The following is a 111,590-nucleotide window of genomic DNA, read 5'->3' on the forward strand; positions in this document are numbered from 1 at the left end:
GGTGATCGCCCGGTTGGACCGGGGCCGCAGGGGCTTCTCCTCGATGGACACCAGCCGTCCCGCGCCGTCGGTCTCACCGACGCCGTACCGCTCGGGGTCGGTGACCGGATAGCCGAACAGCGTGCAGCCGCTCAGGTTCGCGCTCTCCCGCGCCAGCAGGTCGGAGAAGGCGTTGCCGTGGAAGATGTTGTCGCCGAGCACGAGCGCCACGTCGTCGTCGCCGACGTGCTCGGCCCCGATGAGGAAGGCCTCGGCGATCCCGCGGGGCTCGTCCTGCCACGCGTAGGTGATGTTCAGCCCGAGGTGCGCGCCGTCGCCGAGCAGCCTGCGGAACTGCGGGGTGTCGCTCGGCATCGTGATGACCAGGATGTCCCGGATGCCCGCGAGCATCAGCACCGACAGCGGATAGTAGATCATCGGCTTGTCGCCCACCGGCAACAGTTGTTTGGAGACCGCGAGCGTCGCCGGATGCAGTCGGGTGCCGTTGCCGCCGGCCAGGATTATTCCCCGCATGCGTTGTTCACCTCGTCAGTTCGGGAAACACGGCCATGCTATCGGCGGCGCAATTTCGGTCACAAGGCGTCGCCTTCCGGATTGAGGTGGGTTCGAGCTGTGTGCGAGCGGTGTGCCGTGTGCTGAATAGCGAATACCAAAGGAGGTCGAAAGCGACATGACCACTCGTGTGTGGGACTATTTGCCGGAGTACGAGAAAGAGCGCGAGGACATTCTCGACGCGGTCGAGACCGTTTTCTCCTCCGGACGGCTCGTCCTCGGCGCGAGCGTGCGGGGGTTCGAGGAGGAGTTCGCCGCCTACCACGGCGTGCGGCACTGCGTGGGCGTCGACAACGGGACCAACGCCATCAAGCTGGGCCTCCAGGCGCTGGGCGTCGGCCCGGGGGACGAGGTCATCACGGTCTCCAACACCGCGGCGCCGACCGTGGTGGCGATCGACGCCGTGGGCGCCACGCCCGTCTTCGTGGACGTGGACCCCCGGACCTATCTCATGGACACCGACCAGGTGGCCGCGGCCATCACTCCGCGCACCCGCTGCCTGCTCCCCGTGCACCTCTACGGTCAGTGCGTCGACATGGAGCCGCTGCGGTCGCTGGCCGCCGGGCACGGCCTGGTCATCCTGGAGGACTGCGCCCAGGCCCATGGCGCCCGGCACCACGGCCGCCTGGCCGGGACGATGGGCCAGGCGGCCGCCTTCTCCTTCTACCCGACCAAGGTGCTCGGCGCGTACGGGGACGGCGGCGCGACCATCACCTCCGACGACGAGGTCGACCGCAATCTGCGGCGGCTGCGCTACTACGGCATGGAGGACCGCTACTACGTCGTCCGGACCCCGGGCCACAACAGCAGGCTCGACGAGCTGCACGCGGAGATCCTGCGGCGCAAGCTGCGCCGCCTGGACGACTACATCGCGGCCCGCCGCGAGGTGGCCCGGCGGTACGCCGAGGGCCTGGCGGATGTGGGGCTCGTCCTTCCCGAACCGGCTCCCGGCAACGACCACGTCTACTACGTCTACGTCGTGCGCCACCCCCGCCGTGACGACATCATCGCCGCCCTCAAGGGCTACGACATCGAGCTGAACATCAGCTACCCGTGGCCGGTGCACACGATGACCGGCTTCGCGCACCTCGGCTACGGGCCGGGCTCCCTCCCGGTCACCGAGCGGTTGGCCACCGAGATCTTCTCGCTGCCGATGTACGCGTCGCTGAGCCCCGATCTCCAGGACAAGGTCATCAGCGCGGTCCGCGAGGTCGTCTCGACCCTCGGGTGAGGACTCCCGGACGGCACCAGGGCGGGCCCGGCCTCCACGGCCGGGCCCGCCCTGGTCGCTCAGGCGTCTCTCCCGGGAGTCGCTCAGGACGACTCGGCCGCGGCGTCGTGGACGAGGGTGAGGAAGGCGCGCGGCGTCGTCGCCTCCGTTACCTGCTCGTCGGGCAGCCGGATGCCGTAGTCGCGCTCGATCCGGCTCGCGGTTTCCAGCATCGCGAGCGAGTCGTAGCCGAGATCGCTGAACTCCACGTTGAGGACGTCGTCGGCCGCGGCCAGCCCCTCGCCCTCACCGGCGCACTCGCGAATGATCTCCATGAGCCTGGTCACGGTCAGCTCCTGCATGTCTCGCTCCTTCGCGCGTTGTCGGGAAGCCTGGTGCCCCGCCCGCCGCGGACGACCATCGCGGCGTTGAACCCGCCGTGCCCGCGGGCCAGCACCAGGGCGGCTGTCAGCGGGACCCGCCGGGGACGCGGCACCAGGTCGATCTCGTAGGCGGGGACGGGCCGGGTCACGTTCACCGTCGGCGGGATCACCCCGCGCTCCAGCGCCAGCAGGGCCGTGGCGAGATCGAGCGCCGCGCCGCCGGCGCCGAGCCGGCCGGTCATCGTCTTCGGCGCGGTCACCGGCACGCCGTACGGACCGAACACCGCGCGCAGGGCCTCGGCCTCGGCCCGGTCGAGGTCGGGCACGCCCGCGGCGTCGGCGAAGACCACCCCGATGTCGGCGGGCGCCGCTCCGGCGTCGTCCAGCGCCCGTTCGATCGCCCGGCGCAGCGTCGGCGGACGGCCCGACCCCGGAGGCGGGTCGAAGGTCGCCGCGTATCCGGCGATCTCGCCGTACCACCGCACGCCGCGCTCGGCGGCGGTGTCCGCGCGCTCCAGGACGAACAGGGCACCGCCGTCACCTGGGACGTGGCCTGCCGCGCCCTCGCCGAAGGGCAGGTAGGCCCGCGCCGGGTCGCGGGCGACGCTGAGCCGCCCGCTGGTCTGCTGGGCGACCCACCCCCACGGGCACGGGGAGCCGTCCACCCCGCCGCCGATCATCGCCGGAATGCCGGCGCGCAGGTGCCGCCGCGCCTGGGCGATCGCGTCGAGCCCGCCGGCCTGCTCGGTCACCAGCACGCCGCTGGGGCCGCGCAGGCCGTGCCGGATGGAGATCTGACCCGTGTTCACCGCGTAGAACCAGGCGAAGGACTGGTAGGCGCTGACGTGCTCGGGTCCCTTGCTCCACAGCTTCTCCAGCTCGCGGTGGCCGAACTCGAAGCCGCCGGCGGAACTGGCCGTCACCACGCCGGCGCCGTACTCGGGCAGCTCCGCGGGGACGAGCGCGGCGTCCTGGAGCGCCCAGTCCGCCGCCACGAGCGCCAGGCGGGTCATGTGGTCGGTCTGCGGAAGCAGGCGGCTCGGCAGGTGGTCGGCCGCGACGAAGCCGTTGATCTCGGCGGCCAGGCGGCTGCTGTACGGCGTGCCGTCGAACCGGGTGATCGGCCCGATCGCGCTGCGGCCGCGCAGCGTGGCCGACCAGTGCGCGGTCGTGCCGAGCCCGGTCGGGGCGAGCACCCCCATGCCGGTCACCACCGTGGCGGCCGTCACCGGTCGTCCCTGTCGACGGCCGACAGCACCATCGCGCTCTGGAAGCCGCCGAACCCGCTGCCGACGGTCAGCGCGGTGTCGACCCGGCTCTCGCGGGCCCGCAGCGGCACGTAGTCCAGGTCGCACTCGGGGTCGGGCTCGTGCAGGTTCGCGGTGGGCGGGATGACGCCGTCCTCGATGGCCAGCGCGCACGCCGCGATCTCCAGGGAGCCGATGGCGCCGAGGGAGTGGCCGATCATCGACTTGATCCCGCTGACCGGGACCCGGTAGGCGTGCTCGCCCAGGGCCCGCTTGAAGGCCGCCGTCTCGTGCCGGTCGTTCTGCTTGGTTCCCGAGCCGTGCGCGTTCACGTACGCCACGTCCTGCGGGGACGTTCGGGCCTGGGCCAGCGCGGCGCGGATGGCCTCGGCCATCTCGCGTCCATCGGCGCGCAACCCGGTCATGTGGTAGGCGTTGGACCGGGTGGCGAACCCGCTGATCTCCGCGCGGAGGCGGGCCCCGCGGCGGCGTGCGTGCTCCAGTTCCTCCAGCACGAACACCGCGGCCCCCTCGCCGAGCACGAACCCGTTCCTGGTCCGGTCGAACGGCCGGGAGGCGGTGGCGGGGTCGTCCTTGCGCGGCGTGGTCGCCTTGATCGCGTCGAAGCAGGCCATGGTGATCGGGGAGATGGGCGCGTCGGTCGCCCCGGCCACCATGACGTCGGCCGTCCCCTCCCGGATCAGCTCGACGGCGTGCCCGACCGAGTCCAGGCCCGACGTGCAGCCGGTGGACACCGTGGCGACCGGCCCCTCGGCGCCGACGTCCCATGCCACCTCGGCGGCGATGGAACTGGGCACGAAGTGGCCGAACAGGTGCCGGACGGCGTACTCCTCGTCGACGAGGTGCCGCCGTCCGCCGTCGCTGACGACCACGTACTCGCGCTCCAGGCTCATCGTGGCGCCCACGGCGCTGCCGATGACCACCCCGGTGCGGGACGGGTCGAGGTCCGGTGCGCCGAGCCCGCTGTCGGCCAGGCTCTCCCGCGCGGACACGACGGCGAACTGGGTGGTGCGGTCCATCCGGCGGACCTGTTGCGGGGACAGCCCCTCGCGCAGCGGGTCGAAGTCGACCTCGGCGGCGACCTGCGAGCGGAAGGGCGAGGGGTCGAAGAAGGTGATGCGCCTGGTGGCCGTCCGCCCGGCGGTCAGCAGGTCCCAGAAGCGTTTGGTGCCGACGGCCTCGGGTGCGACGACTCCGATGCCGGTGATCGCGACGCGGCGGTTCATCAATGCTCTCGCCGGTCAGGAGCGGGCGGCGGGGCCGTCGCCGGCCTCGGCCAGGGGGCTTCGCCGGGTCGGTGCGGCCGGTGTGTAGAGGCTGGGCTCGCTGGCGCTGAGCGCCCGGAGGGAGGCCGCGTGCGGCCCGAAACCCGGGGCCGCCACCGCCGCCCGGAAGGCGGCCTCGTCACGCCACTGCGCGATATTGACGTAACTGCGTTCGTCGTCCACATGGCGCAGCAGCGTGTGCTGGAGGAAGCCGTCCTGCCGCGCCATGAATTCGGCGGTCTCCGCGAAGACGCGTTCGAACTCGTCGGGCGACGCGTGCACGGTGAATCTGTTCACGAAAGTGACGGTGTCGTCTCTGGCGTCTTCGTGCATCGTGCCTCACTCGCATCGACGGAAGGCCGCCCGAACCGATTCGGAGGGCGGCCGGGATCTCGCTGCCGTCAACGATGTGCGGTCTGTCTCGCAGGCCGCTCAACGCGTGCTGGTCCCGGCCTGTTCCGCGAAGGCCACGGGATCGAATTCGGTCGGCTGGGCCAGCGGAATGACCTCGAACTCCAGATGAGGGCTGACGGGATTGGCGTACAACAGCGACAGCAGTTCCTCGTGCGAGCCGACGTCGTAGACGAGCAGCCCGCCGGAGGCGCCCACCCGGACCCAGCTGTGCTTGATGACGCCCTTGTCGACCAGCGACCTGGTGTAGGCGAAACCCTCGGGCAGCCGGCGGCGGAACTCGTCGGCGCTTATGCCCACCGGGTGCTGGGTCGCGAGAACGGCGAACAGTGCCATCATGCTCCTTCGTGCTCTGCGGGTGTGCCCCGGAGTCTGGCGGTCGCCGGTCAGGCGCCCGTCGAGCCGCGTTGGAGCACATGGCCGGGCGGGAAGGCGAGCCGCGCTCGAAGGATCTGCTAACCGGCCGGGTCACTCTCCTGGCACCGCGGGTTCGCGAGGTGAGGCTCCATGGAGGCATCCGTTGAACACACTCGACACCGGCCGGGTGCGCGCATGAGATGGCTGGTCACGGGAGCGGGCGGGCTGCTCGGGCACCACCTGCTGGAGTGCCTGGCGGCCGGCCGGCCGGACGACGCCGTCATCGGTCTGGACCGCACGCGGCTCGACGTCACCTCGCCGCGGTCGGTGCGCCGTGCGTTCGCCGACCACCGGCCGGACGTGGTGGTCAACTGCGCCGGTTACACGGCGGTCGACGCCGCCGAGGCGCACGAGCGGGAGGCGCTGCGCGTCAACGGCGCCGCACCGCGCCGTCTGGCGCTCGCCTGTGCCGAGACGGGGGCCAGGCTCGTCCACGTCTCGACCGACCACGTGTTCTCCGGCGAGGCGCGCACCCCGTACGCCGAAGACCATCCGCCCGCCCCCCGGACCGCGTACGGCCGGACGAAACTGGCTGGGGAGCAGGCCGTGCTGGGTGTCCTGCCAAGGGCGGGCGTCGTGGTGCGGACCGCGTGGCTGCACGGCGACCGGGGGCGCAGCTTCGTCCGGACCATGATGGGGTTCGCCGCCCGGCATGAGCCGGTCGCCGTCGTGACCGACCAGGTCGGCCAGCCCACCTGGGCGGCCGACGTGGCCGAACGGATCGTCCTGCTGGGCGGGCGGCCCGAGGCGACCGGCGTCTTCCACGCCACCAACGCCGGCGCGGCCAGCCGCTACGAGCTGGCCGTCGAGGTGTTCCGGCTGGTCGGGGCGGACCCCGGCCGGGTCCGCCCGACGACCAGCGATGCCTTCCCCACGCCGACCCGCAGACCGCCCTACGCCGTGCTCGGGCACGCGCGCTGGCGCGAACTCGGCGTCGCGCCACCGCGTGACTGGCGCGCGGCGCTCCGGACGGCGCTGGCCCGCGAGGCGGCGCCGGTCACGCGCTGGTCTCCTTGAAGAACCGCAGCGTGGCCGGGCCGCCCGACAGAACGCTCAGCCCTCCGTCGAGGGTGAGGCAGGAGCCCGTGGCCAGTCCGGAGGCGTCGCCGGCCAGGTAGACGACCGCGCCCGCCACGTCCTCCGGCCGGCCCCATCGCCCGGCCGGGACGGCCTCCAGCAGGCTCGCGCTCGTCGCCGGGTCGGCCGACAGCGGCGCGGTCAGGTCGGTGGCGACCCAGCCGGGCACGACCGCGTTGACACGGACGTCGCTGACCGCCCATTCCGCCGCCAGCGAGCGGGTGAGGGAGATCAGCGCGGCCTTCGCCGCCGCATATGGCGCGAGCAGGGGCAGCCCGCCCTGTCCGGCGAAGGAGGCGACGTTGACGACCGAGCCGCCGCGCTGCCCGGTCAGATGGGGCCCGACCGCCCGGCAGACGTGCACGGCGGAGTCGAAGTTCAGCCGCATGGCCTGCTCCCAGGCGCTGTGCGGCAGGGAGAGGAACGGCCCGAACCGGCCGGTTCCCCCGGCGTTGTTGACGACCACGTCCAACTGGCCGAACTCGGCGAGAGCGGTGTCCACCGCACGTTCCACCTGCGCCGGGACGGTGACGTCGGTCGGGATCGGGACGGCACGGACGCCGAGGTCATCGATCTCTCGGGCGAGCTTGTCCAGCTCGTCGGCGCCGCGCGCGAGCAGCGCCACCTCCGCGCCGGCCCGCGCGAGCGCGAGCGAGATCGCCCGGCCGATTCCCCGGGACGCTCCGGTGACGAGGGCCTTCCTACCCTGGAGGTCGAACGGAAACGGCATGGGCGCTCCTCTCGGTGGTCCGACGCGTCGGTCGCCTACATGGCGTGCGCCGACTCTCCGCCACCGCGGTCGAGCCCCGGTCGATCCGGCGTCCAGGACGGCCGGATCAGCCGAAGTCCGCCCGGTGGTCGGCGACCCACTGGGCGAAGGTACGGGCCGGGCGGCCGGTGACCTGTTCGGCGGTCGGGCCCACGACGGCCTTCGGCGGCGGCGTCAGCAGCCAGTCGACCGCCTCGGGCGGCATGCCCTGGCCGATCCACAGCTCCCGGGTCTGCTCCCTGGTCAGCTCCTCGAAGCGGACCTCCCGCCCGAGCACCTCGCCGAGGATGCGCACCTGCTCGACCTTCGTGAGCGCCTCGGGACCCGTCAGGGAGTACTTCGCCCCCGCATGGCCGTCCTCGAGCAACGCCCGTACCGCGACGTCGGCGATGTCGGCCTCATGGACCATCGCGCTCTCGGCGTCCCCGTAGGGAGCCCGGACCACGCCTTCGGCCTTGACGAACGGCGCCCACAGGAACAGCAGGTTGGCCATGAACTCGCCCGGGCGCACGTGCGTCCACTCGATCCCGGACGCCTCCACCGCCGCCTCCACAGCGCGGTGCTGGTCGCCGCTCAGGTCGCCCTCGGCGTACTCGGCGGACACCGACGACAGCACCACCACCCGCCGTACGCCCGCCTTGGCGGCGAGCCCCATGACCGCCTCGGCCGTCTCGGGCACGGGGAAGAGGTACAGCCGGTCGACGTCCGCCAGCGCGGGCTGCACCGACTCCGGCAAGGTGAGGTCGCCCCGTACCACGTCGACCTCGCCGGGCAGCCCCGCCGTCTCAGGCGAGCGGGTCAGCGCCCGTACGGAGGCCCCCGAGCGCAGGAGGCCGTCCACCACGTGTCGTCCGACGGTGCCCGTGGCGCCCGTCACCAGAACCCTCATGTCCGCCTTCCCTCCCGTCGCGCGCGTACTCGCCGGAACCTACCCTTCCGCCGCCTCCGGCCCCTCGCAAGCGGGTCGAGGCGCGACGGCCACCGGGCGTCGAGCGGGCCGCGAGCGCCGCCTGCCAGCCTGCGGCCAGGCCCGACGTGGTCGGCCGCGACCGCGCCGGGGCTCCGACGGCGAAAGGGGATGCGGTGCGCATCCTGATCACAACGCTTCCGTTCAAGGCCCACGCGTATCCGCGGGTGCCGCTGGCGTGGGCGCTGCGGGCCGCGGGCCACGAGGTCCGCGTGGCCGCCAGCCCGGATGTGGTGGACGACATCGCCGACGCGGGCCTGACCGCCGTGCCCATCGGCGAGGCCTTCGACGCGGAGGCGCTGATGGCCGAGATCCGGGAGCGGGAGGCGACCGGCGACGTGCCCGACCCCGAGCCGCTGATGAAGATCGACGAACGGCGTCCGGAGCGGCTGACCTACGACTTCATGCACGGGCTCTTCACCGTGCTGACCACGGTCGTGTTCAAGAACCACGCGCCGGTCCCGGCGACCGACGACCTGGTCGCCTTCGCCCGCGAGTGGCGACCCGACCTGGTGATCTGGGACCCGCTGGGCTTCGGCGGCGCGATCGCCGCCCGTGCCTGCGGGGCGGCCCACGCGCGGCTGATGTACGGCCTGGACGTGATCGGGTGGATGCGTGAACGCTATCTGGACGCCGTGCGGGAACGTCCGGCCCCGCTCCGCGAGGACCCGATGGAGGAGTGGCTGACCCCCTGGCTGGAGCGGTACGGCTGCGCGTTCGGCGAGGACGTCGTCATGGGGCAGTGGACCATCGACCCCGGCCCGTCCTGGATGCGTCTCCCGGTCGACCACCTTTGCGTGCCGATGCGTCACGTGTCGTACAACGGCCGGGCGACGGTCCCAGGGTGGCTGCGCGCGCCGCCCGCGCGCCGCCGCGTCTGCCTGACGCTGGGGCTCTCGCACCGCGAGGTTCTCGGCGGCAACCGGGTGTCGATGAGCGACCTGCTGGAGGCGATGGCCGACCTGGACGCCGAGGTCGTGGCGACCCTCACCGCCGACCAGCTCTCGGGCGTCCGGCGCGTCCCGGACAACGTGCGCGTGGTGGACTTCGTCCCGCTGAACGAGCTGCTGCCGAGCTGCTCGGCCATCGTCCACCAGGGCGGCACCGGAACGATGCAGACCGCGCTCGCGCACGGGATCCCCCAGGTGCTCCTTCCGGGCGACCTCTGGGACACGATGCTCAAGGCCGAGCGGCTGGAGGAGTCGGGCGCGGGGTTGTGCGTCTGGGACATCGAGCGGTTCGAGGCCCGCGAGCTGCGCGACATGGTCGGCCGCATCCTCGACGACCCCTTCTTCACGCGGGCCGCGGCCGGGTTGCGCACGCGGATGGCCGGAACCCCCGCGCCCGCGGACGTCGTGCCGTCGCTGGAACGACTGACCGCCGAGCATCGCGCCCGGCGGGGGTGAGCCGTTGAGGAGGGCACTGTGCGTGTCATGTTCGTGACGACCCCGACCAAGGCTCCGGGGCACCACCGCGTCCCGCTGGCCTGGGCGCTGCGGGCCGCCGGACACGAGGTCCGCCTCGTCGACCGGCCCAACCTCGTGGCCGACATCACGCGGACCGGCCTCACCGCCGTCCCCATCGGGGAGGCTCTGGAGGCCGACGAGAACATCGCGGCCAGCGACCGGCTCCGCGAGGGCGGGGGGATCGCGGCCGACGTGCCTGGCCCCGAGGACCTGATGCGGATCGAGGAGACCCGCCCGGAGAAGCTCACCTACGACTTCATGCACGGCGTCCTCACGGTGATGACCACGACCGTCTTCCGGACGTTCAGCCCGCCGCGCACCATTGAGGAGCTGGTCGCCTTCGCCCGCGAATGGCGGCCGGACCTGGTGCTGTGGGACCCCCTCGTCTTCGCCGGGCCGGTCGCCGCCAAGGCGTGCGGCGCCGCCCACGCCCGCCTCCTCTACGGGCTGGACATGGTCGCTCTCATGCGCGGGCGGTACCTGGCGGCCATGGCCGAACGCCCGCCGGAGTGGCGCGAGGACCCCCTGGAGGAGTGGCTCGGCCCGGTGCTGGAACGGTACGGCTGCTCGTTCGGCGAGGACGTCGTCACGGGGCAGTGGACGATCGACCCGGTTCCGCCGTCCCAGCAGCTTCCGACCGGCATCCGCTACGTCCCGATGCGGCACGTCCCGTACAACGGCCCGTCGGTCGTGCCGAAGTGGTTGCGCGAGACGCCGAAGCGACCGCGCGTATGCCTCAGCCTGACCCTTCCGCACCCGGAGGTGACGGGCGGCGACCGGGTGCCCGTCGCCGCGCTCCTGGAGGCTCTCGGCGGCCTCGACGTCGAGGTGGTCGCGCCGTCGAGCCCGCTGCTGCGGGACGCGGAGCGTGACCTTCCGGGTAACGTGCGGGTGGTCGACTCGGCACCGCTGAACGAGCTGCTGCCGAGCTGCTCGGTCATCATCCATCAGTCGGACGTGTGGACGCTGCACACGGCGTTCGCGCACGGCGTCCCGCAGCTCGTCCTCCCGGGAGAGCTCTGGGACATCCCGATGAGGGCCGTGCAGGTGCGCGAGGCGGGCGCCGGCCTGACCGTGCCCGACGTCGAGCACGCGACCGCCGGTGAGCTTCGCGCCCTGCTGCTGCGCCTGCTGAACGAACCGTCGTTCGCGCGGAACGCGGCCCGGCTCCAGAGGGAGCTGATGAGCACGCCTGCTCCCAGCGACACCGTGGCGAGGCTGGAGCGGCTGACCGATCGGCACCGCCGCCGTACCGCCTGACCGCCGCCTGACCTCCTGGCCGTTCGACCGTCGCCCGTGGCGCCGGCGCGCAGGCGCGCCGGCGCCGGTGGTCAGGAGGCGTGGCGGCGGATGCCGTTCTCGAAGGTGCGGACCACCGTGGCATGGACGCCGTGCCGGGGCATCAGGCCCTTCTCTACCTGCTCGACGCCCGTGTAGACGACGGCCCACAGCACGTTCTGGATCCAGTCGACGCTGACCTCCGGGTCGAACACGCCCTCGGCCTGGCCGCGTTCGATGAGGTCGGCGACGGACTGGGGGGCCGCCTCAGAGCCGTCCTCGGCGGGGGAGGACTTGTCGAAGGCATCCAGGACGCGCGGGTCGCCCCACAGGAACATCAGCCGGTCGGCGACGTCCAGCATCGCCGCGACCAGGCGGCGCATCGCCTCCAGCGGCGGGCCCTGTCCGAGGGCGGCCTCGTCGATCGACTGGCTGATCACCGTCAGCGAGTCCTCCACCACCGCGTTGATCAGCTCTTCCCGGTCGGCGAAGTAGCGGTGCAGCGTGCTGCGTCCGACCCCGGCCGCCTCGGCGATGTCGGCCAAGGTCGCGGCGCGGTCGCGGGCGAGCACGGATGCGGCGGCCGCCAGGATCGCGCGGCGGGTGCGCCCTCGCACGCCAGACTCGTTTTCCATGCCAGAAGTGTACATAGAAGCCTCAAACTGGAACTACGAGCCTCGTATTGACACACTGATGTCTTAAATTGATAATTCAAAGTCCTGGGACGATGGGAGGGAGCGTCGTGACGAGGTTCGCGATCGAGGCCGAAGGGCTGCGCAAGCGCTACGGCGACACGCACGCGCTCGCCGGGTTCGACCTGGCCGTGGCCGAGGGCACGGTATGCGGGCTGCTCGGCCCCAACGGGGCGGGCAAGACCACGGCCGTGCGCATCCTCAGCACCCTGCTGCTGCCGGACGGGGGGACCGCCCGGGTCGCGGGGTTCGACGTGGTCGGCGATCCGGCGCAGGTCCGTTACCGGATCGGCCTCGCCGGACAGCAGACCTCGGTCGACGAGATCCTCACCGGCCGGGAGAACCTGCGCATGTGGGCGCGGCTGTTCCGGCTCGGCCCGCGCGAGGCGAAACGGCGCACCGACGAGCTGCTGGAGTGGTTCGGTCTGGCGGGCGCGGCCGACAAGCGGGTCAAGCACTACTCCGGAGGGATGCGCCGCCGGCTGGACCTGGCGGCGAGCTTCATCCTGGCGCCGCGGGTGCTGTTCCTCGACGAGCCCACGACCGGGCTCGACCCGCGCAGCCGCACCGAGGTCTGGCGGGCGGTGCGCGACCTGGTCGCGCAGGGCACCACCGTGCTGCTGACCACGCAGTACCTCGACGAGGCCGACCGGCTCGCGCACCAGATCGCGGTGCTGGACGCGGGCATGGTGATCGCCGACGGGTCGCCGAGCCGGCTGAAGTCCATGATCGGTGGTGATCAGATCGACGTGGTGGTGCGGGACGCCGCCGACCTGCCCTCGGCCGCGCGGATCATCGCCCGGGTCGCCGACGCCAGTCCCGAGATCGACCCCGACGCCGCCCGCGTCACGGCGCCCGTCAAGGACCCGCTGGAGGCCATCACCGTGACGGCGCGCGAGCTGCGCGACGCGGGCCTGCAGGTGGAGGACCTCACGCTGCGCCGGCCGACGCTCGACGAGGTGTTCCTCAGCCTCACTGGCCGCGGCGCCGGTGCCGACGGCGACCGGCCGGCCGCCGAGAAGGGGATGGTGCGACCATGAGCATGCCGATCGCTCCCGCGATCCCGACCACTCCCGCCGAGCGGTTGCGCTGGGCGCTCTCCGACGCCTGGGTGGTGTCCGGGCGCGAGCTGATCCACTGGGTGCGCAACCCCGTGGTCATCCTGAACACGCTGCTGTTCCCCCTCATCATGGTGCTGCTGTTCGGCTACGTCTTCGGCAGCGCCATGCGGGTGGCCGGGGGCGGAGACTACCGCGAGTTCCTCATGCCCGGCATGTTCGGGCAGACGATGGTCTTCGGCGTGATCTCGACCGTGTACGTCGTCGCGGCCAACGCCGCCCGCGGGGTCACCGACCGCTTCAGGTCGATGCCGGTGTCGTCGTTCGGCGTCCTGATGGGCCGGGTCATCGCCGACATGCTCACCTCGACGCTCGACCTGGTGATCCTGATGCTGTGCGGCCTGCTGGTCGGCTGGCGCGCGCACCACGGCCTCGGCTCGGCGCTGGCGGCGGCCGGACTGCTGTTGCTGCTGCGGTTCGCGCTGGTGTGGGTGGGGATCTGCATGGGGCTCCGGCTGACCCCGGAGGGGGCCGGGGCGGCCTGGATGCCGTTGTTCCCGCTGACGCTGCTGGCCAACACCTTCGTCTCGCCCGAGCTGATGCCCGCATGGTTGCGGATCATCGCCGAGTGGAACCCGCTGTCGGCCACCGTGCAGGCCTGCCGGGAGCTGTTCGGCAGCCCCGGACTGAGCGGCGGGTCGTGGGCGGCCGAGCACGCGATCGAGCTGGCGATCGGCTGGCCGTTGCTGATCACCGTGATCTTCCTTCCGCTGTCGATCCGGCGCTACCGCCGCCTCAACCGCTGAGCCGAGACGGCCTGGCAGGGCCCGTCCCTACCGGCTGACCGAGCCCGGGCTCCAGCGAGCGTCCAGGGCGGCTCAAGAGCGGGCACCGACGATCGGAGCAGTCAAGCCCCGCATCACAGTCCGCGGAGCCGCCCGGACTACCGGCGCGGCGTCCCACGAGTCCGAGGAAGATCTCATGTGCCGTGTCTGCGGTGGTGCCGTCCACGAGTTCTTCGACTTCGGGCGTCAGCCCCTCTCCGACGCCTTCCTCGACCCCGCGGGGGTCGGGCACGAGTACTTCTTCCGGCTCGCCGTGGGCATCTGCGAGTCCTGCACGATGACGCAGCTCATCGACGAGGTGGCGCGTGACCGCATGTTCCACGAGGCCTACCCGTACCATTCGTCCGGCTCGGTCCGGATGCGCCGGCACTTCGAGGAGACCGCCCAGCTGCTGCTGGACTCCCACCTGACCGGGCCCGACCCGTTCATCGTCGAGGTCGGCTGCAACGACGGCGTCATGCTCAAGACGATCGACAAGGCGGGCGTCCGCCATCTGGGCGTGGAGCCCTCCGGCGGGGTCGCCCAGCTGGCCTGCGAGCAGGGCGTCCGGGTGCGCGTCGACTTCTTCGAGGAGTCCGTGGCCTCCGCCATCGTCGCCGAGGACGGACCCGCCGACGTGATCTACGCCGCCAACACGATGTGCCATATCCCCTACATCGGCTCCGTCTTCCGCGGGGTCGACGCGCTGCTGGCGCCCGACGGGGTGCTGGTGTTCGAGGACCCTTACCTGGGCGACATCCTGCGGCGCAACACCTTCGACCAGATCTACGACGAGCACTTCTTCTTCTTCACCGTCCGCTCCGTGCGCAACGCCGCGTCCCGGTTCGGGTTCGAGCTGGTCGACGTCGAACGGCTGCCGGTGCACGGGGGAGAGCTGCGCTACACGATCGCGCGGGCGGGACGGCGCGAACCGTCCCCGGCGGTGGAGGAGGTGGCCGCCGAGGAGCTGGAGCTCGGCCTGGCCGCCCCTGCGGACTTCGACGGCTTCGCCGCGAGCGTGAACCGCATCCGCGACGACCTCATGGGTCTGCTGCGCGGCCTGCGCGCCGAGGGGAAGAGGGTCGTGGGCTACGGCGCGACGGCCAAGAGCGCGACCGTGACGAACTTCTGCGGGATCGGCCCCGAGCTGGTCTCGTTCGTGTGCGACGCCACCCCGGCCAAGAACGGCAGGCTGATGCCCGGCTCGCACATCCCGGTGCGGCCGCCCGAGGCGCTGGCCGACCCCTATCCCGACTACGCCGTACTGTTCGCCTGGAACCACGCCGAAGAGATCATGGCGAAGGAGCGCGCCTTCCACGAGGCGGGTGGTCGATGGATCCTCTACGTGCCCGAGGTCCATGTCGTCTGAGCCGGCACCGATCCCGGACGGGCGGTCCCACGATCCGAAGGACAACCTCATGCAGTTTCGGAAGCTCGCCGTCGACGGCGCATTCGAGTTCCGGCCCCCGGTCTTCACCGATGAGCGGGGGCTGTTCGTCTCGCCGTTCCAGGAGGCGGCGCTCCGCGAGGCGATGGGCCACGGCCTGTTCCCGGTGGCCCAGACCAACCACAGCAGGTCCCGCGGCGGCGTGGTGCGCGGCGCCCACTTCACCCGCACCCCGCCGGGCATCGCCAAGTACGTCTACTGCGCCCGCGGCAGAGCGCTCGACCTGGTCATCGACATCCGGGTGGGGTCGCCGACCTTCGGACTCTCCGACTTCTCCGTGCTCGACCCGGAGGAGTTCCGCGCGATGTACTTCCCGGTCGGCGTGGCGCACGCCTTCGTCGCCCTGGAGGACGACACGGTCATGGCCTACATGCTGTCCGGCGAGTACGTGAAGGAGAACGAGCTCGCCCTCTCGGTGTTCGACCCGGCTCTCGAACTGCCCATCCCCGCGGACATCGATCCGATCCTGTCGGAACGGGACCGCGCCGCGCCCACCCTGGCCAAGCTGGAGGCGGACGGTGTCCTTCCCGGCTACGCCGAATGCCTCCAGATCGAGCGCGCCCTCTACGCGTAGGTGATGCCGGTGCGAGTCCTGATCATGGCCCTGCCCGTCAAGGCCCACGTCTATCCGCACGTCCCGCTGGCCTGGGCGCTGCGGGCGGCGGGTCATGAGGTGTGCGTCGCGAGCCAGCCCGACCTGGTCGACGAGATCGCCGAGACCGGGCTCACCGTCGTGCCCGTGGGCGAGGCGCTCAACCTGGAGGACGCCATCACCGCCATGCCCATGGAGTCGGACCGGACGCTGAACCCGTGGGACCTGATGCGGATGGACGAGTTCGCCGGAGATGACCTCGACGACGACTTTGTGCACGGCGTCTCGCTCGTCATGACCACCTTGGGCTTCCCTCCCGTCTCCTATGGCGGGCTGGTGGACGACCTCGTCGGCTTCGCCCGCGCGTGGAAGCCCGACCTGGTGATCTGGGACATGTTCGCGTTCGCCGGTCCGGTGGCGGCCAGGGCCTGCGGCGCGGCGCACGCGCGGATGGTGTTCGGCGTCGACCTGCTCGGCAGGATGCGGGAGGGGTTCCGCGCCGTCCAGGCCCGCAGGCCGCCGGAGCTGCGCGAGGACCCCATGCGGGAGTGGCTGGAACCGGAGCTGGCGCGGTTCGGCTGCCCGTTCGGCGAGGACGTGATCGTCGGCCAGTGGACGATCGACCCCGTCCCGCCGTCGATGCGGCTGCCGACCGGCGTGCACCGGGTGCCGCTGCGCCATGTGCCCTACAGCGGGGGGACGACGGTTCCGGCCTGGCTCAGGGAACCGCCGCGCCGGCGCCGCGTCTGCCTCACCCTTGGGCTGTCCCGCCGTGAGCTGGCCGGACGCGAGCGCGCCGTCGTCTCCGAGCTGCTGGAGGGCGTGGCCGACCTCGACGTCGAGGTGGTGGCCACCCTGAACGCCGACCAGCTCGCCACCGTGGCGCAGGTGCCGGACAACGTCCGGACCGTGGACTTCGCGCCCCTGCACGAGCTGCTCCCCACCTGCGCGGCGAGCATCCACCAGGGCGGCTTCGGCACGATGCAGACCGTCCTGGCGCACGGCGTGCCGCAGATCGTCCTGCCGAGCGGCCTGTGGGACACCACGCTCAAGGCGCGCCTGGCGCGGGACGCGGGGGCGGGCCTGTACGTGGAGCCCGACCGGCTCACGGCGGCCGGGCTGCGGGACATGCTGGTGAGGGTCCTCGACGAGCCCTCGTTCGCGGCGGGCGCGGACCGCCTCGCCGCCGAGATCCGGGACATGCCGTCCCCCGGCGAGGTCGTCCCGGTGCTGGAGAAGCTGACCGCCGGACACCGCGCGGGCGCGGGGCGTCCCGCGGCGCCGGCGGCCTCGCTTCAGCCCTGATCGAGGAAGGCTAGAGCGGCCGTCCGTAGCGTCCGCCCCATGGCGGACGGCTCGATGGACAAGGACCTGGCGACCGGGATGGCGGATCATGAGCTGAGCTATCTCCTGCTGCTCATGCACGGCGCCCAGTGGATCATGGGGGTGAAGGACGACCCCTACGCGCTCCTGCTCCGCGCGGCGAGCGACGACCCGCACGACCTTGGACGGCGGATGCGGTCGCGAGGCCCCCTCTACCGCAGTCACGCCGCCGTCTGGGTGACGGCCCACCATGATCTGGCGGCCGCCGCGCTGTCGGACGCGCGCCTCGGCCCTGAGTACGCGGCACCGCAGGAGCCGGACGAGGCGCGCGCCGAGCGGGAGCGCGTCCTCCCGTTCGACCTGCCCCGGATGGAGCAGCTCCTGCCCTTGGGCCAGGCGTCCCTCACTCTCGGCCGTCCGGCGTGCGAACGTCTGCGGGCGCTGACGCGGGCCGTCCTCGACGGCGTGGAGGACCTGGCCGCGGATCTGTGCGCGCGGCGGGTCCGGACGCTCGACGGCGACTTCGACCTGCGCGACGACCTCGCGCGTCCGGTCGCCGTGGCCGCGGTCGCCGAGGTGCTCGGCCTGCGCGCGTCCGATGGCGAGCGCTTCGCCGAGCTGTGCGCCGGGACGGACGGCGCCCTGGACGCCACCCTGTGCCCGCCCCTGCTCGCGCCGGCCCGCAGACTGACCGCGGCGATCACCGGCATGCGTGAGCTGCTCGACGGCTCCCTTCGCCGGAACGGCGGCTCGACCGGGCGTCTGGTGGACGCGGCCGTGGGCGAAGGGCGTTCCCTGGACGACGCACTTGCCGCCTGCGTCTCCCTCGCGGTCGTCGGTGTCGACATGGCGATCAACCTGGTCTGCGACGCGGTGCAGGCCCTGCTCGACCACCCTGAGGCATGGGAGCGGGTGCGGGACGAACCGGCGTGCGCCGCCCTCGCGATCGAGGAGACGATGCGGTACGCGCCTCCGGTGCGGCTGCACCGGCTCTTCTCTCACGAAGACGTCGAGCTGGGCGGGCACAAGGTGCGGGTCGGCGACGAGGTGGTCGTGGTGGTCGAGGCGGCCGAGCGCGATCCGGCCGTGTACGACGACCCCGACCGCTTCAGCCTGGAGCGAGGCGGCCGTGCCGCCCTGCCCGACGGTCCGCTGACCGAGCCCGCCGGTCCGCCGGCCCGCCGTATGGCGGCCGCGACGCTGCGGACGATCGCGGACGAGCTGCCGCGGGTCCGCCGGACCGGCCCGGTGCTCCGTCGGCCCCGGTCCCCGATCACCCGCGGGGTGCTGCGGTTCCCGGCAGCCGTTCGCTGAGGCTCGCGGTCCGCTCAACGATCGCTGGACGATCCGTCCGGCCGCGCCGCCGGGACGGTCCGCGGCCACCATCGGTTCTCTGCCACCCGCCGGTACGGTCCCCGAAACGATCCGGCGCCGTTCCCGGAGGCGAGATGATCAACGTTTTCCAGCCGAGTCTCGGCGAAGAGGAGCTCGAAGCGATCCGCGAGGTGTTCGCCCGCAACTGGTTGGGATACGGCCCGCGCACCCAGGCGTTCGAGACGGAGTTCGCCGCGCACCTCCAGGTGGAGCGCGATGGAGTGCTCTTCGTCAACTCCTGCACCTCGGGCCTGTTCATGGCGATGGAACTGCTGGAGCTCGGCCCCGGCGACGACGTGGTGCTCCCGTCGGTGAACTTCATCGCCAACGCCAACGCGGTCGCCGTCACCGGCGCCTGGCCGGTCTTCTGCGACGTCGACTCCCGCACGCTCAACCCGACGGTCACCGACGTCGAGCGGGCGCTGACGCCGCGGACGAAGGCCGTGGTGGTGCTGCACTACGGCGGTCATCCCGGTGAGATCGAGGGCATCGCGGCGCTGTGCCGCGAGCGCGGTGTGGCGCTCGTCGAGGATGCCGCGTGCTCCATCGCCTCCAGCGTGAACGGCACGATGTGCGGGACGTTCGGCGACATCGGCGTGTGGAGCCTGGACGCCCGGAAGATCATCACCACCGGCGACGGCGGCGTGCTGCGGGTCCGCGACCCCGAGCTGGCCCGCCGCGCCCACCGGCTGGCCTACCACGGCATGGTGGACCGCAGCTCGTTCACCGCGATGGCCGACCTGCGGCGGCGCTGGTGGGAGCTGGCCGTCCAGGAGATCGGCCGCCGCAGCATCGGCAATGACGTCACCGCCGCGATCGGCAGCGTCCAGCTGCGGCGCCTGGCCGGTTTCGTGGCGCGGCGGCGCGCGATCGCCGAGACCTACGACCGCCTGCTGGCCGAGGTCGAGGGCGTGCGCACACCGCCTCCGCTGCCGGACGGGCACGTGGGCTCGTACTACTTCTACTGGGTCCAGCTCGACGCGGCGATCCGCGACCAGGTGGCCGAAGACCTGCTCGACTGCGGCATCTACACCACCTTCCGCTACCCGCCGTTGCACCGGACGTCGCTCTACCGGTCCGAGGCGCGGCTGCCGCGCACCGACGAGGCGGCCGAGACGACCCTGCTGCTGCCCATCCACCAGGGCCTCACCGACGAGGACGTCGAGACCGTGGTCGGCCAGCTCGCCAAGGTGGTCGGCAACCGCGGCGGGGGCCGTGTTCGACGCTGACCTCGCCGAGGTGTACGACCTGGTCTACCGGGGACGCGGCCAGGACTTCCGCGCCGAGGCGGAGCTGGTGACGCGGGTCGTCCGGACCCGGCGTCCCGGCGCGGTCTCCCTGCTTGACGTCGGCTGCGGCACGGGGGAGCACCTGAGCGCGCTGCGCGCGTGCTTCGACCACGTCGAAGGACTCGACCGGTCCGAGTCGATGATCGCGGTCGCCCGGGCCAAGCTTCCCGGTGTGCGCGTGCACGCCGGGGACATGTGCGACTTCGACCTCGGGCGGAGGTACGACGCCGTGATCTCCCTGTCGTCCGCCGTCGCCTACCTGCCCTCCGCCCAGGCCATGCGGACCGCCGTCGCGCGCATGGCCGCCCACCTCGTGCCCGGCGGCGTCCTGGTCGTCGAACCCTGGTACTTTCCCGAGGCTTACGTGGAGGGGCATATCGCCGGTGACGTCCTGCGGGAGAACGGACGCACCGTCTCACGGGTGTCCCGGGCCGAGCGCGACGGCGAGTTCGTCCGGGTCGACAGTCACTACCTTGTCGCGGACCGCCAGAGCATCAGGCACTTCACCGAACGGCAGACCTTCGGCCTGTGGCGGCGCGAGCTGTACGAGCGAGCCCTTCGCGACGCGGGCTGCTCCACCGAGTACATCGAAGGCGTTCAGTCGCGACGCGGCCTGTTCATCGGGCGGCTCACCCGTCGAGCCGTTGCTCCTCATGCGGGTGCCCCTTGAGCTCGTGAAAGGCCGAGGTCCTCGCCGCCGTCAGCGCGCCGTCCCGCAACCGCCCGGCCTGCTCCCCGCGAGGCAGGCGGGAGATGACCGGCCAGGTGTTGTCCGGCGACGGCCAAGACGGCCACGAACGCGGCCCAGGCTTGGGCCACGGCCCGTCCTGTCAGGGCTTCGTGCCCGCGGAGGCGGCGGCCGTGACGTCGTTGGGAGGGGTGAAGGTGCAGGGCAGGCGCTTGTAGCCGTTGATGAAGCCCGACAGCAGCCGGTCGGGTTCGCCCGCGGTGATGTCGGGCAGTCGGGTCAGCAGCTCGCGGAGCATCACCGTGATCTCTCTGCGGGCGAGGTTGGCGCCCAGGCAGAAGTGCGGTCCCGGGCCGCCGAACCCGACGTGCGGGTTGGGGGACCGGGTGATGTCGAAGACGTCGGGATCGGGGAAGACAGCCTCGTCCCGGTTCGCCGACCCGTAGAACAGGTTGACTTTGTCGCCCTTGCGGAAGACGTGCCCGCCCAGCTCGTAGTCGCGGGTGACGTTGCGGCGCATGAAGATCACCGGAGTGCAGTAGCGGACGATCTCCTCCACCGCACCGCCGATCCGCGCGTCGAAGTCGGCCAGGAGGAGCTCGCGCTGGTCGGGGTGATCGGTGAGCAGTTTGAGGCCATGGGCGATCGCGTTCCGGGTCGTCTCGTTGCCGGCGACCACCAGCAGGAGGAAGAACGCCCCGAACTCGCGCGGGCTCAGCCGTTCACCGTCGAGGTTGGCGTTGACCAGTAGCGAGGTCAGATCGCCGGTGGGCCGGACGCGCCGTTCGCGGCCGATCCGGGCCGCGAGCCGGTGCAGCTCCCACCCCGCCCGCGCCACCCTGCCGAGCAGCCGGACGGTGGCCAGGCGGCCGATGCGCGCCTGGCCGTCGACGTAGCGCAGGCCGTCGCCGACGTATTCCGGATCGCTGTAGCCCACGATGACGTTGGTCAGTTCGATGACCCGCCGGTGGTGCCCGGCGGGGATGCCGAGCATGTCGCAGATGACCTCGGTCGGCAGCCGTGCCGCCACCTGGGACACGAAGTCACACGGCCCGGTCCGGATCAGTTCGTCCACGATCCGCGTGGCGCGTGCGGCGATGTCGTCCTCGGTCTTGGCCAGCACTTTGGGGGTGAACGCCCGGGAGACGATCCGCCGGATCTTGGCGTGCCGTGGATCGTCCATGTCGATCATCGAGTTGAAGTACTTGTTCATCCAGCCCGGCATGTCGGACGGGGCGGTGGCGCTCGGCTCGCTGGAGAACACCTCGGGAAGCCGGCTGATCTGCGTGATGTCGGAGTGCCGGACGATCGCCCAGTAGCCCGTGCTCTGCGGCATGAACGGCAGTTGGGGCAGCTCGAAGAACTGCGGTTCGCGTGACCGCAGGTCCGCGAAGGCCGCCGCCCGCTCCTGCGGCGGCCTCGCCCAGAACCGCAGGTCGCTCAGGTCGATGGGGGCCGCATCGGCTGGTGGTCTCCGCATGGTCAGCACCGCCTCCTCTTTCTGGTGACGAATAACACCAGAAAATGTGGTGTCCACCATCACCAACTTTGGTCCGGAATGTCAAGAGGGTGGGGCACAATCAGGACCGTGAGCCAGCAGAGACCGACCGTGCGGCCCTACAAGGGAGTGTCCGCCGCCGAACGCATGGCTCAGCGACGCGCCGCGATCATGGAGGCGGCCTGGGACCTGCTGGGCACCGAGGGCTGGCAGGCCGCGACCGTCCGGGGGATCTCCAGCCGCGCCGGTCTTAACGACCGGTACTTCTACGAGAGCTTCACCGACCTGGGCGCCCTACTCCTGGCGGTGGTCGACGACCAGGCCGCCCGCGGCATCACGGCGATCTTGGAGGTGGCCCGCAGCGCTCCTCGCCACCTGCGCACCCGCACCCAGGTGGTGGTCACGGCCATCTTCGACTTCCTCGCCGAAGACCCGCGCCGCGCACAGGTCATGGCCCGCGAGTTCCCGGCGTCTCCGCTGCTCCAAAGCCGCAAGCACGAGATCGTCCAGGCGGTCATGGAGATTTTCATCGCCCAGGTTCACGAACTGCTGGACGAGGTCCCCCTGTCTCCCGAGGATCTCCGGCTCACCGCCCTGACCATCACCGCCGGAATCTGGGAGACCATCACGCTGTGGCTGCGCGGCGACCTTGACACGAGCCGCGACCACCTCATCGACTACATCGTCGCCCTGCTCATGGCCACCACGGCCCTCCCACCCGCGCTCAACGCCCAGCTTCCCTGACCGCCCCGGTGCCGGCGGCGCACCACACCCCGGCTACCGCGGCCGATGGCGTCGGCGCCATTGACGCTTTGGGGTCCGGTACGACCGTCGGCGGACCGGTGTGCCGCCGACCGCACGGCGTACCCGCCTGGCCGTTATCGGCTGTTCTCGATCACCGTGCGGACCGCGGCGAAGGCTTCGGCGTACTTCTCCGCCGGTGATCGGGCAGCGCCCTCCTCCAGCCATCGTTCGGTGGCCAGCCGTACCGCGCACAGGACGACTCCCGCAACGAGCCGCGGAGCGAGGGGACGGGCATCGGGGGCGATGCCGGCGCAACGCGCTTCCAGGGCGGTGGCCAGAGCGTTCTCCCAGGAGACCAGTTCGGCATCGGCGTGTGCCCGTGCGGTGCGGGTCTCGGCGCGGATGCGGGCTTCGAGCCGGGTCACCTCCCGGTAGCGGCGCCAGTTCGCGGTGATGTCGAAGAAGGCGTTGCACAGCGCGGTGAAGGCGTCCTCCTGCGCCGGGCGGGCGTCCAGGGCGGCCAGCACCGCATCGAGGCGGCCGTAGTGCAGACCGGTGATGAAGCAGCTCTCCTTGGAGTCGAAGTAGCGGAAGAAGGTGGAGCGGCTGATTTCGGCGCGCTCGCAGATGTCCTCCACGCGGACCGCCTGCATGCCGCGCTCGGCGACGAGCTTCACGGCGGCCTGCGCGGTCGCGGTGTACACGCGTTGCTTCTTCCGCTCCCGTAGGGAACCTCCCGCCTCACTCACAGGGTGAATATTGACACTCTGTCGCAATTGATGCAAAGTCTCCGAAGATGCCGGGAGCCCGGTCGCCTGGCGCCGGAGCCCAGGAGAGAGGACGTCCGCGTTGCGCGATCAACGATGTTCCAGGTCAGGGCGCGGAGCCCGGAGCGGCCAGGCGCCCTCACCGGGAGGCCGGCATGGACGCTGAACGCCTGCGGTCGCTCTTCGATCTGTCCGGCCGGGTGGCGGTCGTCACCGGGGGCACACGGGGTATCGGACGCGCGATCGCCGAGGGGTTCGTCGCCGCCGGAGCAAGCGTCGTGGTGGCCAGCCGTAAGCCCGAGGCCTGCGCCGAGACCGAGACGCACCTGAAGGCGATGGGCGGATCGGCGCTCGGCGTCCCTACCCATCTGGGTGACCTGGACGCGCTGGACACCCTGGTGACGCGTACCGTCGACACTTTCGGAAGACTCGACATCCTGATCAACAACGCGGCCAACCCCTTGGCGTTGCCGCTGGGATCCTTCACCCCGGAGGCATTCGCCAAGTCCCAGGACGTCAACGTCCGCGGGCCGGTCTTCCTGGTACAACGGGCACTCGACCAGCTCACCGAGAGCCCGTGCGCCTCGGTCGTCAACGTCGTGTCCGCGGGAGCGTTCCTGTTCTCCCCGTACGTGTCGATGTACGCCGCGGCCAAGGCGGCCATGGTGGCCTACACCCGTTCCATGGCGGCCGAGTTCGCCTCTCGCGGCATCCGGGTCAACGCCCTGGCGCCGGGCACGGTGGACACCGACATGGTCCGCAACAACCCGCCCGAGTTCCAGACGGCCATGGAACAGGCCTCCCTGCAAAGGCGCATGGCCGACCCGGACGAGATGGTCGGCCCCGCGCTGTTCCTCGCCTCAGATGCGTCGAGCTTCGTCACCGGCCAGGTCCTCATCGCCGACGGCGGCCTCGTGCCGCGCTGACCACCGGCCGTCCACGAGTTAAGGAATTCCATGCTGATCGACAGCGACGCCTACCTGCGCGACACTCCCGCCTCGGGCCGGACGGTGCGCGTGGAGGAGCCCGCGCCGGGCGTTCGCCTCCTCACTTTGGACCGGGAGCACCGGCTCAACGCCATGTCCGGCGAGCTGATCAAGGATCTGCACACCGCGCTCGACGGCATCGCCGTGGACGAGGACTGCCGCGTTGTCGTCGTCACCGGTGCGGGACGGGCGTTCTGCGCAGGGCTCGACCTGCACGAACCCCCGGCCCGCGAGGCCGCTCCAGCGGCGACGGAGGAGGCGGCCGCACGGCGCCGGAGCCCTCAGGCGGGCATGCACGTCCAGCAGGCCATCGCCTCGCTCGTCCCGAAGCTGCGCAACCTGCGGCAGCCGGTCATCGCCGCCGTCAACGGCCCGGCCTCCGGCGGTGGCTTCGCATTGGCCCTGGCCAGCGACGTCCGGATCGCCGCCGCGTCCGCCAGGTTCAACGCGGCGTTCGTGAAGATCGGCCTGTCCGGCTGTGACATCGGCGTCAGCTGGCTGTTGCCCCGCCTGATCGGCGCGGGCCTCTCCCATGAACTGCTGCTCACCGGCCGCTTCGTGGACGCCACGGAGGCACTGCGCATCGGCCTGGTCAGCCGGGTCGTCGAGGACGGCTCGGTGGTCCAAGCGGCCTTGGAGACCGCCGCTCTCATCTGCGCCAACAGCCCTATGGGCGTATGGATGACCAAGGAGGTCGCCTGGAGCCAGCTGGAGGTCGGCAGCCTCCAGGCCGGCATCGACTTGGAGAACCGGACCCAGATCCTCACCTCCTACACCCGCGACCAGACCGAACAGATCACCTCCTTCCTGCAGCGTCGCCCCCCGGAGTACACCGACTCCTGACCGCGCACCTCACCCTCAGCGCCGACGTGACCTGTGGAAGATCCCTGAAACAGCGCTGACCAGGCCCGGCCGGAGCCGCTGACCCGGTCAGCCCGCCGAAGTTGGATTCACGGCCATTGGCGCCTTTCGCCCTCGGGTGAGCCCCGCCAGGCGTGGTGGAGCGTGGCGGGGCTCTTTTGAGCGGGGGCCGGCGTCAGGGCTGGGATTCGGGTTCGGGGTCGGTGTCGGCGGGTGGGGCGGGTCGGGTTGTGGCGCGGGTCAGGTAGACGATCTTTCCGGTGGTGTCGCTGAGCCAGAGCCGGTGGCCGGGTCGCGGACCGGGGAGGGCGGGCTGTTCGTAGGCGATGGCCTGGTCGGTGTCGGGATTGATGTCGATCCGGGCCCACTCCAGCAGCCAGGCCGGCTCGTCACCGTCGGTTTCCAGCCGCAGGTAGACCGGATGCTCTCCGTCCCGCCACGGGAAGGGCGGGGTGCGCGGGTCGTTGCCGGCGGCGTTGTCGATGTTGGCCTCCTCGCCGAGGACGAAGGTGGTCCGGGCCGCCCGGGCCAGGTCGTTCTCGTCGATGGACAGGGCGAACTCACGGCCGGCCAGTCCCAGGTACAGGCGGCTGCGGGTGTCGGCGTAGTCGGCGTCGGCGGTCCAGATCGTCGCCCGGACCTGCTGGATCGCCACCGCGACGGGGTCGGGCCGCGGCACGGGTGGCAGCGGCCGGTCCGGCTGGTCCTGGCCGGGCAGCCGGAAGCGGGGTTTGACGTAGGCGGTCACGATGCTCCTTCCCGGAGGTGCGAGCGGCAGAGGGCGGTGCCGGTCACAGCGCGGGGGCGTCGCCGATCTGCCAGATGTGGCCGATGGCCGGCTCGCCCAGCCACATCCGGGTGGGCTTGATGTAGACGTCGCCGGTCTGGATGCCGAAGTGGGGGCCCAGGGCGTAGTCGGGGAACATCGCAGGCACGATCAGGTAGCTGCTGCCGATCCCCTGGGAGGGGATGATGTGCCAGCGCTGCAGCACCTGCAGGCTGGTGCTGCGCTCCCGCAGACGCGGATGGTCGTTGGGGGTGGTGGAGGCGGTCAGCGCCCGGCGGCGGTGACCGCTCTCGATCCGGTAGGTGCCTCCCTCGTCGGCCACGATGTACCAGCGGTGCCCGGCCACGCTCGGGTCGGTCCGCAGGGCGTCCTCGTTCCAGATCTGGATGGCCTCGCCGACGTTGTCGTTGTAGTTGTCGGTGAACATGTAGCCGCCGGTGACGTCATGGACGATCATCTTGACGCCCTCGGTCAGTGAGACCTGGGAGGCGGCCGTCGAGGTCTGCGGGCTGATGTTGGCGGTGGGCATGAGAGCCCTCCCTTCCAGAACATGAATCCCTCCAGCAACGCTGATTACCTTCCATGTCCGCCGCCGGCGAGAACCTGGAAGGACGGGACGGCATACTCCCCCCGATACAAGCTTTGAGTATCCGACTGGTGACTATTAGTTACGAAAGTCATCCTCGTCCTGGCAGGAAGTAACACAAGTCCACGGAGCCCGGCGAAGACCCAAGGGGTCGGTGGTGGTGCTGGCCGTCGGCATCGCCTGCGGTGTCGTCCTGGTGTTCGCCCGCTGATCCCGCGGCGTCCCGGGAGCGGGTCTTTCGCAGCCGACCATGGGCCGTTGGTCCCTGGCGGGCCGATCGGGGAGGCCGCAGGATGCCAGGAGATCATCAGCCTCCGTCCGGAAAGACGCCTCATGCCCGCTCATGTGCCCGATCTCGTCCACCCGACCGCCCCCAGCTGGCCGCGCCGGCGGATGCGGCGGTTGCGCGCCGCCGAGTCGCTGGAACTGCTGGGCGGCACGCCGCTGGGGCGGCTGTGCCTGGTCCTGTACGGGACTCCGACGATCCGTCCGGTCAACCATGTCGTCGAGCAGGGTGACGTGCTGTTCCGCACCCATGCGGGCTCGGCGGTGGCCGAGGCGGTGCGCGCCGGGGACCTGCTGGTCGCCTACGCGGCCGACGACATCGACCCGGCGACTCGGCTGGGCTGGAGCGTGGTGGTGAACGGCTGGGCCACGCCGGTCGAGGACCCCGCGGAGGCCGCCCGGCACCTGGCCCGGATCGACTCCTGGATCGGCGACGAGGACGGCGTCAAGGACCAGGTGATCCGGATCCGCCCCGAGGTGGTCTTCGGTCACCGGGTGGTGGTCGAAGAGGAGGACGACGGCTGACGCGTTGCACACGTACGCCGAGGGCCGGATCCCGGTGCGGGATCCGGCCCTCGGCGTACGTTCCCGGGCCACGTGTTGAAGGGTTCAGTCCTTCAGCGCCAGGTGCGGATGGTGCAGGTCGAAGGCAGGCCGTTCGGAGCGGATCCGCGGGATGGCGGTGAAGTTATGCCGGGGCGGCGGGCAACTCGTCGCCCATTCCAGGGATCCGCAGTGACCCCACGGGTCGTCGGTCTCGACCCTGGCGCCGGTCCGCCAGGTGCGCCACACGTTCCACACGAACGGCAGGGTGGAGACGCTGAGCAGGAACGCGCCCACCGTGGACACCACGTTCAAGGTGGTGAACTCGGCCGCGTAGTCGGCGTAGCGGCGCGGGAAGCCCGCCACGCCCAGCCAGTGCTGCACCAGGAACGTGGCGTGGAAGCCGACGAACAGCGGGGTGGCGAACAGTAGCAGCATGATCAGGCCGTGCATGGTGAACGCCTGGTTGTACTGCTCGCCGGACACCAGCTGCAGGCCGGGCTGCGCCAGCTCGGCCCGCACCACCAGGGCCAGCACCCCGCCGATCAGGAAGAACGCGTACGAGGTGATCAGGTACAAATAACCGATCACCTTGTGGTCGGTGGAGGTCAGCCAGCCGACGAGGATCGAGCCCTTGCTCGGGGACCGTCGCAGCGCCGCAGGGGCGGAATCCGCCGCCGGTCTGGTCAGGGTCATTGCTCACTCCAGGGGGTCGCGCGCCCCGGCCGCGCCCCGGGCGCGGCCGGTGCGCGGGCGGGATTCAGGGCAGGCGCTTGGCGGCGACCCGCGCGGGGTCGGGCCAGCGCACGTCATAGGCCAGCCGCAGCCGTTCCAGCAGCCGGATCAGTGCGGCGCTGGGGTCGAGCTGGCCGCGCAGCACGCCGTGCCGGGCGCTGGTGGCCAGCGCGTGGTGGAGGTTGTGCCACGACTCGCCGAGAGACGGCAGCGCGAGCCACCACACGTTGGTGGAACGGTCCCGGGTGGCGAACTGCCGTTTGCCGAACACGTGGCACAGCGAGTTCACCGACCAGGTGACCTGGTGGATCAGCCCGATGCGCACCAGCCCGCCCCAGAAGAACCCGCTGAGGGCGCCCTGCCAGGACCACGACCACAGCCCGCCGACCACGGCGGGCAGCAGCAGCGAGATCGCCACCCACAGCGGGAACAGCCGCGTCATCAGCGCCACGTCACGGTCGGCCAGCAGGTCGGGCGCATACCGGCGCTTGGGGGTCTGCTCCTTGTCGAACATCCAGCCCATGTGGGCGTGCAGCAGGCCGCGCACGAGCCCGCCCGGGGACCGGCCGTACTTCCACGGTGAGTGCGGGTCACCGTCCCGGTCGGAGTACCGATGGTGTTTGCGGTGGTCGGCGACCCACCGGGTGATCGGCCCCTCCAGGGCCATGCTCCCGGCGATGCCGAGGGCGTACCGCACCGGCCGGGGCGCCTTGAACGACCCGTGCGTGAAGTGCCGGTGGTAGCCGGCGGTGATGCCGAACCCGGTGACCAGGTACAGCACCGCCGTGATCACCACGTCCCGCCAGCCGAGCCCCCAGCCCCAGGCGACCGGCACGGCGGCGGCGACGGCCAGCAGCGGCACCGTGATGAACACCCCGATGAGGATCCGTTCCCAGGGTCTGGACTCCTCGTCCTCCATCGGGCCGACCGGCTCGGGGGCGTGCAGGCTGCCCACGCTGGTGCTGGGGGTCACGGCTGGTCCTTCCGCGTGCGTGCGACGACGACGCGTCATAGACCACCGCCACGGGCCTGCCCGGCGGCAGGGACGGACGGCCCGCCCGCCGAGGGACTTTGGTCCCTTCGTGCCGGAGCCCGGCCGGGGCCGCCCGCTCGTCGGCCGAAAACCCTTTGACAATGATGATCAGGGTGTCGAGGGTTGCTGCCGTGGACACCGAACCCAGCGGACTCGTTGCGGTCTGCGCCGCCTCCGGCGCTCTTGGCCGGCTGGTGGTCGATCGGCTGCTTGATCGCCTGCCCGCCGAGCAGATCGCGGTCGTGGTGCGCCGCCCGGCGGCCGTGGCCGATCTGGCGGCCCGGGGCGTGCAGGTACGCCATGGCGACTACGACCGGCCGGAGAGCCTGGTCAAGGCGTTCGACGCGGCGGCCCGGCTGCTGCTGATCTCCTCGCCCGAACTGGATCCCGGCCGGCGCGTGTCCCAGCACTTGGGCGCCGTCGAGGCCGCCAGGAGCGCCGGTGTCGGAGCCCTGGCCTATACCAGCGTGCTGGGCGCGGACGTCAGCGATGCCGGTGTGGCCGCCGCGCACCACGCCACGGAAAAGGCGATCTTGGCCAGTGGCCTGCCGTACACGATGCTCCGCCATCCCTTCTACAGCGAGGCGTTCTTGGCCCCGCAGGCACTGCGCGCCGCCGTCACCGCCGGTGAATTGGCCGACCCGACCGCAGGCCGGGGGATCAACACCGCGTTCCGCGCCGATTTGGCCGGGGCGGCCGTGCAGGTGCTGACCGGCTCCGGTCACGCAGGCCGCGGCTATGACCTCACCGGCCCGCCGTGGACCTATCCCGAACTCGCCGCGACCCTCACCCGAGTCTCTGGTGTGCCAGTGGCCTGCCGCCCGCAGCCGCAGGAGATTCCCGGTCCGATGGGCTGGCTGTACGCCCAGGCCCGCGCAGGGACGTTGGAACGCCAGACCGACGATCTCGCCCACCTGCTCGGCCATCCGGCCACCACTGTGGAGCAAGCCGTCACGGCCGCCCTCACCGCCACGGCCTGACTACGCCCACACGCTTGATAGCCGCGGGCGAGTACTGCGGCCTGCATCGGCAACTCGCCCGCAGCTACGCGATCACCTACTGGAACGCCCGCATCGGTCGCGCCGGCATCCCCGGTGGATCCTGGTGTCACTTTCGCCAGAACAGGTGGTGCGTCACGCCGCTCGGGCTGGGCACGACCTCATGGTGGAACCGGTCGAGGAGCTCATCGGGGGACTCCCAGAGCCGTAGCCCGGACCCGAGCTTCATCGGCGAGACCACCACGTGCATGGTGTCGACGAGGTCGGCGTCGAGGAACTGCCGGATGGTGGTGACCCCGCCGCCGAGCCGGACGTCCTTACCCTGCGCCGCCTCCCGCGCCTGTTCGAGGACCGTGGCCGGGTCGCCGCCGACGAAGTGGAACGTGGTGTCGGAGAGCGTGAACGAAGGACGTTCGTGGTGGGTCATGACGAACACCGGGGTGTGGAACGGGGGCTCGTCACCCCACCAGCCGCGCCACTCGTGGTCCTTCCAGGGCCCACGCTGGGGCCCGAACTTGTTGCGGCCCATGATCTCGGCACCGATGTTGTGTGCGTAGTCCCGGATGAAGTAGTCGTCGAGGCCCCGGCTCCCTCCGGGGTCGGTGCGCATGGACCAACTCGCCGTGGCGCCGGCCCAGGCGAACAGCTTCTCGGGCTCGACGTGGCCGAACGGGCGCTCCAGGCTCTGGTCCTCGCCGGCACCGATTCCGTCACTGGAGACGTTGAAGTTCTGGACCCTCAGCAGCTGAGCCATGTGTTCCTCCTGTGTGGTCGATGACGATGTGGAGACCCGCCGAGCCGGAAAAACTCATCGCTGTGTCCGGGACCGGACGGAACCGGACCTCCTGGCGTTCTGACCTGCGAGAACTACCGAAGGCCGCACGCGTCATAGCCGGAACGAGCGTCATTTCCCATCCGGCTCGGTAGGGTTGTGGGGCACTCGAACGGTCGGCGAGGTTGGCTATGGCGCAGAGGCTGCCCCAGACCCGAGACCCCATGGCACTGGTCTCGCCTGGATTCCGCTACCTGCACGAGCCCATGCGCGCGCAGGACGCGGTCCCGTTCCTCGGTGATCCGGGGCTTGTCGAGCACCTGAAAGAACGGATCAGGTACTCGGCCGGGGGCACGTTCCTGATCTCGGGCTTCCGAGGCGTCGGCAAGACCACGCTCGTGCTGCGCGCACTGGACGAACTGGCCGGCGAGCGAGGTGGTCCCATCCTGCTGCCGGTGGTCCTCAGCGTGGCCCGCTCGACCTCGACCGACCGGCTGCTGGTGGCCATCATCAGGAGGATCTTCGAGACCCTCAACGACCAGGGCTACCTGGCCCGGCTGCCGTCGCGTACCCAGCAGGCCCTCCTGCTGTCCTACGCCCGGACCTCGCTGCAGCTCAAACAGACGACCACCGAGGCGTCCGAACGTGCCGCCAATCTGGACCTCGGGCTCGCGGACAAGGCCGTCAAGACCGTGACGGCCGGGTTGTTCACCTCGAAGGCCGGGATGTCGGCCAAGCGCAGCCGTGCCCTCGCCTCCGAGGCCGCTTACCTCAACTATTCGGAGACCGACGCCGAGTACGACCTGATCCGCATCATCCACCTGCTGACCAACGCACCCGATACCGCGCCGGCCGGACGCCGCAGGCGGTGGCGCAGGCGGCGGCCCGGCGCGCCCCGCATCCACATCGTGGTGGTCATCGACGAGGTCGACAAGCTCACGGCCGAGGACGCCGGGCTGGAAGGCGTCCGCAGGACGCTGTCGGAGATGAAGAACGTGCTCACCATGCCGGGGGCGCACTTCCTGGTGGTCGCCGGGCCCGACCTGCACGACAGGGTCGTCATGGACGTCGGCCGGGGCAACAGCGTCTACGAGAGCGTGTTCGCATGGCGCCTGTACGTTCCCTGCAGCTGGTCGGCCGCCGACGACCTGACCGGGGCACTCCTGCGGTGGCGCAACGACCTGCCCGCATCGGTCACCGAGGGACTCGTCGACTATCTGGAGTTCAAGGGCCGGGGGATACCGCGCCGCCTGCTCCAGGAGTTCAACGGGTTCGTTCGCTGGGAGGGCGGCCGGCCCGGCCTGTTCCTCACCGAGGAGGACCAGCAGCGGATCCGCTTCTATGCCGAGCTGGAGGGCACGCTCCAGGCCTTCTTCGAGCAGCGGGACGCGGCCTCGTTCTCCCTTGCGCTGGACGAGGACAGGTGGCGGCTCGGCTGCTACTACATCGTGGACTGGATCCTGCGCAGCAACGGCCGGCCCTTCACGGTCGCCGATCTGGAGAACGCCGTGCAGAACCTCGAACTCGACCCGTCCCTGCACATCTCCCAGAACCTCGCGGACCCGCTGCTGGGTCATCTCGCCGCCCGGGACGTGATCGAGGTGATCCGCGACCCGGGGGCCGACTCCACCATGATCGGCGACGTGGCCGAGGCCCAGCAGAAGTCCTACCGGCTCGCCACCCGCATCAGGGAGCGGCTGATCGGGTTCGCCCGCGGGAACGAGGCCGAACGCGCCGATCTGAACGTCTCCGGCGCGCTCGAACCCCAAGCCCGTGACGACGGCCCGCCCATCATGACGCTGGGCGCCGGCCGGTACTCACTGACGTCGGTCATCGGCCAGGGCGGGACCAGCACCGTCTACCGGGGCCGCGACTCCCGGCTGAACATCGACGTCGCCGTCAAAGTCCTGCACCCGACACTGGCGAACGATCCACGGACCAGGGCCCGCTTCCGGCGCGAGATGGCGATCGCCAAGGAGGTCGTGCACCGGCACATCGTGCGGACGCTCGACATCATGGACGACGAGCTCGCACTGATCATGGAGCTGGTCCAGGGCCGCAGCCTCAGCGAGATCCTCGACACCGACGGCCCGTGCCCGCCCGGCCAGGCGGCACGGATCGGGCTGGCCCTGTCCGACGCGCTCGCCCACCTCTCCGCCCGGGGACTGGCCCGTGTCGACATCAAACCCGCCAACATCCTGATGGCCGCCGACCGCGGTCCGGTGATCATCGACCTCGGCATCATCAAGCGCTGGACCGGCAACACGATGGACATCACCGCTCCCCAAGTGGTCGTCGGCACCCCGCTCTACCTCGCCCCGGAACAGCTCTCCGGGGAACCGGCCGACATCCGGAGCGACATCTACGCGCTCGGCCTGCTGATGCTCGTCCTCATCCTGGGCCGGCACCCCCACGCCGACCTGCCGATGGAGGCGATCTTCTACCGGGTGGTCCAGCAGGGGATCGACACCTCCGAGCTGGAGATCACTCCGCCCTTCCGCAGGGTCCTGGACACCGCGCTCATGCCAGATCGCGAGGCCCGCTACCAGACTCCTCAGCAGCTGCACGAAGCCCTCCTCGACACCCCGGAGGGGCTCGCCGCCTCAGGCATGCCCTGATCGGCCTCTTGACCGTAGGCGAGGGAGCGTCCGCAAAACGGAGCCGTCTCACATCACGACGCCACGCCCGCTGACCGGCGGCAACCCGTACACCACCACCGTGGACGCAACCCGTCACGACCGCACGGACTCGTTCAGAATGATGATCAATCGCACGATCCGGCCGTCGCGGACGGTGAAGTAGTGCGTGAGGACCACCGGGTCAGGCAGCCCGGTTCTGTCGAACTCACCGTCGATGATCACATCGGCGACGACCTCGCCATAGTGCTCCCGCACGTCGCCGATCTTTTTGGTCACCTTTGCGGCGATCAGCTCCTCGGCGAGCCATCGCCTGATGGCCCTCATGCCGCGGAACTCCCGGCGCGCGTCATTGACCAGCGCGTCGGGCGCGAACGTCGCGATCAGGGCGTCGAGGTCGTGCGCGTTGGCGGCGGCAAGGTAGTCCTCGACCGGCTTGGGCAGAGCCAGGGTGGCCATTCGCTGCTCCTTTCGTTCGAGCGGTCTCCACCGTCAGGGCTCCCCCAGGGGGAGGGTCAAAGTGCGGCCGGGCCGGCTTGACCTGCGCGGTCGGCCAGAGCCAGAGTGCGAGCATGCACAGGGGTCTCACGATCGGTGACTTCTCGCGGATCACGCACCTCAGCGTGCGGACGCTGCGCCGGTACCACGAGGCGGGCCTGCTGGAGCCCGAGGAGGTCGACCCGTACACCGGATACCGCTACTACTCCACCGCGCAGGTGCCGACGGCCCAGGTGATCCGCCGCTTCCGTGAGCTGGGGATGCCGCTTCGCGAGATCCGCGAGGTGCTCGCGACCGCCGACCCGGACGCCCGCGCCGCGCTGATCGGCCGCCATCTGGCCCGGCTGGAGGACGAACTCGACCGCACGCGGGCCGCGGTGACGTCGCTGCGCCGGCTGCTGGAGCCCGCGGTCCCGCCGATCGAGGTGGAGCTGCGCGTGGAACCGACGACGACGGTCGCCGCCGTTCGGGCGACCATCGACCTCAAGGAGGCGAACGCCTGGTACGGCGGCGCGATGGAGGAGATCGACCGTGCTCTGCACACCGCGGGCCTGACCCCGTCCGGACCCCCGGGAGGGCTGTACGGCAACGAGCTGTTCACCGAGGAGCGCGGCGATGCGGTCGTGTTCGTGCCCGTCGCCGACCCGCCGGCCGCCGGCCGCGTTCACCCGTTCGTCATTCCGGCGGCGGAGTTGGCGGTAACCGTGCACCGCGGGCCGCACGACGACATCGACGTTTCCTATGGGGCCCTGGGCACGTACGTCACCGAGCACACCCTTGCCGTCGCTGGGCCGGTACGGGAGAACTACCTGGTCGGCCCCAGAGACACCGATAATCCCGACGCCTGGCGGACCGAGATCGGCTGGCCCGTCTTCCGCACCACCGGCTGAAAGGCGTCTTCCTGCCGCACCGGAAGTCCGGTCGGCCGGGACACCCGGCTCGCGGAGCCCGCCGTCGGCTACGGTTCCGGGACTGCGCCGACGAGGCGGAGGGCGAAGTCGCTGTACTGCCAGACGACGGTGTCCTCGGAGAGTTCGCCGTCCTCGCGGTACCAGGCCGAGACGCCCATGCCGAGGTCGAGCACGGCATAGGAGGCCAGGCGGGCCGAGGCCACGCGGAAGCGCCCCGCGGCGACGCCCGCGTTGACGAGTTCGCGGAAGCAGGCCTCGTACTCGGCGCGCAGGGCCAGCACCCGGCCGCGGTGGGGTTCGACGAGGCTGCGGATCTCGCGGTTGCCGACGAAGGCCTCGAGCCGGTGCCGCGCGTGGTAGCGGACGTGCGCCTCGGTGGCCCGGCGCAGGCGCTCGGTCAGATCGTCGCTGCTGGCCACGGCGGCCCGGTGGACGGCGAGCAGTTCCTGCATCGTGGCGGTCATGATCTGGGCCAGCAGGTCCTGTTTGGACGCCACGTGCTTGTACAGGCTCGGGCCGCGGATCCCGACCGCCGCACCGATGTCGGCCATCGTGGTGGCCTCGTATCCCCGGTGCGTGAACAGTTCCAGCGCCGCGGCGCGGATGTCGTCGGACCGGCTCACGTTCCCTCCACAGTTGGCTAACACAGGATAGCCGACCGAGCTGGGGATTCCCGAGTGCGCCACCCGAGGCTTTAGGTGAGATAGGTGCATCGCTAAGATGGAGGCTAATAGTCGTTAGCCTTTGCGAGGTGGTCATGGCAGTCGACCTCACCCCGGACCCGTCCGTCGCGCAGCTCGCGCAGCGCACCGCGCAGTTCGTCCGCCAGGTGGTGGTGCCCGTGGAGGAGAGGGAGCGCGGGGTCGCGCGCTCGGAGGAAGTGCGGGTGGAGTTGCAGCGGGCCGCCCGGGAGGCCGGGGTGTTCGCCCCGCACGTGAGCGCCGAGTTCGGCGGGCACGGGCTCGACATGCGGGGCCGGGCCGCCGTGTTCGAGGAGGCGGGCTACTCGCTGCTGGGTCCGCTGGCATTGAACATCGCCGCGCCCGACGAGGGCAACATGCACATGCTGGAGGCCATCGCCACCGAGGAGCAGAAGGAGCGCTACCTGCGGCCGCTCGCCGCGGGCGAGGTCCGGTCCTGTTTCGCGATGACCGAGCCGGCCCCGGGCGCGGGCTCGGACCCCGCTGCGCTGACCACGCGCGCGGAGCGGGTCCCCGGTGGCTGGCGCATCGACGGCCGCAAGTGGTTCATCACCGGCGCCGAGGGCGCGGGTTTTGCGATCTGCATGGCCCGTACCGCGGGCGAGCCCGGTGATGCGGGCGGCGCGACCATGTTCCTGGTCGATGCCGACAACCCGGGGATGAAGACGGTCCGCCACATCGAGACCCTGGACGAGAGCCTGTACGGCGGCCACATCGAGCTGCTGTTCGACGGCTGTGTGGTGCCGGACGAGGCCGTGCTCGGGGAGGTCGACCAGGGGTTCCGCTACGCGCAGGTCAGGCTGGGGCCGGCCCGGATGACGCACTGCATGCGCTGGCTGGGCATCGCCCGCCGCGCCCAGGACATCGCCGTCGCCCGCGCCGCCGAGCGTCGCCTCTTCGGCTCCCGGCTGGGCGATCTGGGGATGGTCCAGCAGATGATCGCTGACAACGAGATCGATATCGCCGCGGCCCGCGGCCTCATCACCCAGGCCTGCTGGGAGCTGGACCAGGGCGGCCACGCCTCCCAGTCCGTCTCGATCGCCAAGACCTTCTGCGCCGAGGCCGTCTGGCGGGTCGTCGACCGCGCGCTGCAGATCTGCGGCTCCCTCGGCGTCTCCGGGGACATCCTGCTCAGCCGCTTCCTGCGTGAGGTGCGGCCGTTCCGCATCTACGACGGCCCGTCCGAGACGCACCGCTGGTCCATCGCCCGCCGGGTCCTGCGCGAGCACGACAAGACGGCCGGACGATGAGCACCGAGACGGCGCCCCTGGACGGCCTCGACCTGCCCGCGCTCGAACGGTTCTTCGCCGAACGGGTCCCCGGATTCGGCGGCCGGCTCACCGCCGAACTCATGCAGGGCGGCCGGTCCAACCTGACCTACCGGCTCTCCGACGGGTGTACGACCTGGGTGCTGCGCCGCCCACCGCTGGGCGGACTCACCCCCTCGGCCCACGACATGCAACGCGAATACCGGGTCGTCGCCGCCCTGTCCGACACCGACGTCCCCGTGGCCCGAGCGGTGGCCTTCGCCGAGGCGGACGTGCTCGGCGTGCCGTTCGCGGTGGTCGAGTACGTCGACGGCACGGTGATCCGCACGATCGAGGAACTGCACGCCCTGCCGCAGGAGGAGATCACCGGCTGCGGCCACGGCCTGATCGACGTGCTGGCCCGGTTGCACGCCGTCGATCCCGCCGAGGTCGGTCTGGCCGGGTTCGGGCGGCCGGACGGTTATCTGGCCCGTCAGGTGAGGCGCTGGTACGACCAGTGGCAGCGGGTTCGTACCCGCGAACTCGGCGACATCGACCGGCTGCACGAGCGGCTCGCCGCCACCTGCCCGGCCGAGAGCGGCGCCTGCATCGTGCACGGCGACTACCGCATCGACAACGCCATCCTCGACCCCGCCGACCCGGGCACGGTGCGGGCGGTCGTGGACTGGGAGATGGCCACCCTGGGCGACCCGCTCGCCGACCTCGGGCTGCATCTGGTCTACGCCGATCCGGCCTTCGCCCCGGTGCTGGCAGGTACGGCCGCCTCGACCAGCCCGCGGCTGCCGGGCATCGCCGATCTCGCCCAGCGTTACGCTCGCTCCAGCGGACGTGACCTTGGTGACCTGCAGTTCTATCTCGCTCTCGGCTACTTCAAGATCGCCATCATCGCCGAAGGCATCCATGCCCGCTTCCGCCAGGGCATGACCCGCGGCACCGGCTTCGACACCGTCGGACAGGCCGTCGCACCACTGGCCGCCGCCGGCCTGCGGACCCTGGCGCAGACCACGTGACGAAAGAGCGGCGAGCATCCCGACCCACCGAACGTGAACGGCCCGAGCACTGTCAGGAGGGGAGGCCCACCTGCCCCGGTGACCTCGAACCGCACTGAACACGGCACTGACCGGCAGGGCAGGGGAGCGGCGGGCTGCCTGCTGCCTCAGCCGGCCGCGGCCAGGGCCATGACCTCGGTGCGGGTGGCCTGGGGGCCGACGAGCCTGCGGTAGCGGGCAACGAGCCTGGGTGCGCCGAAGCCGACGACGGCGACCAGGTGCTCGCCGGCGAAGTAGGCCGCGACCGTGCCCTTGACGGGACCGCCGTCGAGGGCGGTGCCGTGGAGGGGGAGCACGGTGTCGGCGAGGTCGGGACGGCCGACCAGCTGGATCTTCAGGCCGAACTGGTCGGACCAGAAGTACGGGGTGGGGAGGGGCGCCGTGTCGGCGCCGACGATGTCGCGGGCCACGACGGCGGCCTGGTCGGTGGCGCTGGTCCAGTGTTCGGCGCGGTGCCGGTGGCCCCGGACGGGATCCGCCCAGGCGGCGACGTCACCGACCGCCCAGGTCCCGGGACGGCCTTCGACGCGGCCGCGGGCGTCGCAGGGCACTCCGTCGGAGGTGTCGATGCCGGTGCCGGCGAGCCAGCCGAGTTCGGGTGTTCCGCCGACTCCGACGAGCAGGACGTCGGCGGTCAGATGGGTGCCGTCGGCCAGGTCGACGGAGGATTCCCCGGTGAAGCGTTCCAGGCGGGCGCCGGTGCGCAGATCGACGCCGCCTTCGGTGAGCAGCCGGGCGCAGACGGCGCCGATCTCGGGTCCCAGGGCCCGGGTGAACGGTACCGGCATGGCCTCCAGGACGGTCACGGTGATGTCGCGGGCCCGTGCGGCGCCGGCGACCTCGGCGCCGACGAAGCCGGCGCCGACGATCAGCAGGGAGCGTGCGGTCGCCAGCGCGTTCTGCAGCGCGAACGTGTCGTCCAGAGTGCGCAGCACGTGCGCGGTGCCGGGCTGGCCGGGGAGCCGCCGGGCCGCCACTCCGGTTGCGATGACGAACGCGTCGGCGGTCAGGCGGGCGCCGTCGGCGAGTTCGACGGCGCCGTCGTGCAGCGCCACCGCCGGCTCGCCGAACCGGGCGTCGATCCCGAGATCGTCCAGCCGGGGCTTGCCGCACAGCACGATCCGTTCGGGAGCCCATTCCCCGGTGAGCACCTGCTTGGACAGCGGCGGGCGGTCGTAGGGCGGGTGCGGCTCGGCCCCCACCAGGCTGATCTTCCCCTGGAAGCCTGCGGCGCGCAGTTGCTCGGCGGTCCGGATGCCGCCCAGCCCGGCGCCGACCACCACGACGTGCTGTGGCTGGCCTGTCATGCGAACTCCTCTATCCGACCCGGGGCGGTCCCGGAACTCCACCGAAGGGTTGCGCAGGGGGGCGGGTGCACACCGCACCCGCCCCCCTGGCGGACCGTCAGCCGTAGTCGCACCACTCGACGAGGCGACCGTCCTTGAAGGTCATCAGCGACAGGACGTTGAGCTTGCAGTGCTCACCGGTCTTGCCGAAGCCGGGCACGTCCATCGCGGCGGTTCCCTGCCACACGGTCTCACGGAAGACCGTGTTCCCGCTGACCGCCCAGCGGGTGGTCTCGCCGATCGACCGGTCGGGGAACGCCTTGCTCATGTTCTCGATGGTCTGGAACATCAGGTCGCGGCCGCGGGCGGCCACGCCCCGGTTTTGGTGCACGACCTCGACGTTCTCGTCCACGAGTTCGCGCAGGGCGTCGAAGTCGAGGCGGTTCCAGGCGTCGACCACGGCGAGCGCCCGCTCGAACAGTTCCTGCTTGGTGTCTTCGGACATGTCGGTGTTCCCGTCCGTCAGCCCTCGGTGGGGATCTCGATGATGAACTCGTGGATGCCGCGGGTCGGCATGGAGAAGCGGGCGATCGTCTGGTCGGGTGCCAGGGTGAAGCGGGGCATGCGCGCGATCACGCGTTCGAGCGCCAGCCGCATCATCAGGCGGGCGTGGTTGGAGCCCAGGCAGCGGTGCGGGCCCACGCCGAACGCCAGGTGGCGCACGTCCTCGCGGTGCAGGTTCCAGGTGTGCGGGTCGGGGAACCTGTCCCCGTCGCGGTTGGCACCGTTGTAGCTGGTCCAGACCTTGTCACCGGGCTTGAGCGGAACCCCGGCCAACTCGGTGTCGCGGGTGACCGTGCGCTGCAGCGCGGTGACGTTGGCGAACATCCGCAGCCCCTCCTCCACCGCGGCGGGGACCAGGGAGGGGTCGGCGACCAGCTCGACCAGGTCGTCGGGATGGGTGGCCAGGTGGTGCAGGATGCCGCCCAGGAGCGTTCCCACCGACTCGGTGCCGGCGATCGCCAGCGGCACGGTCACGGCGGTGCGCTCGGCGAGGGTCGGCTCGCGCCCACCGACCTCCTTGACCGCGCAGATGGCGCTGACCAGGTCGTTGTCCAGCGGCTCGGCCGTCCGCTTCACGACGAGGTCCTCGGCCGCCTGGTTGATGCTCTGGAAGGCCGCCGCGGCGATCTCGGGGGTCTCGCCGACGAACAGGTCGTGGCTCCAGTGCATCCACGCCTCGATCTCGTCCTCGGGCAGGTGCAGGATCTCCCGGAAGACGACCTTCAGCTGCAGCGGGCGCAGGAAGTCGGCGATCACCTTGAACCGGCCCTGGGGCAGCACGGCGTCGAGCAGTTCGTCGGTGACGTCCAGGATCGTCTGCTGGTACTTCTCGACCTCCTTGGCGGTGAGGAGGGGGTCGAGGAACCTGCGCCACTCGGTGTGCACCGGCGGGTCGAGGTCCTCGGGCAGGAACCGGCTCTCGTTCTTGGGCGGCTCGGCGCGGTTGTCACCGCCGAGGATCGCCACGCCGCCCTCGGAGGAGTAGGTCGCGGCGTCCCGCAGCACCTTGAAGACGTCCTCGTACCGGGTGGCGTAGTAGCACGGTGTGCTGCCCTGGGTGTGCACGCCGAGGGAGGAGTTCTGCTGCAGGTGGCCGAGGGTCTCCCAGAAGTTCTGGTTGAACTCCTCCGACCAGAGGTCGACCGGGCACTTCCCCCGGCTCTGGGGGGTCTCGGCGGGGGTTTCCTGGACGGTCATCAGACCTCCTTGACCAGGATGGCGAACTCGGGGCAGGTGGCGGCGATCGCGCGGGCCCGCTCGGCGTCGATCGGCTCGTCGCTCTTGAGGACGGCGACGCCGTTGTCGTCGGCGTCGAGCACGTCTGGTGCGGTTTCGTAGCAGCGGCCGTGGGCCTGGCACATGGGTATGTCGATTTCCAGCTTCGCGAGCATGAAGATCCTCCTCGGTCTCGCGTCTTGAGCGGTCAGAACTTGGCCAGCAGCCCGCAGTCCACGGGGATCGCGACGCCGGTGACGTAGCGGGCCTCCTCGGAGGCCAGCCACAGCACCGCGTTGGCGACGTCCTCCGGCTCCACCCACGGAACGGGCAGCAGGGTGAGCGGCTTGAAGGCCTCGGCGGCGTCGTCGAGGGTGGGGTTTTCGAGGTGCGGCAGGTAGTCCTTGAGCAGCCGTTCGTTCAGCGCCATCGGCGTGTTCACGGTGCCGGGGTTGACCGAGTTGACCCGGATGCCGTGCTGGCCGAGCTCGTTGGCCAGACCGCCCATCAGGCCCTGGATGCCGTGCTTGGAGGCCCCGTAGTGGACCTGGCCCGGCACTCCGCGCAGCCCGGTGGTGGAGCTGACGAAGATGATCGATCCCGACCCGCGTTCGATCATGGACGGGATCACCGCCTTGGCGGCGTGCCAGGCGCCGACCAGGTTGGTCTCCAGGATGTCGGACCACTGCTTGTCGGTGAGCTGGTGGGCCGGCCCCTGGTTGGAGATTCCGGCGTTGGAGACCAGGACGTCGATCTTGCCGAACCGCTCCAGCGCCTCGGCCACGATGCCGTCCAGCGCGGCCTGGTCGCGCACGTCGCCGGCCCGGGCGATGATCGAGCGGCCCTCCTGCTCGACCAGCCGCACGGTCTCGGCCAGGTCCTCGGGGGTTCCCTGGCTGTAGAGCAACTCCGGCTGGTCACGGCACAGGTCGACGGCGACGATGTCGGCGCCCTCCTGGGCCAGCCGTACGGCGTGGGCGCGTCCCTGCCCACGGGCCGCACCGGTGATCAGTGCGACACGGCCTGCTACCCGTCCCATACATCCTCGCTTCTGCTCGTTACTGAGGGTTTCTGACGGTGTGATCTATCCCACCCCTGGGTGGCCAGCACGGTATAGCCGCCGAGCGTCACCGGTCAAGAATCATCATGAGAATATTTCCGAATCCTCATGATGATCCCTCTCCGGACGAGGGTGAGGTAGGGGTGCTTCTTGCGCTCTTTCATCATGATGATTTACGTTGCGTACACCACACTACCCAGACAGCCGACCAGGTGACGGCGGTGCCCGCGGACCCGGTCGGCCGCACCGGCGCCCCGGGGGGCGACAGCCCGGAGCGCAGCGGACCCGCCGGCCACAGGTGGGAGAGGCGAGCGCACCGACGCCGCACGGCAACGGAGGAACGACGTGACAGCAGCACAGCAGCACAGCGGCGAGGCAGGGGCCGGGCTGCTCCGCGGCCAGTGGGCCGTGGTGACCGGCGGGAGCAAGGGGATCGGGTACGCGATCGCCGAACGCTTCGTCGGCGAGGGGGCGAACGTCCTCATCGCGGCCCGCGACAAGGCCGCCCTCGACGAGGCGGCGGGGCGGCTGCGCGCCCTCGCCGGGGACGGCCAGCGGATCGAGTCGCTGCCCGCCGACCTCGGCGGGCGCGCCGGGATCGACGCGCTGTTCGACCACATCGCCCGTGAGCTGCCGGTGCTGAACATCTTCGTGGCCAACGTCGGCTACGGGATCTTCCGGTCGTTCCTGGAGGTGACCGATGAGGAGTGGGACGGGATCGTCTCCACCAACCTCACCGGGACCTTCCGCTGCACGCAGGCCGCCGCGCGGCTGATGCGCGACCGGCCCGCCGACAACCGCGCGATCCTGGTGATCTCCTCGATCCGGGCCCAGGGGGCGCGGCCGAACACCCTGCCCTACTCGACGACCAAGGCCGGGCTGAACCAGCTGGTGCGGGTGGCCGCCTACGAGCTGGCCCCGCTGGGCATCCGGGTCAACGCGCTGTCCCCGGGCCTGGTGGTGACCCCGATGGCGCTGTCCCACAACCCCCAGGCCGCCGAGCTCGGCGCCGAGCTGGCCCCGCTGAACCGGGCCGGCATGCCCTCCGACATGGCCGAGGGGGCGCTCTACCTGTGCAACCCCGCCGCCTCGTTCGTCACCGGGACCAACCTCGTCGTCGACGGCGGTGAGTCCCTGTGGTGACGGCGGCACCGGCCCGGGTGGACGGGACGCCGGACGGGCTCGCGGAGTTCGCCCGGCAGGCCCGCCGGTGGCTGGCGGGCCATGCCCGCCCCCGGCAGGACCAGGACGAGGCGGCCCGGAGCGTGGCGGTCTTCCACGACCTGCCGTTCGAGGAGGAGAAGGCGCTGCTGGGGCGGATCTGCGCCTGGCAGCGGACCAAGTTCGACGCCGGGTACGGCGCGCTGACCTGGCCGGCCGAGCACGGCGGCGCCGGGCTCGATCCCCTGTTCGAGGAGGCGTTCGCCGAGGTCGAAGCCGAGTTCGACACACCGGGGTCGCACGAGCTGGCCTCGGTGAGCGTGCACCTGATCGCGCCGACGGTGCGGCTGTTCGGGACGCCGGAGCAGCAGGAGCGGCTGGTGCGGCCCCTGCTGCGCGGCGACGAGCTGGCCTGCCAGCTGTTCTCCGAGCCGTCGGCCGGATCGGACCTGGCGGGGCTGGCCACCCGGGCCGTCCGCGACGGGGACGAGTGGGTGATCACCGGACAGAAGGTGTGGAGTTCCGGCGCGCAGTTCGCCGGGTGGGGCGAGCTCATCGCCCGCACCGACCCGGACGTGCCCAAGCACAAGGGCCTGACGGCGTTCCTGCTGCCGATGGACACCCCCGGGGTCGAGGTCCGTCCGCTGCGCCAGATGTCGGGCGGCTCGTCATTCTGCGAGGTGTTCTTCGACCAGGTGCGCGTTCCCGACTCGCTGCGCCTGGGCGGCGTCGGCGAGGGCTGGCGGGTCGCGCTGGCCACGCTCGGGTTCGAGCGCGGGCACAGCGGCCAGACCAGCGCGGTCGGCGGCGGATACGCCCAGCTCGTCGCGCTGGCCCGCAGGCTGGACCGGACCGGTGACCCGGAGGTGCGGCGGCTGCTGGCCGAGGTGTGGGTGCACGAGCGGATCGCGCAGTTGGCGGCGCAGCGCGACCGGGAGACGCGGCTGGCCGGGATCGAGCCGGGGCCGATCGGGTCGCTGCGCAAGCTGGCCTGGAGCCAGGGGCTGACGCTGGTGAGCGAGGCGGCGGCGGTGATCCTCGGACCGCGGCTGGTGGCCGACACCGGTGAGGACGCCTTCGGGTGGACCGAGCACGTCCTGGGCGCCCCCGGGTACCGCATCGCCGGCGGTTCCGACGAGGTGCAGCGCACGATCATCGGCGAACGCCTGCTGGACCTTCCCCGGGAGCCCCGGGCCGACCACGACGTTCCCTGGAGGGAGATTCCGCGATGAGCACGGCAGAGCGCGTTCACATCCGCCCGGTCGCCGAGGCCGTCCTGGCCGCGCGGGGAGCGGAGCAGCCGCTGGCGGGGCGGGTCGCCCTGGTCACCGGTGGCAGCCGCGGGCTGGGCCGGGAGATCGCCATCGCCTTCGCGGCGGCCGGCGCCGACGTCGCGGTGGTCAGCCGCAAGAAGGACGCCTGTGTGGAGCTCGCCGAGGAACTGGCGGACGCCACCGGCCGCCGGGTCAGCGCGCACGCCGCCCACGTCGCGGACTGGGACCGGCTGACCGGGCTGCTCGACGAGGTCGACAGCGAGCTCGGCCCGGTCGACATCCTGGTCAACAACGCCGGGATCGCCCCGCTGTACCCGAGCCTGGACGAGGTCAGCGAGGAACTGTTCGACAAGGTCATCGGGGTCAACCTCAAGGGCCCGTTCCGGTTGATGGCGGCGGCCGGCAGGCGGATGGCCGCCAACGGCGGCGGGGTGATCCTCAACATCAGCTCGATCGCCTCGGTCCGCCCGACCGCCGCGGACCTGCCCTACGCCGCGGCCAAGGCGGCGCTGAACACCCTCACCGCGGGCTTCGCCCAGGAGTACGGGCCGACGGTACGGGTGAACACGATCCTGGCCGGCCCGTTCTTCACCGACATCAGCCGGGCCTGGGACCTGGCGGCCTTCGACGAGATGGCCGAGTCCTGGCCGCTGCACCGGGGCGGCCGGCCGGACGAGATCGTCGGCGCGGCGCTGTACCTGTGCGGGCCGTCGGCCGGCTTCACCACCGGCGCCCTGCTCGCCGTGGACGGGGGGCGGCTGGCGGCGCCCTGACCGGACCGCCCCCGGGCGTCTGCGGGGGTGCCGCCTGCCCATCTCAAAACCTCATGATGAATTTGGAAGGAGTGTCGGTGTCGACACCACTGGACCGCCGCCCGAGGAAGCGACGCGGCCCGCTGGCCGGGCTCGTCGTCGCGGACTTCTGCTGGATGGGCGTGGGATCGGTCGCGACCCGCCTGCTCGCCGACTTCGGCGCCGACGTCATCAAGATCGAGGACCGCAGCCGGCTGGACATGCCCCGTCGGCTGCCCTTCTACAAGGGTGAGGTCCGCACCTATGGCGAGGAGGACCCCAACCCGGACCCCGACAAGGGCGGGCTGTTCAACAACTACAACCGCAACAAGCTCGGCGTCACCATCAACATGCGGACCGAGCGCGGCCGGCGGATCGCCGAACGGCTGATCTCCCAGGCCTCGGTGGTGACCGAGAACTTCGCGCCCGGCGTGATGGAACGGTGGGGCCTGACCTACGAGCGGCTGCGGGAACTGCGGCCGGACGTCATCTACGGGCGGATGAGCGGCTACGGCCACGAGGGACCGCACAGCGAGTACCGCAGCTACGGCCCGGTGATCCAGGCCGTCAGCGGGCTGACCCACATCAGCGGCCTGCCCGGACGCGAGCCGTCGGGATGGGGCTTCTCGCACATGGACAACCAGGCGGCGTACTACAACTCCGCCGCCCTCCTCATGGCGGTGCTGCAGCGGGAGATCACCGGGCAGGGCACGGAGGTCGACGTCTCCGCGGTCGAGGTGGGGATCAACCTGCTCGGCCCGGTCATGCTGGACGTCGCCGTGAACAGCCGCTCCACCCGAGGAGCGGACTTCCCGACCGGCAACCGGCTGGAGCACCCGCAGGCGGCGCCGCACGGGGTGTACCCGGCGGCCGGCGAGGACCGCTGGGTCGCAATCGCGGTCTTCGACGACGCCGACTGGAAGGCCCTGGTCACCGAGCTGGACGCCGCCGAGTGGGCCGCCGACCCGCGGTTCGCCACCCAGGCCGGCCGCTTCGCCCACCAGGACGCCCTCGACGAGCACCTGTCGGCGTGGACGCGCGAGCGCGACCCGCACAAGATCATGCACCGGCTGCAGGCCGCGGGCGTCGCGGCGGCAGCGGTGCAGCACGCCGGCGACCTCAACGAGCGCGACCCCCAGCTCGCGCACCGGGGCACCTTCTTCGAACTCGACCACCCCGTCATCGGCGAAGCGCGGTTCGAGGGCAGCCCGGTGCTCTTCTCCGGCATCGAGCCGGACCACTGGCGTTCGGCGCCGCTGCTCGGCGAGGACAACGAGTACGTGTTCACGACCCTGCTCGGCATGCCGCAGGAGGAGATCGCCGAGCTGACCAGGGAGGGGATCCTGTGACCGCCACCCCCTACCACGGCCTGCGGGTCGTGGAGATCGCCGACGACCCCGGCGGGGAGTACACCGGCAAGCTGCTGGCCGGCTCCGGCGCCGACGTCATCAAGGTGGAGCCCCCCTCCGGGGCGGCCGGTCGGCGGATCGGGCCGTTCGCCGGCGACCGCACCGACCCCGAGGCCAGCCTGTCCTTCCGCTGGTACAACGCCGGCAAGCGCAGCGTCACGATCGACGACGCCGAGGACGCCGGCCGGGCCGCGCTTGCCGAGCTGATCGCCGGCGCCGACGTGCTGCTGACCTCGCTGCCGCCCGCGCAGGCCGCCGCGCGCGGCCTCGTCCCGGCCGAGCTGGCCGCCCGGCATCCCCGGCTGATCGTGGTCGCGGTGACCCCGTTCGGCCTGGACGGGCCGTGGTCGGCCTACCGCGGCGGCGACCTGGTGGGGCTGGCGGCCGGCGGGATGCTCCACTCCTGCGGCTACGACGACCACTCCATCCCGCCGATCCGCCCCGGCGGCGACCACGCCTACACGACGGCGGCCAGCTTCGCCCACACCGGCCTGCTGCTGGCCCTGCTCGAACGGCGGCGGACCGGCAAGGGGCAGGTCGTGGACGTCTCCGTGCACGCGGCCTGCGCGGTCAGCGGCGAGCTGTCCAACCCGTTCTGGTTCTACCCGAAGGCGATCGTCAAGCGGCAGACCTGCCGGCACGCCCAGCCGGCCCCGACGCAACCGGCCCTGTTCCGTTGCGGCGACGACCGCTACGTGTACTTCGCGCTCATCCTCGCCGACCAGAAGCCCTGGCGGGCCCTGGTGGAGTGGATGGACGACATGGGGCTGGCCGCCGACCTCACCGACCCCGCCTACGACGACCTGGCGCACCGGCAGGCGAACTTCGCGCACGTCCAGGAACTCGTCGAGGTGTTCTTCCTGCTCATGGACGCCGAGACCGCCTACCACGAGGGCCAGCGGCGCGGACTGCCGATCGGGGTCAGCAGGGCGCCGGAGGAACTGTTCGACGACGAGCACCTGCGGGCGCGGGAATTCTTCGTCGAGGTGGAGGAAGAGGAGGGGGCGCGGCCCGTCCCGCACCCCGGCAGCCCGTACCGGTTCAGCTCCTTCGACCTCCCCGGGCCGCGCCGCGCCCCCCGGCTCGGGGAGCACACCGCGGAGGTGCTCGAAGGTGTCTGAGGCCCTCTCCCACCGCGACCGCTGCGCCATCGCCGGCATCGGCGCGACCGAGTTTTCCAAGGACAGCGGTCGCAGCGAGCTGACGCTGGCCGCGCAGGCGTGCCGGGCCGCGCTGCAGGACGCCGGGCTCACCGTGGCCGACGTGGACGGTGTCGTGTCCTGCGACTACGACCTGGTCTCCTACGGCGCGATCGCCGACGCGCTGGGCATCGCCGACCTGACCTACTGGGGGCAGACCGGACCGGGCGGGTCGGGCCCCTGCGCCATGGTCGGCCAGGCGGTCGCGGCGATCCTGTCCGGGCAGGCCACCACCGTCCTGGTCTACCGCGCCCTCAACGGCCGGTCCGGACGCCGCTACGGGCTGGGCGCCCCCGACCCTGACGCCCGGGTCGGCGGCCGGGGCGCCTACGAGGAGTTCTTCGCGCCTTACGGGCTGGTGACCCCCGGTCAGTTCTTCGCGCTGCTGGCCCAGCGTCACATGAGCACCTACGGCACCCGCTACGAGGCACTGGCGGAGATCGCGCTGGCCTGCCGGGAGGCCGCCAACCGCAACCCGGCCGCGCAGATGCACGAGCGGGCGCTGACGTTGGAGCAGTGCCTGGCGGCACGGCCGATCTCGCTGCCGCTGCGGTTGTTCGACTTCTGCCTGGAGACTGACGGCGCCTGCGCCGTCGTCGTCACCTCCGCCGAGCGCGCGGCCGACTGCGCGCAGCCGCCGGTGCTGGTCCGCGCGGTCGCGCAGTCGACGGGACCACGGGTGCAGCCCGGGGTGATGTACCCGATGCTGATGCGCCCCGACATCACGGTGACGCCCTCGCAGACCGTGGCGCGGACCCTGTTCTCCCGCGCCGGCCTGGGGCCCTCCGAGGTGGACGTGGCGCAGATCTACGACTGCTTCACGATCACGGTGCTGCTCCAGCTGGAGGACTACGGCTTCTGTGCCAAGGGAGAGGGCGGCGCCTTCACTGAGAGCGGGGCGCTGCGCCCGGGCGGCGCCCTGCCGATCAACACCGCCGGGGGGAACCTGTCGGAGGGCTATGTGCACGGGATGAACCACGTGCTGGAGGGCGTCCGCCAGATCCGCGGCACCTCGACCTCACAGGTCACCGGCGCCGAGGTCAGCCTGGTCACCTCGGCCCCGCCGCCCGGCACGAGCGCGCTGCTGCTGGTGAGGGGATGAGCGGGATGTTCAACGACGTCGCCGTACTGCCGCTGATGCCGGTCGAGGACGACCACGACACCGGCGGTTTCTTCGCCGCCGCCCGCAGGGGCGAGCTGGCGCTGCGGTTCTGCAGCGAGTGCGGGCAGTTGCTGCACCTGCCCCGGCAGGTCTGCTTCGCCTGCGGGGGCGCCCGCAGCGAATGGCGCGCCGTGCCCGGCCGCGGGCGCGTGCACGCCTGGACCACCGTCACCCACCAGGTGCACCCGGCGTTCCCGACGCCGTACACGGTCGTGCTGGTCGACCTGGAGGAGATCGACGCCCGGCTCGTCGGGAGCCTTCCCGGGGAGGCCGAGCTGGAGGTCGGGCAGCCGGTGCGGGTGCGCTTCGACCGGGCGCCCGACGGTACCACCGTCCCCAACTGGGAGGTCGAGGCGTGATGCGTACCGTGGACGATTCGCTGTTCACCGACACCCCGGACGGGGTGGCGCTGGTGGGCAGCCGGTGCGCCGACTGCGGCGCGCACACCTTCCCCAGGCAGGGCGGCTGCCCGCGGTGCACGGGGGACTCGATGCAGGACGTGCCGCTTGCACGGACGGGCACATTGTGGTCGTTCACGGTGCAGGGGTTCCGCCCCAAGCCGCCGTATGCGGGACCGCCGGAGTTCGAGCCGTACGGGGTGGGTTATGTGGAACTGCCGGAGCAGGTGATCGTGGAGGCGCGGCTGACCGAGAGCGACCCCGACCGGCTGTGGATCGGGATGCCGATGGTGCTGGAGCTGGTGCCCTTCCGCACCGACGACGCCGGGACGCCGGTGCTGACGTTCGCGTTCGCCCCGGCGCGGGAGGAGGGGCGATGAGCGCGGACGTGGCGATCGTCGGGATCGGCATCCACCCGTTCGGCCGCACTCCCGGGGTCTCGGGCCGCCGGCAGGCGGTGGTGGCGGCGCGGGCGGCGCTGGCCGACGCGGGCGTGGGTTTCGCGGACCTGCAGTTCGCGTTCGGGGGCAGCCACTCGGCGGGCGACGCCGACACGCTGGTGTCGGAGCTGGGCCTGACCAGCCTGCCGTTCATCAACGTGGCCAACGGGTGCGCCACCGGCGGCAGCGCGCTGATCAGCGCGTATGCGGCGATCATGTCGGGGCTGCACGACCTGGGCATCGTGATCGGCTTCGACAAGCACGAGCGGGGCGCGTTCAACACCGACCCGGCCGAGCACGGGATCGGCGCCTGGTACGGGGAGACCGGGCTGATGCTCACCACGCAGTTCTTCGGCATGAAGATCCAGCGGTACCTGCACCGGACCGGGATGGACGCCGGCGTACTGACCAAGATCGCGGCCAAGGCGTTCCGCAACGGCGCGCTGAACCCCAAAGCCTGGCGGCGCACCCCGCTGAGCGAGGCGGAGATCGCGGCGTCGCCGATGATCTCGCATCCGCTGACGCAGTACATGTACTGCTCGCCCGCCGAGGGCGCGGTGGCGCTGGTGCTGTGCCGTGCCGACCGGGCGCACCACTACACCGACCGGCCGGTGTTCCTGCGCGGGGCGACGCTGCGGTCGCGGCGGTACGGGTCGTTCGAGGTGTTCAGCCCGTGGCTGGCGATCGAACGGGCGGACTCGCCGACGGTGGACGCGGCGCGGGCGGTGTTCGAGCAGGCCGGCATCGGCCCGGACGAGGTGGACGTGGCGCAGCTGCAGGACACCGAGTCGGGCGCGGAGCTGATGCACATGGCCGAGACGGGGCTGTGCGCGCACGGCGAGCAGGACGGGCTGATCGCCGAGGGGGCGACCGAGATCGGCGGCCGGCTGCCGGTCAACACCGACGGCGGGTGCATCGCCAACGGCGAGCCGATCGGCGCGTCGGGGCTGCGGCAGGTCTACGAGAACGTGCTGCAGCTGCGGGGCGACGCCGGCGCGCACCAGGTGCCCGGCGGGCCCCGGGTCGGCTTCACCCACGTCTACGGGGCGCCCGGCATCAGCGCGTGCACCCTGCTCACCCGCTGATCATTAGGAAGGAACGTTCCCATGGCTTGGGACTTTGAGACCGACCCGCGCTTCCAGGAGGAATTGGACTGGGTCGAGGAGTTCGTCCGGACCGAGGTCGAACCGGTCGACCGGGTGATCGAGCACGCCTGGGACGTGCGCGACCCCCTGCGCAACGCCCTGATCCGCCCGCTGCAGCACACGGTGCGCGAGCGCCGGCTGTGGGCCTGCCATCTCGGTCCCGAGCTGGGCGGCCCGGGTTACGGGCAGCTGAAGCTGGCCCTGCTCAACGAGAAGCTCGGCCGCACGCACTCCGGCCCGGTGGTGTTCGGCTGCCAGGCCCCCGACTCCGGCAACGCCGAGATCCTCGCCCACTACGGCAGCGACCACCTGAAGAAGGCCTACCTGGAGCCGCTGCTGGACAACGAGATCGTCTCGTGCTTCTCGATGACCGAGCCGCACGGTGGCTCGGACCCGACCGGGTTCCGCACCACCGCCGTCCTCGACGGCGACGAGTGGGTGATCAACGGGGAGAAGTGGTTCTCCTCGCACGCGCTGTTCGCCGACTTCCTGATCGTCATGGCGGTCACCGAGCCGGAGGCGCCCAGGCACAAGAGCATGTCGATGTTCGTCGTGCCGGTCGACACCCCCGGCGTCGAACGGGTCCGGGACGTGAGCGTGTGGGGGCACGAGGAGCGCGTCGGCACCCACCAGTACCTGCGCTACACCGACGTGCGGGTGCCCGCGGAGAACCTGCTCGGTGAGCGCGGCGAGGGGTTCGCCGTCGCGCAGACCCGGCTGGGCGGCGGCCGGATCCACCACGCGATGCGCACCGTCGGGCTGGTCGGCCAGGCGTTCGAGCTGATGAAGCGGCGCGCGGTGTCCCGCACCGCCGGCGGGCAGCGGCTCGCCGACCGGCAGCTGGTCCAGGAGATGATCGCCGACTCCTGGATCCAGCTGGAGCAGTTCCGGCTGCTGGTGCTGCGCACCGCCTGGAAGATCGACAAGTACAACGACTACCGCAGGGTGCGGGCCGACATCGCCGCGGTCAAGGCGGCGATGCCCAAGGTGCTGATGGACGTGGCGTCGCGGGCGATCCAGATCCACGGCTCGCTGGGCATCTCCAAGGAACTGCCGTTCGGCACGTGGGTCATGGAGTCCTTCCACATGGGGCTGGCCGACGGCGCCACCGAGGTGCACAAGGTCAACCTCGCCAAGGCGCTGCTGCGCGAGACGCAGCCCGACGAGGGGCTGTTCCCGCCCTACATCCTGCCCACCCTGGCCGGGCAGGCGCGGGAGCGCTACGCCGACATCATCGCCGAGCTGGACGCCGAGGGGTGACGCGGTGACGACGTACGACACCGAGACCGCCCCCGTCCGTCCCGGGGAGGATCTGGACTGGCCCCGGGTGGAGGACTACCTGCGCACGCGGCTGCCCGAGCTGACCGGGGAGTTCTCGGTGCTGCAGTTCCCCAACGGCTCGGCCAACCTCACCTACCGGATCCGCTTCGGCGACACCCGGCTCGTCCTGCGCCGCCCGCCGTTCGGGCGGCTGGCGCCGGGCGCGCACGACATGCGGCGCGAGTACCGGGCGCTCTCGCGGCTGTGGCGGGCCTACCCCCGGGCGCCGCGCGCGTTGCTGTTCTGCGACGACCACTCCGTCGCCGGAGCCGACTTCATGGTCATGGAGTACCGGCCCGGGATCGTCGTCTGGGACGCGATACCGGAGTCGATGGCCGCCCTCCCCGACGCCGGACGGCGGATCGGGCTCGCCGTGATCGACGCGCTGGCGGACCTGCACCGGGTGGATCCCGACGCGTGCGGGCTGGGCGACCTGGGCCGTCCGGACGGCTTCCTGGCCCGCCAGGTCGCCGGCTGGCGCAAGCGGTGGGAGCTGGCCGCCACCGAGGGCAGCGACCCGCTGGCCGCCGAGCTCGGCGAGCGGCTGGCGGCGGGCCTGCCGGAGTCGGGGCCGCCCGCCGTGCTGCACAACGACTTCAAGATCGACAACTGCCAGTTCGCGCCGGGCGAGCCGGACACGGTCGTCTCGGTGTTCGACTGGGACATGGCCACTCTCGGCGACCCGCTGGTCGACCTGGGCACGCTGCTGAACTACTGGCCCGACCCGGAGTTCGGCGACGCGGGCGCGCTGGCGGACCTGCACCTGTCGCGGCTCGGCCTGCCCTCCCGCCGGGAGGTCGTCGACCGCTACGCCGCGCGGTCGGGACGCAGCGTCCGCGACATCGACTGGTACGAGGCCTACGGCTGTTTCAAGACGCTGGTCATCCTGCAACAGCTGTACGCCCGCCATCTGCGCGGCGAGACCACCGACGAACGGATGGCCCGCCGCGGTGACCACATCTCGGTGCTGGCCGAGCGCGGCATGAGCCGGCTCGGCCAGCCCGTCACACGTTCAGCGAAAGGACAGCGGTGAGCATGAAGCCGGGAATCCGGTTGTGGAGCAAGGTGAGCTCGGTGTCGGTCGTCGTCGTCCGGCCGGCCGCCGGGGAGGTGACGCTGACCTGTGGAGGCGTCCCGATGATCGAGCACGAGCCGCAGAACGCGGCGGCCACCGCCGAGGGCGAGGGTCCGCTGCTCGGCAAGCGCTACACCGATGAGGACAGCGGTTTGCAGGTCATGTGCACCCGCGGCGGCGCCGGCGAGCTCGCGGCCGACGGTCGCCCCCTCCAGATGATGAATCCCCGCCCCCTGCCGGCATCGGACTGAAGCGATGGACGCCTCGATCCTGTTGAAAATGGTCGCCGACGTCGCTCCCGAGCGCGTCGCGGTCGGGCCGGCGCGTTCCGGGCTGACCTACGCCGGTCTGCTCTCACGCGCCGAGGCGCTGGCCGGGGGGCTGAGCGGCCTGGGCGTGGACCACGTCGCCCTGGTGGACGTGAACTCCGCGCTGGTGCCGCAGCTGTTCTACGGCGCGTCGCTGGCGGGCCTGCCGTTCGTGCCGCTGAACTACCGGCTCGCCGACGACGCGCTGCGCGCGGCGCTGGCGCGGATCGCCCCGGCGGTGGTCGTGGTGGGCGAGGAGCAGCGGGACCGGTGCGCCGGCATCGACGGCGTCACCGCGCTGACAGCGTCGCAACTACCGGCCGGCGGCCTGGAGCGGGTCGGTCCCGGGGACGTCAGCGCGCTGCTGTTCACCTCGGGCACCAGCGGGGAGCCCAAGGCCGCCGTGCTGCGCCCGGCCCACCTGACCTCCTACGTGCTGTCCACAGTGGACCTGCTGTCGGCCGGTGCGGACGAGGCACTGCTGGTCAGCGTGCCGCCTTACCACATCGCCGGGATCTCCTCGCTGCTGACCTCGGTGTTCGCCGGACGCCGGATCCTGCTGCTGCCCTCGTTCGACCCGGCGGCCTGGGTGGAGCTGGCGCACGCGGAGGCGGTGACGCACGCGATGGTCGTGCCGACAATGCTCGGCCGGATCCTGGACGTGCTGGAGGCCGAGGGCCGCACGCTGCCCGCGTTGCGGCACCTGTCGTACGGGGGCGGCCGGATGCCCCTGCCGGTCGTGGAGCGGGCCCTGCGGCTGCTGCCGCACGTCGACCTGGTCAACGCCTACGGGCTCACCGAGACCAGTTCCACGATCGCCGTGCTCGGCCCGCAGGAGCACCGCGAGGCGCTCGCCTCCGGCGACCCGGCGGTTCGGGCCCGGCTCGGTTCGGTCGGCAGGCCGCTGCCCAGCGTGGAACTGCAGATCCGCGACGAGAACGGGCGCACGCTCCCGGCGGGCGAGCCCGGGGAGATCCACGTGCGCGGCGGGCAAGTCTCCGGTGAGTACCTCACGCACACCGCCACCGACGCCGAGGGTTGGTTCCCCACCCGCGACCGCGGGTGGCTCGACGCCGCGGGCTACCTGTTCCTCGACGGCCGGGCCGACGACGTCATCGTGCGCGGCGGGGAGAACCTTTCACCGGGCGAGATCGAGGACGCGCTGCTGGCGCACCCCGCCGTGGCCGACGCGATCGTCTTCGGCGCCCCGGACGTGGAGTGGGGCGAGGTGCCCGTGGCCGCGGTGGTGCTCCGCCTCCCCGCCGAGGAGGCGGAGCTGCGGGACTTCGTCCGTGCCCGGCTGCGTTCGGCCAAGACCCCGGCCCGCGTGCTGGTGCGCGACGCGCTGCCGCACACCGACACCGGCAAGCCGCTGCGCCGCGTGCTGCGCGCCGAACTGCTGGCGAGCCTGTCGTGAGGGGGAGCGAGGACCCGATGCGCCTGACACCTGATGCGGACGCCGAGGAACTGCGGGAGACCGTGCGCGCCTTCCTTGGCAGGCACGCCGACACCGAGGCGGTCTTCCGCGAGATGGCCGATGACCGCGGCTGGGACCCGGCGGTGTGGAGCCGGTTCGCCGGGGAGCTCGGCCTGGCCGGCCTCGACGTGCCCGAGGAGTTCGGCGGGGCGGGGGCGAGCTTCCGCGAGGTCGCCGTCGTCGCCGAGGAGCTGGGCCGGTCCCTGGTCCGGCTGCCCTGGTTCGCCACCGCCGTGCTGGGCGTCGGAGTGCTGCTGCACACCGACGACGACGCCGCGCGGGCCGAGTTGCTGCCCGCGTTGGCCTCCGGGGAGACGACCGCCGCGCTGGCCTACCGGGAGGACCCGCGGGACCGGGACCCCGGCCGCGTCGCCACCACCGCGACGCCGGACGGCTCCGGCTGGCGTCTGGACGGCACCAAGACCCTCGTCGTCGAGGGGGCGACGGCCGACCTGCTGCTGGTCACCGCCCGTACCCCTGAGGGGCCGGGGATCTACGCCGTCGACGCCGGCGCGCCCGGCTTGGTCCGCACGCCCATGCGTGCGATGGACCCGGGCCGCCAGCTCGCCGGGATCGAGCTGTCCGGTACGCTGGCCCGGGCCGTCACCACGCCCGGCGGCGCCGCCCCGATCCTCGCCAAGGTGCTCGACCGGGCCATGGCCGCCCTGGCCGCCGAACAGCTCGGCGGTGCCGCCGCGGCGCTGGAGTCGGCTGTGGCCTACGCCCGCGACCGCATCCAGTTCGGCCGGCCGATCGGCTCGTTCCAGGCGATCAAGCACCGCTGCGCCGACATGGCCCTGCACGTCGAGGCCGCCCGTTCGGCCAGCGCGTGGGCGACCGCCGCCACCGCCGAGGCGTCCGGCGAGCTCCCCCTGGCGGCCGCGACGGCCGCCCTGCGCTGCGGCAGCGCCTACCGGTACGTCGCCGCCGAGAACATCCAGGTCCACGGCGGCATCGGCTTCACCTGGGAGCACCCCGCGCACCTGCACTTCCGGCGGGCCGCCACGAGCGCTGTGCTGTTCGGCGACCCCGCGGCACACCGGGAGCGGCTGCTGACCGGACTCGGGGTCTGACCAGATCCGGAGCGGGAGCGGACTAGGTCCGGAACGGGGGCGGACGCGCCTGCTCCGGACCTTTCCGGCGTGCCGTTCCCGCGGGTCAGGGCGGTGCCCCGCCCTGACCCGCCGTGTTCCTCAGTACCACTCGATGGGCTTGCTCATCCGTTCCGGCCACCGTTCCCGATAACTGTGCGTCACCGCCGCGATGTGCTGCTGCATCAGCGTGGCCGCGCGCTTGGAATGACCGGCGATGATCGCCTCGGCGATGTCGCGATGCGAGTGGAGCATGTGGTCGCTCTCCTCGATCGGGTCGATCTTCTCCACCACATGGTCGGTGGCGATGTGGGTCACCGCCTGGGTCAGCAGCGTCAGCACCCGGTTCCCGCTCAGCGCCGCGATCACCGCGTGGAAGTTGTTGAGGTCGCGGAAGACCTCGTCGCGTTCGTGCTCCTCGGGGCGGTAGTCCAGGAACGGCGCGAACGCCCGCGCCTTGAGCCTGCGGTCGCGCAGCCGCGCCACCCGGGCGGCGAGAGGCGGTTCGATGGTCTCCCAGGTGTCGAACAACTCGTCGTAGGTCGCTCCGCTGAGGCGGAAGTACAACGTGGCGGTCCGCGCGAGGTACTTGGCGTTGAGCGGCTCGACGAGCGGCCCGCCCCCGGGGCCGCGCTTGATCGAGATCAGCCCCTGGACCTCCAGCAGCCGCAGCGCCTCCCGCAGCGTCTCCCGGCTCACGTTGTAGTGCGCCAGCATGTCGGCCTCGGACGGCAGCCGGTCACCGACCCTGAGGCCGGCCTCGACGATGTGGTGCACGATCGCCGCCGCGGTGACCTCGGAGGCCTTCGGGGAACGGGAGGCGGCCTGCCCGTTGCCCGAGTCGGCGGCGTGCTGGGCGATGCCCGGCCGGTACACGATGGGGATGCCGCCGGATCTGCCGGAGGCATCCGTCGTGTCGGTCATCGACGTCTCCTCGTCGTTTCGACGCTCACATCTGCGGCGGGAGTGACCGGGTGTGCCGGGCGTCTCCCGAGGTCCCCGTGACGATACCGGATGCGTTGACGATATTGATCATGAGGATATTTGACGGTATTGCTCATGAGGATATACCGTGCTGGCCGTGTCAGCCCGGTACCGCGTCGGCCTCAGCGCCTACGATATGAGCGCCACGGAGTTCACCGAGCTCGCGGTGGCCGCGGAGCGGTGCGGGTTCGACACGCTGTGGCTGGGCGAGCACGTCCTCGCCCCCGCCTCCGGTGGGGACGCCCATCCCACCACGGGAAACCAGCCCGTGCATCACACCGGTTCGGTGGTCGACCCGGCGGTGCGGCTGGCCGATCCGCTCACCGCCCTCGCCGCGGCCGCCGCCCGCACGTCCCGCATCGGCCTGGCCACGGGCATCTACCTGCTGCCGTTGCGGCATCCGCTGGCCACCGCGCAGATCACCGCCACCGTGCAGGACCTGGCGCACGGGCGGTTCATGCTGGGGGCCGGGGCGGGCTGGCTGCGCGAGGAGTTCGACGCGCTCGGCGTCGAGTTCCGTACCCGGTTCAGCCGGTTCGAGGAGAGCATCGGCGTGCTGCGCGCGGCATGGGCGGGCGGCTGGTCCGCCCACCACGGCACCCACTACTCCTTCGACCGCGTGCAGGTCACGCGGCAGCCCGTGACCGTCCCGGTGATCCTGGGCGGCAACTCCGCACCGGCGCTGCGGCGGGCGGCCCGCCTTGGCGACGGCTGGCTCAGCTCCGGCACCCTCGACTACGAGACCGCGGTGCGCCTGCGCGATGCGCTGGAGACGGCATGCGGGGAAGTCGGCCGGTCCGAGCCGTTGCGCTGCTGGTTCCGGATCCAGCGGCTCGACCCCGCCCTGATCGCCCGCTTCACGGCCGCGGGCATGACCGACCTTGTGGTGTGGGCCGACCAGCTGTGGCGCGGGCCCGACCTTGACGCTCGGCGCGCGGCGCTGGCGGAGGCGGCCTCCGGCGCCGGCCTCGGCTGAGGTGCGCCAGCTGGTCATCGGGTGTTGCGAGCAACCCCCCGGGAGGGCGTTCGAGGTCGAGGACTAGGGCGTCGTGGGCGGCGGTCATGATCCCGCTCCGGCGGCGGTGCGCAGGCCGTGCAGGCGGTGCAGCAGGTCGGTGTTTCGGCCGAAGTGGTCGTGCAGCTCGGTGTAGATGGCGAAGAGCGGCTCGTAGGCGTCGGCGCGGGCGGGGTCGGGCACGTAGGCGTTGCGGCGGATCTTGCCCATGGCCCGGGACGCGGTGTGGACGTCGGGGTGGGCGCCCGCGGCGACGGCGGCGTGGATCGCCGAGCCGAGCGCCGGCCCCTGCTCGGAGTCCAGCGTCGACAGGGGGCGGCGGGTGACGTCGGCGTAGAGCTGCATCAGGAACGGACTGCGCAGCAGCCCGCCGGCGACGACGAGTTCGGTGACCCCGACCCCGGCCTTCTCGAAGGCCTCGATGATGGTGCGGGTGCCGAACGCGGTGGCCTCCAGCAGCGCCCGGTAGACGTCCTCGGAACGGGTGGCGAGGGTCGCGCCCGCCAGGACGCCGGACAGATGGTGGTCGACGAGCACGGATCGGTTGCCGTTGTGCCAGTCGAGCGCGACGAGGCCGTGCTCGCCGACGGCCTGCATGGCGGCCTTCTCCGTCAGCAGCTCGTGCCAGGACAGGCCCCGCTCGGCGGCCTCGGCCGCGTAGTCGGCGGGCAGGCCGCCGCGCAGATGCCAGGCGAAGATGTCACCGACGCCCGACTGGCCCGCCTCGTACCCCCAGAGGCCGGGCACGATGCCGTCCTTGACGACACCGCACATGCCGGGTACCTCTGCGAGCACGTCGGAGTTCATGACGTGGCAGGTGCTGGTGCCCATCACCATGAGCATCTGGCCTGGGCCGATCGCCTGGGCGGCGACCGCGGTGACATGGGCGTCGACATTGCCGACGGCGACGGCGATCCCCTCGGGCAGGCCGGTGAGCGCGGCGCCGTCCGCGCTGAGCCCGCCGGCCCGCGCGCCCATCGGGCTCAGCGGATGGCCGATCTTCTCCAGGAGTGCGGAGAAACCGGGGGACAGGGCCTCCAGATACTCCTCGGACGGGTATCCGTCCTGGTGAATGCCCTTGTATCCGGCGGTGCACAGGTTGCGGGTCTCGGTCCCGGTCAGGTGCCAGACGATCCAGTCGGCGGCCTCGATCCAGCGTTCGGCCCGCGCGAAGACCTCGGGGTCCTCCTCGTGCACCTGGAGGGCCTTCGCGAACTGCCACTCGCTGGAGATCTTCCCGCCGTAGCGGGGGAGCCACGCCTCGCCGCGGGCCTCGGCGAGCGCGTTGATCCGGTCGGCCTGGCCCTGTGCGGCATGGTGCTTCCACAGCTTGGGGTGGGCATGCGGGCGGTCCCGCAGGTCGTCCAACCCGCACAGGGGAGTGCCGTCGGCAAGGGCGGGCAGCACGGTGCAGGCGGTGAAGTCGGTGCCGATCCCGATCACCTGATCCGGCCGGACCCCGGCCGCCGCGAGGGCCGCGGGGACGGTCTCCTCCAGCACCTGGAGCCAGTCCGCGGGCATCTGCAGCGCCCAGGAGTCGCCCAGCGGGACGCCGGACGGCAGCCGTCGCTCCACCACTCCGTGCGGATACTCCAAGACGGCGCTTCCCAGCTCGGCGCCATCCTCAACGGCCACCACGACCGCGCGCCCCGAGAGGGTCCCGTAGTCGACGCCGACCACTACCGGCTGTTTCACGTGGCTGCTCCTCGTTCTCAGGGCTGGCCCAGATTGTTAGCGTTATCAATGAGACGCGTCAATAGTCGGGCCGAAGAACCCGGGAGGAGATCGGGTATTGACACCGGTCTGAGTTATCGCAAACATCTGTGACACGTACCACATCGTTCCGGAGGGAGGTGAGATGGAAGAGCCGAAGCGGCCCGGCGAGCGTCGTCCGGTGGTGATGGAGGACGTGGCCGAGCGCGCCGGGGTCTCGGCCATGACGGTCTCCCGGGTGCTGAATTCGCCGGAGAAGGTGCGGCCCGCGACCCGGGCCCGGGTGCTGGCCGCGGTGAAGGAGCTCGACTACCGGCCGAACGCCGCCGCCCGGGTCCTGGCGACCGGGCGGTCGGGGGTGCTGGGCGTGGTCAGCTTCGACACCACCCTCTACGGGCCCGCCTCGACCCTCTACGGGATCGAGCGCGCGGCCCGCGAGCACGATTACATGATCAGCATCGTCAGCCTGGGAGTGCTCAACCGCAAGACGATCGGCGAGGGCGTCGACCGGCTGCGCAGCCAGAACGTCGACGGCATCATCATCGTCGCGCCGCACGAGTCGGCCGCCGAAGGTCTGCGCGATCTGCCGCCGGATCTGGCGATCGTCGTCGTGGGGGCGGCCGACGACCTGCCGTTCCCGCTGGCCTCGGTCGACCAGTACGGCGGCGCCGTCCGCGCCACCCGTCATCTGCTGAGCCTGGGGCACGGGACCGTCTGGCACCTGTCCGGCCCGGCGGACTGGGTCGACGCGCACGCCCGCGTCGAGGGCTGGCGTGCCGCCCTGCTCGCCGAGGAGCGCGAAGTGCCCGAAATGATCATGGGTGACTGGTCGGCGCAGTCGGGATATCAACTCGGCCGGCAGATCATCCGTGATCCCGAGGTGACCGCGATCTTCGCCGCCAACGACGCCATGGCCCTCGGCCTGCTGCGCGCCCTGCGCGAGGCCGGCCGCCGGGTCCCGGAAGAGGTGAGCGTGGTCGGGTTCGACGACGTTCCCGAAGCCCCCTATTTCTCCCCGCCCCTGACCACCGTCCGCCAGAATTTCGGCGAGGTGGGCTTTCGCGCCTTCAGGTTGATGCTCGATCGCATCGACGCCCCCGACGCCGAGGCGATGCCCCATCGGCGTGTCGTCGAACCCGAACTGGTCGTCCGCGAAAGCACGGGCGTCCTCCGCTAGCAGCAGTCCGTCCTCCATGGCCCCTTCACGCGGCATGGAATGTTATCGCTAACATTCGAGGTGACGGTGAACGAAACCGCATATGCCCAGGTCAGAGTCGACCTTGTCGATCTCCATCGTGTGTTGGTGCAGTCCGAACTGGTGGTGTGGACGGCGGGGAACGTCTCGGCGAAGGTCGGCGACGGGCATTTCCTGATCAAACCGAGCGGTGTCGCCTACGAACGGCTCACCCCGGAGTCGATGGTGCTGTGCGACCTGGACGGCCACCCTGTCGAGGCCGGGCTGAAGCCGTCCAGTGATGTGTTCGCCCACGCCTACGTCTACCGGCACCGTCCCGACGTCGGGGGAGTGGCGCATACCCACTCCACCTATGCGACGGCATGGGCGGCGCGGAACGAGCCGATCCCGTGCGTGCTGACGGCGATGGCGGACGAGTTCGGCGGCGAGATCCCGGTAGGCCCGTTCGCGCTGATCGGCGGCGACGACATCGGCAGGGGGATCGTGGAGACCCTCGCCGGCTCTCGCAGCCCGGCGGTCCTGCTGCGCAACCACGGCGTGTTCACCGTCGGCGCGAGCGCCCGCGACGCGGTGAAGGCCGCGGTGATGTGCGAGGACGTCGCCCGCACCGTGCACATCGCCCGGCAGCTCGGCGAGCCGCTGCCGATGGAGCAGGGCGACGTCGACCGGTTGTACGACCGCTACCAGAACGTCTACGGCCAGTGACCGGCGGCCCGGCCCGCCCTTGTGAGGAGTTCACCGTGACAGATCGTGAAGTGTGGTTCCTGACCGGCAGCCAGGGGCTGTACGGGGAGGACACGCTACGGCAGGTGGCCGGGCAGTCGCGCGAGATCGCCGACCGGCTGGCCGGCCACCTGCCGGTGCGGGTGAAGTGGGTGCCGGTGCTGACCGACGCCGCCGCGATCCGCCGGGTCTGCCTGGACGCCACCTCCGACGACTCCTGCATCGGCCTGATCGCCTGGATGCACACCTTCTCCCCGGCGAAGATGTGGATCACCGGCCTGGACGCCCTGGCGAAACCGCTGCTGCACCTGCACACCCAGGCCAACGTCGAGCTGCCCTGGAGCACGATCGACATGGACTTCATGAACCTGAACCAGGCCGCCCACGGCGACCGCGAGTTCGGCCACGTCCAGGCGCGCATCGGTGTGGCCCGTAAGACCGTGGCCGGTCACGTCACGGACGAGCACGTGACCGCCCGCGCCCTCTCCTGGGTGCGCGCCGCCCTCGGTGCCGCGGAACTGCGCACGCTGCGGCTGGCCCGGTTCGGCGACAACATGCGGGACGTCGCCGTCACCGAGGGCGACAAGGTCGAAGCCCAGCTGCGGTTCGGCGTCAGCGTCAACACCTATGGGATCAACGATCTGGTCGCGGTGGTCGACGACGTGGCCGACGCCGAGATCGACGAGCTGGTCAAGGAGTACGAGGCCCGCTACTCCGTCGTCCCCGAGCTGCGGGCCGGCGGGGAGCGGCACGACTCGCTCCGGTACGGGGCGCGGATCGAGCTGGGCCTGCGCACGTTCCTGTCCGACGGTGGGTTCGGCGCGTTCACCACGAACTTCGAGGATCTCGGCGGGCTGCGGCAGCTGCCGGGCCTGGCCGTCCAGCGGCTGATGGCCGACGGATACGGGTTCGGCGGCGAGGGCGACTGGAAGACCGCGGCCCTGCTGCGCACCCTCAAGGCGGCCTCCGCCGATCTCGACGGCGGCACGTCCTTCATGGAGGACTACACCTACCACCTGACGCCCGGGCAGCAGCTCATCCTGGGCGCGCACATGCTGGAGGTCTGCCCGTCCATCGCGGCGGCGCGGCCCTCCCTGGAGATCCATCCTCTCGGCATCGGGGGCCGGGAGGATCCGGTGCGGCTGGTGTTCGACGCCGCGCCGGGCCCCGCCCACGTCGTCGGTCTCGCCGACATGGGCGACCGTTTCCGGCTGGTCGCCAACGCGATCGAGACCGTGGCCCCGCCGGAGCCGCTGCCGAGACTGCCCGTCGCCCGCGCGGTGTGGAGGCCGCTCCCGGACCTGGCGACCTCGGCCGAGGCGTGGATCACCGCGGGCGCCCCCCACCACACGGTGTACACCGCGGCCCTCGGAGCGGAGGAACTCGCCGACTTCGCCGAGATGGTCGGGGTCGAACTCCTGACCATCGACGCGGACACCGAGCTGCGCCAGTTCACCCAGGAGCTGCGCTGGAACCAGGCTTACCACCGCTTGGCGCAAGGTTTGTGACACCGGCCACCCGGTGGCGGCCGGGGCATTCCCGGCCCGCCGCCACCAGGCAGAACTCCTTCCCACCACCCCGATATCCGGTAACACCGGTCCCCCCGAAAGAAGGAAACCCCCATGTTCAAGCGGCTCATCCTCGCCATCGCCGGCGTATCGCTGGCGCTGACGGCCGTGACGGCCTGTGGCGGCTCCGACGGAGGTTCCACCGGCTCGAACTCCGACACCCTCGTCCTGGGCTTCTCACAGGTCGGTGCCGAGTCCGGCTGGCGGACCGCGAACACCCTGTCGATCAAGGAGGCGGCCAAGACCGCCGGTGTGGACCTGAAGTTCTCCGACGCCCAGCAGAAGCAGGAGAACCAGATCGCGGCGATCCGCTCGTTCATCAAGCAGAAGGTGGACGTGATCGCGTTCTCGCCGGTCGTGGTGACCGGCTGGGACGCGGTGCTGAAGGAGGCCAAGGCGGCGGACATCCCGGTCATCCTCACCGACCGCGCCGTGGACTCCGACGCGTCCCTGTACGTGACGTTCCTCGGTTCGGACTTCGTCGAGGAGGGCAGGAAGGCCGGCCAGTGGCTGGTGGACGAGTACAAGGACGCCAAAGAGCCGGTCAACATCATCCAACTGGAGGGCACTGTCGGCTCGGCTCCGGCGATCGACCGCAAGAAGGGCTTCGAAGAGGCCATCGCCGCCAACCCCAACCTCAAGGTGGTCGCCTCCCAGTCCGGCGACTTCACCCGCGCCAAGGGCAAGGAGGTCATGCAGGCCCTGCTCAAGGCCAACAAGGACGTCGACGTGCTGTTCGCCCACAACGACGATATGGGCCTCGGCGCGATGCAGGCGATCGAGGAGGCCGGCCGCACCCCCGGCAAGGACGTCAAGATCGTCACCATCGACGCCGTCCGGGACGGCATGCAGGCCCTCGCCGACGGCAAGTTCAACTTCATCGTCGAGTGCTCCCCGCTGTTGGGCGACCAGCTGATGGCGACCGCCAAGAAGGTCAAGGCCGGCGAGACCGTCGACAAGCGCATCGTGACCGTCGAGACCGTCTTCGACCAGGCCAAGGCCAAGGAAGCCCTCCCCACCCGCAAGTACTGATCCCGGTGGACCCCGCCGGGGCGGTGGCCGCCCACCGCCCCGGCGGGCATCGGTTGGAGACCCGTACGTACCGACCCGTTCAGCTTCCGCCGGGGCCGCACCGACCCGTAGCCCTACCGGCACCGAGCAGAAAGTAGAGGAGGGCGGACATGGCCGCTCCCGTCCTGGAGATGGAAGGCATCTCCAAAGGGTTCCCCGGGGTACAGGCACTGCAGGACGTGTCCTTCCGGCTGTTCCCCGGCGAGGTCCACGGCCTGATGGGGGAGAACGGCGCCGGCAAGTCCACCCTGATCAAGGTCCTCACCGGGGTGCACACCGCGGACGCCGGGCTCGTCACGATCGACGACGTCGACACCCTCATCCGGGGCCCGCTGCACGCCCAGCGGCTGGGCATCAGCACGGTCTACCAGGAGGTGAACCTCTGCCCGAACCTGTCGGTGGCGGAGAACATCTTCATCGGCCGCGAACCGCGCCGATTCGGCCGCATCGATTGGAAGCAGATCAACCGGCGCGCCACCGAACTGCTCGCCCGGCTCGGCCTCGACCTGGACGTCACCGCGCAGCTTGGCTCCTGCTCCCTGGCGGTCCAGCAGCTCATCGCGATCGTCCGCGCGGTGGACCTCAAGGCGAAGGTCCTGATCCTGGACGAGCCGACCTCCAGCCTGGACCGCGGCGAGGTCGCCCGGCTGTTCTCCGTGATGCGGCGGCTCAAGGCCGATGGCGTGGCCATCCTGTTCGTCTCCCACTTCCTGGAGCAGATCTACGAGATCTGCGACCGGGTCACCGTGCTGCGCAACGGCGGGCTGGTGGGGGAGTACCCCATCGGGGAGCTCAGCCGGCTCGACCTGGTCGCCAAGATGACCGGCCAGGAGCTGACCGCCCTCGAGGAGCTCGACGAGGCCTCTCCCGACGTGGTCAAGGGCGAACGGCTGCTCGCGCTGGAAGGCGTCGGCCGGACCGGCGCGATCGACCCGGTCGACCTCGACCTGCACGCCGGTGAGGTCGTCGGCTTCGCGGGCCTGCTCGGCTCCGGCCGCTCCGAGCTCGCCCGGCTGATCTTCGGCGCGGACAGCGCGGACACCGGCGTCATCAGGACCGGCGGCGGCCCCGTGGCGTTGAAGGGCCCGCGCGCCGCGATCGACCAGGGCATCGCGTTCTGTCCCGAGGATCGCAAGGGCGACGGCCTGATCATGGACCTGACCGTCGAGGAGAACATCATCCTCGCGCTCCAGGTGTCCCGCGGCTGGCTGAAGCCCCTCAGCCAGCGCAAACGCGAAGAACTCGTGGGCTCCTACATCAAGGCGCTGCGCATCCACCCGCCCCACCCGTACGCCCTGGTGAAGAACCTGTCGGGCGGCAACCAGCAGAAGGTCCTGCTGGCCCGCTGGCTGATCACCCGGCCAAAGCTGCTGATCCTGGACGAGCCCACCCGCGGCATCGACATCGGCGCCAAGACCGAGATCCAGAAACTCGTGGTCTCGCTGGCCGGCGACGGCATGGGCGTGGTGTTCATCTCCGCCGAACTGGAGGAGGTCCTGCGGATCTCCCACAAGATCGAAGTGCTGCGCGACCGGCGCCTGGTCGCCGAACTCGACAACGACGGGACCCTCACCCCCGAACACATCCTGCAGACCATCGCGAACGGAGCCGCGGACTCGTGAACCGCGCAGACGCCCCCTCCCGCCATCTCGGGATCCTCAAGCACTCCCTGTTCTGGCCGGTGACGGTCCTGATCGTCATGCTGCTCGCCAACGTGATCTTCACCAGGGACTTCCTGGCGATCCGCATCGAGCAGGGTCACCTGTACGGCAGCCTCATCGACATCCTGCTGTTCGGCGCCCCGCTGATCCTGGTCGCGCTCGGCATGACCATGGTGATCGCCACCGGCGGCGTCGACCTGTCCGTCGGCGCGACCGTCGCGATCTCCGGCGCGCTCGCCTGCGACCTCATCGCCAAGGGGCACGGGCTGCCCGTCGCGATCGGCGCGGCCATCGGCGCCTCCCTGCTGCTCGGCCTCTGGAACGGCCTGCTGGTCACCCGGCTCGGCATCCAGCCGATCATCGCGACGCTCATCCTCATGGTGGCCGGCCGGGGCATCGCCCAGCTCATCACGGGCGGACAGATCATCACGATCAACAACCAGGGCTACAAGCTGATCGGCGGCGGCTACTGGCTCGGCCTGCCCTTTGCGATCATCCTGGTGGCGGTCGCCCTCGTCGTCACCGTCGTGCTCACCCGCCGTACCGCGCTCGGCCTGCTCATCGAGTCCGTCGGCGGCAACGCGCAGGCCTCCCGGCTGGCCGGCATCCGCTCCTCCGGCCTCATCGTGCTCGCCTACGTGTTCTGCGGGCTGTGCGCGGGCGTCGCCGGGCTGATGATCAGCTCCAACACGCTGTCCGCGGACGGCAACAACGCCGGCCTGTGGATCGAGCTCGACGCGATCCTCGCCGTCGTGCTCGGCGGCACCGCGCTCACCGGCGGCCGGTTCTCCCTCGCCGGGACCGTGCTCGGCGCCCTCATCATCCAGACGCTCGACACCACGATCTACACCGCGGGTATCCCGCCGCGCACCACCCTGGTGTTCTCTGCCGCCGTGGTCACGATCGTGTGCCTGCTCCAGTCCCCGGCGTTCCGCGCCAGGTTCACCCGCAAACGTCCCGAACGCCCGGCGGACCCGGTCTCCACCGGCCCCAAGCAGGAGGTCACCGCATGACCACCGCCGCCGACGTCCTCCGCCGCTCCCCGGTCACGCCGAACCGGCGCCACATCCCCGTCTTCGTCACCCTCGGCCTGCTCCTGCTGACGTTCTCCATCGGCTCGGTGCGCTATGAGAACTTCGGGACCCCGCAGGTCTTTCTCGACCTGTTCATCGACAACGCCTTCCTCATCGTCGTCGCCATCGGCATGACGTTCGTGATCCTCACCGGCGGCATCGACCTGTCGGTCGGCTCCGTCGTCGCCCTCTCGGGCATGCTCTGCGCGATCGGCACGTCCAAGCTCCAGCTGCCGGCCCCGCTGGTGATCCTTTTCGTGCTGCTGGTGGGCACCGGGTTCGGCGCCGCGATGGGGTACATGATCACCGCATTCCAGGTGCAGCCGTTCATCACCACCCTGGCCGGCATGTTCCTCGCCCGTGGCGTCTGCCTCACCCTGAGCGAGAACCAGATCTCCATCGAGAACGGCTTCTTCGACGCCGTCGCCCTCAACTCCCTCCGGCTACCGGGCGGGAACCGGCTGTCCTGGGGGGCCGTCACCGCGCTGATCGCCGTCGCGGTCGCGATCTACGTGCTCCAGTGGACGCGCCTGGGCCGCAACGTCTACGCCGTCGGCGGCAGCGAGCAGTCCGCGATGCTCATGGGTCTCCCCGCCGGCCGCACCAAGATCCAGGTGTACGCGATCAGCGGTTTCTGCTCCGCGCTCGGCGGTGTCCTGTTCGCCCTCTACACCCTGTCCGGCGACCCCACCCACGCCGTCGGCATGGAACTGGACGCCATCGCCGCCGTCGTCATCGGCGGTACCGTGCTCACCGGCGGATCCGGTTACCTCATCGGCAGTGTGCTCGGCGTCCTGGTCCTGGGCGTCATCAAGACCATCCTGTCCTTCGACGGCACCCTCAGCTCCTGGTGGACCCGGATCGCGATCGGTGTCCTGCTCTTCGGCTTCATCGCTCTCCAGCGGCTCATCGGCGCCCGCCGCAAGAGCCGGCGGAGCGCCCCCTCCTGACCTGGCCGTTCCCTGGTCCGCGGCGGGCGGCGGCCGTGGACCGGGCCGACTGCGTCCCACGCCGGTCGGTGTGACCCCACACCCGGTGGTTCAGCCAGGCTCGCCAAGGATGCCGCGGAGCGCGGGCAGGATCGCGTCGAGGTCCTTGGTGGTGCGGAACGCGACGATCGATCCGGTGTCGCCTTTGGTGGCGGGTTCGGTGAAGAGCGCGAGGGTTCGGGCCATGGCGGCGTCGAATTCGGCCTCAGGCTCCTCGGTCAGGCCGCGCAGCCAGCGGCGGAGCACGTGGTTGTGCGCGGTCACCACCGCGGCCGCCGTCAGCTCGGCCCGCAGGGCGGTGTCCTGGCCACCGCCCATCCAGGTGTGGACGAACTCGCGGAACACCCGCTGGTACTGCAGGGTGTCGGCGCTCTCCCGGTCCCGTAGCGCGGGAACGCTGCGGGTCAGCCGGTACCGGGCCAGGGCCAGTTCTCCCTCGTCGAGGTAGTGCAGGAGCACCAGGCGGGCCGCCTCGCAGACCGCGACCAGGGCCGTCTGCCGGGTGGAACCCGCCAGGCGGGCCCGGACGGCGGCGAGCAGCGCCTCGTGGTCGGGGAAGATGACGTCCTCCTTGGACCGGAAGGTGCGAAAGAACGTCGTGCGGCCCACCCCGGCCCGTTCGGTGATGTCGTCGATCGTCGTGCGTTCGTAGCCGCGCTCCTCGAACAGTGCGAAGGCGGCCTCCCTGAGGCGTTCCTTGGCGGTGTGCTCCGGCATCTGCTGCTCCTCGACTCTGCCGTTGTGACCTTACGGGCTGTCGGCGGCGACGGTGACGGGGTGTTGTCACCAGGAGTGGTACTGAGTACCTTGATATCGGTACTAAGTGCCCGACTGGGGTGGTGCGCGGAGCCGTCGCATGGGGAGTCCGCGGATCCCTCCGGGGCCGGTGCCGCTCCTCGCCCGGACCGCTCGTTCGCCGCGCCGGCCGTGGCCTGTCCGTCCGTTCCGATCCGAAGGGACCTCCCCGTGAACAACACCGGCTTCGACCTTTTCCGCATTTCCGAGGACCATGAGGCCCTGCGGGACGCCGTGCGCGCGGTGGCTCAGGACAAGATCGCTCCGCATGCCGCGGAGGTCGACGAGGAGGCGACCTTTCCGCAGGCGGCCCATGACGCCCTGGTCGCCTCGGACTTCCACGCGCCGCACGTGCCCGAGGAGTACGGCGGGGTGGGCGCGGACGCCCTGGCGACCTGCATCGTGATCGAGGAGGTCGCCCGGGTGTGCGCGTCGTCCTCGCTCATCCCGGCGGTGAACAAACTCGGCAGCCTGCCGCTGATCCTGGCCGCGTCCGAGGAGGTCAAGGCCAGGTACCTGCCGCCGCTGGCCCGTGGCGAGGCGGCGTTCTCCTACGGGCTGTCCGAGCGCGAGGCCGGATCCGACACCGCGTCCATGACGTGCCGCGCGGTCCCCGACGGCGACGATTGGATCCTGTCCGGGCACAAGGCGTGGATCACCAACGCCGGAGTCTCCAAGTACTACACCGTGCTGGCGGTCACCGACCCGGACGGGCGGCGCGGCGCGAACGTCAGCGCGTTCGTCGTGGAGAAGTCCGACCCCGGCTTCGGCTTCGGCGCTCCCGAGCGCAAGCTCGGCATCAAGGGCTCACCCACCCGCGAACTGCACTTCGACAACGTCCGCATCCCCGGCGACCGGATGGTCGGCGCCCCGGGCGAGGGCCTGAAGATCGCGTTGCGCACCCTGGACCACACCCGGATCACCATCGGGGCGCAGGCCGTCGGCATTGCGCAGGGCGCGCTGGACGTGGCGCTGGCCTACGTCAGGGAACGCAAGCAGTTCGGCAGGGCCATCGCCGAGTTCCAGGGCCTGCAGTTCATGCTCGCCGACATGGCCATGGCGGTCGAGACGGCCCGGCAGATGGTCTACGTGGCCGCCGCCAAGTCCGAACGCGGCGACAAGGACCTGCCGTTCTTCGGCGCCGCCGCCAAGTGCCACGCCTCCGACGTCGCCATGCGGGTCACCACCGACGCCGTCCAGGCCCTCGGCGGCGCCGGCTACACCCGGGACTTCCCCGTTGAACGGATGATGCGCGACGCCAAGATCACCCAAATCTACGAGGGCACCAACCAGATCCAGCGGCTGGTGATGGCCCGGCACATCCTCCGGGGCCAGACGGGTGCTTGACAGGTGATCGCCGGACCCCGCCGCCCTCGAAGCGGCCATCAGCCACCTCGCCGATCAGTAGGGTGCCGCTGAGCTGGGCGAACTCAATCACGTGCACCCAGTGACGGCGGTCCTGCCGCCGTCCCTTGCCGCACCCTGTCCTCGGGACTTGGCGCCCTTCGGATGAGCTGCTCGGACGAGCGAGGCTTCCTAAAACATCCTACCTTTGCCCCTCGAGGTGGCTCGCACGCTCCGCGCCGCCCTCTCAGGTGCTGCCGGTCCGCGGGCCCGTGCTCCGTGCGAAGATGGCCCTGTGCTACCGGAGGTCGCCGGTGCATATCGTGGTCTCGATGTCTGATGTTTGGCTGAGCAAGAGGCGGGGCAAGGTGTCCAACGCTAACCGTAAAGGTGCAGGTTCCCAGGATTCGGCGGCGCCCGCCGTCCTCCCGGTCACCCGGCTGCGTCCTGCGTACCAGCAGGTCGCCGACCAGTTGCGTGAGCTGATCCTCGACGGCTCCCTGGCCCCCGGTGACCGCCTTCCCCCGGAGAACGAGATCGGCGGGAACTTCGGGGTCAGCCGCAGCACGGTCCGCGAGGCGCTGCGGGTCCTGGCCTCCCAGGGGCTGGTCAAGACCTCCCGCGGGACCACCGGCGGGACCTTCGTCTCCCAGGCCGACCCCGACCAGATCAGTGACTATCTCGAGGCCAGCATCGGCTTGATGTCGGGATCGGAGGCGCTGCCGCTGGCGGCGATCCTGGAGGCGAGGGAACTGCTGGAGGTCCCCGCCACCGCCCTGGCCGCCCAGCGGCGTGAACAGCACCATCTCGACGCGCTGCGCGCGGCCATGGATCGGGAGAAGCGGTCGCGGGACCGCGGTGTGAAGTTCCGCGAACACCGGCACTTCCACGATGTCATCATGCAGGCGACGGGCAACGGACTGCTGGCGATGATGACCGAGCCGGTGTTCCACGTGCTGCGCACCCGGTTCCTCAAGCCGGGGCCGGCCGCCCATGAGGGGTTCTGGTCCATGGTCGACCAAGAGCACGAGGAGATCACCGAGCGCATCGCGGCCGGGGACAGCGAAGGCGCCAGGGAGGCCATGCGCAACCACCTGATCAACATCCGGGGCGCCTACAGCGAGGCATGAGCCGCAGCCACCGATCGGCAGGTACGCCCTGGGCTCATTGATCTGACCTCGGAAGAGCCAAGGCGGACATGGCCTTTCTTCCGGGGGTGTCCCTGGACGCAATATGTCCGACTTTATAGTATCGGGTGTTGGACGAGGTGTTTCGTCGTTCTCTCTACCCGAGGATGTCCCATGACGCTGCTCACCGATGAGATCCGTGCGCTCGTCGGCCTGAAACGGATCTACACCGCTCCTGAGGAGCTGGGTGCCGCGGCGGGTCGCTACTTCGGCCTTGCGGTCGGCGATCACAATCCCCTGTACTCCGACTCGGAATACGCCCGGGCCCAGGGGCTGGAGGGGGTGACCGCGCCGCTGACGCTGATCTGTGAGACGAACCAGTACGCCGATCTGCCGATCCCCCCTGACGGCTACGCGGGGCATGAATGGGGCATTGAGCTGCCCGGCACCCGCAAGGTGCGCGGCGGTAACTCCTACACCTTCCACCGCAGGGTGCGTCCTGACGATGTCATCACGGCCACGTGGGAGATCACGGACGTGACCGAGAAGACCACCCGGTCCGGCGCGGAGATGCTGATCATCGCCTCGCGGGCGACGTACACCGACCAGCAGGGCGGGCTCCTTGCGGAGAACGAGGAGACCATCATCTTCGTGGCGCTGGAGGCGGGGAAGTGACGTCGCAGGTGAACCACAGGGCGGGCGACGCGGTGCCTCCGCTGGAGCGCAGGATCGGCCTTCCGGACATGATCGCCTATGCGGGCGCGACCTGGGACTGGCACCGGCTGCACTACGACCCCGAGTTCGTCAGGGCCGCCAAGCTCCCCCGCCCCGTCGTCGACGGCCAGGTGTTCGGCGCGCTGCTGGTCGAGCAGATCCAGGACTGGCTGGGTCCCCAGTGCTTCGTGCACCGGCTCGACTTCACCTTCAAGGCGCTGGTCTTCGCCGAGGAGACCGTGCGCTGCGAGGGTGCGGTGACAGAGGTGGGTGAGGACCACCTGCTTCTGGAACATCGCGTGGTCGTGGTCGGCCCGGACGGGGAAGTCGATCGGATCGCCGTGGCTCCCGCGCACGCGCGGGTGCTGCTGGGCAGAGCGGACGGCCCGGGCGCCTGACACGGTCCGGCCGAGGGCGGGCGCGGGAGGGAGGAGGTGGTTCCGCCGGAGCCGCCTCTTCCTGCGCGGCGCGCACTGCGGAGGCGTCCGCACCGCGTCCCACAGTGCACGATCGACGGCCGGAGCGGGCGGGCGGTGGGAGATCTCCTCCATCACCCCGCGGGAACGGGAGGCTTGACGCCTATACATCAGACCTTTAATGTTGTATAAACATCAGACTTTTCGAAGGGCGAAGCGTTGACTGTTCACGAAGCCGGGATCGGTCGTTACTTTGAGGACTACACCGTCGGTGACGTCTACCAGCACCCCTTCGGGCGGACGATCACCGAGGCGGACAACACCTGGTTCACGTTGCTCACGCTGAACACGAACCAGAACCACTTCAACGCGGACTTCGCCGCCCGCGCTCCGTACGGCAAGGTGATCGTCAACTCCGGCCTGACCGTCGCGCTGGTGCTCGGCCTGTCGGTCGTCGACATGAGCCAGAACGCGCTGCTCAACCTCGGCTGGACCGACATCAAGCTGACCCACCCGCTCTTCGTCGGGGACACCGTCTACGCCGAGTCGATCGTCACCGAGACCCGCGAGTCCAAGTCCCGGCCCTACGCCGGGATCATCACCATGCGCACCCGTGGCCTCAACCAGGACGGTGAGGAGATCGTCTCCTGGGTCCGCTCCGTCATGATCTACAAGCGCGGCGCCACGCACGACAAGAACTACTTCCCCGAAGCCAAGACCGGGCGGCTCCGGCTTCCCTCCGCCGGGGACCCGGCATGACCGGTCTAAAGATCACCTTCGGTCCCTGGGGGGAGACCCTGGAGGAGATGGTGGCGGCCGGCCGTGCCGCGGAGGAGGCGGGCGCCACCACGCTGTGGGTACCCGAACTGCACCGCAGCGCCACGGTCACCGCCGCGGCGCTGGCCCAAGGTACCTCCGCGGCCAAGGTGGGCACGGCCATCGCGCTGGCCTTCACCCGCAGCCCGATGACCACCGCGCTGGAGGCCCTGGACCTCGACGAGCTCTCCGGCGGACGGTTCGTGCTGGGGCTGGGCACCGGGGTCAAGCGGCTCAACGAGGACTGGCACAACGCCCGCTGGGGCAGGCCGGTCGCGCACCTGCGCGAGACCGTCGCGGCGGTGCGCCACTTCGTCGCCCACGCCGCCGAGGGCGAACCGATGGTGGTGGAGGGCGAGTACGAGCCGATGCGCGTCCGCGGCTACCAGCGGCCCTTCCCGCAGGTGCGCAAGGAGATCCCGGTCTACCTGGCGGGCATGGGCCCGGCGATGACGAAACTCGCCGGCCAGATCGGTCAAGGCTGGATCTCGCACGAGTTGTGCTCCCCTGCCTGGCTCGCCGAACGGTCGCTGCCGCCGCTGCTGGAAGGGCTGGCCGCGAGCGGCAGGGACCGCTCCGAGTTGGACGTCGTGGTCTCCGCCTGCTGCTCGGTCGACACCGACCTGGCGGCGGCACGCCGTCGGTCCGCCGGGACCGCGGGCTTCTACGCCTCGGTGCGCACCTACGCCGATTTCTTCGCCTTCCACGACCTCGCCGAGGAGCAGGAGAGGGTGATCGAGGCGTTCCGGGCCGGCGCGGGCGCCGACCACCTGGGGGGCGCGGTCTCTCCTCAGATGACCGATACCCTCACGCTCACGGGCACCTTCGACCAGGTCGCCGAGCGGATCTCCGCCTACGCGGGGATTGCCGACTCCATCAAGCTGACCCCGCCCGTCCACGGCGTAGGGCCTAAGGACATCCGGGCCGCGCAGGCGCACATCATCGAACTGATCAGAGAGCTGTCGTGAAGCCGCTGCAGGACATCCGCATCATCTCCTTGGAGCAGTACGGCGCGGGGCCCTTCGGGTCGCTGCACCTGGCGGACATGGGCGCCGAGATCATCAAGATCGAGGACCCCAGGACCGGCGGCGACGTGGGCCGCTACGTCCCCCCCTACGCCGAGGACGAGGACTCGCTGTTCTACGAGACCTTCAACCGCAACAAGAAGTCGATCTCGCTGGACATGTCCACCCCGGCGGGCCGCGCGGTCTTCGAGGACCTGGTGCGCGGCGCCGACGCCGTCTACTCCAACCTGCGCGGCGACGTGCCGGCCAAACTGAAGATCACCTACGAGGACCTCAAGCACCTCAACCCGAGGATCGTCTGCTGCTCGCTCACCGGCTTCGGCATGACGGGCCCGCGCGCCCAGCAGCCCGGTTACGACTACATCCTGCAGGGACTGGCCGGCTGGATGGACCTCACCGGCGAGCCCGACGGCCCGCCCACCAAGTCCGGTCTGTCGCTGGTGGACTACTGCGGCGGATACGTCGCCGCCCTCTCCCTGCTCACCGGCTTGCACGCCGCACGCCGCGACGGCGTCGGCATGGACTGCGACGTCTCGCTGTACGACACCGCGATCTCGATGCTCACCTATCCGGGCACCTGGCACATGAACGCGGGCTTCACCCCGGTGCGCACCCGCCACTCCGCCCACCCCTCCCTGGTGCCGTTCCAGGCGTTCCAGGCCAAGGACGGCTGGATCGTGGTCGGCTGCGCCAAGGAGAAGTTCTGGCGGCGCCTCGTAGAGGTCATCGAACGCCCCGACCTGGGCGCCGACCCTCGTTTCGCCTCCTTCGCCGAGCGGCAGGAGAACGCCGCCGCCCTGCTTGCGGAGCTGGAGAAGACCCTGGCCACCCGTACCGTCGCCGAATGGCTCGCGCCGATGACCGCCGCCTCCATCCCGTGCGGACCCATCAACGACGTCTCCCAGGCGCTCCAGGAGGAGCACACCCTCGCCCGCGGCCTGATCGTCGAGACCGAGCACCCGCGGTACGGCACGCTCAAGAACCTGGTCTCTCCGGTCAGAGCCGGCACGGAGCGGCCCGAGTACCAGCGTGCGCCGCAACGCGGCGAGCACTCCGAGGAGATCCTCCGCGGGCTGCTGGGCTACTCGGGTGAACGCGTCGCCGAACTGGCGAGCGAAGGCGCCTTCGGAGAGCAGGCATGACGACCATCGCCGGGGAACTGGCCGGCTGGGCCCTGCGGGTCCGGCCGGACCAGGTGCCCGAGCAGGCGCGGCGGGCGGCTGCCCGCCACCTGCTCGACGCACTGGGCAACGCGGTGGCGGGAGCCAGGGTGACGGCCGCCGTCGCCGCCTCGCACGCCGCCCGGGCGATGGGGCCCGGTGATGCGCTCATCATCGGGCAGCGCGGACGGTTCACCAGGGCGGCGGCGGCGCTGGCCAACGGGGTGCTGATCCACGCCTTGGACTTCGACGACACCCACGCCGGCGGGCTCGTTCACGCCTCTGCTCCCGTCGTGCCGGTGGTGCTCGCCGAAGGGAGCGCGGTGAGCGGCGCGGAGGCGCTCACCGCGCTCGCGGTCGGCCTGGAGACGATCTGCCGGCTCGGGGCGGCGGCACCGCACGGCTTCCACGCCGTGGGGCTGCACGCCACCGCCGCCTGCGGGGTCTTCGCGTCCGCGCTCACCGCTGCTCGGCTGCGCGGCCTCTCCGAAGAGGAGACCGTCAACGCGCTGGGCATCGCCGGCAGCCGGGCCGGCGGACTACTGGAGTTCCTCAACACCGGAAGTTCCACCAAGCAGCTTCACCCCGGCTTCGCCGCCGCAGACGGACTCGTCGCCGCCGCGCTCGCGGCGGCGGGAGCCACCGGCCCCTCGACGGTCTTCGAGGGAGAGTACGGCCTCTACCGGGCCCTGGCCCGCCGCGATGCCGACCGCGCGGCGATTGTGGGCGGTCTGGGCGATCGCTGGGAGGCCACCCGCATCACCGTCAAACCGTATCCGGCCTGCCAGTTGATGCACGCCCAACTCGACGCCGCTCACCAGGCACGCGTCGAGCTGGGCTTCGGGAAGGTGGCGGCCGACGAGATCACCGAAGTCGTCGTCGAGGCCCATCCGGACGCCGCGTCGATCGTCTGCGCGCCCGGCAAGGAGACGCCGCGCTCGGCCTACGACGCGAAGTTCAGCCTGCCGTGGAGCCTGGCGGCGATGCTGCTCGACGGCTCGGTGACCATTGCGACCTACGACCGGATCGACCGTCCCGAGGTGCTGGCCCTGGCCGCGCGGGTACGCACCGAGGTGGTGGACTTCGGCGGCGTCGCAGCCGACCAGCCCGGCAGGGTCCGGATCCGGACCGCCGCGGGCAGGATGGTCACCGCCCAGGTCCCGCGCAGCGGCGGCGGACCCGACGACCCCGGCATCGACGCCCTGGTCACCGCCAAGGCCCTGGACAACCTTGGCCCCGGCGGGGAAAAGATCATCGAACTCGTTCTCGGCCTGGCCGACCTGCCGTCCCTGGCCGTTCTCATCCGCGCATTGGAGAACCATGAGCTCTGAAACGACACGTCTGTCGTCCGTGGCGGGTACCGTCGAGGACGCCTACGCCGGGGCGTTCGCCGCGCTGGCGGAGACCGGGCTGGGCCCCGCCGACGTGGTGCAGGTGGTGGAGTACGCCACCAAGGACGCCCTCGACTCCTACGAGCGGGTCGAGAACGCTCGCGCGGCGGCGCTGGGCGGTCACCAGGCGCCGATCGCCACCGTCGGCGTGGAGGGGCTGCCGCAGCGGGGCGCGGAGCTGGCGGTCGAGCTGACCGCCTTCCCCGGTGGAGGGCAGCTGGTGCAGGCCCACCCGGATGAGGGCTTCCACCGGGGCACGATGCGCATCGCCGACGAGATCGTCTACCTGCCGAGCATCCATCCCCACGACGGGACGTCCATCGTCTTCGCCGACGACTTCCGCGGACAGTACCGCTACTGCCTGGAGCGGGCCGGCGAGCTGCTGAAGGTCGCGGGCGTGGGGCTGGACACGCTGGTCCAGACGACCGACTACACCGCGCAGGCCACCCGTGCGCAGTACCCGCGTTGCGGCCGCCCCCGCAAGGAACTGCTCGGCGGGACGGGCTCGGACGGGCGTCCGGTGCATCCGGGCGCGGCGGGGATCGTCATCGACCAGGCCGTCGTGCCGGGCGCGATGGCCTCGCTGGACGCGATCGCGTCCACAGCGCCGTTCCGCACGGTCAATCCGGGCTGGCGCCGGTATGAGACGTTGACCTACAAGCCGGGCCTGGCGACCGACCGCACCCTGTTCATGTCGGGGTTCGGCTCGCTGGAGCCCGCCACCCAGAAGTGCATCTTCGAGGGCGACCTGCTGGCGCAGGCCGAGTACACCTACGCCTCGATCGCAGCGGTGCTGCGTGAGGCCGGACTGGGGGAGACCCTTCCGTACGGCTCCGTGACGCGGCTGGTGGAGTACGTCACGCCCGGGTCCGTCGAGCGCTACGCCGAGGTCGCCGAGATCCGCCGCAAGTACTTCGGCGACACCCCGGCGCTGACCTCCGTGGTCTGCTCGGCGCTGCTGAGGCCGGAACTCCTCATCGAGGTGGTGCCGACGGCGGTATTCCCGTCATGACCGTCGCGATCGTGGGCGCCGCCGAATCCGACCTCGGGGTGACCGGCAAGTCCATCCTCACCCTTCAGGCGCAGGGCATCACCCGGGCGCTGGCCGACGCGGGGCTGTCGCTGTCCGACGTGGACGGACTCGCCACGGCCGGCCTGTCCCGCTTCTCGACCGCGCAACTGGCGGAGTACCTGGGGCTGGAGCCGTCGTGGTCGGACTCGACCTTCGCCGGAGGTTCGGCGTTCGAGATGTACGTGGCGCGTGCCGTGCAGGCCATCGAGGCCGGACAGTGCTCGACCGTCGTCATCTCCTACGGCTCCAACCAGCGTTCGGCGAGGTCCCGCTCCCTGGGCGGTGTACAGGAAGCGCACATCCCGCAGGCGCAGTTCGAGGATCCCTACGCGCCGCTGTTCCCGCTGTCGTACTACGCCATGGCGGCGCAGCGTTACCTGCACTCCTACGGAGGCGGCAGGGAGTGGCTGGCAGAGGTGGCGGTGGCGGCCCGCGAGTGGGCACTGCTCAACCCGAAGGCGTTCCGCCACGAGGCCGGGCCGCTGACCGTCGAAGAGGTGCTGGCGGCCAAACCGGTCTCCTCTCCGCTGACGGTGGCCGACTGCTGCCTCGTCACGGACGGCGGAGGCGCGATCGTCCTGACGTCGCTGGAGCGGGCTCGCGACCTTCCCAAGCCGCCCGTCGTGGTGCTCGGATACGGCGAGTCGACGACCAACGCCTCCATGACGGCCGTCGACGACCTGCTGCGGCCGGGTTCGTTCGCCTCCGGGCAGACGGCATTCCGGATGTCCGGGCTCAACCCGTCCGACGTGGACGTCCTGGAGGTCTACGACTCGTTCACCATCACCGTGCTGCTCACCCTGGAGGGACTGGGGTTCTGCAAGCCCGGAGAAGCGGGCGAGCTGGCGGCGAGCGGGCGGATCCGTCCCGGCGGCGACCTGCCGCTGAACACCTCCGGCGGCGGACTGTCCTACAACCACCCGGGCATGTTCGGGCTACTGCTGCTCATCGAAGCCGTCCGCCAGGTGCGCGGCGAGTGCGGCGAGCGGCAGGTCCCCGATGCCGAGATCGCCCTGGCGCACGGCACCGGCGGCATCTTCTCCACCCACGCGACCGTTCTGCTGGGGGCCGACCGATGAGCGAACCGGAGATCCCCGTCGACGAGGTGACCGCCCCGTGGTGGGAGGCCACCCGCGAGAGGCGGCTGACCGTACAGCGGTGCCGAGCCTGTGGCCGCCATCAGCATTACCCGCGGGCGCTGTGCACCGGCTGCGGGGGCACCGACCTGGATTTCGCGGACGTCTCGGGCGTGGGCGTCGTCGACGCCTTCACCATCGTGCACCGTGCCCCCCGTCCCGGGCCGGAGGTGCCCTACGTGGTGGCTCGCGTCCGCCTCGCCGAGGGGCCCGTCCTGCTGACCAACCTCGTGGGCGCCGATCCTGGCTCGTGGCGGTGTGACGCCCCCGTCCGGGTCTCCTGGCGTCCGTTGCCCGACGGCCGCCACCTGCCGGTGTTCGCCCCAGCTGACAAGGACTGAATCGATCATGGATTTCTCCCTCACCGCGGAACAGCAGTTGTTCCGCGACACCCTGCGGGACTTCGTCAACAAGGAGATCCGCCCCGTCGCCCAGGAGTGGGAGGCCTCCGGCCGCTACCCCACCGAGATCGTCGACGGGATGCGGGAGCTCGGCCTGTTCGGCCTGACCGTGCCCGAGGAGTACGGGGGGCTGGGCGTCGACATGGTGTCCTTCGCGCTGGTCTTCGAGGAGATCTCCAAGGGCTGGATGGGCATCGCCGGCATTCTCGGCAGCCATTCCCTGGCCTGCTGGATGATCAACAAGCACGGCACCGAGGAGCAGAAGGCACGCCTGCTGCCGGACCTGGCCACCGGCGCGCGCCGCACCGGCATCGGTCTCACCGAGCCCGGCGCCGGCACCGATCTGCAGGGCATCTCCACCACCGCGCGACTCGACGGCGACCATTACGTCGTCAACGGCAGCAAGACGTGGATCACCAACGCCCGCCACGCCGACCCGCTACCCGTCCTGGTCAAGACCGACCCGACGGCCAGGCCCGCCCACAAGGGCATGTCGGTCCTGCTGATCGACGCCGACACCCCCGGCTTCACGGTCTCCCGCGACCTGCCCAAGCTCGGTTACAAGGGCACCGAGTCGTGCGAGATCACCCTGGACGATGTCCGGGTGCCCAGGCAGAACCTCCTCGGCGGCGTCGAAGGCCGGGGTATGCAGCAGGTCCTGTCCGGCTTGGAGATCGGCCGCATCAACGTCGCGGCCCGTTCCCTGGGCATCGCCCAGGCCGCCTACGACGAGGCGCTGTCCTACGCCGCCCAGCGTGAGGCGTTCGGCAGGCCGATCCACGACTTCCAGGCGATCCAGCTCAAGATCGCGGAGATGGCCATCAAGGTCCAGGCATCCCGCCTGCTGGTCTACTGGGCGGCCTCCCAGGCCGACGCCGGCCACCGTGTCGACATGGAGGCGGGAATGGCCAAGACCTTCGCCTCCGAGGCCGCCATTGAGTGTGCCCTGACCTCCATGCAGGTCCATGGTGGCTACGGCTACTCCAAGGAGTTCGTCGTCGAACGCCTCTACCGCGACGCTCCCTTGATGAGCATCGGTGAGGGCACCAACGACATCATGCGCACCGTCATCGCCAAGGTGCTGACCAGCGGCCAGGGCGTCATCGGATGACCGCCCGCTCCGCTCTGTACGTCCCCGGTGATGCGGCCGACAAGCTGGCCAAGGCGCTCGGCAAGGGCGCCGATGAGCTGATCGTCGATCTGGAGGACGCCGTGCCCCAGGCGGGCAAGGAGGCGGCCAGGGCGACGGTCGCCTCCTGGCTGGACGCGCTCCCCGCCGGAGGGGCGGGTCCCCGCCTGTGGGTACGGATCAACCCCGGCGAGCAGGGACACCAGGACCTGCGCGCCGTGGTGGCCCCGGGCCTGACCGGCGTCTGCGTCGCCAAGGCCGAGGACCCCGCCGACCTGGAGGCGCTGGACGCCCTGCTGACCGACCTGGAGCCGGAACGCGGCATCACCGAGCCCCTACGGCTCATTCCGCTGTTGGAGTCCGGCGAGGCCCTCTTCCGCGCACGCGAGCTGGCCCGTGCTCCGCGTGTGGTCCGGCTTCAGCTCGGTGAGGCGGACTTGGCCGCCGACCTGGGCGTCACGCCGTCCCCGGACGGTGGGGAGCTGCTGTGGGCGCGTTCGCAGGTGGTCGCCGCCAGCGCCGCCGCGAGGATCGACCCGCCCATCGCCCCGGTCAGCACTGACTTCCGCAACCTGGAAGCACTGCGGGAGTCCACGTGGACGCTGCGCCGCCTGGGCTTCTGGGGCCGAGCCTGCATCCACCCCGCCCAGATCGCGGTGGTCCACGAGGTCTTCACCCCCACCGAGGAGGAACTGGCCAAGGCCAAGGACGTCCTCGACCGTTACGGTGAGGCTCTCGCCGCCGGCTCCGGCGTCTGCCTGGACGCCCAGGGACGGCTCATCGACGAGGCGGTGGTCCGCTCCGCTCGCCGTCTCCTCTCCTGACACCAGCGTCGGATGCGATGGGGCCCGCCGGCCGCAGCCGGCGGGCCCCGTCGCGTTCCCTGGCCGCGCCGGTCCGGCGCCATGGGCGCCGCGGGGGACGGGAGAACGCAGGACCCCCGGCGGAGCGGTGAGGGATCGGCCGCTCCGCCGGGGGTCCTCGGCATCCGCGGCCGCTACGAGCCCTGTTGCGCGGTGGCGGCGAGGCGGCGGCCGAGCAGCCGGCCGAAGGTGATCGCGGGGGTGACCAGCATGCCCGAGCAGAAGCTCTGACCGCAGGTGGCCGCTGCGCCGATCACTTCGCCGATCGCGTACAGGTGGGGCACCGAGGTCCCGTCGGTGCGCCGGACCCGGAAATCGGAGTCGATGTCGAGGCCGGCGAACGTGACCAGGGAGATGCCGTGGTTGCGGATCGCGTAGAACGGCCCCTGCTCCAGCGGCAGCGGCAGGTGGGTGCGTCCGAAGTCCGGGTCGGAGCCGGCGGCGACCGCCTCGTTGTAGCGGTTCACCGTCGCCACCAGCCCGGCGGGATCGATGCCGGCGTCCACGGCCAGCTCTTCCAGGGTCCCGGCCGAGTGGACGCCGACCCGCTGCCCGGCCCGGGCGCGCAGCTCGTCGGGAGTCCAGCCGACCACCAGCGGACGGCCCTGCCTCGTGGACTCCAGCATTGCGTCGTCGAACACGGTCCAGAAGGTCATGTCCTCGACGCGGGTGAGCGCCCGCTCCTTGACGTCGATCGAGAGCTCGTCCTCGGCGATCCAGCGGCGGCCTGACCTGTCGACGTAGATCTCCACCGGGGGGCGCTCTGCGGCGATGAGGAGCTGCCGGTCCGACCAGTTGGCCCTCCCCGGGGAGACGGGGTCGGGCAGCCCCCCGAAGGTGGGCAGGTAGGAACCGGTGCCGGTCACCGCGGCATCCAGTTCCTGGGCCAGCAGGATGCCGTCGCCGGTCGAGGTCGGGTGCGCCGCCGAGACGAGGGGTGCGCCTTCCAGCTCCAGGAACAGCTCCGGCTCGGCCGCGAAACCGCCCGTGGCCAGCACCACGTCGCCGGCGCGCACCTCCACCTCCCCTCCGCCGCGCAGTACGGTCACACCGGTGACCGCGCCCTCCTCATCGGTGGACAGACCGATGACGGGGGAGTTCTTCCACACATCCAGCCGTCCGGTGGCGACGGCCTCGGCGAGCAGACCCTCGAAGACCTCAAGGATCGACACGGCCTCATTGACGCCGTAGTAGGTGCGCGGTGTGCTGTACGGCTCGTGTCCGTAGATGATGCGCGGGGTCTCGGACGCGAACGTGAAGCCTCTGTCGTCCAGCCAGTCGATGGTCTCGGCGGCGTTCTCGGCGACGGTGGTGATCAGGTCCTCGCGGGCGGTGCCGGAGCTGATGCGGCGGATGTCGGCCAGATGGGCCTCGACCGAGTCGGTGATTCCGCGCTCGGCCTGCCGCCGGGTCCCGGCGGCCGCCATGTGGCCGCCGGAGATGTGCAGAGTGCCACCGATGCGCTGGTCCTTCTCGGCCAGCAGGACGCGGGCTCCGCCGAGCGCGGCCTCGGCCGCGCAGGGAATGCCCGCGGTGCCCGCTCCGACGACCACGAGGTCGTAACTTTCCACGACTGGGATCTCCTGTAGTGCTTGCGGTTCTCAGGCGGAGGCGGTTTCGCCCGCAGCCGGTGGGGTGTACCAGCGCTCGGGCTCGGCGCCGGGCAGGCGGCGCTCCTCGACCATGGTGAGCCGGCTGAGCGCGCCGTTCTCGAAGTGCTGCCACAGCCGGGTGCGGTAGTCGCCGTCCGCCATCGACATCTCGACGATGCGCTCCTGCGGCCGCGCGTTCCAGCCGAAGGTGAAGAGGATGGCCTGGCCGCCCGCCCGGAGGGTCGTTCCCCACATCTCGTCGTCGACGAACTCGACACTGTCGCCGTCGACGACGGCGCGGTAGTAGCGGACCTCGGGTTCGGAGCCGTCACGGAGGTAGACGACCTTCTCGGTCCAGTCGGTGCCCTCCATCAGGCCCTCCTGCCGGCTGGCGAAGCGCTCGAGCAGCTCACCCTCGGCGTCGAGCACGGTGTAGGTGCCCTCCCAGACTCCGGAGGTCCGCTGCAGGATCTCGGCGATCGTCATCATCACTCCGCGGTGTCGTAGTACCAGGGCCGGGGACCTGCGGTCTCCCGGACGAGCAGGGCGCGCCTGCGCAGGAAGCGCTGGACGGAGGGCCGTCCCATGCGCGAGCCGCCGAGTCCGGACATCTTGAAGGAGTTCTTCTCGGCCTCGGGGACCATGCCGGTGAGGCAGACGTCGTTGACGCTGATGCCTCCGGCGTCGATCCGGTGCGCGATCGACAGTGCCTCCTCCGCCGTTCCGGCGAACACCGCGGCGCTGAGGCCGAACTCGGTGTCGTTGGCGAGCGCGACCGCCTCGTCCACCCCGTCATAGGCCATCACGGGGATGATCGGCCCGAAGGTCTCCTCGCGCATTAGCCGCATTGAGTGGTCGACCTCGGTCAGCACGGTCGGCCGCAGGTAGGAGCCGCCGTCGATGAGTTCGATCCGACCGCCGGTCCGGACGCGGGCGCCTCGTGCGACGGCGTCGTCCAGCTGCTCGCGGATGGTGTCGGTCTGCGCGCTCGTGATGATCGGGCCGATGTCACCGTCGGCGGGTGCGGGAAGGGCCAGTCGCACTCGTTCGGCCTTGGCGACCAGCGTGTCGACGAACTCCTCGACGACGCCGCGGTCCACGTACACCCGCTCGATCGACATGCAGGCGTGCCCGGAGTTGATGGTCGAGCCCCACAGGATGGCGGACGCGGCGCTGTCCAGGTCGGCGGACGCGGTCACGACCGCCGGGTCCTTTCCGCCTAGTTCGAGGAAGGCGGGGATGAATCGTTCGGCGGCCGACCGCGCGACCGCGCGGCCGGTGCGCACGCTGCCGGTGAAGCACACCGCGTCCGCGGCCTCGATCATCGCGGCGCCCGTCGCGCCGTCGCCCTCCACGACCGCGAAGACGTCGGCGAGGTCGGCGGCCTCACCGATGCACTCACGCAGCGCCGGGATGAAGCGGGGAGTCATCTCGCTCGGCTTCAGGATCACGGCGGAGCCGGCGAGGAGGGCCGGCACCGCGTCGATGAGAGAGAGCTGAAGGGGGAAGTTCCAGGGAGAGATCGCCGCGACGACCGGGTAGGCGACCAGGTCACCGCCGGTTCGGACCGCGGGGTCGCCCGTGGCGACCAGGCTCGCGGGCGCGAAGACCTCGGCGGCGAAGCCGGACGCCCGGTCGATCCCGGACAGGACGGCGTCCACCTCGATGAGCGAGACCTGGTGTCGGCCGGTGTCGGCCTCCAGCAGGCGGACGAGCTCCTCCCGCCGCCGGATGACCGCCTCCTTGAAGGCGGCCAGGACGGCGATCCGCTGCTCGACGGGCCGTGCCGCCCAGGCGGGCTGGGCGGCACGCAGCCGGTCGGCGATCCGCGTGACCGCGGCGGCGTCCAGTGCGGTGATCTCATAGTCGGGCCGGCCGGTGCGAGGGTTGCGGACGGATATCCGCTGCGTCATGCGTTCTCTCCTCAGATCAGTCCGTCGGCGGCCAGCCGGTCGATCACGGCGCGCTGCGTCGACAGGAAGTGGCCGCGCTCGGTCTCGCCGGGCCGCACCGTGTCCGGCGGGTAGAAGGACGTGCCGGCATAGCTCGGCGCGTAGAGCTCGAAGCGCTGGCGGGGGAGGAGGTTCATCATCTCCGGTGTCCGCCGCATCCGGCGCAGCGCGGCCAGGTCGAGTTCGGCGTTGGCGGCCATCGATTCGCCCTGCCCCGCCTTGGCCAGCACGTTCCCCCGGTAGTCGACGATCTGGCTGCCACCGTCCGCGGAGTGCGCGGGCAGTCCCATGCCGTACACGCCGGAGGTGTTGGCGGACACCACATACGCGCCGTTCTCCGCGGCACGGGCCAGCTTGGCGACGTTCTTCGGTGACAGCAGCGCGCTGCAGACCTCGGAGGAGCCGTGCAGGAACACCTCGGCCCCGCGCATGGCCAGGCACCGGGCGACCTCGGGGAAGAGGATCTCCTCGGAGGCGATGGCGGCGAGGTTGCCGATCTCGGTGCGGGCCACGGGGAAGAGGGCGTCCTCCCCGTAGATCGACAGGTACCTGTCGAGGACGTCGTGCGGAGTCACGGCGAACATCGAGTTGAGCCGCCGGTAGCGAAGGACGGTCTTTCCCCGCGGGTCGAAGACGACCGACGCCTGGAAGTAGAGGCCGGGGAAGTGCTCGTCCAGTTCGTAGGCGTTGACGCACAGGAACAGGCCGCTGTCCCGGCTGAGCTCGGCCAGCCGCGCGTACTCGGCGCCGTCGGGGTCGAGGGCGGCCCGCTCGCACCACTCCGGGAGCGGTTCGCCGATCGGATGCCCGGTCAGCAGGTACTCGGGGAGCACCACGAGCCTCAGCCCGCCGACGAACCGCTGGGTCGCCTCGACCTGGTCGGCCACCTGGTCGATCGCGGCCCGGATCATGTCGCGCGCAGCCGCGGTACTGGGGGCTCGGTTGATCGCGCGGCATGTGCTCTGCAGCGCGACCGCCCGGTAGGCGGTCACCGGTTCAACCACATCGTCTTGGCTCACACACACCTCTGTTCCGCCTGACGAAACGCTGTTTCTAACGACTATAGGGAGGGTGTCGCGTTTTGGGAAGTCTGCGGGGTTCCGCGGTGGGCGTCGGCGGGGATACGCTCCTTCTTGATTGGAACAGTGTTCCGTGTGATGGAACAAGCAAGGTGAGGGGGAGGTGCGACGGTGGCGCTCGGAGCGATCATCGAAGCGGTCGTCGTGTGCCGGGACGTCGAGGCGTCGATCGGTTTCCACGCCCGCGCGTTCGGGCTCGAGGTGATCGAACGGAACGGCGCCGAGGCGCTCATGGGAGTGCGCGGGGTCGGGACCGGCCGCCTCCGGCTGCGGCCGGCCGCGGCGGGCCGGGAGGCCGAGGAGCCCAGGGTCTGGGACCTCGGCCCGCGGCTGCTCGGTATGTACTCACGTGATCTGGAGCGATCCACCCGACTGATCGACGAGGCGGGCGGGCGGTCCAGGCAACCGGTGACCTACCCCTACGGCTCCGCCTCCCTGAGCGAGGCCGTGGCGCTCGGCAGCGACGGCCTCTGGTGGACGCTGCCCAAGGCCGGGCCCGGCCATCGGCCGAGCCCCGCGCTGGAGGGCGACCCGCAACGCCTGCACGGGGAACTGCACACGGCGGTCCTGGTGCCTGCCGACCACGAAGAGGCGCTGCGCTTCTTTACCGAGGCGGGCGGCCTTGAGGTGGCCTTCGACGGAGCGATGAGCGGCGAGCCGTTCGAGCGCATGATCGGCATGCCGCCCGGCGCGAGCCTGCGGCTGTCCTTCCTGGTCTCGGCCGACCAGGCACCCGCCCGGCTGGAGATCATGTCGTTCACCGGCGTGCAGGCACGCGACCTGTCCGACCGCCCGCTGGGGCTGCGCCGGCTGGTCTTCGCCGCCGACGACCCGGACGCGACGGCCGCCGCCCTCGAAGCCGCAGGCGGCGTCCGCATCGGCGAGCGCGTCCTGCGCGGGCCCGCCGGCGTCGAGGTGGAGCTGCGCGGAGCCGCGGCATGACCACGGAGAATCTCGGACGTTTCGACGTAGTGGTCGTCGGTGCCGGCACCGGCGGCCTGTGCACGGCCATCGAGGCGGCCACCGGCGGCGCCAGGGTCCTGCTGATCGACAAGCAGCAGGAGATCGGCGGCATGCTGCACATCGCCAACGGCGAGTTCAGCGGAGCGGGGACCCGCCGCCAGGCCGCGCACGGCATCAGCGACACCCCCGAGGAGCACTTCGCCGAAGTGATGCGGTTGTCCCACGGCAAGGCCGACGAGCGGCTCGCCTGGCAGACCGTGCGCGCCCAGGGGCGGACGGTCGACTGGCTGGAGAGCCAGGGCTTTGAGTTCGATCCCGCGACACCGGGGCTGGTGCACGGGCACGAGGTCTATTCGGTGCCCCGCACCTACTGGGGGGTGAGAGCCGGCCTGTCGGTGATCGACGCACTGCGACCGCTGCTCGACGGCCTGGTCGAGCAGGGCGCGGTGACCGTCCGGTTCGGCGTCCGGATCGAAGGCGCCGTCGTCGAGGACGGGCGGGTGGCCGGAGTGACCGGGACCGGCCCCGACGGCGGCGAGGTGACCGCCTACGGCGACGCCGTCGTGCTGGCCACCGGCGGTTACGACGCCAACCTGGAGCTGCGGAACAGATTCCTGCCGCCCGGCTGCGAGAACGCGTTGATCGCCTGCCTGGACCACGCGACCGGCGACGGCCTGGTCCTGGCGGAGGAACTGGGCGCGGGCATCAGCGGCGACGGATACTTCATCCCGGTGATGGGACTGATCCCCGACCCTGGCAGGCCCGGCTTCGCGGTGGACTACCGCGAGGCGTTCGTCGAGGTCGCCCCCGCCTACCGCACCCCGTACGAGATCTGGGTCAACCGCGACGGTGAGCGTTTCGTCGCGGAGGACACCACCAGTCCCGAGCACCGGGAACGCGCGCTGCTGCGTCAGCCGGGCATCGAGATGCACATCATCTGGGACCAGGCGATCGCAGCCGCCGCCGAGCCCCTGATCAGGAACGGCGCGGGCGACTGGACGCCCGAGCGCATGCGGGACGAACACTCCCGCGGCCGGTGGATCGTCGCCGCGGACTCCCTTGAGGAACTGGCGGGCAAGCTCGGCGTATCCCCCGGGGGACTCGTCGAGACCGTGCGGCGCTACAACGAGGCGGTGGCCGCCGGACACGATCCCGACCACGGGCGGACGACCCTGCCCATACCGATCTCGCAGGCGCCGTACTACGCCCTTACCTCGGTCGCCGCTTCCCTGCTCAGCCGGGACGGCCTGCGAGTGAACGGCGAGCTGGCGGTGCTCGACCGGGAGGGCGACCCGATCCCCGGCCTGTACGCGGTGGGAGAGGTACTGGGCAACAACGTCTTCGCCGGCGACAACTATGTCGGCGGCATGAGCGTGACGCCCGCGATGACGCTCGGCCGGGAACTCGGCCGAGCACTGGCCGCGCGGAGGGGGAGCGGGCGTGGGTGACACCGGGCGCGAGCCGCTGATCGAGAGCGTCACCTCGGCGGTGGTCGGCGTCACGGACTTCGGTCCGCACCTCGACCTCTTCTGTGGCGAGCTCGGTTTCGAGGTCGCCGCGGAGGGCGTGGTCGAGGCCGCCGACGCGGCGCGGCTGTGGGGCGCCGGGCTCGGCGACGTCGAGGTCAGGCTGCTCACCGCGGCGGGCTCCGCGACGGGCCGTGTCCATTTGCTGAAGGTGAACGGCCCGGTCGCCCCTGCGGAGCATCCGCACACCCTGGACGTCGGCCTCGCCGGCCTCAACCTCTACACCCGTGACATCGACGCCTCCTACGTCCGCCTGACGGCCGCGGGACACCCCTGGATCAGCAGGCCCGCACGGTATGAGGTGCCGCTGGGTGAGGCGGTCGTGTCGGTGACGGAGGGCTACTGCCTCGGGCCCGATGGGCTCGGCCTCGTCTTCGTGCAGCCGGCGAACGCCCGCGGCACGCAGGCGTGGCGGACCGACCCGGAGCGGCACTACACGGAGCTGACCTCGGTGGTGGCGCATGTCCCCGACTTCGAGGCGGAGCTCGCGTTCTGGGGGCCTGCGGGACTCGGTCTCTCTGCCTGGTACGACGTGACGTTCAGCTCCCCGGGCATCGAGGAGATGGCGGCCCTCCCGGAGGGGACCGTGCTCCGGCTCGCCTTCGTCGCGAGCGCCGAAGGCGGGTCGACCCGCATAGAACTCACCCGGGTGGAGAGCGGTCACCGGGGAGTGGACCGGCGCGGCGTCCAGCGGCCCGCACACGGCCTCGGGCACACGGGGTGGTCGGTGCGCACCGAGGACGTGGACGCGGCCGTGGAACGCGTGGCGGCCACCGGAGGGCAGGTGGTACGTCCCCCATCCGAGGTTTCCACGCCGCTGCACGGCAGGGCACGGGTTGTCGCGGTGGAAACACCCAACGGAATCTCCGTGGAACTATGGCAGACGTTGTGATGGCCGGAGCGTTACAAGACAGTGAGAAACAAACATCAGACAAATCGTTGACGCTGGCCTGAGGTGGTTCCTAAGCTTCCCGTAACCCTGTTTCGTGCAGCGGAATCCATGTCGGGGGTCGAAGAACCTCAGGAGGTAGACACGTGCGCAGGTCCACGATCCGCTGGGCTTCCGCGTTGGCCGCGGGTGCTCTGGTGCTCGCCGGCTGCGCGAGCAAGGAAGAGCGCGCGGGTGACAAGGCGGCCGGCGGAAGCGGCTGGAACGCGGGGTCGGGTGCCGTAAAGATCGGACTCATCTCGCCGATGACCGGGCCGTACGCGATCCTCGGAATCCTTCAGCAGAACTCGATCCAGGTCGAGATGGACCGGATCAACCAGGCCGGCGGTATCGGCGGGGCCAAGCTGGAGCTGGTGGTCCGCGACTCCGCGCTCGACCCGGGCAAGGCGGTGCAGGCCGCCAACGAGCTGGTCGGCGACAACCAGATCCGCATGGTGGTGGGGCCGTCACTGTCGGCCTTCTACAACGCGGCCAAGGACACCTACGAGCAGAACGCGAAGATCAACTGCCAGCCGGGCGTCGGCACCGGTGATTTCAGCGTGCTGAAGTACGGCTTCCGCTCCCAGGACCCGAACTACATCGGTGTCGAGAAGCTGATGCAGTACTTCAAGAGCAAGGGCGTCACCTCCGTCGGGCTCGTCTACGAGGCGGACGACGCCGGCAAGGCCAACGACGGCTTCATCGCCGAGTTGGCGCCGAAGTACGGCATCGAGTACCTGGGATTCCAGCAGACCCGTCCCGACGACCAGACGCACCGGCCGTATGTCGACAAGCTCAAGGGCGCCGGCGCGATCATGGTCTCCAGCAACGTCAGTGGCGCCAAGACGATGGCGGCCGCAGGCGAGGCGGGATACCAGGGCGTCCTGGCCGGCACCTCCGGCCTGCAGAACGTCTCCTTCCTCGACGCGGCGGGGGACAGGGCGATCGATTCGGTGTTCTCCGCGGTGAACGTCCAGTTCAACATCCGCGACCGCGCGTCCTGGAAGCCCGGTTACCGGGACCATGTCGACACGATCGTGAAGAAGTACGGTGTGATCGAGGGTCCCAAGTCGGGCGCCAAGATGCCCAAGGGGACCGCGATCGCGGCGGACTGCGTCACCGCGTTCGCCGCCGCGGCGGAGAGCGTCAAGACCCTTGATCCGGACAAGATCGCCTCGGCGATGACGAAGCTTGACATTCCGGACACCGAGACTCCGTCGGGTAACCGAATCAAGCCTGCCGACCACGAGTTCTACCACGTCGAGGATCTCCACATCTATCGGTGGGACAAGGACGGCCAGGGCTGGTTCATCACGGACGTCACCCCTGGGTCCTGACCTCGCGGGTCCGGAAGTTCGGCCCGCGCTTCACGCAACACCTGAGAGGAAAACCCCCATGTCCGCCAAAACCGGATACAAAGTCACGGCGCTGCTCGGTGCCGCGCTGCTGCTCACGGCCTGCGCGAGCAAGGAAGAACGAGCCGGGGTGACGCAGCAGTCCTCCGGCGGCGGGTGGAGCGCGGGCAGGCCCGTGGTGAAGGTCGGGCTGATCGGCCCGATGACCGGCCCGTTCGCCGTCGCGGGCATCTCCCTGGAGAACTCGGTCAAGGTCGAGATCGACCGGCTGAACGCCGCGGGCGGCCTCGGCGGGGCCAAGCTCGAACTGGTGGTCCGCGACTCCGGGCTCGACCCGGCCAAGGCGGTGCAGGCCGCCAACGAGTTCGCCGGCGACGACAGTGTCGGCCTGGTGGTGGGGCCGGCGCTGACCGCCTTCTACAACGCGGCCAAGGCCGGCTTCGAGAGCAACAAGAAGATCAACTGTCAGCCGATGGTGGCCACCGGCGACTTCAGCTCGCTGAAGTACGGGTTCCGCGCCCAGGACCCGGTCAGCCTCGACGCCGCGAAGATGATCGCCCACCTGAAGACCGAGGGCGTCACCTCGATCGGCGTCGTCTACGAAGGCGACGACGCCGGCAAGAACACCGCGGACGAGGTCAAGGCGCAGGCGGAGGCGGCCGGCCTGACCTGGAAGGGCTTCGAGGCCACCCGGCCGGACGACCAGTCCCACCGGCCCTACATCGACAAGCTCAAGGACGCCGGCGCGATCTGGATCTCCAACTCCTCCAGCGGGGCCAAGACCATGGCCGCCGCCAACGAGGCGGGCTACAAGGGCCTGATCGTGGGCGGTTCGGGCGCCCGCAACATCTCGTTCGTCGAGGCGGCGGGCGACGCCGCCGACGGCGCGCTCTTCAGCGCCACCTACTACCCCTACCCGAGCCGGGACGGCAGGGACACGTGGAAGCAGGGCTACCGGCGGCACATCGAGGAGATCGAGAAGCGTTTCGGCAAGAACACCGGTCCCAAGACCGGCGCCGAGTCGCCCAAGGCCGCCGAGATCGCCGCGGACTGCGTGTTCGCCTACACGCAGGCCGCCGAGCAGGCCAAGAGCCTGGACCCGGACGCCGTGGCCGCCGCCCTGGAGAAGATCGAGATCCCGGACACCGAGACCCCGTCCGGCAACTCCATCAAGATCGAGAAGCACGAGTTCTTCAACCTGGACGACATTCACGTCTACCAGTGGAAGAAGGACGACAAGGGCTGGCACACCGTCGAAGTCGCGAACTGACGAGGCCGGGCCGACGCACGTGAAAGGGGCCGTTCCTCCTGAGGGGGGAACGGCCCCTTTCACGTGGGCGGGCCGTCAGTAAGGCTGGTGGAACTCCAGGACCTCGCCGTCCGGGCCGAAGAAGGACTGGGCGAGTGTCCGGCCGTACGGCGGAAGGTCCAGTTCGACCGCGGGACATACCGGTTCGCCGCCGAGCCGGGTGACCAGCGCGGCGGTGGCCGCGAGGTCGTCGGTGGCCAGTGAGACGGAGAGGATCCCCCGGTGCGGCGGAACCGCGCGGTCGCGCTGCTGGACGCCGGGGAACCCGACGTACTGGGCCAGTTCCACCCGACCGGCCGACGGGCTGTCCGGGGCGTACAGGTTGATGTTGCGCAGGCCGGTCCCCGGGGGGAGCCGGAAGAAGGACTCCATGTTCTCGACCAGCTTGTCGTAGAGCTCGACGTAGCCGAGTGCGGAGTAGAAGTCCGCGGAGGCGCGGGCGTCGGAGACGTGGATGGCGACGGTCTGCAGCACGCTCGGCCGCCCGTCGTAGTCCGCCAGGAGCGACCCCTCGGCGGCCTCCAACTGGAAGACGTCGAGCACGTTGCCGTCGGGATCGTAGGACAGCGAGTCCCAGGCGGACAGGCCCGCCGCCACCGTCCAGTGGGACGGCTCCGACTTGCTGCGGCCCCCGGCCGCGCGCAGTCGGGCGACGGCGGTGTGGATGTCACGCACCCGGATGTTGAGCGCGTAGTGCCCGTAGTCCTGTGCCCGCGAATAGTCGCCCCAGTACGGTTCTCCGGGTTCGTCGAACTCCACCAGCCGGAGCAGCCCGGTGGCGGCGCCCTCCGGACCCAGCACGGCCGTGCGGCCGGTGAGCCCGGAGGGCATCTGCCAGAGGAGCTCCGCCTCGCGTCCGGCGACCTTCGCCTCGGCGAGCCGCGTGTAGGCGAACACGTCCTGGTAGAAGGAGCAGGAACGTTCCAGGTCCGCCACGGACACCGTCGCCGCCCGCAGGCCGCTGATCATGGACGTCCCTTCCCGTTCAGGACAGGGGGACGGCGCCCTCGGGCCACCAGTCCCCGGCGCCGTAGGGGTCCTCCAGCGGCTGGGAGCCGTGCTCGTGGACGATGCGCCACTCGCCGTTCTCCCGGCGCACCAGCCAGGTCATCCGCATTCGCAGCCGGCCGGCCTTGCCGTCGCCGACGATGTCGTAGTCGATCACACCGCAGACCTGGGCGAGAGTGTCGCTCTCGAAGACGAACGGCCCCTCGACCCAGCGGAACGCGGTGATGCCGGCCGGCGACCTGAAATAGGCGTGCCACCCCTCGGCGATCCGGTCACCACCGCGGTTGGTCCAGCGCGGGCCCTCAAGGAAGACGTAGGCGTCGGCGGCGGGGGAGAAGGTCTCCAGAACGCCGTCCACGTTCTTGTCGATGACGGCGGTGAGCATGGCCTCAGCCGTGCCGAGGGGTGTCCGCATGAGCGTGCCTTCCACGTGCTGCGGTTCCGCGCCTTGCGGCGGCGGAACATCGGTCGGTCCTTGGACCCTAATTGTCTGATGTATAAAGGGTCAAGGTGGGGTGGAGGCGGTCCGCGTCACCCGTGGGCGATACGCACGATCGTCTTGCCGAGGTTCTCCCCGGACATGAGCCTGCGGAAGGCCGCGGGCGCCGACTCCAGGCCCTCGTGGACGTCTTCCAGCAGGCGCAGCCGCCCCTCCGCCAGAAGTCCGCCGACCTCGCGGAGGAAGCGCGGGCGCAGATCCTCGTGGTCGTAGACCACGAATCCGTGCACGACCGCCCGGGTCCGCATCAGCAATCCGGCGGGCAGCACCGCAGGAGTGCCCACCTCGTTGGCGTTGTCGGGCAGTCCGCACAGCACCACCCGTCCGCCGGGTGAGATCAGGTTCATCACTCCGTCGAGCACCGCACCGCTGCCCATGTGGAGATAGCCGTCCACCCCGTTCGGGCAGGCGGCGGCCAGGGCCCGGGGCCAGGAGGGATCGTGGCGGTCCACGGCCGCGGTGTAGCCGAAGTGCTCGACCGCGATCCGGCATTTCTCGGGTCCGCCGACGATCGCGACCGTACGGGCGCCGGCGAGCGCGGCGAGCTGCCCGGCCGTGCCGCCGACGGCGCCGACCGCGGAAGAGACCACGACGGTGCCGTCCACGGCGGGGCGCAGCAGCCGGGTGACCGTGGCGTAGGCGGTGAGGCCCGGCGTGCCGAGGACGCTGAGCACGGCGGTGCGCGGCACGCCGGAGGGCGTGGACAGCGGGCTCAGGGCCGCAGCGGGGACGGCGGCGTACTCCTGCCAGCCGGTTTCGGCCACGACCCACTCGCCCGTGTCCACGACCCGGGCGATCGCCCGGCCCGGAACGAGGTCTCCGGGCGCGATTGGCCGATGGCCCAGATCACGCCCGGTCAGGGTGCCTCGGACATAGGGGTCGAGGGAGAGGTCGACCGTGCGGACCAGCACCTCTCCCGGCCCGGGCTGGGGGACTTCGGTGCTCTCTGCTCGGAAGTCGTCCTCGTGGGGAACGCCGGCGGGGCGCCTGGCGAGGACAATCCTGCGTTGCGAGGAGGGGAGCGTCATCCGACCCGCTTTTCGTTGATCAGGGTGCGCTTCACACAGACGCCGTTCTCCACCCACTGCCAGACACGGGTTCGGTCGTTCCCGTCGTCGCTGAGGACGATCAGCTCGTACAGCCGCTGGTCCAGTTCCTCGTCGGCGGCCTTGTAACGCCAGGTGAGGTAGGCGGTGTTCGCGTCGAGGCACCAGGTCACGCCCTTGATGCGCTCGGTGTCGAAGTGCAGGCGCCCGGCACCGTCGTAGATGCCGGGGAAGGTGTGCTCCTCCGTCCGGCCGTCCGCCCAGCGGTATCGATTGACCTGCACGTACCGGTCCGGGTGCTCGGCGGGGAACATGCAGCTCAGGTGGGAGGCGTGCTGGTCGATGAGGTTCCCCTCGGGATCCACGTAGGTGTAGGTGCCCTTCCACTCACCCTCGTGCCTGGCAAGCAGCGGCATGCCTTCCCGGACGTTCATGGGTCGCTCCTTCTCCACTGGGGTGCCCCCTAGAGTCGCACAGTGGAACGCTGTTGTCACTAGCGGAACAAGCCTTGATTTTTAAAGGTCTGACTTTTAAACTCCGCCCTGCGGGACAGGTCTGCGGCCCTAGGGTCCGGCCTTGAGAAGAAGGGCACAGTGAATGACCAGCCTGCGAGAGCGCCTCGGCTCCGTCACCGGGGTCTGGGAAGGCGTCTACACCCACCTCACCCCGGCCGGCGCCGTACTGGAGACCTACGGGTCACGGCAGGAGACCCGGCTGGAAGGCGACCACTGGTACGAGCGGATCATCTACCGGCGCCCGGAGACCGAGCCCCAGATGCTCGACTTCCGGGCGAGGTTCGACAGTGATGACGACCTCGTCTTCGGCTCCGCCGACTTCCAAGGGCGGGCGCGGCTCGTCGACGGGCGCTTCCTGCTGTTCACCTACCGGTGGACGGCCGAGCCCGGCGTCGAGGTGGTCGAGCTGATCACCTTTGCCCGGGACGACTACAAGTCCCGGCTCTGGAAGACGTTCCGTGACGGCCGGCTGGAGCAGGTCACCGTAGTAGAGGAGCACCGCGTACCTGGCGGAGTTCCGGAGGTGTGGCACTGATGGGTGAGCCCCGCATCGTCGATCTCGACGCCCCCGGCCTGGACTGGACCGACGTGACCATGCCGGCCGCCTCCGCTCCCGTCCGGCTCGTCCGGCTGCACGCCGACGCGGCCACCGGCTCCTCGGTGTCGCTGGTCCGTTTCCCCGCGGGCTGGACCAGGCCGGGCACCGGCCACTACACCTGCGCTGAGGAGTTCACGGTGCTCGACGGGCGGATATCCGTCAGCGGGACCGCCCGCTCCGCCGGTGCGTACGCCTACCTTCCCGAGCTGACGACCCGGACGGACAGCTTCGTGGGCGCCGGCGGTTGCCTGGCCGTCGCCTGGTTCTCCGGACCTCCCCGCTGGAAGGACGGCGTCGCCGAGGAGGCCCCCGGGCCCGGAGCGGAGACCGGGCGCACCCACTCGGCGCTGCTCGGCTCCCTCGCCGAACTCTCCGGCCGGCTCCCCGGAATCGGAGACGGTGCCACGGGACTCGACGCGACCTTCCTCGACGCGCGGGTCTGGGCGTACGCCCCGGACGCCGCGTCCCTTCCCGATCTGCCCGGCCGCGTCCTCGTCCGCCGCTGGCCGGCGTCCGGAGACTGAGGAACGAGGAGCGACATGAGATCGGGATACCTCACCCTGCCCTCGGGGCAACTGCACCTGCGGCAGGCGGGCGCGGGATCGCCCGTGGTGCTGCTGCACGACGCACCCGGTTCCAGCGCGGTGTGGGACACCGCGATGATCGAGGAAGTGGCCCGGGCCCGGTGGGTCATCGCCCCCGACCTGATCGGTTTCGGCGGCACCACCGCGGCCGGCGACGCCGCGGACCTGGACGCCCAGGCCACGGCGCTGGCCACGGCGCTGACCGAGCTGGGAGTGCGGCGCGCCCCGGTGGCGGCCGAAGGCGCGGGGGCGGCGGTGGCGGCGCGGCTCGCCGAACGCCACCCCGGACTCGTCCAGGGCATCCTGGTCCTGCGCGTCCCCTACCACGGCGCCGAGCAGCCGCCCGCCCAGCCCGAAGCGGACGCCGGCGGTGGGCACCTGCTACGGCTCTACGACGAGATCCGTGACGGCATCCTCTTCGCCCCCTGGTGGCGGCCGAAGGCGGCGAACCGGCGGCGCCGCGGGCTGCCACCCGCCCCGGTGCTCCACGAGCTCTTCCTCGACACGGCCGAGCACGGGGACGCGCATCGGCGGCTTGCGGCGAGCGCGGCGAAGGAGTGGCCCCACCTGGCCGGCACCCCTGGCATGGTCCTGGCAGGCGACGACTGGACCGCCGGCATCCTGGCGCTTCCCGAAGGCGACGGCGTCCCCCTCCCGGTGGACGACGCGCAGGGGGAGCGCGAATACCTCCAGGTGGGCTCAGGCGTGATCCACGTCCGCCGTTTCGGCGACGGCTCGTCCGGCCGCCGCCCGGTCCTGGCCCTGCACGCCAACCCCGGTTCGGGCGATGGCCTGGAGCCCCTGGCCCGAGCGCTCGGCAAGACTCGGCAGGTCATCGTTTGGGACACCCCGGGCCATGGCCGCTCCACCCCGCTGCCGGAGGACGTTGAGGGAGGCGCCCCCACCCTCGCCGGCACCTACGCGCCACTCCTGGTGGAGTTGTTGGACGCGCTGGGCGTCGAAGAATGCGATGTCTACGGCACGCACACCGGGGCGGGGCTGGCGGTCGAGCTGGCCATAGCGGCGCCGAACCGGGTCGGGGCGCTCGTCCTGGACGGGGTGCCGCTCTTCGACGACCAGCCGGAACTCGTCGCCTCCGTCCTGGCGAACTACTTCGTGGACCTGACCCCCGACCCCCACGGCTCGCACCTGCGCCGCGCGTGGGGAGTCTCCGCGGACATGGCGCTGTGGTGGCCCTGGTTCGAGCACACCCCCGAGGGCGTCAGGGACGTCGACCCCTACCGGCCGGACTTCCTGCACCGGGTGACGCTGGACATGCTGCGCTCGGCCCCGCACTACCACCGCTACTACCGCGCGGGCTGGCAGTGGCCCTGCACCCGCCGGCTGCCGTTGGTGCGGAGGCCCGCGCTCGTCGGCAGCACTCTCACGGACCCGCTCGCGCCGATGACACCGGTGGCCCTGCGGCTGTTGGCCGACGCCGCCGAGACGACGTTCGCACCCCTGGGCGGCGCCGGCTCACCCGAGCTCAACGCCGCCTTGATGGCCCGCTATCTCGACGGAGTGCGCTGACCGCCCCGAAGCCGGAAACGCAGCGGCCCCCGCCCGACCCGGGCGGGGGTTGCCGGAGCAACGGGGGTCAGCGGATCGTCGCCACCCACCTCCCGCGGATCCTGACCATTCCGACCGCCGTTCCCGGTGCGGACGCGTCTTGGCCGCGGGCTGAGCCGGTCCGCCGTGTGCGAGGCCTTCGTGCGGGAGGGTCAGCCGATCAGCGCGGTGTCGAGCAGACCGCCGACCTTCGCTCTGGTCGCGAGGCCGCGAACCTCCTCCGCCAGCGCCGAAGCCGCTTCGGGCGTCAGGACGCGCGAGGCGTTGAGCGCGTACTTCGTGCGCAGCTCGTCGAACGTCAGCGGGTGCTCGGGGCCGCCGCGCGAGGAGTGGACCCGGTGCTCCAGGCTGCTCCCGTCCACGGTCCGGACCCGCAGCACGGCCGAGAAGGCGCGGGGGAACTCCTCGGAGCACTCTTCGTCGGCCACGACCCTGACCTTGGCCGCGAGCTCCAGCCGGCGCTCGTCGCGGAACGCCGCCTCGGTGAAGTCATCGAGGTGCAGGCCGAGCCCGCCACCTCCGATCAGCGCGCTGGCCACCGTGTACGGTCCGGAGAACTTGGCGTGGTAAGGCGTGCGAGGCCGCACCTTCTCCTCATGCGGCTCGCCGATCGTGCGCAGCGGCGCGGCGGCGACACCCAGTTCGATTTCCGCCACGTCCTCGGGCCGCAGCCCCTGGGCACGCAGGGCGAGGGCGGCGTCGATGCCGGGGTGGGTGAAGTGATTCGACGGGTAGGGCTTGTACACGGTGCGCAGCAGCTCCCACTGCTCACCGAGTCCATCGGTGATCGCGTCCCGGTCGTAGCGGCCGTCCAGGAACGCCTCGAAGAAACCGAAGCGTCCTTCGAAGACCGTGGGGGGACCGGTGATGCCCTCGGCCGCCATGGTGGCGGCGACGACGGCGGCGTGGGCGGCCCAGCCGCAGTGGACGCGCTTGACCGTGCCGCCGGTACGGTTGGCCTCGATGACCCCCGCTCCCATGCTGGCCGCGATGCCCATCGCGTGGGCGATGCCGTCTGCGGCCAAGCCCATCAGCAGTGCCGCGCCCGCGGCGGCGCCGACCGTGCCGCAGATGGAGGTCGCGTGCCAGCCCTTCTCGAAGAAGACGGAGTTGCGGACTTCGGGAAGGTAGGACGCCATGCCGAGCCGGTTGGTGATCTCGTCGCCGACGGCTACGGCGCGGCACAGGTCCGCGCCCGACAGGCCGGCCGACTCGGCCACGGCGAGGCAGGCGGGGACGACCGAGGCCGACGGGTGGAGGACGGAGGGCAGATGGGTGTCGTCGAAATCCAGCGCGTGCGCGAGCGTGCCATTGATCAGCGCGGCCGAGGGCGCGGGCAGGGACAGCCCCCGTCCGATGACGGAGGAGCCGCCCACGCCGCCCCACCGCTCGGCCATGCGCAGCACCGCCTCGTGTGGCTCGGCCGGGTCGGTGAGCTCCTGCGCGGCCAGGCAGTTGCCGAAGGTGTCCAGCACCCGCCCGGTAACGTCGGCGGTGACCTGCTCGGGCAGCTCCGCGTCGGCGGCGAAGTCGGCCAGCGCCGCGACGATGGTCGTGTCCCGGGAGCTCATGCGGCCAGCACCGCGAGCGGCCGCACCGGCGCGCCGGTGGCCCCTACGACGGGAAGCGGGTTCAGCACCAGCATGAACTCGGCGTGGCCGGTGCTGAGCAGTTCGGACAGGCGCATCGTCTCGACGATGTGCACACCCGCCTCCACCAGGAGGATGCGATGCACGGGGAGCGTGGCGTGGCCGCGTCCGGGGGCGATCCGCTCGAAGGCGATCGTCTCCCCTCCGGCCACCCTGACGCCCCGGTCGACCAGCCAGCGGGCCGCATCCGGGCCGGGACCGGGAACGCCACCCTCGTCCCCGACGAACAGGCTCGGCTTGTCCCAGTTGCGGGACCAGCCGGTGCCGATCAGCACGGAGTCGCCGGGGCGAATCTCCACATCGGCCTTCACCTGTGCCGCCTGCAGGTCGTCCGGGGTCACCTCGTAGCCGGGCGGGAGTACGTCGACGCCGTGGACTGCGGTCACGTCGAGCAGCACACCGCGGCCGACGTAGGGGGGAAAGGCGTCGATCCCGTGCTGGGACAGACCCTGGTTCGACTGGATCCCTGCGGCCTCGACCCCGCCGTACACGTAGCCGTCCTGGGAGACGTGACCCAGGGCGTCGACATGGGTGCCGACGTGGCCACCGGTGAGGATGACCTCGTTGGCGGCCGAGCCACCGTCCTCACGGACCATGTCGCCGTGCCTGCGCTCGATCACCATCCGGAATCTCGGATGGTTCGGCGACTGCGGCATGCCCGTGCGCATGGGTTGCGCGAGATCGACGACCTTGGCGCCGTCGAGGTGCTGCCACAAGGACATCACACAACTCCTTTTTCTCGCAGGGCGGCCAGTTCGTCGGCGCTCACGCCGAGACCGCCCCACACGTCTTCGTTGTCGGCGCCGCGGGCGCGGCCCGTCCATTTGATTGAGCCGGGTGTCTCCGAGAGCCGGAAGAGCACGTTCTGCATGCGCAGCGGCCCGAGGTCGTCGTCGTGGACCGTGGTGATCGTGTCGAGGGCCCGGTACTGCGGGTCCTCGAAGACGTCGCGGATGTCGTAGATGGGCGCCACCGCGGTCTCCGCCCGCTCGAACTCCGCGGCCACCTCGTCCAGGTCGTGGTCGGCGATCCACCTGCCGACGTGGCCGTCGAGCAGGTCGGCGTGCTCGGCGCGGCTCGCGCCGACGAACAGGGGGGCCGCGTCGACGACCACGAGGCCGGACAGTGGCCCGGGGCGACTGGCCGGTCGTTCAGGTGACGCCGATCGCCCCTCCGGGGCGACCTGCTCTACTTCCACGAAACGGCCTCCTCTCGTGTGCTCCTGCTGGTCCGAGCCCCGTGGCACAACACCGGGATGGGACGTTCGGGTCCGTCTGGGGCTTCCCAAGCTATTGAAACAGCGTTACTGTGTGCGGAACAAGTCCACAGTACAGGTGCGTTCAGGGAGGTGCCGTAGCCCGCGATGATCTACCTCGTCTACCGGATGAAGCTCAGCTTGAAGGCCCGCGGAGACATGCGGGGCTTCTGGAAGTGGCTGGAGGACCGGGAGCGCTGGTTCTACCGGGATCTCCCGATGGTGCGGGAAGTTCGCTGGTACTACAGCGTGATCGGGGACGTGTACGTTGTCGAGAACTGGGCCGCGTTCGATAACGAGGCGGGCTGGGGCGAGTACCGCTCGGCTCTGGCCACGCTGAAGGCCGACGACGCCTGGGAAACCCAGCGGGTCAGCCAGGACGAGTGGTGGGAGTTCCTTGACACGCGAATCGTCACCGATCTTCCGGTGAAAGTGGGATTCCGCCACCACGATGGTTGACACCACGTAGCCGCTTCCCGGAGGAAGAGATGCCGACCAAGAATCACCGTGCCGCTCCCGGTGAGACCCCCGCTCGCGAGAACACCGGACAGGTGATCGCCGCCGTCGAGCGGGCTGTGGACGTGCTGATGCACTTCGCCGAGACGCCGGCGGCGACACTTGGGGTGACCGAGATCGCCGAGGCGCTCGGGATGTCGAAGGCGGCCGTGCACCGGGTCCTGGCATCGTTGCGCGGACGGCACCTCATCGATCTCGACCCGGTGAGCAGGCGTTACTCTCTGGGGGTCGGCGCCATGCGGCTCGGTCTGGCCTATCTGGACAGACTGGACCTCCGGCATATTGCCGCCCCCGAACTGGTGGTGCTCTCCCAGCGCACCGACGAGACGGCGACCCTGTCCATCCGCACCGGCTGGAACCGGATCTACGCCGATCAGGTGACCCCCGCCCGTGAGGTCATCATGAGCGTCTCCCTCGGTGTGCCTTACCCCCTGCACGCGGGCAGCTCGTCCAAGGCGTTCCTCGCCTTCCTCACCGATGAGGAGATCGAGGCGTATCTGTCGCAGGTCCGGTTGGAGCCGCTGACGGATCGCACGATCGATGACATTCCCCGGCTGCGCGCGGAACTCGCGGAGATCCGGGAGCGCGGCTGGGCGCAGTCCTTCGCCGAACGCATGTCGGGGGCGGCCTCCGTGGCCGCGCCCGTCTTCGACCACCACGGCCGGCCCGTGGCCGTCATCAGCGTCTGCGGACCGCTGGAACGGTTCCGGGAGGAGGTCGACGCATGCGTGGAAGCTCTTCTCGATTCCACTCGAAGAGTCACCACCCAGATGGGGTGGACCGCATCAGAAAGGAGGTGACGGTTGACCGGTCGGCCGGCCGTCTCCCATGTCCCATTACGACCTGCTCTTCAAGGGTGGCACCGTCGCCCTTCCCTGCCACGGCCAGATCTGCGCGGACCTGACCGTCTCCCGGGGAAGGCGGCGGACCTCGCGGACGACCTCGCCGCCTCCGAAGCCGCCGAGGTCGTCGACGCCGCCGGGAAGATCATCCTTCCCGGCGCCGTCGATGCCCACTTCCACCTCGGCATTCACCGCGATGTGGGTCTGTCGGCGTCGCTGCACTGTGAGCAGTCCGAGTTGATGCGCGTGTTCATCGATCGGGTCCGTGCCAACGGAGACCCGCAGACGCTGCGCGCCTACCACGAGGGACGTCCGCCGCTGACCGAGCGGGTGGCCATCGGCGAGGCCACCGCCCTGGCCGGCCACACCGGCACCGACCTCAACCTGCTGCACCTGTCCGGCAGCGACGTGGTCACGCCGTCTCGCCGGCCCGTCGCTCGTTCGGCGGTGACACGCGGGCCCAGACCACTCCGCACCACCTCTGCCTCGACCACGAGAGCCTCGACGAGCGCGGCGGCCTGGGCGGCAAGGTCAATCCGCCCGTCTACACCAAGACCCACAACGAGGTCCTGTGGCTGCGCGCCGCGGACGGCTCGATCGACTGGGCGGCCTCCGACCACGCCTGTTGCAGGGAGGCGGGGAAGGGCGACGAGTTCTGGCCGGCGCGCCCCGGGTTCGGTGGTACCGCGCTGCTCTACCCGGTCCTCTTCTGCGAGAGGCACCTCAGGCGGGGCCTCCCGCTGACCCGCGTGGCGGAGCCGGCCTCGGCGAATCCGGCGCGGGCGGACAACCTGTGGGGCCGCGAGGGCAGCCTCGCCGTCGGTTTCGACGCGGACCTGACCGTGGCGGACCCGAGCCGAGGCGGACGGTGACGTCCGAGATCTGTCCCTTCGGCCGGGACCACTCCCCGTTCGAGGGCGCCGAGCCCACCGGCCGGCCGGTGGCCACGGTGGGCGGCGGCCAGGCGCGATCCCGCGACGGCGATGTCGCCGGCGTGCCCGCCGATCGGTACACGCACCGTGCGTGACCACTACGCTTTTAAACGTCAGACTTATTGACAGGCTGGTCGGCGCAAGCCTATGTTTCATAACCCTGTTCCAGTTCCTGGAGCAGGGCTCTCACGCTAAGTTTTCAGAGGAGCAGTGCAGATGAGCCCTGAGGCGATCATCGATGGACTGTTCGCCGGTTCTGTGTACGCTCTGGTCGCACTCGCCCTGACCATCGTCTTCCGGCCGACCCGGATCATGAACTTCGCGCAAGGCGAAGCCGTGATCCTCGGCGCCGCAGTCGCGTACCAGATCGTCGCGCTCGAGAAGCTGGGCTGGGCCGTGACCCTCGGCGTCACGCTCGTACTGGCCGCGTTCATGGGTCTGCTCATGGAACGCATGATCATGCTGCCGGTCCGCCTGTCCGGATCGCGGTACGCGTGGATCATCGCGACGCTGGCGGCGGCGTTGATCTTCCAATCCCTCTTCAACCTCAAGTACTTCGATGTGGACGCCCTGCGGCCCGAACCGGTCATCGAAGGCGGCTTCCAGCTGGTGGGGATCGCCGTGGAGTGGCAGGAGGCGCTGACGATCCTGGTGGCCCTGGCCGTGATGGGGGGCTACGACCTCTTCCTCCACCGCTCCGCCTACGGGCGGGCGATCCGGGCCACCGCCCACAGCTCCGACACCTCCGTCCTGATGGGCATCCCGGTCCAGCGCATCATCGGACTCTCGTTCGTGATCGGCGCGGTGATCACCGCGATCGCGGGCATGCTCGCCGCTCCGGTGATCTTCGTGGCTCCCGCGGCCGGGCTGCTGTTCACCATCAAGGGCTTCACCGCCGCGGTGATCGGCGGCGTCGGATCACCGCGCGGAGCCCTCGCCGGCGGAATGATCGTCGGCCTCCTCGACACCGTCGTCCGCAGCATGGTCGGCGGCTCCGTCGGCAACTTCGCGGTGTTCGCGGCGCTCGCCGTGATCCTGGTCGTGTTCCCGTCCGGACTGTTCGGCAAGCCCATGGAGGCACACTGATGGCAACGGTTGACTCTCGTGTCCCGGGCTCCGGCGACGCGACGGCACGGGGGTCGGTGTTCGACTCGCCCGGCTACCACCGCGCCCGGACGGCGGTCCTGGGAGCCCTGGCGATCATCGCGGTCGCGGTGCTGCTCGCCTGGCCGATGATCACTGACTACTACAGCTACAACGCGGCGTACTACAACGGGCTCGTCGCCTCGGCGGCGATCAGCGCGATCCTCACCATCTCCCTGAACCTGTCCATGGGTTACGGCGGGATGCTGTCGATGATGCACTCCGGCCTGCAGCTCGCCGGAGGCTACGCCACCGGCTATCTGGTGGTCGAACTCAGCGGTTCGTGGCTGCTGGGCATCGTCGCCTCGGTGCTGGTGGGGACCGTTGTCGCGATGCTGGTACTGCTGGTCAGCCTCCGGGCGACCTACCTGTACTTCGGCATGATCACGCTGGCCGCCAACCTGATCGTCATCGAGATCGGCCGAGAGTGGGACCCGGTCACCGGGGGCATCGTCGGCATCAGCGGCATCAGTCCCAAGCTCGGTGACGAGGTGATGTCCAAGCAGGCGTTCTACTATGTCGTGCTCGCGTGCCTGGCCCTGATGTACGTCCTGCAGCGAAACCTGGTGCGCAGCGGCGTGGGCCGGGCCGCCATGGCGGTGCGCGAATCGTCTGACACCGCTTCCGCGATGGGCATCTCGCCCTCCCGCGCCAAACTCCTGCTCTTCGGCATCTGCGGCGGTATGGCCGGCCTGTCCGGGGCGCTGTACGCGCTGCAGCTCGGTTTCATCAATCCCGATGTCGGTCTGCTCGACAACGGCATCATCTTCTTCGTCGGCCTGTTCCTCGGCGGCATCTCCACCCTGATCGGCCCGATCATCGGTGTCGGTTTCATCGCGCTGCTCGTCGAGCTGATCAAGGACCAGGCGCGGTACACCACCTTGGTGCTCGGCCTCCTGCTGCTGATCGCGATGATGGTGATCCCTCAGGGCATCGTGGGGACCTGGAGGTCCTCCAGGATGGGCCGGGACAAGCTGCCCGAGCTGAAGGAAGGACCGTTGCCCGACGAGGTGCCCGATGTGGTGCCGGAGGTGCGCGGCGTCCCCGAGGGAACGGCCGCGCTCGAAGGCAGCGGCATCGTGAAGCACTTCGGCGGGGTGCACGCCCTCGACGGAGTCGACATCCGGGTCATGCCCGGCACCGTCCACGGGATCATCGGCCCCAACGGGTCGGGGAAGTCCACGCTCGTCTCCTGCCTGACGCGCTACCACCGGATCGACGCCGGACAGGTGAAGATCTTCGGTACGGAGGCCCCGGCCACCGCCCACGGCGTCGCGCGCGGGGGAGTGACCCGGGTGTTCCAGGTCCCGCACCTCTTCGAACGGGTCAGCGTACTGGACAACGTGCTCACCGGTATGCGCATGCAGGAGAGCTACTCCTGGCTCGGCGCCGTCCTGCGGTCGCCCGCCTACCGGCGTCAGGACCGCAAGGAGCGTCAGGAGGCCAGGGAACTGCTCGCCTTCGCCGGGCTCGCGGGTCGTGCCGACTGGCTGGCGTCCTCGCTCTCGCACGGCCAGAAGCGGCTCCTGGAAGTGGTGCGCGCGGTGGCCAGCAGGCCGAAGGTGCTCATCCTGGACGAACCGGCCACCGGCCTGACGTCCGAGGAACTCGACGCCCTGGGCCGGTTGTGCCGGGTGCTGCGCGAACGCGGACTGGCCGTCGTGCTCATCGAGCACGACGTCGACTTCGTCATGGGGCTGTGCGATGAGCTCACCGTCCTGGAGAGCGGCAAAGTGATCGAGCGCGGAACTCCCGAGAAGGTGCGCAACTCGGCGGCGGTCCTTGAGGCGTACCTGGGGCGGCCCGATCTGGTGGAGGAGACGTCATGAGCAGGCTGCTGGAGCTGTCCGGCCTGTCGGCGGGCTACGGGGGCGTGCGCGCCCTGGACGGACTCGATCTGCATGTGGACGAGGGCGAGTTCGTGGTGCTGCTCGGCCCCAACGGGGCGGGCAAGACCACGACGATGAAGACCGTGTCCGGCCTGCTCAAGCCGAACTCCGGCCGGATCACCTTCGCCGGGCGGGACCTGGCGAAGGTGCCGGGCTGGCGACGTGCCGGGCTCGGGCTCGGGCATGTGCCCGAAGGCCGGCAGATCTTCCCCGAGCACACGGTCCTGGAGAACCTCGCCCTCGGTGGCTTCCCGACCCGGCACCGCCGCGGCGAGAACGAGCGCAGACGCGACGAGCTGCTGGAGATCTTCCCGCGGCTCGCCGAGCGGAGCTCCCAGCTCGCCGGCACCCTCTCGGGAGGGGAGGCGCAGATGCTCGCCGTCGCCCGCGCCCTGATGGCGGGGCCCCGGCTCCTCATGCTGGACGAACCGTCCCTCGGGCTGGCGCCGCTCAAGGTCGCGGAGCTGTTCGGCTACCTCAAGCGGCTGCACGCCGAGCACGGCCTGACCATCCTGCTCGTGGAGCAGCAGGCGGGGACCGCGCTCCGGCTCGCGGACCGCGGGTACGTGCTGGAGCGAGGAAGGGTCGTCGTCGAGGGGACGGCCGCGGAACTGAGGGACGACCCCCGGGTCCAGGCCGCCTACCTCGGGCGACTCCGCCAGGAGAGCGCCTGATCGCTGATTGCGGACCGTTCCCACAAGGGAAGGATGCGACAACCCGGCTGAGGTCGGAAGCGGACTTGGCGGGCGGCACTCGGTGCCGCCCGCCAAGCCGTATGCGCGGAAGAAACCCCCGCGGACGCTCTCTGCGGACCGCCGCTCGGGCAGACCCTGCCGTTTCGGCTCCACGCGTACATGGTCCCCAGGCGGTCGGACGGGGAGGCCGGCGTCTCCCGCGCCTTCGAAGCCGTATGCGCGACCGGGCCGAACACCGCGCCGAGGGTGTGACCGGCACCCGTCCTTGTTCCTGGACCTGACCTTCCACGGTCTCCCCCCGAGCCGGCCCGTGACCACCGGACGTCTCCGGGGCGGCGGGAGACTCTGCAGCCTGGAAAGGCGAGGGGCGGAGGAGCGGGACTTTGCGCTCCTCCGCCCCTCACGGACGGGCCGGGATCTGCCGTGAAGCCTGATGTGGAAGAGCTCCGGAGGCTCGGGGAACGGGCCTCGGATCAGCCGAAGGCGGTGGTGCCGGGCTTGACGACGCCGAGGAACGCGGCGACGAGGACCAGGAACCAGATCGCGTAGACGTAGGGCAGACAAGAGCGCACGGAGTGCCGGATCTGCTGTTCGACCTCCGGACTGGAGCCCTCGGACACCAGCCTGCCGAAGGCGGGGCCGAAGGGGCTGAGCCGGCGGCGGATCATCACACCGGACAGGATGCACAGGGCGTATGCGGCGACCTTGGCGGCCAGCCACTTGGGATTGGTGGTGACACCGAACGGCTCGGCTGCGAAGAAGACGTAGCCGGAGACCACGAGCAGCCCGGCGGACAAGCCGTAGCGGACGATCAGGTCGAGTTTCTGCACCAGTGCGCCGAGCGGGGTGGCGCCGCGGGTGTAGTCGTAGACGACCAGCGCCAGCCAGCACAGCGCGCCCACCCAGGACAGGGCGAGTAGCCAGCCGGGGAAGACGTCCTCACCGAACGGGCTCAACGCCATGAGGGTCACACCGCTCGGCAGGAAGAGGACGAGGCAGATCCGCGGCGCCATGTCCACGGCGTGCATGATCTTGGCCGCGACCGAGCGGGCCGGGGTGGGCAGTTCGGCGCGGAGGATGAACCGGCTGGAGTAGAAGACGCCGATGTCGCTACCGAGCCAGTAGACGAAGAGCACGATGTGGAGCAGGATCGCCAGGCTGTAGGCGTTGAACCCGTGAACGGGCTCCATATCGGCGGCTGCGGACAGGACGAGGGGCACGTGGGGCTCCCGAAGAGACGGCCGTGGCCGGACCCCGCAGGGTCCGGCCACGGTGTTCGCATGGTTCTGACAAACGGGGAGGGGAGGACGGCTACATGCCGTCGCCGTCCCAGCGACCGCGTGAGCGGCTGCGGACGGGAAGAGAGGAGATGATGGGCGCCGGAATGTGGTCGCCCGGCTTCCACGCCCGTCCCTGAGCCCAGTTGTGCGCCCCCGAGTCGGTGCGCTCGTCGGCGTGCTCCAGCGACGCGGGGTCCGCACCCCAGTCGAGCGCCGGGACGTCGTGGCTGTGCTCGTGGTCATGGTCGTGGTCATGGCTGTGGCCGTGGTCGTCCCCGTGACCGCCCTGGAGTCGCGCCGCGTCCAGTGCCTTGGCGATGGCCAGGATGCTGCGGTCGACGCCCTGTCCGTGCTGGGTGTACCGCGCGTCGGGCTGACCCTGGTCGCGCTGGAACTGCCACGAGGCGGTGAGGTCGGCGATGTCCTTCTCACTGCGCCAGGTGGGGCCGGAGCCCAGGTCGTGCGAGGACTGCGACCAGCGCATCCGGCCGCCTTCCGGACCGTAGTTGACCGCCTCACCGCCCCAGCGGAGCCACTCGTTCTGGGTGTACCAGTTCTGCAGTTCGCCGTCGGAGCGCAGCAGCCAGGTCGCGCCGCCCTCCATGGTGGTGAAGTGGCCGTGCTTGACCCGCGCGGGGCGGAAGAAGTACGTGCCCAGGTCGAGCGTGCCGAAGTTGTACTCCATGTGACCCTGCGTGGTGTACGCCTCCTCGTAGCAGGGGTGGTGGGCCAGGCGGTGGTCGGCCCAGCCCTCCTGAGCGTGCACCAGCCGGGTGTAGAAGCCGGTCACCGGGTCGACGTGCAGGTACTTGATGAACAGGCCGGGCATGGGGCCGGGATTCGGCACCGCGTCCCACTGCATGGCCTCGCTGTCGATGACGATGACGTCCTCGCGGGCGCCCTCCCAACGCGGGTGGGCGAGGGAGTCGACGCGGTCGAAGCCGGCGTCGCCGTACTCGCGGTAGTGCAGGATCCGGGTGCCTTCCGCGAAGGTGATCGCGTCGGTGGGCACACCCTTCGGAGCGTAGACGTATCCGCCCTTGCCGATCTTTCGGCCACCGTAGGTCATCGAGCCCTCGAGCACGTAGTACTCGCTGTTGGCGTGATGGATGCCGGGCCCACGACCCCAGTCGGTGTGGAAGTCGATCCGAAGCGAGGAGGAGCCGTCCTCCTCGTCCACGGAGAGCCGGCGTTCGCTGGCGCGTCCCTCACCGTTGATGAGCTCGGCGCCGTGCCACACGTAGTCGTCTTCTTGGATCAGCTCGACATGGGGGCGCACTGTGATGTCCTTCCACTGGGCTCAGGTCGTGTTTCATTGTGCGAAACGCTATTCCGATACCCTGAGGATAATTGTCTGAGGTTTTCAGGTCAAGGTCAGGAGGGCTCGACCCCCGGCTTGAGGTCGCGTTTGAGGATCTTCCCCGCCGCGTTCCTGGGCAGCTCGGCGACGACCTCCCAGCGCTTGGGGACCTTGTAGCCCGCCAGACCGGCGCGGCAGTGCGCCTCCAGATCGGCGAGCAGGTCGGCGCCGCCGGTACCGCCGTCGCGCAGGACGAGATAGGCCATGACCTCCTCACCCCAGGTCTCGGAGGGGACGCCGACCACGGCGGCCTCGGCGATGGAGGCGTGTCCGGCCAGCACCTCCTCGACCTCGCGCGGATACACGTTGACGCCGCCCGAGATGATCATGTCCTTCTTCCGGTCGACGATGTGGACGTATCCCTCCTCGTCGCGGACCACGATGTCGCCGCAGGTGAGGAAGCCGTCCTCGGTGGTGCACTCCTCCGTCGCCGACTGGTTCTCGTGATAGCCGTTCATGAGGAACGGGGAGCGGCTGAACAGCTCACCCGGCTCTCCCGGACCGACGGGCCCGCCGTCGGGGCCGACGACCCGCAGCTCCGTCATGTACCAGGCATGGCCGACCGAACCGGGCTTGCGGTGCTGGTCCGCCGGGCGGAGATTGGTGACGATGCCCGCCTCGGTCGATCCGTACAGCTCGTGCACGCCGCAGTCCGGGAACGCGTCCATGACCCACTGCTTGAGCGGCCAGGGGAGCGCGGCGGCGTTGAAGTAGAGCGTGTCGAGGGAGGCCAGGTCCCTGTCCACGATTTTCGTCTCGTCCAGCGCGCGGAGCATCTGTGCGTGTGTGGGGACCAGGAACACAGACTGGGCGCGGTCCCGCTCGATGATGTGGAGCAGCGCCTCCGGATCCCACTTGCGGAGCATCGTCACCGTCCCACCGGTGTAGACCGGGGCATAGCCGAAGGCGAATCCGGCGCCGTGGTACATCGGCGCCACCGCGACCGACGTCCGGCCGGTACCGAGCCCCCACTCCATCGCCGAGCAGTAGAACGTGAGGGACCGGCTCCGGTGGCTGATCAGTACGCCCTTGGGCCGTCCGGTCGTCCCCGAGGTGTAGGTGATGCAGAACGGGTCGAGCTCGTCCACCCGTACCGCCGGGTCCACTGCCCGCGCGCCGGCGAGCGCTTCCTCGTAAGGACGTCCGGCCTGGACGCCGTCGATGGAGAGGGCAGGGAGCCGCAGTTCTTCGATCGAGTCCCCGACGACGGAGGAGAAGGCGTCATCGAGCACGATCGCCTTCGTCCCCGAGTGCTCGATGATGTATCGCGCTTCGGCGGGGGTGAGCCGGGGGTTGAGCGGCACCATGAGCAGTCCTGCTTTGGCGATTCCGGCGGCGATCTCCGGATACTCCAACCGGTTGCCCAGCAGCACCGCGACGCGGTCACCGGGGGTGAGGCCCCTGGAGAGCAGAGCGGAGGCCAAGCGGTTGGAACGGTCGTCGAGCACGGCGTAGGTGAGGGCGCGGTCGCCGTCGATCACTGCCGTGGCTCCGGGGGTGGCGCGGGCGAATTCGCGCACGCCGCCCGCGATCGACAGAGGAGCACCTCCACGGAGGACGGGCATGCTTGTTCCTTCCAGGAAGCCGTGACCGGCATGTCATGTGGAAACAGTGTTCCACTGAGTGGGTGGCGAGGTGTCAGGAGAGAGGTTGCCAGAGGGTGACCGAGATGCCGTTGGGGGTGGTCACGCCGGCCGCGGCGGCGCGGCCGTGCCACGGGTCGTCGGTCTCGACCCGGCCGG

The 111,590-nt window shown here is 70.8% G+C and carries 113 protein-coding genes (2 of these 113 cut by a window edge); 70 read left to right on the plus strand and 43 right to left on the minus strand.

Translation table 11 applies throughout. The annotated features are described in order from the left end of the window. Window positions 1-513, minus strand: partial view of a glucose-1-phosphate thymidylyltransferase RfbA gene (gene rfbA, locus C4U03_RS03600; RefSeq protein WP_103936123.1) — the 5' portion only. 363 nt of this gene lie to the left of the window's left edge; the window shows 513 of its 876 coding nt (coding positions 1-513); the start codon lies at window positions 511-513; the stop codon falls past the left edge of the window. A gap of 157 nt (window positions 514-670) precedes the next feature. Here rfbA and C4U03_RS03605 point away from each other — a divergent pair, with 157 nt between their 5' ends. Next, window positions 671-1,783: a DegT/DnrJ/EryC1/StrS family aminotransferase gene (locus C4U03_RS03605; RefSeq protein ID WP_103936124.1), complete on the plus strand. Its 1,113-nt coding sequence runs from the start codon at window positions 671-673 to the stop codon at window positions 1,781-1,783. An 83-nt stretch (window positions 1,784-1,866) separates the two neighbouring features. Here C4U03_RS03605 and C4U03_RS03610 read toward each other — a convergent pair whose 3' ends face one another. The 5 genes from C4U03_RS03610 to C4U03_RS03630 all read right to left on the minus strand — a co-directional run bounded on the left by C4U03_RS03610 (window position 1,867) and on the right by C4U03_RS03630 (window position 5,425). Beyond that, entirely contained in the window at window positions 1,867-2,124 is a 258-nt protein-coding gene (locus tag C4U03_RS03610) for an acyl carrier protein (protein ID WP_103936125.1), read from the minus strand. Next, window positions 2,112-3,374: a ketosynthase chain-length factor gene (locus C4U03_RS03615; protein WP_327372375.1), complete on the minus strand. Its 1,263-nt coding sequence runs from the start codon at window positions 3,372-3,374 to the stop codon at window positions 2,112-2,114. The genes C4U03_RS03610 and C4U03_RS03615 overlap by 13 nt, the downstream gene beginning before the upstream one ends. Continuing rightward, complete coding sequence (locus C4U03_RS03620; RefSeq protein ID WP_103936126.1) at window positions 3,371-4,639, minus strand: beta-ketoacyl-[acyl-carrier-protein] synthase family protein; 1,269 nt, start codon at window positions 4,637-4,639, stop codon at window positions 3,371-3,373. Before C4U03_RS03620 ends, C4U03_RS03615 begins: the two co-directional genes overlap by 4 nt. A gap of 15 nt (window positions 4,640-4,654) precedes the next feature. Next, window positions 4,655-4,975, minus strand: a complete 321-nt coding sequence (locus tag C4U03_RS03625) for an antibiotic biosynthesis monooxygenase family protein (RefSeq protein ID WP_235017616.1) — start codon at window positions 4,973-4,975, stop codon at window positions 4,655-4,657. Between the two features lie 135 nt (window positions 4,976-5,110). Then, entirely contained in the window at window positions 5,111-5,425 is a 315-nt protein-coding gene (locus tag C4U03_RS03630) for a muconolactone Delta-isomerase family protein (RefSeq protein ID WP_103936128.1), read from the minus strand. Window positions 5,426-5,641: 216 nt separating this feature from the next. Here C4U03_RS03630 and rfbD point away from each other — a divergent pair, with 216 nt between their 5' ends. Then, window positions 5,642-6,523 (plus strand): dTDP-4-dehydrorhamnose reductase, encoded by an 882-nt coding sequence (rfbD, locus tag C4U03_RS03635; RefSeq protein WP_103936129.1) that lies wholly within the window; start codon window positions 5,642-5,644, stop codon window positions 6,521-6,523. Here the strand turns inward: rfbD and C4U03_RS03640 are convergent. Both C4U03_RS03640 and C4U03_RS03645 read right to left on the minus strand, forming a co-directional pair. Beyond that, on the minus strand, window positions 6,504-7,313 hold the full coding sequence (locus tag C4U03_RS03640; protein WP_103936130.1) for an SDR family NAD(P)-dependent oxidoreductase: 810 nt from the start codon (window positions 7,311-7,313) through the stop codon (window positions 6,504-6,506). The two genes, rfbD and C4U03_RS03640, sit on opposite strands and share 20 nt — an antisense overlap. Before the next feature lie 106 nt (window positions 7,314-7,419). Then, a complete protein-coding gene (locus C4U03_RS03645) occupies window positions 7,420-8,241 on the minus strand; it encodes an NAD(P)H-binding protein (RefSeq protein WP_103936131.1) in 822 nt (273 codons plus the stop codon). A gap of 194 nt (window positions 8,242-8,435) precedes the next feature. On the opposite strand from C4U03_RS03645, the gene C4U03_RS03650 reads away from it, so the two are divergent. Both C4U03_RS03650 and C4U03_RS03655 read left to right on the plus strand, forming a co-directional pair. After that, a complete protein-coding gene (locus C4U03_RS03650) occupies window positions 8,436-9,725 on the plus strand; it encodes an activator-dependent family glycosyltransferase (protein ID WP_103936132.1) in 1,290 nt (429 codons plus the stop codon). A gap of 27 nt (window positions 9,726-9,752) precedes the next feature. Then, on the plus strand, window positions 9,753-11,045 hold the full coding sequence (locus C4U03_RS03655; RefSeq protein WP_200827002.1) for an activator-dependent family glycosyltransferase: 1,293 nt from the start codon (window positions 9,753-9,755) through the stop codon (window positions 11,043-11,045). A 71-nt stretch (window positions 11,046-11,116) separates the two neighbouring features. Here C4U03_RS03655 and C4U03_RS03660 read toward each other — a convergent pair whose 3' ends face one another. After that, window positions 11,117-11,698, minus strand: coding sequence for a TetR/AcrR family transcriptional regulator (locus C4U03_RS03660; RefSeq protein WP_103936134.1), 582 nt, complete (start codon window positions 11,696-11,698; stop codon window positions 11,117-11,119). A 92-nt stretch (window positions 11,699-11,790) separates the two neighbouring features. Between C4U03_RS03660 and C4U03_RS03665 the strand changes: the two genes are divergently transcribed. The 8 genes from C4U03_RS03665 (at window position 11,791) to C4U03_RS03700 (ending at window position 20,332) form a co-directional block, all read left to right on the plus strand. Continuing rightward, window positions 11,791-12,795: an ATP-binding cassette domain-containing protein gene (locus C4U03_RS03665; protein ID WP_103936135.1), complete on the plus strand. Its 1,005-nt coding sequence runs from the start codon at window positions 11,791-11,793 to the stop codon at window positions 12,793-12,795. A gap of 2 nt (window positions 12,796-12,797) precedes the next feature. Continuing rightward, window positions 12,798-13,619 carry an ABC transporter permease gene (locus C4U03_RS03670; RefSeq protein WP_200827038.1) on the plus strand — a complete coding sequence of 274 codons (822 nt, stop codon included), beginning with the start codon at window positions 12,798-12,800 and terminating at the stop codon, window positions 13,617-13,619. A gap of 175 nt (window positions 13,620-13,794) precedes the next feature. Then, the gene (locus C4U03_RS03675) at window positions 13,795-15,006 is read left to right on the plus strand and encodes a class I SAM-dependent methyltransferase (RefSeq protein WP_103936137.1); all 1,212 of its coding nucleotides are present in this window, start codon (window positions 13,795-13,797) and stop codon (window positions 15,004-15,006) included. A gap of 49 nt (window positions 15,007-15,055) precedes the next feature. After that, window positions 15,056-15,658: a dTDP-4-dehydrorhamnose 3,5-epimerase family protein gene (locus tag C4U03_RS03680; RefSeq protein ID WP_103936138.1), complete on the plus strand. Its 603-nt coding sequence runs from the start codon at window positions 15,056-15,058 to the stop codon at window positions 15,656-15,658. A 3-nt stretch (window positions 15,659-15,661) separates the two neighbouring features. After that, a complete protein-coding gene (locus C4U03_RS03685; RefSeq protein WP_146087239.1) occupies window positions 15,662-16,981 on the plus strand; it encodes an activator-dependent family glycosyltransferase in 1,320 nt (439 codons plus the stop codon). A gap of 39 nt (window positions 16,982-17,020) precedes the next feature. Continuing rightward, entirely contained in the window at window positions 17,021-18,313 is a 1,293-nt protein-coding gene (locus C4U03_RS03690) for a cytochrome P450 family protein (RefSeq protein ID WP_103936139.1), read from the plus strand. A gap of 134 nt (window positions 18,314-18,447) precedes the next feature. Further along, a complete protein-coding gene (locus C4U03_RS03695) occupies window positions 18,448-19,602 on the plus strand; it encodes a DegT/DnrJ/EryC1/StrS family aminotransferase (RefSeq protein WP_103936140.1) in 1,155 nt (384 codons plus the stop codon). After that, the gene (locus C4U03_RS03700) at window positions 19,589-20,332 is read left to right on the plus strand and encodes a class I SAM-dependent methyltransferase (protein WP_103936141.1); all 744 of its coding nucleotides are present in this window, start codon (window positions 19,589-19,591) and stop codon (window positions 20,330-20,332) included. Before C4U03_RS03695 ends, C4U03_RS03700 begins: the two co-directional genes overlap by 14 nt. Here the strand turns inward: C4U03_RS03700 and C4U03_RS42920 are convergent. Continuing rightward, entirely contained in the window at window positions 20,292-20,381 is a 90-nt protein-coding gene (locus tag C4U03_RS42920) for a hypothetical protein (protein WP_407701403.1), read from the minus strand. The genes C4U03_RS03700 and C4U03_RS42920 overlap by 41 nt on opposite strands. 111 nt (window positions 20,382-20,492) lie before the next feature. Continuing rightward, complete coding sequence (locus C4U03_RS03710; RefSeq protein WP_103936316.1) at window positions 20,493-21,830, minus strand: cytochrome P450; 1,338 nt, start codon at window positions 21,828-21,830, stop codon at window positions 20,493-20,495. Window positions 21,831-21,938: 108 nt separating this feature from the next. Here C4U03_RS03710 and C4U03_RS03715 point away from each other — a divergent pair, with 108 nt between their 5' ends. Further along, window positions 21,939-22,592: a TetR/AcrR family transcriptional regulator gene (locus tag C4U03_RS03715; RefSeq protein WP_160146903.1), complete on the plus strand. Its 654-nt coding sequence runs from the start codon at window positions 21,939-21,941 to the stop codon at window positions 22,590-22,592. Between the two features lie 134 nt (window positions 22,593-22,726). On the opposite strand, the gene C4U03_RS03720 is transcribed toward C4U03_RS03715, so the two are convergent. Next, window positions 22,727-23,296, minus strand: coding sequence for a TetR family transcriptional regulator (locus C4U03_RS03720; RefSeq protein WP_235017617.1), 570 nt, complete (start codon window positions 23,294-23,296; stop codon window positions 22,727-22,729). Window positions 23,297-23,514: 218 nt separating this feature from the next. On the opposite strand from C4U03_RS03720, the gene C4U03_RS03725 reads away from it, so the two are divergent. Both C4U03_RS03725 and C4U03_RS03730 read left to right on the plus strand, forming a co-directional pair. Beyond that, window positions 23,515-24,285: an SDR family NAD(P)-dependent oxidoreductase gene (locus tag C4U03_RS03725; protein WP_103936143.1), complete on the plus strand. Its 771-nt coding sequence runs from the start codon at window positions 23,515-23,517 to the stop codon at window positions 24,283-24,285. A gap of 30 nt (window positions 24,286-24,315) precedes the next feature. Then, a complete protein-coding gene (locus C4U03_RS03730) occupies window positions 24,316-25,188 on the plus strand; it encodes an enoyl-CoA hydratase/isomerase family protein (RefSeq protein WP_103936144.1) in 873 nt (290 codons plus the stop codon). A gap of 193 nt (window positions 25,189-25,381) precedes the next feature. Here the strand turns inward: C4U03_RS03730 and C4U03_RS03735 are convergent, their stop codons facing one another. Next, window positions 25,382-25,954, minus strand: a complete 573-nt coding sequence (locus C4U03_RS03735; RefSeq protein WP_103936145.1) for a hypothetical protein — start codon at window positions 25,952-25,954, stop codon at window positions 25,382-25,384. A 43-nt stretch (window positions 25,955-25,997) separates the two neighbouring features. Then, on the minus strand, window positions 25,998-26,522 hold the full coding sequence (locus C4U03_RS03740; protein ID WP_103936146.1) for an RICIN domain-containing protein: 525 nt from the start codon (window positions 26,520-26,522) through the stop codon (window positions 25,998-26,000). Between the two features lie 390 nt (window positions 26,523-26,912). Here C4U03_RS03740 and C4U03_RS03745 point away from each other — a divergent pair, with 390 nt between their 5' ends. Then, a complete protein-coding gene (locus C4U03_RS03745; RefSeq protein WP_200827003.1) occupies window positions 26,913-27,389 on the plus strand; it encodes a pyridoxamine 5'-phosphate oxidase family protein in 477 nt (158 codons plus the stop codon). Between the two features lie 84 nt (window positions 27,390-27,473). Here C4U03_RS03745 and C4U03_RS43125 read toward each other — a convergent pair whose 3' ends face one another. Both C4U03_RS43125 and C4U03_RS03755 read right to left on the minus strand, forming a co-directional pair. Further along, on the minus strand, window positions 27,474-28,103 hold the full coding sequence (locus C4U03_RS43125) for a cbb3-type cytochrome c oxidase subunit I (protein WP_103936147.1): 630 nt from the start codon (window positions 28,101-28,103) through the stop codon (window positions 27,474-27,476). Window positions 28,104-28,167: 64 nt separating this feature from the next. Beyond that, entirely contained in the window at window positions 28,168-29,061 is an 894-nt protein-coding gene (locus tag C4U03_RS03755) for an acyl-CoA desaturase (RefSeq protein WP_200827040.1), read from the minus strand. Between the two features lie 245 nt (window positions 29,062-29,306). Between C4U03_RS03755 and C4U03_RS03760 the strand changes: the two genes are divergently transcribed. Further along, window positions 29,307-30,155 carry an NAD(P)H-binding protein gene (locus tag C4U03_RS03760; RefSeq protein ID WP_235017618.1) on the plus strand — a complete coding sequence of 283 codons (849 nt, stop codon included), beginning with the start codon at window positions 29,307-29,309 and terminating at the stop codon, window positions 30,153-30,155. Window positions 30,156-30,282: 127 nt separating this feature from the next. Here C4U03_RS03760 and C4U03_RS03765 read toward each other — a convergent pair whose 3' ends face one another. Next, the gene (locus tag C4U03_RS03765; protein ID WP_103936149.1) at window positions 30,283-30,927 is read right to left on the minus strand and encodes a dihydrofolate reductase family protein; all 645 of its coding nucleotides are present in this window, start codon (window positions 30,925-30,927) and stop codon (window positions 30,283-30,285) included. 209 nt (window positions 30,928-31,136) lie between these two features. Here C4U03_RS03765 and C4U03_RS03770 point away from each other — a divergent pair, with 209 nt between their 5' ends. Next, entirely contained in the window at window positions 31,137-33,563 is a 2,427-nt protein-coding gene (locus C4U03_RS03770) for a protein kinase domain-containing protein (protein ID WP_103936150.1), read from the plus strand. Between the two features lie 114 nt (window positions 33,564-33,677). On the opposite strand, the gene C4U03_RS03775 is transcribed toward C4U03_RS03770, so the two are convergent. Continuing rightward, window positions 33,678-34,040 carry a nuclear transport factor 2 family protein gene (locus C4U03_RS03775; RefSeq protein WP_103936151.1) on the minus strand — a complete coding sequence of 121 codons (363 nt, stop codon included), beginning with the start codon at window positions 34,038-34,040 and terminating at the stop codon, window positions 33,678-33,680. A gap of 113 nt (window positions 34,041-34,153) precedes the next feature. Here C4U03_RS03775 and C4U03_RS03780 point away from each other — a divergent pair, with 113 nt between their 5' ends. After that, the gene (locus C4U03_RS03780; protein WP_103936152.1) at window positions 34,154-34,969 is read left to right on the plus strand and encodes a MerR family transcriptional regulator; all 816 of its coding nucleotides are present in this window, start codon (window positions 34,154-34,156) and stop codon (window positions 34,967-34,969) included. Between the two features lie 68 nt (window positions 34,970-35,037). Here C4U03_RS03780 and C4U03_RS03785 read toward each other — a convergent pair whose 3' ends face one another. After that, the gene (locus C4U03_RS03785; RefSeq protein ID WP_200827004.1) at window positions 35,038-35,613 is read right to left on the minus strand and encodes a TetR/AcrR family transcriptional regulator; all 576 of its coding nucleotides are present in this window, start codon (window positions 35,611-35,613) and stop codon (window positions 35,038-35,040) included. A gap of 134 nt (window positions 35,614-35,747) precedes the next feature. Between C4U03_RS03785 and C4U03_RS03790 the strand changes: the two genes are divergently transcribed. Next, a complete protein-coding gene (locus C4U03_RS03790; RefSeq protein WP_103936154.1) occupies window positions 35,748-36,941 on the plus strand; it encodes an acyl-CoA dehydrogenase family protein in 1,194 nt (397 codons plus the stop codon). Then, window positions 36,938-37,969, plus strand: coding sequence for a phosphotransferase family protein (locus C4U03_RS03795; protein ID WP_103936155.1), 1,032 nt, complete (start codon window positions 36,938-36,940; stop codon window positions 37,967-37,969). The genes C4U03_RS03790 and C4U03_RS03795 overlap by 4 nt, the downstream gene beginning before the upstream one ends. Window positions 37,970-38,115: 146 nt before the next feature. Here the strand turns inward: C4U03_RS03795 and C4U03_RS03800 are convergent, their stop codons facing one another. From C4U03_RS03800 to C4U03_RS03820, 5 genes are all read right to left on the minus strand, one after another. Then, window positions 38,116-39,315: an NAD(P)/FAD-dependent oxidoreductase gene (locus C4U03_RS03800; protein WP_103936156.1), complete on the minus strand. Its 1,200-nt coding sequence runs from the start codon at window positions 39,313-39,315 to the stop codon at window positions 38,116-38,118. A 97-nt stretch (window positions 39,316-39,412) separates the two neighbouring features. Then, a complete protein-coding gene (locus C4U03_RS03805; RefSeq protein WP_103936157.1) occupies window positions 39,413-39,799 on the minus strand; it encodes an ester cyclase in 387 nt (128 codons plus the stop codon). 17 nt (window positions 39,800-39,816) lie between these two features. After that, window positions 39,817-41,055, minus strand: coding sequence for a cytochrome P450 (locus tag C4U03_RS03810; RefSeq protein ID WP_103936158.1), 1,239 nt, complete (start codon window positions 41,053-41,055; stop codon window positions 39,817-39,819). Further along, on the minus strand, window positions 41,055-41,249 hold the full coding sequence (locus C4U03_RS03815; protein ID WP_103936159.1) for a ferredoxin: 195 nt from the start codon (window positions 41,247-41,249) through the stop codon (window positions 41,055-41,057). Before C4U03_RS03815 ends, C4U03_RS03810 begins: the two co-directional genes overlap by 1 nt. A gap of 32 nt (window positions 41,250-41,281) precedes the next feature. After that, window positions 41,282-42,112: a mycofactocin-coupled SDR family oxidoreductase gene (locus C4U03_RS03820; RefSeq protein WP_103936160.1), complete on the minus strand. Its 831-nt coding sequence runs from the start codon at window positions 42,110-42,112 to the stop codon at window positions 41,282-41,284. Between the two features lie 366 nt (window positions 42,113-42,478). Here C4U03_RS03820 and C4U03_RS03825 point away from each other — a divergent pair, with 366 nt between their 5' ends. From C4U03_RS03825 to C4U03_RS03890, 14 genes are all read left to right on the plus strand, one after another. Beyond that, window positions 42,479-43,276, plus strand: coding sequence for an SDR family NAD(P)-dependent oxidoreductase (locus tag C4U03_RS03825; RefSeq protein ID WP_103936161.1), 798 nt, complete (start codon window positions 42,479-42,481; stop codon window positions 43,274-43,276). Beyond that, entirely contained in the window at window positions 43,273-44,526 is a 1,254-nt protein-coding gene (locus tag C4U03_RS03830; RefSeq protein ID WP_200827005.1) for an acyl-CoA dehydrogenase family protein, read from the plus strand. The genes C4U03_RS03825 and C4U03_RS03830 overlap by 4 nt, the downstream gene beginning before the upstream one ends. After that, complete coding sequence (locus tag C4U03_RS03835; RefSeq protein WP_103936162.1) at window positions 44,523-45,341, plus strand: SDR family NAD(P)-dependent oxidoreductase; 819 nt, start codon at window positions 44,523-44,525, stop codon at window positions 45,339-45,341. Before C4U03_RS03830 ends, C4U03_RS03835 begins: the two co-directional genes overlap by 4 nt. Before the next feature lie 77 nt (window positions 45,342-45,418). Continuing rightward, a complete protein-coding gene (locus C4U03_RS03840) occupies window positions 45,419-46,708 on the plus strand; it encodes a CaiB/BaiF CoA transferase family protein (RefSeq protein WP_200827006.1) in 1,290 nt (429 codons plus the stop codon). Then, complete coding sequence (locus C4U03_RS03845; protein ID WP_103936163.1) at window positions 46,705-47,889, plus strand: CaiB/BaiF CoA transferase family protein; 1,185 nt, start codon at window positions 46,705-46,707, stop codon at window positions 47,887-47,889. The genes C4U03_RS03840 and C4U03_RS03845 overlap by 4 nt, the downstream gene beginning before the upstream one ends. After that, window positions 47,882-49,069, plus strand: coding sequence for a thiolase C-terminal domain-containing protein (locus C4U03_RS03850; protein WP_103936164.1), 1,188 nt, complete (start codon window positions 47,882-47,884; stop codon window positions 49,067-49,069). The genes C4U03_RS03845 and C4U03_RS03850 overlap by 8 nt, the downstream gene beginning before the upstream one ends. Continuing rightward, on the plus strand, window positions 49,066-49,488 hold the full coding sequence (locus C4U03_RS03855) for a Zn-ribbon domain-containing OB-fold protein (protein WP_103936165.1): 423 nt from the start codon (window positions 49,066-49,068) through the stop codon (window positions 49,486-49,488). Before C4U03_RS03850 ends, C4U03_RS03855 begins: the two co-directional genes overlap by 4 nt. After that, entirely contained in the window at window positions 49,488-49,907 is a 420-nt protein-coding gene (locus tag C4U03_RS03860) for a Zn-ribbon domain-containing OB-fold protein (RefSeq protein ID WP_103936166.1), read from the plus strand. The genes C4U03_RS03855 and C4U03_RS03860 overlap by 1 nt, the downstream gene beginning before the upstream one ends. Next, window positions 49,904-51,052, plus strand: coding sequence for a thiolase family protein (locus tag C4U03_RS03865; protein ID WP_103936167.1), 1,149 nt, complete (start codon window positions 49,904-49,906; stop codon window positions 51,050-51,052). The genes C4U03_RS03860 and C4U03_RS03865 overlap by 4 nt, the downstream gene beginning before the upstream one ends. Window positions 51,053-51,073: 21 nt before the next feature. Next, the gene (locus C4U03_RS03870; RefSeq protein WP_103936168.1) at window positions 51,074-52,372 is read left to right on the plus strand and encodes an acyl-CoA dehydrogenase family protein; all 1,299 of its coding nucleotides are present in this window, start codon (window positions 51,074-51,076) and stop codon (window positions 52,370-52,372) included. A gap of 4 nt (window positions 52,373-52,376) precedes the next feature. Further along, complete coding sequence (locus tag C4U03_RS03875; RefSeq protein WP_103936169.1) at window positions 52,377-53,465, plus strand: phosphotransferase family protein; 1,089 nt, start codon at window positions 52,377-52,379, stop codon at window positions 53,463-53,465. 2 nt (window positions 53,466-53,467) lie between these two features. After that, window positions 53,468-53,758: a hypothetical protein gene (locus C4U03_RS03880; protein WP_200827008.1), complete on the plus strand. Its 291-nt coding sequence runs from the start codon at window positions 53,468-53,470 to the stop codon at window positions 53,756-53,758. Between the two features lie 4 nt (window positions 53,759-53,762). Then, on the plus strand, window positions 53,763-55,232 hold the full coding sequence (locus C4U03_RS03885) for a class I adenylate-forming enzyme family protein (RefSeq protein ID WP_103936171.1): 1,470 nt from the start codon (window positions 53,763-53,765) through the stop codon (window positions 55,230-55,232). Window positions 55,233-55,249: 17 nt separating this feature from the next. After that, complete coding sequence (locus tag C4U03_RS03890) at window positions 55,250-56,365, plus strand: acyl-CoA dehydrogenase family protein (RefSeq protein ID WP_103936172.1); 1,116 nt, start codon at window positions 55,250-55,252, stop codon at window positions 56,363-56,365. Between the two features lie 120 nt (window positions 56,366-56,485). On the opposite strand, the gene C4U03_RS03895 is transcribed toward C4U03_RS03890, so the two are convergent. Further along, window positions 56,486-57,307 carry a FadR/GntR family transcriptional regulator gene (locus C4U03_RS03895; protein WP_103936173.1) on the minus strand — a complete coding sequence of 274 codons (822 nt, stop codon included), beginning with the start codon at window positions 57,305-57,307 and terminating at the stop codon, window positions 56,486-56,488. 157 nt (window positions 57,308-57,464) lie between these two features. On the opposite strand from C4U03_RS03895, the gene C4U03_RS03900 reads away from it, so the two are divergent. After that, window positions 57,465-58,343 (plus strand): TIGR03619 family F420-dependent LLM class oxidoreductase, encoded by an 879-nt coding sequence (locus C4U03_RS03900; RefSeq protein ID WP_103936322.1) that lies wholly within the window; start codon window positions 57,465-57,467, stop codon window positions 58,341-58,343. An 84-nt stretch (window positions 58,344-58,427) separates the two neighbouring features. Here C4U03_RS03900 and araB read toward each other — a convergent pair whose 3' ends face one another. Continuing rightward, window positions 58,428-60,077 carry a ribulokinase gene (gene araB, locus C4U03_RS03905; RefSeq protein ID WP_235017619.1) on the minus strand — a complete coding sequence of 550 codons (1,650 nt, stop codon included), beginning with the start codon at window positions 60,075-60,077 and terminating at the stop codon, window positions 58,428-58,430. 163 nt (window positions 60,078-60,240) lie between these two features. Between araB and C4U03_RS03910 the strand changes: the two genes are divergently transcribed. The 7 genes from C4U03_RS03910 to yjfF all read left to right on the plus strand — a co-directional run bounded on the left by C4U03_RS03910 (window position 60,241) and on the right by yjfF (window position 68,336). Then, entirely contained in the window at window positions 60,241-61,272 is a 1,032-nt protein-coding gene (locus C4U03_RS03910; RefSeq protein WP_103936175.1) for a LacI family DNA-binding transcriptional regulator, read from the plus strand. Between the two features lie 39 nt (window positions 61,273-61,311). Next, on the plus strand, window positions 61,312-61,995 hold the full coding sequence (locus C4U03_RS03915; RefSeq protein ID WP_103936176.1) for an L-ribulose-5-phosphate 4-epimerase: 684 nt from the start codon (window positions 61,312-61,314) through the stop codon (window positions 61,993-61,995). 35 nt (window positions 61,996-62,030) lie between these two features. Next, window positions 62,031-63,521 carry an L-arabinose isomerase gene (gene araA, locus C4U03_RS03920; RefSeq protein ID WP_103936177.1) on the plus strand — a complete coding sequence of 497 codons (1,491 nt, stop codon included), beginning with the start codon at window positions 62,031-62,033 and terminating at the stop codon, window positions 63,519-63,521. Between the two features lie 114 nt (window positions 63,522-63,635). Next, entirely contained in the window at window positions 63,636-64,613 is a 978-nt protein-coding gene (locus tag C4U03_RS03925; protein WP_103936178.1) for an ABC transporter substrate-binding protein, read from the plus strand. Between the two features lie 149 nt (window positions 64,614-64,762). Then, window positions 64,763-66,274, plus strand: coding sequence for a sugar ABC transporter ATP-binding protein (locus C4U03_RS03930; RefSeq protein WP_103936179.1), 1,512 nt, complete (start codon window positions 64,763-64,765; stop codon window positions 66,272-66,274). Beyond that, complete coding sequence (locus C4U03_RS03935) at window positions 66,271-67,326, plus strand: ABC transporter permease (protein WP_235017620.1); 1,056 nt, start codon at window positions 66,271-66,273, stop codon at window positions 67,324-67,326. Before C4U03_RS03930 ends, C4U03_RS03935 begins: the two co-directional genes overlap by 4 nt. Further along, window positions 67,323-68,336: a galactofuranose ABC transporter, permease protein YjfF gene (gene yjfF / locus C4U03_RS03940; RefSeq protein ID WP_103936180.1), complete on the plus strand. Its 1,014-nt coding sequence runs from the start codon at window positions 67,323-67,325 to the stop codon at window positions 68,334-68,336. The genes C4U03_RS03935 and yjfF overlap by 4 nt, the downstream gene beginning before the upstream one ends. 90 nt (window positions 68,337-68,426) lie before the next feature. Here the strand turns inward: yjfF and C4U03_RS03945 are convergent, their stop codons facing one another. Continuing rightward, a complete protein-coding gene (locus tag C4U03_RS03945; protein WP_103936181.1) occupies window positions 68,427-69,092 on the minus strand; it encodes a TetR/AcrR family transcriptional regulator in 666 nt (221 codons plus the stop codon). Between the two features lie 249 nt (window positions 69,093-69,341). Between C4U03_RS03945 and C4U03_RS03950 the strand changes: the two genes are divergently transcribed. The 13 genes from C4U03_RS03950 (at window position 69,342) to C4U03_RS04010 (ending at window position 81,725) form a co-directional block, all read left to right on the plus strand. Then, window positions 69,342-70,517, plus strand: a complete 1,176-nt coding sequence (locus C4U03_RS03950; RefSeq protein ID WP_103936182.1) for an acyl-CoA dehydrogenase family protein — start codon at window positions 69,342-69,344, stop codon at window positions 70,515-70,517. A 329-nt stretch (window positions 70,518-70,846) separates the two neighbouring features. Next, window positions 70,847-71,644 (plus strand): FadR/GntR family transcriptional regulator, encoded by a 798-nt coding sequence (locus C4U03_RS03955; protein ID WP_160146904.1) that lies wholly within the window; start codon window positions 70,847-70,849, stop codon window positions 71,642-71,644. 171 nt (window positions 71,645-71,815) lie between these two features. Then, window positions 71,816-72,316 carry an FAS1-like dehydratase domain-containing protein gene (locus C4U03_RS03960; protein ID WP_103936184.1) on the plus strand — a complete coding sequence of 167 codons (501 nt, stop codon included), beginning with the start codon at window positions 71,816-71,818 and terminating at the stop codon, window positions 72,314-72,316. Next, a complete protein-coding gene (locus tag C4U03_RS03965) occupies window positions 72,313-72,753 on the plus strand; it encodes a MaoC family dehydratase (protein WP_103936185.1) in 441 nt (146 codons plus the stop codon). The genes C4U03_RS03960 and C4U03_RS03965 overlap by 4 nt, the downstream gene beginning before the upstream one ends. 237 nt (window positions 72,754-72,990) lie before the next feature. Continuing rightward, a complete protein-coding gene (locus C4U03_RS03970) occupies window positions 72,991-73,530 on the plus strand; it encodes a MaoC family dehydratase (RefSeq protein WP_103936186.1) in 540 nt (179 codons plus the stop codon). After that, entirely contained in the window at window positions 73,527-74,555 is a 1,029-nt protein-coding gene (locus tag C4U03_RS03975) for an LLM class flavin-dependent oxidoreductase (protein ID WP_103936187.1), read from the plus strand. The genes C4U03_RS03970 and C4U03_RS03975 overlap by 4 nt, the downstream gene beginning before the upstream one ends. Further along, window positions 74,552-75,754: a CaiB/BaiF CoA transferase family protein gene (locus tag C4U03_RS03980; protein WP_103936188.1), complete on the plus strand. Its 1,203-nt coding sequence runs from the start codon at window positions 74,552-74,554 to the stop codon at window positions 75,752-75,754. The genes C4U03_RS03975 and C4U03_RS03980 overlap by 4 nt, the downstream gene beginning before the upstream one ends. Beyond that, window positions 75,751-77,103, plus strand: a complete 1,353-nt coding sequence (locus C4U03_RS03985; protein ID WP_103936189.1) for an MmgE/PrpD family protein — start codon at window positions 75,751-75,753, stop codon at window positions 77,101-77,103. The genes C4U03_RS03980 and C4U03_RS03985 overlap by 4 nt, the downstream gene beginning before the upstream one ends. Then, window positions 77,093-78,175, plus strand: a complete 1,083-nt coding sequence (locus C4U03_RS03990; protein ID WP_103936190.1) for a RidA family protein — start codon at window positions 77,093-77,095, stop codon at window positions 78,173-78,175. Before C4U03_RS03985 ends, C4U03_RS03990 begins: the two co-directional genes overlap by 11 nt. Beyond that, window positions 78,172-79,314, plus strand: a complete 1,143-nt coding sequence (locus C4U03_RS03995; protein ID WP_103936191.1) for an acetyl-CoA acetyltransferase — start codon at window positions 78,172-78,174, stop codon at window positions 79,312-79,314. Before C4U03_RS03990 ends, C4U03_RS03995 begins: the two co-directional genes overlap by 4 nt. Then, a complete protein-coding gene (locus C4U03_RS04000) occupies window positions 79,311-79,712 on the plus strand; it encodes a Zn-ribbon domain-containing OB-fold protein (RefSeq protein WP_235017621.1) in 402 nt (133 codons plus the stop codon). The genes C4U03_RS03995 and C4U03_RS04000 overlap by 4 nt, the downstream gene beginning before the upstream one ends. Window positions 79,713-79,719: 7 nt before the next feature. Next, window positions 79,720-80,883 carry an acyl-CoA dehydrogenase family protein gene (locus tag C4U03_RS04005; protein WP_103936192.1) on the plus strand — a complete coding sequence of 388 codons (1,164 nt, stop codon included), beginning with the start codon at window positions 79,720-79,722 and terminating at the stop codon, window positions 80,881-80,883. Then, window positions 80,880-81,725 carry an HpcH/HpaI aldolase/citrate lyase family protein gene (locus C4U03_RS04010; RefSeq protein ID WP_103936193.1) on the plus strand — a complete coding sequence of 282 codons (846 nt, stop codon included), beginning with the start codon at window positions 80,880-80,882 and terminating at the stop codon, window positions 81,723-81,725. The genes C4U03_RS04005 and C4U03_RS04010 overlap by 4 nt, the downstream gene beginning before the upstream one ends. A 173-nt stretch (window positions 81,726-81,898) precedes the next feature. On the opposite strand, the gene C4U03_RS04015 is transcribed toward C4U03_RS04010, so the two are convergent. The 4 genes from C4U03_RS04015 to C4U03_RS04030 are packed head-to-tail and all read right to left on the minus strand — an operon-like array spanning window position 81,899 to window position 86,327. Beyond that, on the minus strand, window positions 81,899-83,335 hold the full coding sequence (locus C4U03_RS04015) for an FAD-dependent oxidoreductase (protein WP_200827009.1): 1,437 nt from the start codon (window positions 83,333-83,335) through the stop codon (window positions 81,899-81,901). Between the two features lie 30 nt (window positions 83,336-83,365). Then, a complete protein-coding gene (locus C4U03_RS04020) occupies window positions 83,366-83,842 on the minus strand; it encodes a DUF3598 family protein (RefSeq protein WP_103936195.1) in 477 nt (158 codons plus the stop codon). Window positions 83,843-83,844: 2 nt separating this feature from the next. Then, window positions 83,845-85,269: an aldehyde dehydrogenase family protein gene (locus tag C4U03_RS04025; RefSeq protein ID WP_103936196.1), complete on the minus strand. Its 1,425-nt coding sequence runs from the start codon at window positions 85,267-85,269 to the stop codon at window positions 83,845-83,847. Window positions 85,270-85,280: 11 nt separating this feature from the next. Beyond that, window positions 85,281-86,327, minus strand: a complete 1,047-nt coding sequence (locus C4U03_RS04030) for a nitrilase-related carbon-nitrogen hydrolase (protein ID WP_200827010.1) — start codon at window positions 86,325-86,327, stop codon at window positions 85,281-85,283. A gap of 171 nt (window positions 86,328-86,498) precedes the next feature. Here C4U03_RS04030 and C4U03_RS04035 point away from each other — a divergent pair, with 171 nt between their 5' ends. From C4U03_RS04035 to C4U03_RS04055, 5 genes are all read left to right on the plus strand, one after another. After that, entirely contained in the window at window positions 86,499-87,329 is an 831-nt protein-coding gene (locus C4U03_RS04035; protein WP_103936197.1) for a VOC family protein, read from the plus strand. After that, window positions 87,326-88,798, plus strand: a complete 1,473-nt coding sequence (locus C4U03_RS04040; protein WP_103936198.1) for an FAD-dependent oxidoreductase — start codon at window positions 87,326-87,328, stop codon at window positions 88,796-88,798. The genes C4U03_RS04035 and C4U03_RS04040 overlap by 4 nt, the downstream gene beginning before the upstream one ends. After that, entirely contained in the window at window positions 88,791-89,768 is a 978-nt protein-coding gene (locus C4U03_RS04045; RefSeq protein ID WP_103936199.1) for a VOC family protein, read from the plus strand. The genes C4U03_RS04040 and C4U03_RS04045 overlap by 8 nt, the downstream gene beginning before the upstream one ends. 143 nt (window positions 89,769-89,911) lie before the next feature. After that, a complete protein-coding gene (locus C4U03_RS04050) occupies window positions 89,912-91,141 on the plus strand; it encodes an ABC transporter substrate-binding protein (protein ID WP_103936200.1) in 1,230 nt (409 codons plus the stop codon). Window positions 91,142-91,199: 58 nt separating this feature from the next. Continuing rightward, complete coding sequence (locus C4U03_RS04055) at window positions 91,200-92,429, plus strand: ABC transporter substrate-binding protein (RefSeq protein WP_103936201.1); 1,230 nt, start codon at window positions 91,200-91,202, stop codon at window positions 92,427-92,429. 75 nt (window positions 92,430-92,504) lie between these two features. Here the strand turns inward: C4U03_RS04055 and C4U03_RS04060 are convergent, their stop codons facing one another. From C4U03_RS04060 to C4U03_RS04075, 4 genes are all read right to left on the minus strand, one after another. After that, window positions 92,505-93,437: a VOC family protein gene (locus C4U03_RS04060; protein WP_103936202.1), complete on the minus strand. Its 933-nt coding sequence runs from the start codon at window positions 93,435-93,437 to the stop codon at window positions 92,505-92,507. A 16-nt stretch (window positions 93,438-93,453) separates the two neighbouring features. Then, window positions 93,454-93,891 carry a YybH family protein gene (locus C4U03_RS04065; RefSeq protein WP_103936203.1) on the minus strand — a complete coding sequence of 146 codons (438 nt, stop codon included), beginning with the start codon at window positions 93,889-93,891 and terminating at the stop codon, window positions 93,454-93,456. A gap of 116 nt (window positions 93,892-94,007) precedes the next feature. After that, on the minus strand, window positions 94,008-95,003 hold the full coding sequence (locus C4U03_RS04070) for an MDR family NADP-dependent oxidoreductase (RefSeq protein WP_103936204.1): 996 nt from the start codon (window positions 95,001-95,003) through the stop codon (window positions 94,008-94,010). Next, entirely contained in the window at window positions 95,000-95,455 is a 456-nt protein-coding gene (locus C4U03_RS04075; RefSeq protein ID WP_103936205.1) for a DUF3598 family protein, read from the minus strand. Before C4U03_RS04075 ends, C4U03_RS04070 begins: the two co-directional genes overlap by 4 nt. Before the next feature lie 163 nt (window positions 95,456-95,618). Here C4U03_RS04075 and C4U03_RS04080 point away from each other — a divergent pair, with 163 nt between their 5' ends. From C4U03_RS04080 to C4U03_RS04090, 3 genes are read left to right on the plus strand one after another with little or no spacing between them, the layout of a single operon-like run. Further along, window positions 95,619-96,071 carry a DUF3598 family protein gene (locus C4U03_RS04080; protein ID WP_103936206.1) on the plus strand — a complete coding sequence of 151 codons (453 nt, stop codon included), beginning with the start codon at window positions 95,619-95,621 and terminating at the stop codon, window positions 96,069-96,071. Further along, a complete protein-coding gene (locus C4U03_RS04085) occupies window positions 96,071-96,658 on the plus strand; it encodes a cupin domain-containing protein (protein ID WP_146087242.1) in 588 nt (195 codons plus the stop codon). The genes C4U03_RS04080 and C4U03_RS04085 overlap by 1 nt, the downstream gene beginning before the upstream one ends. A gap of 15 nt (window positions 96,659-96,673) precedes the next feature. Continuing rightward, complete coding sequence (locus C4U03_RS04090) at window positions 96,674-98,248, plus strand: alpha/beta hydrolase (RefSeq protein WP_103936208.1); 1,575 nt, start codon at window positions 96,674-96,676, stop codon at window positions 98,246-98,248. A 191-nt stretch (window positions 98,249-98,439) separates the two neighbouring features. Here C4U03_RS04090 and C4U03_RS04095 read toward each other — a convergent pair whose 3' ends face one another. Genes C4U03_RS04095 through C4U03_RS04105 form a run of 3 tightly spaced genes read right to left on the minus strand, consistent with a single transcriptional unit; the run spans window position 98,440 to window position 101,050 of the window. After that, a complete protein-coding gene (locus C4U03_RS04095; protein ID WP_103936209.1) occupies window positions 98,440-99,858 on the minus strand; it encodes an MmgE/PrpD family protein in 1,419 nt (472 codons plus the stop codon). After that, window positions 99,855-100,658: a cyclase family protein gene (locus C4U03_RS04100; RefSeq protein ID WP_103936210.1), complete on the minus strand. Its 804-nt coding sequence runs from the start codon at window positions 100,656-100,658 to the stop codon at window positions 99,855-99,857. Before C4U03_RS04100 ends, C4U03_RS04095 begins: the two co-directional genes overlap by 4 nt. Then, window positions 100,658-101,050, minus strand: coding sequence for a CoA transferase (locus C4U03_RS04105; protein WP_235017622.1), 393 nt, complete (start codon window positions 101,048-101,050; stop codon window positions 100,658-100,660). Before C4U03_RS04105 ends, C4U03_RS04100 begins: the two co-directional genes overlap by 1 nt. Before the next feature lie 249 nt (window positions 101,051-101,299). On the opposite strand from C4U03_RS04105, the gene C4U03_RS04110 reads away from it, so the two are divergent. Then, window positions 101,300-101,650: a hypothetical protein gene (locus C4U03_RS04110; protein ID WP_103936212.1), complete on the plus strand. Its 351-nt coding sequence runs from the start codon at window positions 101,300-101,302 to the stop codon at window positions 101,648-101,650. A gap of 29 nt (window positions 101,651-101,679) precedes the next feature. Then, entirely contained in the window at window positions 101,680-102,507 is an 828-nt protein-coding gene (locus tag C4U03_RS04115) for an IclR family transcriptional regulator (RefSeq protein WP_103936213.1), read from the plus strand. Between the two features lie 36 nt (window positions 102,508-102,543). Here the strand turns inward: C4U03_RS04115 and C4U03_RS40995 are convergent, their stop codons facing one another. After that, on the minus strand, window positions 102,544-102,942 hold the full coding sequence (locus tag C4U03_RS40995) for a hypothetical protein (RefSeq protein ID WP_103936214.1): 399 nt from the start codon (window positions 102,940-102,942) through the stop codon (window positions 102,544-102,546). Between the two features lie 475 nt (window positions 102,943-103,417). On the opposite strand from C4U03_RS40995, the gene C4U03_RS41005 reads away from it, so the two are divergent. From C4U03_RS41005 to C4U03_RS04135, 4 genes are all read left to right on the plus strand, one after another. After that, the gene (locus C4U03_RS41005; protein ID WP_200827012.1) at window positions 103,418-103,576 is read left to right on the plus strand and encodes a hypothetical protein; all 159 of its coding nucleotides are present in this window, start codon (window positions 103,418-103,420) and stop codon (window positions 103,574-103,576) included. A gap of 121 nt (window positions 103,577-103,697) precedes the next feature. Further along, entirely contained in the window at window positions 103,698-104,567 is an 870-nt protein-coding gene (locus C4U03_RS04125; RefSeq protein WP_103936215.1) for a branched-chain amino acid ABC transporter permease, read from the plus strand. Then, window positions 104,567-106,453, plus strand: a complete 1,887-nt coding sequence (locus C4U03_RS04130; protein ID WP_103936216.1) for a branched-chain amino acid ABC transporter ATP-binding protein/permease — start codon at window positions 104,567-104,569, stop codon at window positions 106,451-106,453. The genes C4U03_RS04125 and C4U03_RS04130 overlap by 1 nt, the downstream gene beginning before the upstream one ends. Beyond that, window positions 106,450-107,187, plus strand: coding sequence for an ABC transporter ATP-binding protein (locus tag C4U03_RS04135; protein ID WP_103936217.1), 738 nt, complete (start codon window positions 106,450-106,452; stop codon window positions 107,185-107,187). The genes C4U03_RS04130 and C4U03_RS04135 overlap by 4 nt, the downstream gene beginning before the upstream one ends. A 494-nt stretch (window positions 107,188-107,681) precedes the next feature. On the opposite strand, the gene C4U03_RS04140 is transcribed toward C4U03_RS04135, so the two are convergent. The 4 genes from C4U03_RS04140 to C4U03_RS04155 all read right to left on the minus strand — a co-directional run. Next, the gene (locus tag C4U03_RS04140; protein ID WP_235017623.1) at window positions 107,682-108,428 is read right to left on the minus strand and encodes a hypothetical protein; all 747 of its coding nucleotides are present in this window, start codon (window positions 108,426-108,428) and stop codon (window positions 107,682-107,684) included. A gap of 91 nt (window positions 108,429-108,519) precedes the next feature. Then, window positions 108,520-109,767 carry a DUF4437 domain-containing protein gene (locus C4U03_RS04145; RefSeq protein WP_103936219.1) on the minus strand — a complete coding sequence of 416 codons (1,248 nt, stop codon included), beginning with the start codon at window positions 109,765-109,767 and terminating at the stop codon, window positions 108,520-108,522. A 95-nt stretch (window positions 109,768-109,862) separates the two neighbouring features. Further along, window positions 109,863-111,413 (minus strand): class I adenylate-forming enzyme family protein, encoded by a 1,551-nt coding sequence (locus C4U03_RS04150; protein WP_103936220.1) that lies wholly within the window; start codon window positions 111,411-111,413, stop codon window positions 109,863-109,865. Between the two features lie 73 nt (window positions 111,414-111,486). Next, window positions 111,487-111,590, minus strand: partial view of a VOC family protein gene (locus C4U03_RS04155; RefSeq protein ID WP_103936221.1) — the final stretch only. Its footprint extends 868 nt past the window's final position; 104 of the gene's 972 nt are visible here — the last part of the coding sequence; its start codon lies off the right edge, out of view — the gene reads right to left on this strand; the stop codon is at window positions 111,487-111,489.

The organism is Thermomonospora echinospora, from assembly GCF_900108175.1.
GTDB classification, from domain to species: Bacteria; Actinomycetota; Actinomycetes; order Streptosporangiales; family Streptosporangiaceae; genus Thermomonospora; species Thermomonospora echinospora.

What these genes read in the sequence shown, in the direction of transcription:
- C4U03_RS03605 (WP_103936124.1), top strand. Translation starts at nt 671, where the DNA reads ATGACCACTCGTGTGTGGGACTATTTGCCGGAGTACGAGAAAGAGCGC.
- C4U03_RS03610 (WP_103936125.1), bottom strand. Translation starts at nt 2,124, where the DNA reads ATGCAGGAGCTGACCGTGACCAGGCTCATGGAGATCATTCGCGAGTGC.
- C4U03_RS03620 (WP_103936126.1), bottom strand. Translation starts at nt 4,639, where the DNA reads ATGAACCGCCGCGTCGCGATCACCGGCATCGGAGTCGTCGCACCCGAG.
- C4U03_RS03630 (WP_103936128.1), bottom strand. Translation starts at nt 5,425, where the DNA reads ATGGCACTGTTCGCCGTTCTCGCGACCCAGCACCCGGTGGGCATAAGC.
- rfbD (WP_103936129.1), top strand. Translation starts at nt 5,642, where the DNA reads ATGAGATGGCTGGTCACGGGAGCGGGCGGGCTGCTCGGGCACCACCTG.
- C4U03_RS03640 (WP_103936130.1), bottom strand. Translation starts at nt 7,313, where the DNA reads ATGCCGTTTCCGTTCGACCTCCAGGGTAGGAAGGCCCTCGTCACCGGA.
- C4U03_RS03645 (WP_103936131.1), bottom strand. Translation starts at nt 8,241, where the DNA reads ATGAGGGTTCTGGTGACGGGCGCCACGGGCACCGTCGGACGACACGTG.
- C4U03_RS03655 (WP_200827002.1), top strand. Translation starts at nt 9,753, where the DNA reads ATGTTCGTGACGACCCCGACCAAGGCTCCGGGGCACCACCGCGTCCCG.
- C4U03_RS03660 (WP_103936134.1), bottom strand. Translation starts at nt 11,698, where the DNA reads ATGGAAAACGAGTCTGGCGTGCGAGGGCGCACCCGCCGCGCGATCCTG.
- C4U03_RS03665 (WP_103936135.1), top strand. Translation starts at nt 11,791, where the DNA reads ATGGGAGGGAGCGTCGTGACGAGGTTCGCGATCGAGGCCGAAGGGCTG.
- C4U03_RS03670 (WP_200827038.1), top strand. Translation starts at nt 12,798, where the DNA reads ATGCCGATCGCTCCCGCGATCCCGACCACTCCCGCCGAGCGGTTGCGC.
- C4U03_RS03675 (WP_103936137.1), top strand. Translation starts at nt 13,795, where the DNA reads ATGTGCCGTGTCTGCGGTGGTGCCGTCCACGAGTTCTTCGACTTCGGG.
- C4U03_RS03680 (WP_103936138.1), top strand. Translation starts at nt 15,056, where the DNA reads ATGCAGTTTCGGAAGCTCGCCGTCGACGGCGCATTCGAGTTCCGGCCC.
- C4U03_RS03685 (WP_146087239.1), top strand. Translation starts at nt 15,662, where the DNA reads ATGCCGGTGCGAGTCCTGATCATGGCCCTGCCCGTCAAGGCCCACGTC.
- C4U03_RS03690 (WP_103936139.1), top strand. Translation starts at nt 17,021, where the DNA reads ATGGCGGACGGCTCGATGGACAAGGACCTGGCGACCGGGATGGCGGAT.
- C4U03_RS03695 (WP_103936140.1), top strand. Translation starts at nt 18,448, where the DNA reads ATGATCAACGTTTTCCAGCCGAGTCTCGGCGAAGAGGAGCTCGAAGCG.
- C4U03_RS03710 (WP_103936316.1), bottom strand. Translation starts at nt 21,830, where the DNA reads ATGCGGAGACCACCAGCCGATGCGGCCCCCATCGACCTGAGCGACCTG.
- C4U03_RS03725 (WP_103936143.1), top strand. Translation starts at nt 23,515, where the DNA reads ATGGACGCTGAACGCCTGCGGTCGCTCTTCGATCTGTCCGGCCGGGTG.
- C4U03_RS03730 (WP_103936144.1), top strand. Translation starts at nt 24,316, where the DNA reads ATGCTGATCGACAGCGACGCCTACCTGCGCGACACTCCCGCCTCGGGC.
- C4U03_RS03740 (WP_103936146.1), bottom strand. Translation starts at nt 26,522, where the DNA reads ATGCCCACCGCCAACATCAGCCCGCAGACCTCGACGGCCGCCTCCCAG.
- C4U03_RS03745 (WP_200827003.1), top strand. Translation starts at nt 26,913, where the DNA reads ATGCCCGCTCATGTGCCCGATCTCGTCCACCCGACCGCCCCCAGCTGG.
- C4U03_RS43125 (WP_103936147.1), bottom strand. Translation starts at nt 28,103, where the DNA reads ATGACCCTGACCAGACCGGCGGCGGATTCCGCCCCTGCGGCGCTGCGA.
- C4U03_RS03755 (WP_200827040.1), bottom strand. Translation starts at nt 29,061, where the DNA reads ATGGAGGACGAGGAGTCCAGACCCTGGGAACGGATCCTCATCGGGGTG.
- C4U03_RS03765 (WP_103936149.1), bottom strand. Translation starts at nt 30,927, where the DNA reads ATGGCTCAGCTGCTGAGGGTCCAGAACTTCAACGTCTCCAGTGACGGA.
- C4U03_RS03770 (WP_103936150.1), top strand. Translation starts at nt 31,137, where the DNA reads ATGGCGCAGAGGCTGCCCCAGACCCGAGACCCCATGGCACTGGTCTCG.
- C4U03_RS03775 (WP_103936151.1), bottom strand. Translation starts at nt 34,040, where the DNA reads ATGGCCACCCTGGCTCTGCCCAAGCCGGTCGAGGACTACCTTGCCGCC.
- C4U03_RS03780 (WP_103936152.1), top strand. Translation starts at nt 34,154, where the DNA reads ATGCACAGGGGTCTCACGATCGGTGACTTCTCGCGGATCACGCACCTC.
- C4U03_RS03790 (WP_103936154.1), top strand. Translation starts at nt 35,748, where the DNA reads ATGGCAGTCGACCTCACCCCGGACCCGTCCGTCGCGCAGCTCGCGCAG.
- C4U03_RS03795 (WP_103936155.1), top strand. Translation starts at nt 36,938, where the DNA reads ATGAGCACCGAGACGGCGCCCCTGGACGGCCTCGACCTGCCCGCGCTC.
- C4U03_RS03800 (WP_103936156.1), bottom strand. Translation starts at nt 39,315, where the DNA reads ATGACAGGCCAGCCACAGCACGTCGTGGTGGTCGGCGCCGGGCTGGGC.
- C4U03_RS03805 (WP_103936157.1), bottom strand. Translation starts at nt 39,799, where the DNA reads ATGTCCGAAGACACCAAGCAGGAACTGTTCGAGCGGGCGCTCGCCGTG.
- C4U03_RS03810 (WP_103936158.1), bottom strand. Translation starts at nt 41,055, where the DNA reads ATGACCGTCCAGGAAACCCCCGCCGAGACCCCCCAGAGCCGGGGGAAG.
- C4U03_RS03815 (WP_103936159.1), bottom strand. Translation starts at nt 41,249, where the DNA reads ATGCTCGCGAAGCTGGAAATCGACATACCCATGTGCCAGGCCCACGGC.
- C4U03_RS03820 (WP_103936160.1), bottom strand. Translation starts at nt 42,112, where the DNA reads ATGGGACGGGTAGCAGGCCGTGTCGCACTGATCACCGGTGCGGCCCGT.
- C4U03_RS03835 (WP_103936162.1), top strand. Translation starts at nt 44,523, where the DNA reads ATGAGCACGGCAGAGCGCGTTCACATCCGCCCGGTCGCCGAGGCCGTC.
- C4U03_RS03855 (WP_103936165.1), top strand. Translation starts at nt 49,066, where the DNA reads ATGAGCGGGATGTTCAACGACGTCGCCGTACTGCCGCTGATGCCGGTC.
- C4U03_RS03860 (WP_103936166.1), top strand. Translation starts at nt 49,488, where the DNA reads ATGCGTACCGTGGACGATTCGCTGTTCACCGACACCCCGGACGGGGTG.
- C4U03_RS03865 (WP_103936167.1), top strand. Translation starts at nt 49,904, where the DNA reads ATGAGCGCGGACGTGGCGATCGTCGGGATCGGCATCCACCCGTTCGGC.
- C4U03_RS03870 (WP_103936168.1), top strand. Translation starts at nt 51,074, where the DNA reads ATGGCTTGGGACTTTGAGACCGACCCGCGCTTCCAGGAGGAATTGGAC.
- C4U03_RS03880 (WP_200827008.1), top strand. Translation starts at nt 53,468, where the DNA reads ATGAAGCCGGGAATCCGGTTGTGGAGCAAGGTGAGCTCGGTGTCGGTC.
- C4U03_RS03885 (WP_103936171.1), top strand. Translation starts at nt 53,763, where the DNA reads ATGGACGCCTCGATCCTGTTGAAAATGGTCGCCGACGTCGCTCCCGAG.
- C4U03_RS03890 (WP_103936172.1), top strand. Translation starts at nt 55,250, where the DNA reads ATGCGCCTGACACCTGATGCGGACGCCGAGGAACTGCGGGAGACCGTG.
- C4U03_RS03895 (WP_103936173.1), bottom strand. Translation starts at nt 57,307, where the DNA reads ATGACCGACACGACGGATGCCTCCGGCAGATCCGGCGGCATCCCCATC.
- C4U03_RS03910 (WP_103936175.1), top strand. Translation starts at nt 60,241, where the DNA reads ATGGAAGAGCCGAAGCGGCCCGGCGAGCGTCGTCCGGTGGTGATGGAG.
- C4U03_RS03915 (WP_103936176.1), top strand. Translation starts at nt 61,312, where the DNA reads ATGTTATCGCTAACATTCGAGGTGACGGTGAACGAAACCGCATATGCC.
- C4U03_RS03925 (WP_103936178.1), top strand. Translation starts at nt 63,636, where the DNA reads ATGTTCAAGCGGCTCATCCTCGCCATCGCCGGCGTATCGCTGGCGCTG.
- C4U03_RS03930 (WP_103936179.1), top strand. Translation starts at nt 64,763, where the DNA reads ATGGCCGCTCCCGTCCTGGAGATGGAAGGCATCTCCAAAGGGTTCCCC.
- yjfF (WP_103936180.1), top strand. Translation starts at nt 67,323, where the DNA reads ATGACCACCGCCGCCGACGTCCTCCGCCGCTCCCCGGTCACGCCGAAC.
- C4U03_RS03945 (WP_103936181.1), bottom strand. Translation starts at nt 69,092, where the DNA reads ATGCCGGAGCACACCGCCAAGGAACGCCTCAGGGAGGCCGCCTTCGCA.
- C4U03_RS03955 (WP_160146904.1), top strand. Translation starts at nt 70,847, where the DNA reads ATGTCTGATGTTTGGCTGAGCAAGAGGCGGGGCAAGGTGTCCAACGCT.
- C4U03_RS03960 (WP_103936184.1), top strand. Translation starts at nt 71,816, where the DNA reads ATGACGCTGCTCACCGATGAGATCCGTGCGCTCGTCGGCCTGAAACGG.
- C4U03_RS03975 (WP_103936187.1), top strand. Translation starts at nt 73,527, where the DNA reads ATGACCGGTCTAAAGATCACCTTCGGTCCCTGGGGGGAGACCCTGGAG.
- C4U03_RS03985 (WP_103936189.1), top strand. Translation starts at nt 75,751, where the DNA reads ATGACGACCATCGCCGGGGAACTGGCCGGCTGGGCCCTGCGGGTCCGG.
- C4U03_RS03990 (WP_103936190.1), top strand. Translation starts at nt 77,093, where the DNA reads ATGAGCTCTGAAACGACACGTCTGTCGTCCGTGGCGGGTACCGTCGAG.
- C4U03_RS03995 (WP_103936191.1), top strand. Translation starts at nt 78,172, where the DNA reads ATGACCGTCGCGATCGTGGGCGCCGCCGAATCCGACCTCGGGGTGACC.
- C4U03_RS04000 (WP_235017621.1), top strand. Translation starts at nt 79,311, where the DNA reads ATGAGCGAACCGGAGATCCCCGTCGACGAGGTGACCGCCCCGTGGTGG.
- C4U03_RS04005 (WP_103936192.1), top strand. Translation starts at nt 79,720, where the DNA reads ATGGATTTCTCCCTCACCGCGGAACAGCAGTTGTTCCGCGACACCCTG.
- C4U03_RS04010 (WP_103936193.1), top strand. Translation starts at nt 80,880, where the DNA reads ATGACCGCCCGCTCCGCTCTGTACGTCCCCGGTGATGCGGCCGACAAG.
- C4U03_RS04020 (WP_103936195.1), bottom strand. Translation starts at nt 83,842, where the DNA reads ATGACGATCGCCGAGATCCTGCAGCGGACCTCCGGAGTCTGGGAGGGC.
- C4U03_RS04025 (WP_103936196.1), bottom strand. Translation starts at nt 85,269, where the DNA reads ATGACGCAGCGGATATCCGTCCGCAACCCTCGCACCGGCCGGCCCGAC.
- C4U03_RS04040 (WP_103936198.1), top strand. Translation starts at nt 87,326, where the DNA reads ATGACCACGGAGAATCTCGGACGTTTCGACGTAGTGGTCGTCGGTGCC.
- C4U03_RS04055 (WP_103936201.1), top strand. Translation starts at nt 91,200, where the DNA reads ATGTCCGCCAAAACCGGATACAAAGTCACGGCGCTGCTCGGTGCCGCG.
- C4U03_RS04060 (WP_103936202.1), bottom strand. Translation starts at nt 93,437, where the DNA reads ATGATCAGCGGCCTGCGGGCGGCGACGGTGTCCGTGGCGGACCTGGAA.
- C4U03_RS04065 (WP_103936203.1), bottom strand. Translation starts at nt 93,891, where the DNA reads ATGCGGACACCCCTCGGCACGGCTGAGGCCATGCTCACCGCCGTCATC.
- C4U03_RS04070 (WP_103936204.1), bottom strand. Translation starts at nt 95,003, where the DNA reads ATGACGCTCCCCTCCTCGCAACGCAGGATTGTCCTCGCCAGGCGCCCC.
- C4U03_RS04075 (WP_103936205.1), bottom strand. Translation starts at nt 95,455, where the DNA reads ATGAACGTCCGGGAAGGCATGCCGCTGCTTGCCAGGCACGAGGGTGAG.
- C4U03_RS04080 (WP_103936206.1), top strand. Translation starts at nt 95,619, where the DNA reads ATGACCAGCCTGCGAGAGCGCCTCGGCTCCGTCACCGGGGTCTGGGAA.
- C4U03_RS04085 (WP_146087242.1), top strand. Translation starts at nt 96,071, where the DNA reads ATGGGTGAGCCCCGCATCGTCGATCTCGACGCCCCCGGCCTGGACTGG.
- C4U03_RS04090 (WP_103936208.1), top strand. Translation starts at nt 96,674, where the DNA reads ATGAGATCGGGATACCTCACCCTGCCCTCGGGGCAACTGCACCTGCGG.
- C4U03_RS04095 (WP_103936209.1), bottom strand. Translation starts at nt 99,858, where the DNA reads ATGAGCTCCCGGGACACGACCATCGTCGCGGCGCTGGCCGACTTCGCC.
- C4U03_RS04100 (WP_103936210.1), bottom strand. Translation starts at nt 100,658, where the DNA reads ATGTCCTTGTGGCAGCACCTCGACGGCGCCAAGGTCGTCGATCTCGCG.
- C4U03_RS04110 (WP_103936212.1), top strand. Translation starts at nt 101,300, where the DNA reads ATGATCTACCTCGTCTACCGGATGAAGCTCAGCTTGAAGGCCCGCGGA.
- C4U03_RS04115 (WP_103936213.1), top strand. Translation starts at nt 101,680, where the DNA reads ATGCCGACCAAGAATCACCGTGCCGCTCCCGGTGAGACCCCCGCTCGC.
- C4U03_RS04125 (WP_103936215.1), top strand. Translation starts at nt 103,698, where the DNA reads ATGAGCCCTGAGGCGATCATCGATGGACTGTTCGCCGGTTCTGTGTAC.
- C4U03_RS04130 (WP_103936216.1), top strand. Translation starts at nt 104,567, where the DNA reads ATGGCAACGGTTGACTCTCGTGTCCCGGGCTCCGGCGACGCGACGGCA.
- C4U03_RS04135 (WP_103936217.1), top strand. Translation starts at nt 106,450, where the DNA reads ATGAGCAGGCTGCTGGAGCTGTCCGGCCTGTCGGCGGGCTACGGGGGC.
- C4U03_RS04150 (WP_103936220.1), bottom strand. Translation starts at nt 111,413, where the DNA reads ATGCCCGTCCTCCGTGGAGGTGCTCCTCTGTCGATCGCGGGCGGCGTG.